Source organism: Variovorax sp. P1_G12 (assembly GCF_056405555.1).
The window spans coordinates 1-109,739 of the sequence record NZ_JBFUBW010000013.1 but is presented as its reverse complement, the minus strand read 5'-3'; the positions used below and the strand labels follow the sequence as shown (position 1 = coordinate 109,739).

The following is a 109,739-nucleotide window of genomic DNA, read 5'->3' as shown; positions in this document are numbered from 1 at the left end:
CGTCGCAGCGCTCGGGCGAGGCGCTCGCGCTGCTGCAGCGCCGCTATATCGCATCGCCCTCGATCGACGTGCTCGAGGCGATCATCGCGCTCGGCGGCACGCCGGCATTGCCCGAGGACGCCTCGTCGGACGACGCGGCGACCTCGCCCGAGCCGCGCGACGGCTACATCGCCCATCTGGCGCACCACCCCTCGCTGGTGGCGGCGTCGCGCTGGCTGGCGGGCGAACGCTTCGAGAACGAACAGTTCCACCCGCAGGTGCAGCGCTCGCTCGACCAGGCGACCCGGCCGCTGATGCGCTACCGCTGTGCGGCCTGCGGCTTCGAGGCCCACCAGTACTTCTGGCATTGCCCGGGCTGCCAGGCCTGGGACAGCTACCCGCCGCGGCGCGTCGAGGAACTTTGAATCTTCCGCCGGCGGCGCTTCGTCGCTATCATCTTCCGCGCCGGGCGCACTCGGCGCGCGGTGGGGCGTTTCGGCGCTTCTCACACCATGTCAGGGAGAGAAAAAATGATGAAGAAGATCGTGGCCGTTGCGGCCATGTTGTTTGCGGTCGCCTCCTGGGCGGCGGTCGATGCCAACAAGGCGACCGATGCGGAGCTCGATGGCGTCAAGGGCGTGGGTCCGGCGCTCTCCAAGCGCATCATCGAAGCGCGCAAGGAGGCGCCGTTCAAGGACTGGCCGGACTTCATGACCCGGGTCAAGGGCGTGAAGGAGAAGGCGGCGGCCAAGCTGTCGGCCGAGGGCCTGACGGTGAACGGCCAGGCTTTCGGTGCAGCGCCGGCGCCGGCGCCGGTTGCCACGAGCGAGCTCAAGGCCGAGCCGAAGAAGGCCGCCACCGGGGCAGCCAAGGCGGCTTCCAAGCCGTGATCGCACGCACGGCGCACGAGCGCCGTTGCTGAACCAAAGCCGCCCCAGGGCGGCTTTTTCATGGCCGCGTTCTTCCGGCGCGGCGCCGCTGATGGCAGGGAAATGCCCGAGCAGTGGCCCGATATTTGCACGTATGCTGCCCGTCGCCTGTTCCACTTTCGCACGTTCCGGAGAGCCCATGAATCACAAGTTCGGTATCGCACTCGCTGGCCTCACCCTCTGCGCAGCGACCTTCGCGCAGACCAAGTGGGACCTGCCCACGGCATACCCCGCCACCAATTTCCACACCGAGAACATCACGCAGTTCGCCGGTGACGTCGACAAGGCCAGCGGCGGCAAGTTCAAGATCACGGTGCATCCCAACGCGGCCCTGTTCAAGGCGCCGGAGATCAAGCGCGCGGTGCAGGGCGGCCAGGCGCAGATGGGCGAGATCCTGCTCGTCAACTACCAGAACGAGTGGCAGATGTTCGGTGCCGACGGCATTCCCTTCCTGGCCGACAGCTACGACGCCGCCTGGAAGCTCTACCAGGCCCAGAAGCCGGTGCTCGAGAAAAAGCTGGCCGAGCAGGGCATGACGCTGCTCTATGCGGTGGCCTGGCCGCCTCAAGGCATCTTCGTGAAGAAGGAGATCGCCTCGGCCGCCGACCTCAAGGGGGTGAAGTGGCGCGCCTACAGCCCCGCCACCGCGCGCATCGGCGAGCTCGTCGGCGCCCAGCCCGTGACGGTGCAGCAGGCAGAGCTGTCGCAGGCCATGGCCACCGGCGTGATCGAGTCCTACATGTCCTCCGGCTCGACCGGGTACGACACCAAGACCTACGAATACATCAAGAACTTCTACGATACCCAGGCCTGGCTGCCCAAGAACGCGGTGCTGGTCAACAAGAAGGCCTTCGACGCCCTGGACAAGCCCTCGCAGGAAGCGCTGCTCAAGGCCGGTGCCGAAGCCGAGAAGCGCGGCTGGGAGGTGTCGAAGAAGAAGAACCTCGAGTACCTCGACCTGCTGAAGAAGAACGGCATGACCATCCACGCCCCCTCGGCCCAGCTCAAGTCCGACATGAAGAAGGTCGGCGACACCATGATCAAGGAATGGATCGAGAAAGCCGGACCCGAAGGACAGACCGTGATCGACGCCTACAAGAAGATGTAGGGACGAAAGTCCGGCCAGCGATGCGCAAGACACTCGATTTCCTCTACGACAGCGCCGCCGCCCTGGCGGCGCTTTTCATGGTCGGCCTGCTGGTGATGGTGCTGCTGTCGATCATCGGACGGCAACTGCACTTCAACATCCCCGGCATCGACGCCTATGCCGGCTACCTGATGGCCGGCACCGGCTTCCTGGCGCTGGCCCACACGCTCAAGCGCGGCGAGCACATCCGCGTCACCCTGATTGTCTCGCGGCTGAATCCGGCCGGCCGCCGCTGGCTGGAGCGCTGGGCCTGCGGCGCCGCCGCGCTGCTGGCGGCGCTGTTCGCCTTCTACAGCGTGCGGCTGGCCTGGCAATCTCATGGCTACAACGACATCTCCACCGGCAACGATGCGACGCCGCTGTGGCTGCCGCAACTGAGCATGGCCCTCGGCGCGGTGGTGTTCGCGATCGCCACCGTCGACGAATTCTTCGTCGAATGGTACGGACGGCCGCTGCAGATGAACGCCGAGGCGCTGCGCCATGAGTGACATCGCGGTTGCCGGCCTGCTGATTCTCTCGCTGTTCCTGATCCTGGGCAGCGGCGTCTGGATCGGGCTCACGCTCTCGGGTGTCGCCTGGATCGGCATGCAGCTGTTCTCCGCCCGCCCGGCCGGCGACGCGATGGCGGTCACGATCTGGGGCTCGGCCTCGGGCTGGACGCTGACAGCGCTGCCGCTGTTCCTCTGGATGGGCGAGATCCTGTTCCGCACCAAGCTGTCGCAGGACATGTTCAGGGGGCTCGCGCCCTGGATGCAGAGCCTGCCCGGGCGGCTGCTCCACACCAACGTGGCCGGCTGCGCCGTGTTCGCCGCGGTGTCGGGCTCGAGCGCCGCCACTTGCGCGACCATCGGCAAGATGACGCTGCCCGAGCTCAAGCGGCGCGGCTATCCGGACGACATGGTGATCGGCACCCTGGCCGGCGCGGGCACGCTGGGCCTGCTGATCCCGCCCTCGATCATCATGATCGTCTACGGCGTGAGCGCCGACGTCTCGATCGCCCGGCTCTTCATCGCCGGCGTGGTACCGGGCATCATGCTGGCCGTGCTGTTCTCGGGCTACATCGCCGTCTGGGCCCTGCTGCATCCGGACCGGGTGCCGCCGGCCGATCCGCCGATGCCGTTCATCGAGAAGCTGCGCGCCTCGCTGAGCCTGATCCCGGTCGCGCTGCTGATCCTCTCGGTGCTGGGCTCGATCTACGCCGGCATCGCCACCGCCACCGAGGCCGCCGCCGTGGGCGTGGTCGGCGCGCTGGTCATCTCGGCGCTGCAGGGCTCGCTCGACTGGGGCACCTTCAAGGAATCGCTGCTGGGCGCGACACGGCTCTATTGCATGATGGCGCTGATCCTCGCCGGCGCCGCCTTCCTGACGCTTTCGATGGGCTACATCGGGCTGCCGCGGCACCTGGCCGAATGGATCGGCTCGCTCGGGCTGTCGAAGTTCCAGCTCATCATGATGCTGGCCCTGTTCTACATCGTGCTCGGCTGCTTCCTGGACGGCATCTCGATGGTGGTGCTGACGATGGGCGTGATCATGCCAACCGTGACGGCCGCGGGCATCGACCCGGTGTGGTTCGGCATCTTCATCGTGCTGGTGGTGGAGATGGCGCAGATCACGCCGCCGGTGGGCTTCAACCTGTTCGTGCTGCAGGGCATGACCGGCCGTGACCTGATCTACATCGCGCGCGTCACGCTGCCGATGTTCTTCCTGATGGTGGCGGCGGTGCTGATCATCTATTTCGTGCCGCAGGTCGTGACCTGGTTGCCGCAGCAGATGGCGCCGTGAGAGCATTGCGCCCCACATGCCTCTTTACATCATCGCCATTTGTGCCGGCGCCTCCATCGGCGCCCTCAGCCGCTGGGGCCTCAACAACTGGCTGTCGGCGCCCGGGTCGCTGCCCTGGGGCACGCTGGCGGCGAACCTGGTCGGCGGCTACCTGATCGGTATCGCGGTCGCGGTGTTCCAGGCCATGCCGCAACTCGACCCGGTCTGGCGGCTGGCGCTGATCACCGGCTTCCTGGGTGGGCTCACCACCTTCTCGAGCTTCTCGGCCGAGGTCGTCGCCATGCTGATGCACGACCGCCTCGCGCTCGCGCTGGGCACCGCCGCGGTGCACGTGGCCGGCTCGCTGGTCCTCACCTGGCTCGGCATCCGCACGGCGCAGCAGTTCATCGCCTGATCCGGGGATGGGCCGCGGGGTCGGTCGATAGAATCGACCGCAATGCCCCTTGTTGCCCTCGTTGCACTCCCCTTCATCGCCAGCGTGCTCGCCGCACTGCTGCCATCGAACGCGCGCAACCGGGAGTCGACACTGGCGGGCCTGGTCGCGCTGGGCTGCGCAGTGCAGGTCGGGTGGCTGTTTCCGAGCATTTCCAACGGCAACGTGATCCGCCAGCAGGTCGAGTGGCTGCCCGCGCTCGGCCTCGACCTGTCGTTCCGCATGGACGGCTTCGCCTGGCTCTTCTGCATGCTGGTGCTGGGCATCGGCGCGCTGGTGGTGCTCTATGCGCGCTACTACATGTCGGCCTCGGACCCGGTGCCGCGCTTCTTCTCGTTCCTCCTCGCCTTCATGGGCGCGATGATGGGCGTGGTGCTGTCGGGCAACCTGATCCAGATGGTGATGTTCTGGGAGCTCACCAGCCTGTTCTCCTTCCTGCTGATCGGCTACTGGCACCACCGGCGCGATGCGCGGCGCGGCGCCAGCATGGCGCTCACCGTGACCGCCGCCGGCGGCCTGTGCCTGCTGGCCGGCGTGCTGCTGCTGGGCCGCATCGTCGGCAGCTACGACCTCGACGTGGTGCTGGCCTCGGGCGACCTGATCCGCGCCAGCACGCTCTATCCGGTGGTGCTGGTGCTGGTGCTGCTCGGCGCCTTCACCAAGAGCGCACAGTTCCCGTTCCACTTCTGGCTGCCGCGCGCCATGGCGGCGCCGACACCGGTCTCGGCCTACCTGCACTCGGCCACCATGGTGAAGCTCGGCGTGTTCCTGCTGGCGCGGCTGTGGCCGGTGCTCTCGGGCACCGAGCAGTGGTTCTGGCTGGTGGGCGGCGCCGGCGCGATCACGCTGCTGCTCGGCGGCTACATCGCGATGTTCCAGCGCGACCTCAAGGCGCTGCTGGCCTATTCGACCATTTCCCACCTCGGGCTGATCACGCTGCTGCTCGGCCTCAACAGCCCGCTGGCAGCGGTCGCGGCGGTGTTCCACATCATGAACCACGCGACCTTCAAGGCCTCGCTGTTCATGGCGGCAGGCATCATCGACCACGAGACCGGCACCCGCGACATCCGCAAGCTCAGCGGCCTGCTGAAAGTGATGCCGATCACCGGCACGCTGGCGATCATCGCCAGCGCGTCAATGGCCGGCGTGCCGCTGCTCAACGGCTTCCTGTCGAAGGAGATGTTCTTCGCCGAGACCGTCTTCATCCAGTCGACGCCCTGGGTCGACAAGAGCCTGCCGGTCATCGCCACGCTGGCGGGCATCTTCAGCGTCGCCTATTCGGCGCGCTTCGTCTTCGACGTCTTCTACGGCCCGCCCTGCGGACCCGACGTACCGAAGCAGCCCCATGAACCGCCGCACTGGATGCGCGTGCCGGTGGAGCTGCTGGTGCTGGTCTGCCTGGTGGTCGGGGTGGCGCCGGCCTGGTCGGTGGGCGCCTTCCTCGCCGCGGCGGCCACGCCGGTGGTGGGCGGCGAGCTGCCCGCCTACAGCCTGGCGCTGTGGCACGGCTTCAACCTGCCCTTGCTGATGAGCTTCATCGCGCTGGCGGGCGGTGCCCTGCTCTATCTGATGCACCGACGCGGCCGCCGCCGCGGCGCCCTCGAGTACACGCCGCTGCTGCACGGTCTCGATGGCCAGCGCGTCTTCGAGAACGTGATGGCCCGGCTCAGCGAGGCCGGCCGCCGAAGCCGGCGCCTGCTCGGCACGCGCCGGCTGCAGACGCAGCTGATGCTGCTGGTCGCGGTCGCAGTGGCCGGCGCCGGCGCCGCGCTCTGGATCACGCCGGTGGCCCGCGGCGCACGCGCGCCGCTGCCGTTCTCGCCGATGTTCGCGATGACCTGGCTGATCGGCGCGGTCTGTGCGCTGAGCGCGGCCTGGCAGGCCAAGTTCCACCGGCTCGCCTCGCTGATGCTGGCCTCGGGTGCGGGGCTGGTGTGCTGCATCACCTACATCTGGTTCTCGGCGCCCGACCTGGCGCTCACGCAACTGGTGGTGGAAGCAGTGACCACCGTGCTGATCCTGCTCGGCCTGCGCTGGCTGCCGATGCGCGATGCGCAGGCCGATCGCTATCGCCACGGCCTGCGGCCGCTGGCGCGACGCGGGCGCGACCTGGGGCTGTCCATCGCGGCCGGCGCCGGCCTCGCCGCGCTGGCCTGGACCGTGATGACCCGCAATTTCCCGCAGAGCATTTCTCCCTTCTTCCTCGACCATGCACTGACCGACGGCGGCGGCAGCAACGTGGTCAACGTGATGCTGGTCGACTTCCGCGGCTTCGACACCTTGGGCGAGATCACCGTGCTGGGCGTGGTGGCGCTGACGGTCTACGCGCTGTTGCGCCGCTTCCGTCCGGCGCCCGAATCGATGGCGCTGCCGATCCAGCAGCGCCTGCAGCCGGACGACGGCAGCAGCGACCTGATCAACCCGCGCCGGGCCAAGGACACCGCGGTCGGCTACCTGATGGTGCCGGCCGTCCTGGTGCGGCTGCTGCTGCCGCTGTCGGTGCTGGTGTCGGTCTATTTCTTCATGCGAGGCCACAACCAGCCGGGCGGCGGCTTCGTCGCCGGGCTCGTGATGTCGGTGGCGCTGGTGCTGCAGTTCATCGTCTCGGGCACCGAATGGGTCGAGGAACACCTGCGCATCTACCCGCGGCGCTGGATCGCGGCCGGCTTGTTGCTGGCGCTGGCCACTGGCGGCGGCGCCATGGCGCTGGGCTACCCCTTCCTCACCACCCACACCGCGCACCTGCACCTGCCGCTGCTGGGCGAGGTGCACGTGCCGAGCGCGCTGTTCTTCGACATGGGCGTGTTCTCGCTGGTGCTCGGAGCAACCATGCTGATCCTGACCGCCCTCGCCCACCAATCGATCCGCAGCCATCGCTGGGTCGACGAACAGGAAGAGAAGGAAGCCGCGCGCGTCGCGGCCGAAGCGGAGGCCGCCGCCTGATGGAAATCGTGCTCGCCATCGCCATCGGCATCCTGGCCGGCTCGGGTGTCTACCTGCTGCTGCGCCCGCGCACCTTCCAGGTCATCATGGGCCTGACCCTGATCTCCTATGCGGTCAACCTCTTCATCTTCAGCATGGGCCGGCTCAAGGTCGACAGCGAACCGGTGCTGACGCCGGGCGTGCGCGCCACGCTCGCCAACACCGCCGACCCGATGCCGCAGGCGTTGGTGCTGACCGCGATCGTGATCGGCTTCGCGATGACCGCGCTGTTCCTGGTCGTGCTGCTGGCCTCGCGCGGCCTCACGGGCACCGACCACGTGGACGGCGAGGAACGCCGGGAGCCGCAGGAATGAACGAGCTGTTCGCCTTCCTCGACCGCCTGCTCGACTTCAGCATGCCGCACCTGATCGCGGTGCCGATCCTGGTACCGATGCTCACCGCCGCCCTGATGCTGCTGCTCGGCGAGCAGCGCCGCCGCACCAAGTCGGCGCTCAGCGTGGTCTCGGGCCTGATCGGACTGCTGGCCGCGCTGGCGCTGCTGCGCTGGGTCAACGCGCCCGACACCGGCGGCGGGCCCGGCTCGATCGGCGTCTACCTGCCGGGCAACTGGCGCGCGCCCTTCGGCATCGTGCTGGTGGCCGACCGGCTGTCGACGATGATGGTCGCGCTGACCGGCGTGGTGGCCTTCGCCGCCTCGATCTACTCCACCTCGCGCTGGGACCGCGCCGGGGTTCACTTCCACCCGCTGCTGCAGCTGCAGCTCATGGGCCTCAACGGCGCCTTCCTGACCGGCGACCTGTTCAACCTGTTCGTCTTCTTCGAGGTGATGCTGGCCGCCTCCTACGGCCTGCTGCTGCACGGCTCCGGCCGGCTCCGGGTGCAGGCCGGACTGCACTACGTGGCGATCAACCTCGCGGCCTCGTCGCTGTTCCTGGTCGGCGCCGCGCTGCTCTACGGCGTGACCGGCACGCTCAACATGGCCGACCTCGGCGTGCGCATCGCGCAGATCGCGCCGGCCGACCGCGGACTGGTGCATGCCGCCGCCGCCATCCTGGCCACCGCCTTCTTCGCCAAGGCCGGGGCCTGGCCGCTCAACTTCTGGCTGGTGCCGGCCTACAGCGCCGCGGTGTCGCCGGTGGGCGCGGTGTTCTCGCTCCTGACCAAGCTCGGCATCTACACGCTGCTGCGCCTGTGGACCCTGCTGTTCGCGCCCGACACCGGCGCCTCGGCCCAGTTCGGCCAGGGCGTGCTGGTGGTGATCGGGCTCGCAACGCTGTTCGTCGGCGCGCTCGGCATCGTCGGCACGCAGCGGCTGTCGAACCTCGCGGGCTTCAGCGTGCTGATCTCGGCCGGCACCCTGCTGGCTGCGATCGGCTTCGGCCAGCCGGCCGTCTGGGCCGGTGCGCTCTATTACCTGCTGAGCTCGACGCTGGCGGCCAGCGCCTTCTTTCTGCTGATCGACATGGTCGAGCGCTGGCGCAACGCCGGCTTGAGCGTCGCGCCGCACGAAGCGGCCGGCGGCGCCCCCTTCCTGTCGGAGGACCTCCAGAGGCTCGACGACGTGAACCTCGACGACGATGCCCAGGCGCTCTACGGCCGTGCCATCCCGGCCGGCGTGGTCTTCCTCGGCCTCAGCTTCGTCGGCTGCACGGTGCTRCTGGCGGGCCTGCCGCCGCTGTCGGGCTTCGTGGGCAAGTTCGCGATGCTCTCGGGACTGCTCGACGCCGGTCATGTCACTTCGGCGGCCTGGACCTTCATGACGCTGCTGCTGGTGTCGGGCTTCCTGTCGCTGCTCGCGCTGGGCCGCACCGGCATCCGTCATTTCTGGACCCAGGCCCACGCGACCATGCCCGCGCTGCCCGCGCTCGAGGTGCTGCCGGTCGCCGCGCTGCTGGGGACCTGCCTTGCGCTCACACTCGCCGCCGGCCCGGTGATGCTGCATGCCGCCGCCACCGCCGAGGGCCTGCTCAGGCCGACCGCCTATCGAAACGCCGTGCTCGGCGCGATCCAGGTCCCCAATCCGGTCGCCCCTGCTGCGAAAGCCGCCAAATGATGAAGCGCTGGCTGCCCTCCCCGTCGCTGTCGCTGGCCCTGTTCGTGGTCTGGCTGCTGCTGAACCAGTCGCTGGATGCAGCCACGCTGCTGCTGGCGGCGATCCTCGCGCTGGCGGTGCCGGTGCTGACCCAGTCGCTGCGCCCTGCCAGGGTCCGGATGCGCCGCCCCGCGGTGGCGCTGCGCCTCTGCGGTGTGGTCACCTACGACCTGGTCCATTCGGCGCTGACGGTGGCGCGCCTGCTGCTGACCCGGCGCAACGACCAGATGGCGCCGCGCTTCGTGCGCGTGCCGCTCGAAGTGCGCGATCCCAACGCGCTGGCGGTGCTCGCGATGATCATCTGCCTGACGCCCGGCACCGCCTGGGGCGAGATCTCCCTCGACCGCTCGACCCTGCTGATCCACGTGTTCGACCTCGACGACGTGCCGGCCTTCGTCGCGATGGTCAAGGCGCGCTACGAACGGCCGCTGATGGAGATCTTCGAATCATGACGCCCGTCCTCCTGTGGGCGCTCAAGCTCGCGCTGCTGCTGCTGGCGGTGGCCATGCTGTGCGCGCTCTACCGCCTGCTGATCGGCCCCACCGCGCAGGACCGCGTGATGGCCCTCGACTGCCTCTACATCAACGGCATGCTGATGATGCTGGTGCTCGGCATCGTCTATGCCAGCAACGTCTACTTCGAGGCCGCGATGCTGATCGCGCTGTTCGGCTTCGTCGGCTCGACTGCGATCGCCAAGTTCCTTCTTCGCGGCGAGGTGATCGAATGAGCGCCGCGCGTGGAGGATGGAATGACTGAAGCCCTGCCGCTGTGGGCGGAGATACTCACCGCGGTGTTCGCGGTGGTCGGCGCCGCCTTCGCCGCCATCGGCTCGTTCGGGCTGGTGCGCGTGCCCACCTTCTTCCGCCGCATCCATACGCCGACACTCGGTGCGACCCTGGGCGTGTGGTGCATGACGCTGGCGACCATCATCTACTTCTCGGTGCAGGGACACAGCCTGTTCCTGCACGCCGTGCTGATCGCGCTCTTCGTCGCGCTGACGGCACCGGTCACGACCATTTTCCTCATGCGTGCGGCACTGTTCCGCGAGCGGCAGAAGAAAGGCGACGTTCCGCCGGAGTGAAGCAGCTCCCCCCCAGGTTGCCCGCACTTCGTGTCGGGCGCCCACCCCCTACCGGGGGCGCAGTCAGCGGCCCGGCGAAGCCGGTTCCGCGACTGCCCACGAACCGGCGCGCTGCGCGCGGCCGTAGGACAACCACTGCGCCGTTTGCTTCGACCGGCGCAGCCAGGGCCGTTGGTGAAGCACCGCGGACTGGCTTTGCCAGGCGCGCACGAGCGCCACGGCTTTGCCACCCCAACGCCAACTCCATGATCATGGTGCCGTCGGCACCAGCAAGACGCACGTCTTCGAGGCGAGAGCCCGAACGAGCCCGGTTCGGAAATGCCAAGTCGGAGGAGATCTGCAGCATGGTTGTTGTACGTGGTGCGCCATGGCGGCAGTAGGCGATCTGGATCTGAACCCATGCCGCCGATCTTGACCTCGGCCGGCATGAACGCTCCGTGAAGCGCAGCGTGACTTACATCGAGCATGGTTCGACCGCCTATCGCTTGTAGCTGAGGTGACCCTCCTCGCGGTTTCGCCCGCGAGTCTGCGTCACCTTGGCCAAGAGATTTTTCTCAGTTGCACAGCGGAATCGTCCCATCTTCAACCAGTGCCGCTACCGCCGCGATCACCCCGGGGATGATGGGCAGGCTACCGCCCTGCAGTCAGCGAAAGCATCGCGGCTCGCTCAAAGCAACGACCGAGCAAGAACCAGAATTTACGACAAGAGACCAATGACAGTCTTCAACCTCGGCACAGGTCGAGCGAGCACGCTCAAAGTTCAGAGCGCAGCCATTCCGGTTTCGATGGGCCAGCCCGCGCTTGAGCCCATACGCCTTTCGGGCCACGAGGGCATGAACCGCCTGTTCGAATACGAACTACTGCTCCAGACGCCCGATGCGTTGAATTTGGTCGCCAGCGAAGCCGCCGACTTCGACCTCGACGCCTTCATCGGCCTCGACATCAGTTGCTCGATCGACCTGGATGGCTCGGGCGAGTTCCGCCCCGGCACGGTCGGCCGCAGCATGGACCACATCGGTGCGGGCACGCGTCAGATCAACGCCCTCATCACCAAGGCCGTCATGCTGGGCGAGGAAGGCCGGCACATCCAGTACGCGCTGACGCTGCGCCCCTGGCTTCACCTGACGACACTCAGCACCAATTCCAAGATCTACCAGAACAAGACAGTCGTCCAGATCCTCGATGAAATGCTGGCGGACTATAGCTATCCCGTCCACAAGATCCTGTACGACACCTACCCGGTGCGCGACTACCAGACCCAGTTCAACGAGACCAACTTCGAGTTCTTCGAGCGCCTGTGTCAAGAGTGGGGAATCAGCTACCACTTCGAACATTCGGAGGGCAAGCATCGCCTCGTGCTGAGCGATGCGATGGGCGCGTACGCAAAGAATCCCAGCGAGGCCTACCATGAAGTCGAATACCACGCCCCCGGCTGGAAGGTCGACGCCGAGTATGTGCACAGCTTCATGCCGGAGAACCGCCTCACCAGCGGGCGCTACGCCACGCGCGACTACGACTACACCCGCCCCAGGGCAGACCTGAGCGCCAGCCGACGGGACCCGAGGCCGACCGGACAGGCCGACAGCGAGGTCTACCAGTGGCACGCCGATGCGGGCGGCAGCCACTACGCGCAGCCGAAAGCGGGCACCGCCGAGGCGAACGACCCCCGGGAGGAAGGCAGCCACCTCGCCCTGCTGCGCATGGAGGCGCTGCGTACCCATGGCGCGCGTGCACAGGGCCGCGGCAATCTCAGAGGCATGGTGCCCGGCTGCACATTTCGGCTGCAGCGGCACCCACGTGACAAGGCGAACGCCGAGTACCTGATTCTCGACACCCACTTCCTGATCCAGGACGTGGCGCAGAACAGCCAGTCCCAGAATGCGGAGCCAGGACACAAGGCGGGCTGGAGGGTCGAGGTCGAGTTCACGGCGCATCCCGTGAAGGAGCCGCTGCGCCCGGCGCTGACCCAGCCCAAGCCGCGCCCGGGACCGCAGACCGCGCGCGTCGTCGGGCCCGCCGGCCAGAACATCTGGACCGATTCGCTTGGGCGCATCAAGGTGCAGTTTCCATGGGACCGCATGGGCGAGAACGACCAGCGCAGCAGTTGTTGGGTGCGGGTGAGTTCACCATGGGCGGGCAATCAGCTCGGCGCAATGCACCTGCCGCGCATCGGGCAAGAGGTGCTGATCGAATACGTCAACAACGATGCCGACCTGCCGGTCTGCACCGCCCGGCTGCACAACCAGGTCAACATGCCGCCCTGGTCGTTGCCGGACCAGGCCGCGTTGTCGGGCTACCGCAGCCGCGAGTTGACGCACGAAGGCGGCAACAGCGCCATGGGGCGCTCGAACCACCTGATCCTCGACGACACCATCGGCGAGATCCAGGTCCAGGCGAAGTGCGACCACCAGAGCAGTTCGCTCAGCCTCGGACGCATCGTGCGAATCGACGACAACGCAGGCAGGAAGGATGCGCGCGGCGAGGGCCTCGAGCTGCGCACCGACGGTCACGCCGCCTTCCGCTCGATGATGGGCACGCTGATCACGACCTATGGCCGTGAACGCGCGCAGGCCCATGTGAAGGACATGGGCGAAGCCGTGCACCGCTTCACCCAGGCGCGCGACCAGCACGAGACGCTGGCCTCGCTCGCGCAGCAGCATGACGTGCAGGATGCGAAGAAGGACCAGGAGACGGTCAGCGAGCAACTCAAGGCGTTGAACGACGAGATCAAGGGAGGCACGGCGGGGCCAGGAGAGTTCCCGGAACTCACTCGTCCCCACCTCGTCCTGGCCAGCGCGGCCGCCATTGCGGCGACGGCTGCGGACAACCTGCACCTGGCATCGGGTGCGCACCTTGCCGCCACGAGCGGCGGCCACACCAGCGTCAGCAGTGGCAAGAGCCTTCTTGCGAGCGCGATGGACGCGATCCGCCTCTTTGCCTACAACACCGGCATTCGCATTTTTGCGGCCAAGGGCGCGGTGCAGGTGCAGGCCCAGGACGACATGATCGAGCTGGTTGCAAAGAAGGCGATCGAACTCATCAGCTCCACCGACTGGATCAGGCTCAAGGCGAAGAAGGGCATCTCGTTTGAAGCCGCGGAGAGCGCATTCCAGATCGACGCCAAGGGCTTTCAGTTCTTCACGCCCGCCGCGCACCACGTCTGGGCTGGCGACCATCAGACCTTCGGTCCCAAGTCGCTGACCCCGCTGTTGCCCGAGTTGCCGACCAGCGTCTGCATCCCCTGCCTGCTCAAGGCGGCCCGCAGCGGCAGCGCCATCGCCAAGATCTGAGGCACGACGATGAACGGGTATTGCCTGATGGATGGTGCCATGGTCTACGGCATGGTCAGCCGATCGAAGATTTTTGCCGACAAGAAGTCACCGTGGTTGGCCCCTCTGCTGGCCCATGACGATCTGCGTCTGGCGGGACCTTTTCTGGTGGCCTACGAGATGTTCGAAAAGGACTCTCCGGAGTGRCAGGAATTTTTGCGCGCGGTGAACGCATTCCCATACCCGATCCACACCTCCGAGATTCAAAGCGAACTGAGGCTCCAGGACTTGGCAAAGCACATGCGCCAGTTCGCGTCCTTTCGTGACAGCGACGGCGACACCTACGGTCTGCGCATCGCGGACGGCCGGGTGCTCGCCTATCTCCCACAGGTGCTCACTCAGGAGCAGTGGGACGCCTTGACGGCGCCAATGGTCTCCTGGACGGCAAAAGACCGCCGGAATGAGGCGGTCACGCTGCCGCTGAGCGAAACCCGCCTCGGCAACACCGGCCTGCCCGATGCGATCCAGCTCAGCGAGGAGCAGATTGCCAAGCTGATTCAGGCGGGCGAGCCCGATGCGCTGCTTGCCCATCTGGAGCTCGACCCGCCTCGCATCGAGGCCAAGTACCTGCAATGGCATTACGACACGGCGAACTATTGCGTGACGCTCTGGCGGCGGCACGAGGCGCAGAGGGGCGAAGGCGCACGCCGGGGCATGTTGTGGGACTTTGCTCGACGAGTCTTCGCGAGCAACGGCGCCTGGCTCAAGGACGACGTTCGCGTCAGGCAAGAGCTTCGCGCAGCAGCTGCGTCAGCGCATTGACGCCCGCGCGCCGACATGGCGGGGATCGGCATCAACACGGACATACAAGGAGACGTCGGGCCATGAGCCTTTTCCAATCCGCGGGCCCAATCACCCGTCGCCTGATCGCTGCCTTCGCAGTGACCGCACTCGCTACCGGTTGCGCCACGAGCGCCGATGACCTCGTGCCGGACAAAAACATGGTGGGCGTCACCGTCTCGGCGGTGGGGCACTACGGAAAAAAGATCGGAGTGCCCAGCTTCTACCTGAACGGCCACTCGTACGGAAACAGTTCCGGATGGGGCGGCGGAGGTGGCACGTCTTGCTGCGTCCTTCTGCCGCGCAAGATCACCAAGCCCGTGCTGGTGAATGTGAAGTGGCAGACCTGTGACATAGGCGGTATGAAGTTCGTGAACGGCCGACTCGAAGATCTGAGTCAACAATGCAAAGAAGAAGAACACGAGGCCACGGTCCCCGTCCACTTCGAGGTCCAACCGGGGGAAGGAGGGGCCGGGCTTTTTGTCCATTTCCTCCCGGGCAACAGGGTCGAGCTTTGGTACGCAGACACATTGCCGTCGGGGCCGAGGTACCCCGGCCCGAAGTACCCATTTGGCCCAGCCCCTGACTATGCATCGCTTCCGAGCGAGGGGCCTCAGCCAACCACCAAGATCAAGTGATCGAGCAAGCGAGGGAGCACCACGACATGAGCGAGTTCAAACAAGGAGACATCGGGCCATGAGCCTTTTCCAATCCGCGGGCCAAATCGCCCGCCACCTGATCGCTGCCTTCGCAGTGGCCGCACTCGCTACCGGCTGCGCCACCAGCGCCGATGACCTCGTGCCGGACAAAGACATGATCGGCGCCCCCGTCTCGGCGGTGGGGCACTACGGAAAAAAAATCGGAGTGCCCAGCTTCTACCTGAACGGCCACTCGTACGGCCGCAGTTCCGGTTGGGGCGGCGGAGGTGCCACCTCTTGCTGCGTCCTACTGCCGCGCAAGATCACCAAGCCCGTTCTGGTGAATGTGAAGTGGCAGACCTGTGACATAGGCGGTATGAAGTTCGTGAACGGCCGACTCGAAGATCTGAGCCAACAATGTAAAGAAGAAGAACACGAGGCCACGGTCCCCGTCCACTTCGCGGTGGAGCCGGGCGACAGTTCCGGTCTGTATGTGCACTTCATGCCGGGCAATCATGTCGAACTCTGGGTGAGTTGGCTCTGGCCCAACAGCACAAAGTATCCCGGCCCCAAATACCCTTTTGGCCCCGCCCCTGACTATGCACCGCTTCCGAGCGAGGGGCCTCAGCCAACCACCAAGATCAAGTAGTCGAGCAAGCCAGGGAGCAACACAACGTGAGTGATTTCAAGACAGTTCTTCAGCCTGCCGACGTGAAGCGCACGCAGCCCTTGGCCCATGCGCAGGCGTGCAAGTGCCAGAGCAATCTCAATATAGGGATCTTCTTCGATGGCACGGACAACAATAAAGAAACAGATGTCAGTGCTAATAACAACACCAATGCTGTAAGGCTCTGGCAAGCCTACAAGGATCGAAACGATGATGGCTTTTTCGCTCACTACGTTTCAGGAGTCGGAACGCCCTTCCGCGAGATTGACAAGACCGTAGCCGAAGTTTTGGGCGGGCCCGCGGGTGCTGGCGGTGAGGCTCGCATCCTCTATGGACTGCTGCAGATCATCAATTCGGTTCACGGCTTTATCAACGGAAAGCAGCGGCGCTTGGGATTGAAGCAACTCGCCGCCCTCTGCTCCTCAACCCGCGTCCCCGATGCCAGTCAGGATCCCGCCAATCGCCAGTACCGGCTGACCGCGGAGCAAAAGATTCTCGATGACCTCGGCCTGGACCGGGGACTGGTTGGGAACGCCCGCGGGTTGCGCGAATTTCTCTCCAAGGTGCGCAACGAACTGAGCCAGCAGGTCACGGCGCGCGCGACGCGCCCGCAGATCGGGGCGATCTACATCGACGTGTTCGGCTTCAGCCGCGGCGCGGCRCAGGCCCGCGTGTTCGTCAACTGGCTGCACGAGCACCTGCTGATCGGCGGCAATCTGTTCGGCGTGCCGAGCTATGTGCGCATGCTCGGCCTGTTCGATACCGTCGCCTCGGTGGGYCTGACCAATGCCATCGGCAACACCGGGCACAACGGGTGGGCGCAGGCGAAGGACCTGCTCATCCACCCCGAGGTGAAGAACTGCCTGCACTACGTGGCGCTGCAAGAGTTTCGTACCAACTTCCCGGCCGACAGTGTGGCCATCGCCGAGGGCACCATCCTGCCGGAGCACTGCCACGAGCACCATTGCCCCGGCGCGCACAGCGACGTCGGCGGCGGCTATGCGGCCGGTGAGCAGGGCAAGGGCTTCTACTTGGTGGCCATCGACCCGCGTTACCCGCCACCCCAAGGTGGAGTGAAGGCAATCAAGGACGAAGGGTTGAAACTGTCGATCCTGCCGCTCAATGAGATGTACGAGGCGGCCGTCAAGACCTGCACAACGCATCAGGACATGCCTTGGATTGCGTTGCGCTCGGAGGATGGTGTCGCCGCAAAACTCCCCCACCGCTTCGGGCTGGAGCGACTCGATGCGGTTCGAAAAGCCGTGGATGACTACTTTCGAAACTCTGGCGTCTCCACCACCCCCGTGCCCAACACGAACGTGGCGCTGCGGGAGCACGGCCTTCGCTATCTCGCATGGCGCTACCAGGTCACCAACAACAAGCGCTTCGATGACCTGCAAAGCGCGCAATGGTGCAGTTCGACCGACCCGGACCCGTCCGGCCACGACAATTACCGGGCCGGGGAAGCGATCTTCAGGAAGCAGATCATGCTGCTGGGCGATCCGCCATCGCCGCGTGGGCGTGACTGGATGGGTGACCGAGAGGCTTATCAGGGCTTCAACCCGAACGCGCGCGACATCTTCGCCCAGATGAAGAGGACGGGCTCCAGCCGCGGTCTGGAACAGTTCTTCGATGCCTGGGTGCACGACTCCTACGCGGGCTTCATCGGCAAGTTTCACAAAGGCGTTCCGACGTGGGCCAGCATCACCGCGGACATGGCGCATATCGTGGCCGAGGGGCAGCGCTACGTGCGATGGCGTCAACTGTATGCGGGGAGCGAGGTGGGATTGAACGCCCAGTCAGACAGCGATGACGGGAGGGAGCTCGCATGACGGACGACGACGAAACGTTCATCCCGGAAGCTGTGTGGAAGGGCCTGCTCCTGGAAGTCCTGGCCCGCATGAAGCGGGAAGCGCCCCATCAGGACGATCCGCTCATTCAAATGGGCTGGCCTGACGAAGACAAGGACGAGACCAGCAAGGTGGTCCTCAATCTCAAGGATTTCAAGCACGTCGGGCGCCCAGTGGTCACGGTGTCGGGACATGGGATCTTCGTCGCCGACGAGGGCGGGATGACGGTGTACCTCTACGACGGCAGTCACTTTCACCATGGCCTCGATGGGACGGTGGCAACGAAAGGTGGGCACGTGGAGCGCATCGAAGTACACGACCTCAGGCAGGTGACCCGCTACGAGATCACCCATGTGTACCAGACGGCCTCTCATGCATTGCAATTCGCCGGTGGCGGAAACTTTTCATTCCTGATGGACCGCAATGGCAAGGTCCTCGAGACGCTCGCGCGACGGATGTGCCTCCGCACCGACAAGGAGACGGGCGTGATTCGCCTGTTCGGTGAGTCCTTTTCAGAAGGCTTCGAAGAAGATGCGTGACGCACTCGGACGCGGAGTGATTCGGCTCGGTGATCCAACGGATCACGGCGGGAAGGTCACGACGGCGTTCCGCGAACTGGGGGTGCTCGGCATAGCGGTCGCGGGAGAACGCTGCCTGGCCTGGTGCCCGCGATGTCAGGGCGAGTTCCGCCTGATTCCGCCGGCGGGCCGCCGCCACCATGGGCGGTCGATCGCCTACGACGGCGATCTCACCGAGTGCGGCGCCCGCCTGATCTCGACCCTGAAGGGCTCTTGAGACGGCTCAGGCCGACATTCGCTTTGCCAGGCCGCTGGTGTTGCCCCCGGTAGGGGGTGGGTGCCCGGACACGAAGTGCCGGGCAACCTGGGGGCGAGCAACAATACCCCATGCACCTGTCCGACCTGCTTCAGCAATACGGCTACTACGCGGTCTTCATCTTGGGGATGTTCGAGGGCGAGACGATCCTGATGCTGGGCGCCTTCGCAGTGCACCAGGGCTATCTCTCGTTCTGGCCGCTGATCGCCTGCGGTGCGGCGGCCGCCTTCCTGACCGACCAGTTCTATTTCCACCTGAGCCGCCGCAAGGGCGCCGAACTGCTTGCGACACGAGCCAAGCTGCGGGGCCACATCGAGCGGGTCAACGGCTTCGTCGGCCGGCATCCGGTGGCAACGATCTTCCTGATGCGATTCGCCTGGGGCCTGCGCATCGCGCTGCCGGCCACGCTGGGCATGGGTCCGATGCGCGCGGCGGTCTATGCGGCACTGGACGCGATCGCGGCCGTGCTGTGGGCGACCGTGGTCAGCCTGTTCGGCCTCAAGCTCACGGCCTGGGTGCATGCGTCGATCGGCCACCTGCGGCCCTACGAGCACCTGCTGATCGCCGGCGCCCTGGCGGTCACGCTGGCCGTGGGGCTCTTGAGCCAATGGCGCTCGCGGCGCTGAAAGCGCCGCGCGGGAGGACCTCTACTCCCGTTCTTCGAGCGCCCGGTTGACCCGCAGCGCGGCGAGCGTACAGACCGCGCCCGACAGCAGGTAGACGCTGACGTAGCCCAGCCCGAAGTTGGCCGACAGGCCCAGCGCCACCAGCGGCGCGAAGGCGGCACCGATCAGCCAGGCCAGGTCGGAGGTCAGCGCGGCGCCGGTGTAGCGGTACTTCGGCTCGAAATTGGCCGTCACCGCGCCGGCCGCCTGGCCGTAGGAAAGTCCCAGGATCACGAAGCCCACCAGGATGAAGACGTCCTGCCCGAGCTTGCCGCCGTCCAGCAGCGTCGGCGCAAAGCCGCTGAAGACCGCGATCAGGACCGCCAGGCTGCCAAGCGTGCGGCGCCGTCCCATGCGGTCGGCGATCACGCCGGAAGCCACGATGCCGGCGGCGCCGAGCACCGCGCCGATCATCTGGATGACCAGGAATTCGGTCACCGACTGGGTCGAGTAGAGGGTGATCCAGGACAGCGGGAACACCGTGATCAGGTGGAACAGCGCATAGCTCGCCAGCGCCGCGAAGGCGCCGATGAGCAGGTTGTAGCCCTGCGAGCGCGTCATCTCGACGACGTCGGTCGGCTCCAGCTCACGCTGCTCGAGGAGCCGGTCGTACTCGTTGGTGGCCACCAAACGGAGCCGGGCGAACAGCGCCACGACATTGATCGCAAACGCCACGTAAAAGGTGTAACGCCATCCCCAGTCGAGGAAATCCTCGCTCGACAGGCTCGAATAGAGGTACGCGAACAGCGCGCTGGCAACAAAAAAGCCCACCGGCGCCCCCAATTGGCCCAGCATGGCGTACCAGCCGCGACGGTTTTCGGGGGCATTGAGCGCCAGCAGCGAGGGCAGGCCGTCCCAGGAGCCGCCGAGCGCAATGCCCTGGCCGACGCGCAGGATCGACAGCACCACGATGGAGGCGAAGCCCATGCTCGCGTAGCCCGGCAGGAAGGCGATGCCGGCCGTGGAGACACCGAGCAGGAACAGCGCCGCGGTCAGCTTGGCCTCGCGGCCGAAGCGGCGCTGGATCGCCATCGAGGCCACGGTGCCGAAGGGCCGCGCGATGAACGCGAAGGAAAAGATCACGAAGGCGTAGAGCGTGCCCTCGAGGCGGTTCTCCATCGGGAAGAACACCGACGGGAACACCAGCACCGAGGCGATGCCGTAGACGAAGAAGTCGAAATACTCGGAGGCGCGGCCGATGATCACGCCGACCGCGATCTCGCCCGGGGCGATCGGCGAATGGTCCGACGCGGCTTCGGAGCTGTCGTGCTGGGTGCCGTGCAGCGCGGAGGCGTCGCGCGAAGGACTGATGCTGGACGTCGTCATTTCTGCTTTGGGGTCGTATTCAACTGGATACTCCGAGCGTCTCACCGAATCGAGATTGCCGCCATAGGACAAAACGTCCAATATCCCGCAGTCGCCAAACGAAGTAGATTGTGGTCCCTTTTGCGCACCAAACGCTCATTCTCCGGCATGCCTCCCCTCAAGAACTTTCGCGGACTGCTCCTGCTCCCGCTCGCCCTGCTGGCGGGCTGCGACATGGTGCTGTTGAACGCATCCGGCGACATCGCCCGCCAGCAAGGCCAGCTGATCATCGTCTCCACGGTCCTGATGCTGCTGATCATCGTGCCGGTGATCGGGCTCACCATCTATTTCGCCTGGCGCTATCGGCAGTCGAACAAGGAGGTGAACTACTCGCCCGACTGGGACCATTCGACCGAACTCGAACTGGCCATCTGGGGCGCCCCGCTGCTGATCATCATCGCCCTCGGCGCGATCACCTGGATCAGCACCCACACGCTCGATCCCTACCGTCCGCTGCGCCGCATCGAGGTGGGTCGTCCGGTCCCGGCCGAGGTCAAGCCGCTGACGGTCGAAGTGGTTGCGCTCGACTGGAAATGGCTCTTCATCTACCCCGAGCAGGGCATCGCCACGGTGAACGAGCTGGCGGCGCCGGTCGACCGTCCGATCGTCTTCAAGATCACCGCTTCCTCGGTGATGAACTCCTTCTACATCCCGGCGCTGGCCGGCCAGATCTACGCCATGCCGGGCATGGAGACCAAGCTCAATGCGGTCATCAACAAGCCGGGTGACTTCGAGGGCTTCTCGGCCAACTACAGCGGCGCCGGCTTCTCCGGCATGCGCTTCCGCTTCCACGGCGTGAGCGAGCCCGACTTCGAGGCCTGGGTCCAGAAGGCCAAGGCCGCCGGCGGCGAGCTGAGCCGCGACGCCTACCTGGCGCTCGAGCGCCCGAGCGAGCGCGATCCCGTGCGCCGCTTCGCCACCGTCGCGCCCGACCTCTACAACGCCATCGTCAACCGCTGCGTCGATCGCAACAAGATGTGCATGGACCAGATGATGGCCATCGATGCGGACGGCGGACTCGGCAAAGTCGGCGCCTACAACGTCTCGCCGCGACCCTGGCAGCCCGAGGCCAGCATTCCGCCCCGCACCTACGTCGCGGCCATGTGCAGCGTCAACGATCCCACCGGACTTTCGCTTCCGCTTTCCACCGCTCGCATCCGCGAAGAATAACGATGCTCGACCATCCTGATCTGACGAAGCTCATCTTCGGCCGCCTCTCCTGGGAGGCCATTCCCCTTCACGAACCGATCCTGCTGGCGACCTTCATCGCGGTCGTCCTCGGCGGCCTGGCCCTCGTTGGCGCGATCACCTATTTCCGCGTCTGGGGCACCCTCTGGCGCGACTGGATCACCAGCATCGATCACAAGAAGATTGGCGTCATGTACATCATCCTCGGGTTGGTGATGCTGCTGCGCGGCTTCTCCGACGCGATCATGATGCGGGCCCAGCAGGCCTTCGCCTTCGGCGACAACGCCGGTTTCCTGCCGCCGCACCACTACGACCAGATCTTCACGGCCCACGGCGTGATCATGATCTTCTTCGTCGCGATGCCGCTGGTCACGGGCCTCATGAACTTCGTCGTGCCGCTGCAGATCGGCGCCCGCGACGTGGCCTTCCCCTTCCTCAACAACTTCAGCTTCTGGATGACCACCTTCGGCGCCGGGCTGGTGATGGCCTCGCTGTTCGTGGGCGAGTTCGCGCGCACCGGCTGGCTCGCCTACCCGCCGCTGTCGGGGATCGAGTTCAGTCCCGACGTGGGGGTCGACTACTACATATGGTCCTTGCAGATCGCGGGGGTCGGCACCTTGTTGTCGGGCATCAACCTGATCGCCACCATCGTGAAGATGCGCGCCCCGGGCATGACGCTGATGAAGATGCCGGTGTTCACCTGGACCGCGCTGTGCACCAACATCCTGATCGTCGCCGCCTTCCCGGTGCTGACCGCCGTGCTGGCCCTGCTGTCGCTCGACCGCTACGTCGGCAGCAACTTCTTCACGAACGACTTCGGCGGCAACGCCATGATGTACGTGAACCTGATCTGGATCTGGGGCCACCCCGAGGTCTACATCCTGGTGCTGCCGGTGTTCGGCGTGTTCTCCGAAGTCGTCGCCACCTTCAGCGGCAAGCGCCTGTTCGGCTACGCCTCGATGGTCTATGCCACGCTGGTGATCACGATCCTGTCGTACCTGGTCTGGCTGCACCACTTCTTCACCATGGGGTCGGGCGCCAGCGTCAACTCGTTCTTCGGCATCACGACGATGATCATCTCGATCCCGACGGGCGCGAAGATCTTCAACTGGCTGTTCACGATGTACAAGGGCCGCATCCGCTTCGAGCTGCCCATGATGTGGACGATCGCCTTCATGATCACCTTCGTGATCGGCGGCATGACCGGCGTGCTGCTGGCCGTGCCCCCGGCCGACTTCGTGCTGCACAACAGCCTGTTCCTGATCGCGCACTTCCACAACGTGATCATCGGCGGCGTGCTGTTCGGCCTCATGGCCGGCATCACCTACTGGTATCCGAAGGCTTTCGGCTACAAGCTCGAACCGTTCTGGGGCAAGTGCTCGTTCTGGTTCTGGGTGATCGGCTTCTACTTCGCCTTCATGCCGCTGTACGTGCTGGGCCTGATGGGCGTGACCCGCCGCGTGAGCCACTTCGAGGATCCGTCCTACCAGATCTGGTTCCAGATCGCCGCCTTCGGCGCGGTGCTGATCGCGCTGGGCATCGGCTCGTTCCTGATCCAGCTGGTGGTGAGCTACGTGCGCCGCGATTCGCTGCGCGACGAGACCGGCGATCCGTGGGACGGCCGCACCCTCGAGTGGTCGACCTCCTCGCCGCCGCCGGCCTACAACTTCGCCTTCACGCCGCGGGTGTACGACAACGACGCCTGGACCTACATGAAGAAGCACGGCTATGTGCGCCCGCTCGAGGGCTTCATCCCGATCCACATGCCGAAGAACACCGGCGCCGGCTTCATCATCGCGGCCCTGGCCGCGGCCTGCGGCTTCACGCTGATCTGGCAGATGTGGCTGCTGGCCGGCGTGTCCTTCGTCGCCATGCTGCTCGCCGTGATCGTCCATACCTTCAACTACAAGCGCGACTACCACATCCCCACGGAGGAAGTCGTCCGCACCGAAGGCGCCCGTACCCGCCTGCTTGCCGGCCATGTCTGATACCACCGTCCTTTCCCCCCATGGCGCGCTGAGCGCCAGCCAGCAGCCGCGCTTCCACGTGCAGGGCGAGCATCACCCCGAGAACGGCACCCTGCTCGGGTTCTGGCTCTACCTGATGAGCGACTGCCTGGTGTTCGCCTGCCTGTTCGCGATGTACGCGGTGCTGGGCCGCAGCTACGCCGCCGGCCCTTCGGGCGCCGACCTGTTCGATCTCAGGCTGGTCGCGCTCAATACCGCCTTCCTGCTGCTGTCCTCGATCACCTACGGCTTCGCGATGATCGAGATGCAGCGCAAGCGCATGCGCGCCACGCTGGTCTGGCTGGCCATCACGGGCCTGTTCGGCGCCGGCTTCATCGCGATCGAGCTCTATGAATTCGCGCACCTGATCCACGAAGGCGCGGTGCCGCAGCGCAGCGCCTTCCTGTCGTCCTTCTTCGCGCTGGTCGGCACCCACGGCCTGCACGTCACCTTCGGCCTGGTCTGGCTGGTGGTCCTGATGGTGCAACTGGCGAAACACGGCTTCATCGCCGACAACCGCCGCCGGCTGATGTGCCTGTCGATGTTCTGGCACTTCCTGGACGTGGTCTGGATCGGCGTCTTCACCTTCGTGTACCTGATGGGAGTGTTGCCATGAGCACGCACAACGAACACGCCGGTCACGGCGGCCACGACGCCCACGACGCCCACGACGACCACGCCCACGACGACGGTGCGCCCCACGCCACCTTCAAGGGCTACATGACGGGTTTCATCCTGTCGCTGATCCTGACCGCGATCCCCTTCTGGCTCGTGATGGGCAACGTGTTCGACAAGAGCAGCACCACGGCCTTCGTGGTCCTCGCCTTCGCCGCGGTGCAGATCGTGGTCCACATGGTGTATTTCCTGCACATGAATGCCAGGTCCGAGCACGGCTGGACCATGCTGGCCCTGATCTTCACGGTGGTCATTGTCGTGATCACGCTGAGCGGCTCGCTGTGGGTGATGTACCACCTCAATCACAACATGATGCCCGGGTTGATGCCCGAGACGCACAAGATGCCGTGACCCGGGCAGCAGGCGCGGCGCTTCGGTGAGACGGCTTCTTCCGCGGCTTGCGCTGGCCCTGGGCGCGCTGCTGGCCTTCGCGGCCTTCTTCGCGCTCGGCACCTGGCAACTCGAGCGCCGGGCCTGGAAGCTGGACCTGATCGAGCGCATCGACCAGCGGGTCCACGCCCCCGCGACCGACGCGCCAGGGCCCGCGCAATGGTCGCGGATCAACCGGGCCGACGACGAATACCGGCGCGTGCGCGCCAGCGGCACTTTCCTCCATGACCGCGAGACCCTGGTCCAGGCCACCACCGAACTCGGCAGCGGCTATTGGGTGCTGACGCCGCTGCGCCTGTCCGGCGGCCAGGTGCTGCTTGTCAACCGCGGCTTCGTGTCGCCGCCGCAGCAGAAGGAACGCCTGGCGCGACGCGCCGACGAACCCGCAGGCGAAGTCGCCGTCACCGGCCTGCTGCGCATGACCGAGCCTCGCGGCGCCCTGCTGCGAACCAACGACCCGGCCGCCGATCGCTGGTACTCGCGCGACGTTCAGGCGATCGCGGCGGCGCGCGGCCAGGGCCAGGCGGCGCCCTACTTCATCGATGCGGACGCCGCCGCGCCGGGCAGCCCTCGCGGCGGGCCGGTCGGCGGCCTGACCGTGATCGCCTTCCCCAACAACCATCTGGTCTACGCCCTCACCTGGTACGCGCTGGCGCTGATGATCGCCGGCGCGGCCTGGTTCGTCGTCCGCGAGCGGCGCCGGCCGCAGAATGCCGGCGAGGAGGACCACGATGGCCCGCGAGACTGACACCGGCGACGCCACCGGCCTGGACAACATGCAGCAGCTGATCCAGCTGCGCTGGCTGGCCGTGGTCGGCCAGGTGGCCACCATCGCGGTGGTGCACTACGGCTTCGGCATCCGCCTGCCGCTCGACCAGATGCTGGCGGTGCTGGCCTTCCTGGCCGCCTTCAACGCCGCCAGCCAACTGCGCTGGCGCATCCACCGCGACGTCAGCAACGGCGAACTGTTCGTCGCGCTGCTGGTCGACGTCGCGATGCTGACCGCGCAGCTCTACCTGAGCGGCGGCGCCGCCAACCCCTTCGTCTTCCTCTACCTGCTGCAGGTGATCCTGGGCGCGGTGCTGCTGGAGGCCTGGTCGACCTGGACCATCGTCGGCATCACCAGCGTCTGCTTCGCCGGCCTCGCGATCTTCAGCGGCCCCCTTGAGCTGCCGATCGACCACGGCAACGGCCTGCTGAGCCCGTACATCCTGGGCATGCTGATCTGCTTCGGGCTCAACGCGGCGCTGCTGGTGATCTTCATCAGCCGCATCAGCCGCAACCTGCGGGCGCGCGATGCGCGTCTCGCGGCCCTGCGCGAACGCGCCGCCGAGGAGGAACACATCGTGCGCATGGGCCTGCTGGCCTCGGGCGCCGCGCACGACCTGGGCACGCCGCTGGCGACGCTGTCGGTGATCCTCGGCGACTGGCGGCGCATGCCCGCCTTCACCGCCAATCCGGAACTGCTGCAGGAGATCGGCGAGATGCAGGCCCAGCTGCAGCGCTGCAAGACCATCCTGAGCGGCATCCTGCTGTCGGCCGGCGAGGCGCGCGGCGAATCCTCGCTCGAGACCACCGTCAGCACCTTCCTCGACGACCTCGCCGAAGAGTGGCGCAGCACCCGCCCGGTGCTGGCCTTCGAGTATGAGAACCGCTTCGGCCACGACCTGCCGATGGTTTCCGATTCGGCCCTGAAGCAGACCATCTGCAACGTGCTGGACAATGCGCTCCAGGCCTCGCCCGATTGGGTGCGGCTCGAGGCGATCCACGACGACGACACCCTGCGGCTCACGGTCACCGATGCCGGCCCCGGCTTCGCACCCGGGATGCTGGCCGATTTCGGCAAGCCCTACCTGTCGACCAAGGGGCGTCCGGAAGGTGGCCTCGGCCTGTTCCTGGTCGTCAACGTGATACGCACGCTGGGCGGCAAGGTCAGCGCCCGCAACCGGCCCGAAGGCGGCGCCGAGGTCACGCTCACCCTGCCGCTGGCGGCAATCATTCTCGAAGAGGAAGAGGACGAAGGAGATGGAAGCTGAACGCCTGCTGCTGATCGTCGAGGACGACGCGGCCTTCGCGCGCACGCTCGGCCGCTCGTTCGAACGCCGCGGCTATGCGGTGCTGCTGGCCGCCAACCGCGACGAGGTCGCCGTGCTGCTGCAGACCCATTCGCCGCGCTATGCGGTGGTCGACCTCAAGCTCAGCGGCGAGGCCTCGGGACTGGCTTGCGTCCAGACCCTGAACCGGCACGATCCGGCCATGCTGATCGTGGTCCTGACCGGCTTCGCGAGCATCGCCACCGCAGTGGAGGCCATCAAGCTGGGCGCCTGCCACTACCTGGCCAAGCCCTCCAACACCGACGACATCGAGGCCGCGTTCGGCCGCGCCGAAGGCGATACCGACGTCGAACTGACCAACCGCTCGACGTCGATCAAGACGCTCGAATGGGAGCGCATCCACGAAACCCTGGCGGAAACCGGCTTCAACATTTCCGAGACCGCGAGACGGCTCGGCATGCACCGCCGCACGCTGGCGCGAAAGCTGGTGAAGCAGCGCGTCAAATAGAGAGGCGCAAAGGCGCCCGGCCCCGCCGACTTGTGCCTTGCTTCTGTGGATAACACTGTGCGAAGTGCGTGGAGGCCGTTGCACCGGCCCAGGCCCCATGCGGGTTCCCACTGCATTGCCTGCAAAACGGGCAGCCCGGCGACCCGGGCATAACTCGCCGACTCAGCCCTTGATGAAGGCCAGCAGATCGGCGTTGAATTCGTCGGCCTGCGTGGTCGCCAGGCCGTGCGAGCCGCCCGGATAGATCTTCAGGGTCGCGCCTTTCACCAGCTTCGCCGACAGCAGGCCGGAGGCGCCGATCGGCACGATCTGGTCGTCGTCGCCATGCGCGATCCAGGTCGGCACGTCGAACTTCTTCAGGTCCTCGGTGAAGTCGGTCTCCGAAAACTGCTTGATGCAGTCCAGCAGGCCCTTGTGGCCGCCCAGCATGCCTTGCAGCCAGAACGCGTCGCGCACGCCCTCGGACACCTTGGCGCCCGGCCGGTTGTAGCCGTAGAAGGGCGTCGTGAGGTCCTTGAAGAACTGCGAGCGGTCGGCCGTGACGCCGGCGCGGATGCCGTCGAAGACCTCGATCGGCAGGCCGCCGGGGTTGGCTTCGGTCTTCAGCATGAGCGGCGGCACGGCGCCCAGCAGCACCGCCTTGCCGACCCGTGCGGTGCCATGGCGGCCGATGTAGCGCGTGACCTCGCCGCCGCCCGTGGAATGGCCCACCATCACGGCGTCCTGGATGTCCAGCGTGTTCATCAACTCGGCCAGGTCGTCGGCGTAGGTGTCCATGTGGTTGCCGTCCCAGGGCTGGCTGGAGCGGCCATGGCCACGCCGGTCGTGCGCGATCACCCGGAAACCGCGTTCGCCGAGGAACACCATCTGCGCGTCCCAGGCGTCCGCGGTCAGCGGCCAGCCGTGCGAGAAGACCACCGGGCGTCCCCTGCCCCAGTCCTTGTAGTAGATCTGCGTGCCGTCCCGGGTGGTGATGATGCTCATGCGCTTCGCTCCTGAGGTGAGAGGCCGCGGATCGGCGGCGGTCGCCGCAGCGGGATTCGCTGCGAAGGGTAGTCCATCCACCCGCGCAAGGAAAGCAAGGGGCGCGCCTTGAATGAACCCTGCAGCCTGGCCCCGTTATTGCACACTCCCGACGGCCCGCCCCGCGGCCTACATCCAAGGAGTTCCCTCATGTTCTATGGTCTGACCCCCCTGGGTATCGTCCACACGGCCATCAGTCTCGTGGCGGTGGCCGCCGGACTCATCGCCCTCTTCCACTACCGGGAAATCTCGCCCGCCACCCGCGCAGGCCGTGCCTATGTGATCGCCACCGTGCTCACCTGCCTGACCGGCTTCGGCATCTTCCAGCACGGCGGATTCGGCAAGCCCCATGTGCTGGGCGTCGCGACGCTGGTGGTGCTGGGGGTGGCGATGCTCGCGGGCCGATCGGGCTTCGGCCGGCTGTCGGCCTACGTGGCGGTGGTCGCCTACTCGCTGACCTTCTTCTTCCACATGATTCCGGGCGTCACCGAGACCGCGACTCGCCTGCCCCTGGACGCGCCCTGGGTGACCGATCGCGACAACTCCGACGCACTGAAAGGCACGATCGGCGCCCTGTTCGTCGTCTTCCTGGCCGGAGCGACGCTGCAGGTGCTCCGCCTGCGCGCCCGCCGCGCCAGCGCCTCAGACCCTAGAGCCCTGCAACGTACTTGAACCCGGCGACCAGCGCGACCGCCAGCACGATCAGAAACCCCAGACGGCCCCATCGCACACGCGGGTGAGCCGACGGACCGTGCAGATCCGAGCGGTGCAGGCCGGAAAACGAGGTCGAATCAGGCTTGTCGCGCGCCCAGTCATGGAAGTTATCTTTGTCGGTGTTCATGTAATACATTTTAACTAACATTACATGAATCACCACAAGCTCCGTGTGCAGGAATCCGCAGCACCGGCGACCCGTGGCGCGACAAAAGCGAAGCAACACGACACAAGATTTCGCGCCGGCATTACGCCCGCTTCACACGCGGCACGCAGCATGAAGGCTCCTTCAAGCCACGAGAGAGAGCCCCCATGAACAAGATCAAAGTCGCCGCTGGTATCGCCGCCTTGCTGTCCCTGACCCTGCTCGCCGCTGCGGCCCAGGCCCAGCCGTATGACGACCGCGTCATGGTGATTCCGGCGCCGCCGCCCCCGCCGCGCGGCTATGTCGTGGTGCCGCGTCCCGCGCAGCCCTCCTACGGCTGGTACGCCCAGGGCGGTGAACGGCACGAACATCGTCGCGGCTGGGGAGACCGCGACCACGACGGCGTGCCGAACCGGTATGACCGGGATCGCGATGGCGATGGCGTGCCGAACCGCTATGACCGCCGCCCCGACAATCCCTACCGCTATTGAGCGCCCGGCAGCTCATGTGGACGCCGTCCAGAATCTCTGCTAAGTTTGTGGATACCGTACACAAACGAGGAGATGCGCATGCTGCTCGAAAACCGGAGCGCAGTGATCTACGGCGCGGGGGGCGCGATCGGCGGTGCCGTCGCACGCGCCTTCGCGCGTGAAGGTGCCAGGGTGTTCCTGGCCGGGCGCACGCAAGCACGACTCGATGCCGTGGCCGCCGACATCCGCGCGTCCGGCGGCCATGCCGAAACCGCCCAGCTCGACGCGCTCGATGCAGCAGCCGTCGAACGCCATGCCGATGGCGTGGCGCAGCGGGCCGGCGGCATCGGCATCGCGCTGAATGCGGTCGGCGTCGCGCACGTCCAGGGCACGCCCCTGGCCGAGCTTTCCCTCGCCGACTTCGAATACCCGGTCACCACCTACGTGCGGACCCACTTCATCACCGCGAAGGCCATCGCCCGGCACATGGCCGCGAAGGGCTCGGGCGTGATCCTCACGCTGTCCACGCCGGGGGCGCGGCTGCCCGGCCCGGGCTACCTGGGCAACTGCGTCGCCAGCGCCGCGGTCGAGGCCATGTCCCGTCATCTCGCGGGCGAGCTCGGCGCCCAGGGCATCCGCGTGGTGTGCATCCGGCCGCATGCGATTCCCGAGGCCATTGCCATGGGCTCTCACACGCTGGATGTGTTTCGCCCCATGGCCGAACGCGCCGGACTGACGGTCGAGGAAATGCTCGCAGCTGCCGCCGGCGGCACCTTGCTGAAGCGCCTGCCGACACTCGACCAGCTCGCGAACACCGCGGTCTTCCTGGCCTCCGAACACGCCGGCGCCATCACCGGCACGGTCGTCAACCTGAGCTGCGGCTTCCTCGTGGACTGATCAGACGGGATGGCCCTGACGGTGCTCTGCCTCGTCTGATTCCTTCGGTAACGTAGGCCTCGTCCTACAGAAAAGCCGCGCCCGAACGCTCACCATCGAGGCATGAAAAATCCGATCAAACTCGTCATCGACGAGCCGGCGCCCGGGTCTTTTCTCTGGACGCTGCTCGAGTGCGACGCCGGTGGCATCCCCTGCAAGGTGTTGCGCGCCGCCGAGTACAGCGCCGACACCTACGAGGCCGCGCTGGCGGCCGGCACGCGCATGATGGACGCCGAGATTCGCAAGAACCTGGCGCCGCGGCCGGCCGACGTTTCCTGACCCTAGGCCAGGTGCGTCTTGAGCGGCACGGCCGGGTCGGCCGCGACCGCCGGGTCGGGGCTGCGACCCGCTTCCAGCAGCTTGCGGCTCATCATGTGGTCCACCGGCGCGTTGACTGATTCGACGCAGCGCAGCGCGCCGTCCACGTAGTGCAGCAGCGAAAACGATGCCGGATTGGCGCCGGGGCGCCGGACCGTGCGATGGCCCGCCGTGCCGGGAGCGGGCACCAGGCCCGCCATCTGCAGCCGCATCCCGCCCTGATCCGACCAGAACCATGGCACTGCATCGTGCGGCCTCGGCGCACCGGTCAGGGTCGCCACCGCGGTGCGGGCCTGGTCGTTGGCGTTCTGCACCGACTCCAGCCTGAGCGCCTGCCCGGCGCGCCGGTCCGGAAAGCGCGTGCAGTCGCCGACCGCGAGCACGGCGCCATCGCTGGTCTGCATGTAGGCGTCGACCACGATGCCGTCGGCACACTCCAGGCCGGCAGCCTCGGCCAGCGCGGTCTCCGGCACGGCGCCGATGCCGAGCAGCAGCAGGTCGATGGCCTGCGGCTCGCCGTCGACCTCGATTGCCGCCAGGCGCGGCCCGTCGACCTGCATCACCCCGCTCTGCACGCCGACGCGCACGTCCATGCCCGCGGCACGATGGGTCGCCAGCACATGCGCCGACAGCTCCGGCGACACCGCGCGGCTCAGCAGTCGCGGCGCGCTCTCCAGCACCAGCACCCGCTTGCCGAGCGCCAGCGCGGTGGCGGCCACCTCGAGCCCGATGAAGCCGCCGCCGAGCACCGTCACGTGCTGCGCCGCCGTGAGCTGCGTACGCAGTTGGGCAGCCTCATCGGCCGCGCGCAGCAGGGCCACGTTGGACAGCCCGGCCAGCGCCGACAGCCGGCGCGCGCGGGTGCCGGTCGCCAGCACCAGCCGCTCCCAGCCGAGCACCGCGCCCGAACGCAGCGTGACCGTGCGCGCGGCGCGGTCGATCGCCAGCGCGGCGTCGCCCAGGTGCATCGTGATGCCGGCCTCGGCATACCAGGCCTCGGCCCGATGGAGTTGCGGCTGCTCGTCGGGACTCTTCAGGAAGGACTTGGACAGCGGCGGCCGGTGGTACGGAATGGCCGCCTCCTCGCAGACCAGGTGGACGCGCGCGCCCTGTCCCGCTTCGGCGAGGCCGGCGCACAGCTGGGCAGCGGCGTGGCCGCCGCCGATGATGACGATGTTCGAATGCATGGACTTCCTGAGGTCGATCCGCACAATGGCGCGGTCGTGCCGGCAACTGTAGCCTTAGGATGCGAGGCGGGACTCCAACCCACGGAGACAAGATGAAGATACGCATCATCGGCGGCGGCCCCGCGGGGCTGTTCTACGCCTACCTCATGAAGCGCGACGACCCGTCGCACGACGTCCGGGTCTGCGAGCGCGACGCCGAGAGCGCCACCTACGGCTGGGGCGTGGTGTTCTCCGACGTGGCGCTGGCCTTCGTGCGCGAACTCGCGCCCGAGCTCTACGGGTCGATGACCGAAAACCAGGAAGTGTTCGACGAGATGGCGGTGGTGCATCGGGGCGTGCAGGTCAGGCTGGCGCACAACACCTTCCATCGCATGGCACGCATCGACCTGCTCCGCGCGCTGCATGTCCATTGCCGCCAGGTGGGCGTCGAGATCGAGTTCGAGCGGCGCGTCGACGACCTCGCGGGCTTCGCCGATGCCGACCTGATCGTGGCGGCGGATGGCGCCAACAGCGCGATCCGCACGCGCTTGGCCGAGCACTTCGGCCCGACCCTGGACGAACGGCCGAACCTGCTCGCCTGGTACGGCACCACCCGGCTCTTCGACCCGCTGTCGCTGATCTTCCGGCAGAACCCCGACGGGCTGGCGATCGCCCACACCTACCGCTACAGCCGCACGCACAGCACCTTCCTGGTCGAGGTCGATCCGCAGACCTTCCGCAAGGCGGGCCTGGACCGCATGGACGAGACGCACAGCCTCGCGTGGTGCGAGAAGGTGTTCGCCGACGACCTGCAGGGCCACAAGCTGCTGTCCAACAAGTCCAACTGGTTCCGCTACACGATCGTCAAGAACCGCCGCTGGCACTGGAAGAACGTCGTGCTGATCGGCGATGCGCTGCGCACCGGGCACCCCTCGGTCGGCTCGGGCACCCGGCTCGCGATGCAGGATTCGATCGCACTCTTCGATGCCTTCAAGACCTGCGGGCCGGACGTGCCGACGATGCTCGATGCGTTCGTTCGAATCCGCCAACCCGGCTCCGACGCGTTGCAGAAGGCGGCCATCAAGAGCACCGAGTGGTATGAGAACCTCGGCCCCAAGCTGTCGCTCGACCCGATCTCCTTTGCCTACGACTACGTCACGCGCAGCGGCCGGGTCGACCATGCGGACGTGCGGCAGCGCGACCCCGAACTCGCGGCTGCCTACGAAAAGCTGCATCCGGAACGCGGCTTCTGAACCGGAGGAACCCACCATGCTCGAAGGCTGCATCCCCTGGCCCGCCGAGGCCGCCCGCGAATACCGCAGGCTCGGCCTGTGGGAAGACCTCACGGTCGCCGAAATGGTCGAACGCAGCATGCGCGCGGCGCCCGACAAGGTGGCGCTGGTCTTCGGCGACCGGCGCATCAGCTATGAGGAGCTGGTCCGTGATTCGCGGCGCCTCGCGGTGGCCCTGCTCGATCTCGGACTGAAGCCGCGCGAGCGCGTCGTGGTGCAGTTGCCGAATGTGCCGGAATTCGTGATCGCCTACCTCGCACTCAACTGGATGGGCGCGATTCCGGTGATGGCGCTGCGTGCGCATCGGCATGCCGAGGTCCGTCACTTCATCCGGGCCTCGGGCGCGAGCGCCTACCTGCTGCCCGACCTGATCGGGAGCTTCGACTACCGCCCGATGGCGGCCGAGCTGGCCGCCGAGTTCTCGTCGCTGCGCCACCTGATCGTCGCCGGCGAACCCGCACCGGGACAGCGCGCGCTGGACCCCTTGATCGCGGGCGACGCGGTCACCGACCACGCATCGATCGCCCGGCTCGCGGCCGTGCGGCCTTCGCCCGACGAGGTCTCGACCATGCTGCTGTCCGGCGGCACCACCTCCGTGTCGAAGCTGATCCCGCGCACCCACAACGACTACGTGCTCAACGCCCGCCTCTGCGCGCAGGCCGCGGGCTTCGACCGCGACACCGTCTTCATGGCCATCCTGCCGCTGGGCCACAACTACAACCTGGCCTCGCCGGGGCTGCTCGGCACCTTCTTCGCCGGCGGCACGGTGGTGATCGCCACCGGCACCGACACCGAAACGCTGTTTGCCGGCGTCGAGCGCGAGCAGGTGTCGGTGATCGCCGGCGTGGTGCCGCTGATCGCCGGCTGGCTCGACAGCGAAGTGCCCAAGCGCTTCGACCTGTCGTCGCTCAAGGTGATCCAGAACGGCGGCGCGCGGCTCGCGCCCGAGCTGCGCATGCGCGTGGCCGCGCAGTTCGGCTGCACCCCGCAGGAGATCTACGGCACCGCCGAAGGCCTGATCAACATGACCCGGCTCGACGATCCGCAGGCGCTGCTGCTCGAGAGCTCCGGCGCGCCGGTCAGCGAGCACGACGAGATCAAGGTGCTCGACGACGACGACCGCGAGCTGCCCGACGGCGAGGCCGGCGAGCTGGTGACGCGCGGCCCCTACACCATCCGCGGCTACTACAACGCGCCCGAGAAGAACGCCGAGGCCTTCACGGCCGACGGCTTCTACCGCATGGGCGACATCGTGCGCAAGCGCGGCCGCCACGTGTTCACCGAGGGCCGGCGCAAGGACCTGATCAACCGCGGCGGCGAGAAGATCAGCTGCGACGAGATCGAGAACCTGATCTTCGGCCTGCCGCAGGTCAAGGGCGTCGCGCTGATCGGCCTGCCCGATCCGGTGTTCGGCGAACGGGCCTGCGCCTGCGTCATCCTGCAGCCGGGCACGACGCTCGGCTTCGACGAACTGATCGCCTACCTGCGCCGGCAGAAGATCGCCTCCTTCAAGCTGCCCGAGCGGCTGGAGATCATGGCGGAGTTCCCGGTCAGCCCGGTGGGCAAGATCCTCAAGCGCGAACTGCGAGAAAAGGTATTGGGATGATCGAGCTCTATCACTGTGTCAGCGCAAGATCGTTCCGACCGCTCTGGACGCTCGAAGAGCTCGGCGCGCCGTACCAGCTGCGGATGCTGCCCTTCCCGCCGCGGGCGCTCCAGCGCAGCTACCTCGATCTCAATCCGCTGGGCACGGTGCCGCTGCTGCTCGACGGCGACACCCGCATGACCGAGTCGTCGGCGATGTGCCAGTACCTGGCCCAGCGCTGCGACCCGGACAATCGGCGCGGGCTGGCGGTGCTCCCGAGCGAGCCCGGCTTCGGCGCCTGGCTCAACTGGCTGCATCACGGCGAGGCGACGCTGACCTTCCCGCAGACCATCGTGCTGCGCTACGGCCACTTCGAGCCCGACGCGCGCAAGCTGCCGCAGGCGGCCGACGACTACGCCAAGTGGTTCATCGCCCGCCTGCGCGGCGTCGACGCGGTGCTGGCCCAGCATGAGTTCCTCGCCGCCGACCGCTTCACGGTCGCCGACATCTCGGTCGGCTACGCGCTGATGCTGGCCAACGAGCTCGAGCTGGTGCCGCGCTTTCCGAATGCGGTGGCGGCCTACTGGGAACGGCTGCAGCAACGTGAAGGCTTCCGCCGCGCGCTCGCGGCGCAGCATGACGCGGCCCTGGCGCAGGGCGTCTCGCCATTGCCCTCGACCCGCCCGGCATGAACTTCCATCACCCGCTGTTCGAGAGCCTGGCGCTGCCGCTCCTGCTTTCTTTCGCGGTGACCGGCCTGCTGCACGCCGGCCTGGGTGCGGTGCACGGCCGACGCTGGGCCGCCGCCGGCGTGGCGCCGGCGATCATCGTCGGCTCGGCCTGGGTGCTCGGATGGCAGTTGTCGCCCGGCACCCTGACGGAGGAACTGCCCTGGATCTACGCAGCCGCCGCCCTGCTCGGCATGGGCCTGGAGGGGATGCGGGCCGTGATGCGGACCACCTGGCTCGCGAGCTGCGTCCTGTGGGCATTGGTGCTGGCCGGGCTCAGCGACCAGCCACTGGCACTGCAGGCCGCCACCTGGGCCGTCGGCGCGGCGGTGACCGGCGCCGTGCTGAGCTCACCGCCCGAGCACGCCGCCGCGCCCGCCAGTCTCGTGGTGGCCAGCCTGGGGCTGGCCGCGGTGGCTTTCATCTCCGGATCCGTGCTGCTGTTCGAGCTCGGGCTGTCGATCGCGGCCGCCATCGCCGGCTGCGCGCTGTGGCTCTGGCCCGCGGCCCGCATCGGCTTCGGCGCCTGCGCGACGGTGGTGTCGGCGATCGCCTGGCTGACGCTGGCGCAGGGCGTGGCCCTGCTGACGCCGGTGCGGCCCGAGGTGCTGCTGCTGCTGGCCGGCGCCCTGCTGTCCGGGCCGATGGTGCGATGGGCACGACCCGGACTTCGGCGCCCTGCGATCGACGTGCTGATCGTCGTGGCGGTGGCGACGCTCTGGGTCGCGGCCGCCGTCGCGCTGGCGCTCCACCGCGACGGCCAGGCCCCGCGGGACGGGCGCGACGACCCCTACTACACGCCTCGCTGGTAGGCCTGTCTCCATGATGAGGACGACTTCTTCCACCCTTCCCGGCATCGATGCCCTGTGGCCCTTGTGCCTGGAGATCGCGGCGCAACGGCGCAGCGGCCGCGCGGCACCACCGCCGGACGCCCGGCCGCTGGTGGCCTGGAGCGCGGCGCGCGGCTTTGCCCTGCAGGGCCTGTGGGACGACCAAGCCCTCGAACTGTTCGACCTGCTCAAGCCCTTGCTCGATCGCCCGCACGCCGGTGCGCCATGGATCATCGGCCAGCTCGGCCAGAGCCTCGACGGCTGTATCGCCACGCACGGCGGCGACTCGAACTACGTCAACGGACCCGAGCTGCTGGTGCACCTGCACCGCCTGCGCGCCTTGTGCGACGCGGTCATCGTGGGCGCCGCAACCGCGGCCATCGACAACCCGCAACTGACCACGCGGCGCGTGCCCGGCCCGCATCCGGTGCGCGTCCTGCTCGACCCGGCGCTGCGGCTGCCGACGACCTTGCGCGCCTTCTGCGACCGCCAGGCCCCCACCCTGCTCGCCTGCGATGCCCTCCGCGCAGCCGAAGCGGTGCAACGCGTGGGCGCCGACCAGGTGCTTGGCGTGCCCGGCCTGACGCGGCCCGATGGCAGCGCCGACCTGCGTGCGCTGCAGGCGGCCTTGCAGCGGCGCGGGCTCGGCGTGCTGTTCGTCGAGGGCGGCGGTGTCACCGTGTCGCGCTTCATCGCGCAGGGCTGCCTGGACCGCCTGCACCTGAGCATCGCGCCGGTGATCATCGGCGCCGGCCGGCCCGGCCTGCAACTGCCGCGCAGCACCGCGATGCGCGACTGCCTGCGACCGCCGGGCCGGGTGTTTCGCATGGGCGCCGACGTGCTGTGGGACCTGGACCTGCGAGCGACAGCGCCCGCCTAGGGCGGCGTCGCGAGCAGTTCGCGGTGCCCGACGCGAAGGCGGGTGCGTGCGAGCAGACGCAGGCGCCGAGCCTCCCAATCGGTGGCCAGTGCGGCAGCCGCTGGATCCTGCTCGCGGACCGCGGCCGCGATGCCCGCCACCATCGCGGCGAGCATGGCTTGCGCCTGCGCACCCTCGCCGCCGTCGATGACCCAGTCGCTGGTCGCCAGCTTCAATTCGCAGCCCCGCGCGCCCAGCCGATCGGCCGCCAGGTCCACCGCGGCACCGCCGAGCGCCGCGCCGAAGCCCTTGTCGCGCCCCTGGTGCGCCGCGAAGCGCCGAGCCAGCCGATCGTCGCCCGCCACGCGCGGCGTCCAGTCCAGGCGCCCATCGACCGTCAGTGCGAACAGCAGCGCCAGCCCGGCGTCGCAGGCGCGGGCCAGCAAGTCGTCGAGCCAGGCCGCCGACACCAGGTCCAGCAGCGCCGACGCCGTGACGAGCCCGACCTGGGCCAGCGGCAACGCCGCCAGGTCCTGCGCAAGGTCGATCCGCAACGGCTCGACATCGGCGCGCCAGCCCGGCCCCTCGATGCCGAACCCCCCGGTCTGGTGGCCGAACAGGAACCCCTCGGTCTCGGCCCAGGCCGCGAGTGCGTGGGGGAGCGTGGCCAGCAGCAGCGGGTCGTGATCGACCAGCAGCCAGCGCTGCGAGCCGCCCAGCCGGGGCGCCAGCTCGCGCAGATTGGCGCCGGTGCCGCAGGCCAGGTCGAGCACCCCGAGGACCGGGTCGTTGCGGCGCCGGCGCAGGCGCCGGGCCAGCGCCGGCAGATCGAAGGCGGCGGCGGACGCGCCGCGCGCCGATCGATCGAAGGGCTCGCGCAGCGCGAGCCAGTCGGCGCTGAAGCCGGTCATCCGGATGCCGCGCGCTCGGCGGCCGTGAGCGCGGCGGCGAATCGCGCCGCACTGTCGGCCCAGGTGGGCAAGCGGCGCCGGGCCTCGCGCGCGCCTTCGCAGAGCCTCGCGCGCAGGCCGGCGTCGCCGAGCACGCGCTGCAAGGCGGCACGCAGGGCGTCGACCTCGCCCGGCGGAACCAGCAGGCCCGCAGCCGCCGGCACCGTGTCCGGAATGGCGCCCGCCTGGGTGCTGATCACCGGCAGCCCGTGCGCCAGCGCCTCGGCCAGCGCCATGCCGTAGCCTTCGTGGAAGGAGGGCAGCACGAAGACATCGGCGGCCGCGTAGAGCGCTCGCAATCCGGCCTCGTCGCGCTCGCCATGGAGCAGCACGCGCCCCTTCAACCCCAGCGCGTCGATGGCCCCGGCCAGTGCCGCCGCGCATGCCGGGTCCATCGTGAGGCTGCCCGCGCAATGCAGCGTCCACGGGCGATCCCGCAGGCCGGCCAGCGCCTCGACCAGCAGCGCGTGGCCCTTGCGCGGGGTCACGGTGGCGACGCACAGCAGCACCGGCCCGGCCGGGCCCGAGCCCTGCGCCAGCGCGGCGGGATCGGTGCCGGGTTCGACCACCGCGATGCGCGCGGCGTCGACGTCGAAGGCCGCCAGCGCCCGCGCGGTGGCGCGACTGGTGACGATCACGCCGCGCGCCGAAGCCAGCGCGCGCCGTTCGCTGTCGAACAGCGCGCGCTGCCGCTCGGGCGCGAGCCCGGTCTCCAGCGACAGCGGGTGATGCACCAGCGCCACCCACCGCAGCCGCTGCGCGTGCGCGGCCGCCAGCTCGGCCAGGACGCCGAACGCCAGGCCGTCCACCACCACCAGCGTGTCGTCGGCGAGGCCCTCGACCACGCGACGCGCCATGGCTTCTGCCGCCGCACCGGGGGCCGGATAGCCGGGGCCCAGCGACTGCACCTCGACCTGCCAGTGCGCCGCGCGCAGGCCGTCGATGATGCGGCGGTCGTAGGCATAGCCGCCGGTGCGGGTGCCGAGATCGCCGGGCACCAGGAAGCTGCAGCGCGCGGTCAACCCGCACGCGCCGGCAATGCGGCCTCGTAGGCGGCCCAGGCCACGTGCGATTCGTTGAGCCGCACGCGCAGGCCCGAGAGCCCGCTCGCATGGGGTCCGAGATCGCCGGCCGCGATGCCTGCGGCGATGCGATCGAAGATCACGCGCGCCAGGAACTCGGTGGTCGTGTTCCGGCCCGCGAAGGCCGGATCGTCGTCGAGGTTGCGCAGGTTGAGCGCGCCCAGCACGCTGCGCAGCACCTCGGTCGCCCGCGCGATGTCGACCACCATGCCGTCGGCATCGAGTTCGGCGCGGCGCAGCTCGAGATCGACCACGTAGGTGGCGCCATGCAGGCGCTGGGCGGGCCCGAAGGCCTCGCCGCGAAAGCTGTGGGCGATCATGAAGTGGTCGCGGACATTGACGCTGTACATGCGGGGGGTTCCTCTGCGGTTCAGGGGTAGTCGATGCGCTGGCACAGCGTGTCCGGCGCACCGGCGGCGAGGCGGGCCAGCACCTCGGGCAACTGGTCGAAGGGCGCGCTGTCGGTGATCAGCAGGTCGAGCGCCGGATCGCGCAGCAGCGACAGGGCCAGCGCCAGGCGGCGCCGGTGCGACCAGCGGGCGCGCTGGGCCGCCGCGATGTGGCCGACCTGCGAGCTCTTGAGCACGAGGCGCTGCGAATGGAAGGCTTCGCCCAGCGGCAGCGGCACCTCGCGCTGCCCATACCAGCTGAGGTCGACCACCGTGGCCTCGAAGGCCGCCAGCCGCAGCGCCGTGACCAGGCCCTGCGGCTGGCCGCTGGCATGCAGCACCAGGTCGGCGCCGGGCCGTGCGTCCTCCGGCATCGCAAAGGCAACGCCGAGCCGCTCGGCCACGGGCCGCCGAGAGGCCCGGACATCCACCAGCTCGACCTCGCAGCCGGGCAGGCGGCCCGCCAGCCACGCGACCAGCAGGCCGACGACGCCGCCACCGACCACCGCGATGCGGTCGCCCAGCCGCGGCGCCGCATCCCAGAGGGCATTGACCGCGGTCTCCATGTTGGCGGCCAGCACGGCGCGCGCCGGCGGCAGGCCTTCGGGCAGCGGATGCACCGCCTCGGCCGGCACCACGTAGCGGGTCTGGTGCGGGTGAAGGCAGAAGACGGCGCGGCCGCGCATCGCCTCGGGGCCCTGCTCGACGATGCCGACGCTCGCATAGCCGTACTTGACCGGGGCCGGGAAGTCACCGTCCTGGAAAGGCGCCCGCATCCGGTGGAACTCGCTGGCCGGCACCTCGCCGCGAAACACCAGCAGCTCGGTGCCGCGGCTGATGCCGCTGTGCAGCGCCCGGACCCGCACCTCGCCGGCGCCGGGCGCAGGCGCCGGCTCGGCGCGAATCGATGCCCGTCCCGGCGCCTCGATCCAGCAGGCGCGGGACTCGGCGGACAAGACAGGAGATGAATATGCTGGCATGCTGTTTTCAGCGCCCGCAGGTCGCGAGCGATCCCAGTGTCAACCCATGGAATGCGATCTTAAGGCGATGCCCTCGCAGACTGTGCTGCGCCGCGATGCCTGGCGCGAGGCGCTGTCCTGCCTGGCACTGCTCCTGCTGCTGGCCGCCGGCGTGAAGCTCGCGGCGGGGCTCGGTCCCTGGTTCGGCGTCCGCGCGCTGGCCGTGTTCGGCCTGGGCTTCGCCCTGGTCCTGCGCGCCCTGCCGGCCCATGCGCCGCATCCACGCTTCGGCGCCGCCAACCGCGTGACGCTGGCACGGCTGGCGCTGGTCGCGCTGCTCGCCGCCGGCGTCGGCGAGCCGCTCACCGACGCCACCGGCCTGGCCTGGGGCGCGATCGCCGTCGCCACCACCGCGGCGCTGTGGGATGCGCTCGACGGTCCGCTGGCGCGTGCCCAGGGGCTGGCAAGCGAGTTCGGGGCCCGCTTCGACATGGAGACCGACGCGCTGCTGGTGCTGGTCCTGTCCCTGCTGGTGATTCACTTCGACAAGGCGGGCGGCTGGATCCTGGCCGCGGGGCTGATGCGCTACGCCTTCGTGCTGGCCGGCCGGGCGCTGCCCTGGCTGGCACGCCCGCTGCCGCCGAGCCAGCGGCGCAAGGCGGTGTGCGTGGTGCAGATCACCAGCCTGATCGTCTGCCTCGGGCCGATCGTGGCGCCGCCCTGGAGCCGCGCCATCGCCGCCGCCAGCCTGGCGGCGCTGAGCGCTTCCTTCGCGGCCGACCTGGCCTGGCTGGCCCGCCGGCGCCGTCGCCCGGGCGCCCGCCGTTCGAGGCCGGAGCCTGCGCCATGACCAGCTCGCGCTTGCGCGCCGCGAGCGCCTTCGCCCTGCTCTGCCTGGGCGCATCGGCCGTGCCGGCCCGGGCCGAGACGGCGCGCTACGAGCTCGACCCGAACCACATCACGGTCGCCTTCATGGTCGACCACCTGGGCTATGCGAAAGTGCTCGGGATGTTCCGCGCGGCACGCGGCAGCTACGACTTCGACGAGGCCACCGGCACGCTGGGCAAGCTGCGCATCGAGGTCGACACCCAGAGCGTGTTCAGCAACTACGCCAAGCGCGACCAACACCTGAAGAGCGCGGAATTCCTCAACACGGCGCAGTTCCCGCGCATGGTGTTCACGGCCGACGGCGCCCGCCGCACCGGCGAACGCACGTTCGAGATCCCCGGCCAGCTCGAGCTGCTGGGGCGGCCGCAGCCGCTGACGCTCACGGCCACCTGGAACAAGAGCGGGCCCTCGCCGATCGACAAGGTCTACACCATGGGCGTGTCGGCGCGCGGCAGCTTCAAGCGCAGCAGCCACGGCATGAGCTACGGCGTCAGCAACGCGTGGGTCGGCGACGAGGTGCCGCTGATCATCGAGTTCGAGGCGCAGCGCAAGTGAGGGCCGCGGCGCCGTGGCCCGGGTGGGGAGGCTGGCTGCTGCGCTTCGGCCTGCCCTTCGCGCCGCTCAACGCGCTGCTGACGCTGGAGAACCTCTGGCCGACCTGGTGGGCGCTGCCGGGCCTGCGCCTGTCGTTCGAGCTCTGCATGGCCGTGGGCGCGCTGGCGCTGTGGATCCGGCTGCGCGGCTACGCCGGCGTCGGGCTGCTGCGCGCGCTCTCGATCCTCACCGTGTTCTGGGTCGCGACGCGCTATGCCGAGGTCACGGCGTCGGCGGTCTTCGGCCGCCAGATCAACCTGTACTGGGACGGGCAGCACGTGTTCGAGGTGCTGCGGATGGGCAACGCGGCCGGATGGCAGATCGCGCTGGGTGCCGCCGCGGTGGCCAGCACCCTGGGCGCGGTGTACGCGATCGCGCACCGCTGCTGGTCGATGCTTGCGCGCGAACTGGCCTGGCGACGGCCGCAGCCCGCGATCGGCCTGGCCGGCGCCGCCCTGCTCGCCGCGTTCTCACTGCAGGGCATCGGCGGCCGCGACACACGCTGGTTCTTCTCGATGCCGGTGGCGCCGATCCTCGCGCGCCAGGCGGAACTGCTCGCAGGCCTGTGGTCGCCCGGGCGCGCGGGCTCGCGGCTGCCCACCAGCCCCGCCTTCGACACCGCGCTCGCGGGCCTGGGCGGCGCCGACGTGCTGCTGATCTTCGCCGAATCCTACGGCGCCAGCACGCTCGACGATCCGCGGCAGGCGGCATGGCTGGCGCCGCACCGCGCGCAGCTGGCGCGCGCGCTGCAGGCCGGCGGGCGCCAGGTGGTGTCGGCGCGGGTGCGTTCTCCGACCTTCGGCGGCGCCTCGTGGCTCGCCCATTCGGCGCTGCTGAGCGGCATCGACACCCGCGAACCGGGCGACTACGAGCTGCTGCTGGCCACCGCCCGCCCGACGCTGGTGCGTCAGTTCAAGCGGCATGGCTACCGCACGGTGAGCTGGATGCCCGGACTGCAGCGGCCCTGGCCCGAAGGCAGCTTCTATGGCTTCGACCGCTACGCCGATGCCCGCAGCCTCGGCTACCGCGGACCGGCCCTCGGCCACTGGCAGGTGCCGGACCAGGCGTCGATGGCGCTCCTGCACGCCCAGGAGCTGGCGCTGCCGCCCGAACGCCGCGCACCGCGGCTGGTCGTCTTCCCGACGCTGGCCAGCCACGCACCGTTCCGGCCGCTCGCGCCCTACGTGGACGACTGGCCCCGGCTGCTGCGCGCCGATGCCTACACGCCGGCCGAGGTCGCCCACGCCCTGGCCGCGCCGATCTCCTGGCTGGAACCGGTGCCCGCCTACCTCGAATCGCTGGCCTATACCTTCCGCTGGCTGGGCGACTACCTCGGCGGCCGCGCGCCGCCGAACATGCTCACCATCGTGATCGGCGACCACCAGCCCATGGCGAGCGTGAGCGGCCGCAACGCCACATGGGAGGTGCCGGTCCACATCATCAGCAACGACGCCTCGTTGCTGAAGCGGCTGGAGGCCGCCGGCTTCACGCCGGGCCTGCTGCCCATGCGGGCCGGGGCGATGGGCATGCACGGCCTCACGCCCTTGCTGCTCGCCGCCTTCGAGGGTCCGGGGGGCGGCGCCCCCAGCGCCGCGGAATAGCGGACCGAGGGCCGGATCCGGCACTAATTCACGCGACAGCGCGCCCCTTGTCTGATAGCCTTTTGCTCCATGCGCGCGCTCATCCTCCTGCTCAACATCGCAGTCATCGCCCTCGCGGGGTATCTGGCCGGACCGCTCGGCCTTCTGGTCGCGGCAGTCCTGTGCTTCGCGCTCATCGCCGGTGCCTTCGTGTTCTCGATGGCCCGGACCGAGGCCCGCGAATCGCGGAAGATGCAGCGGGCCATGGGTCGCAACACGAGCTTTCTCGCCGAACTCCTCGGTCCGCGCAAGCGCTGAGCCGCCCCTCGGGCTGGCGCCCGCACCTGGGTTGACGCGCTCAGGCGGCCGCGGCCTTGGCCACGGCGACCGCGGCCTCGCGCGGCAGGGCCACCGCGTTCTTCACGGCCAGGATCTCCGCCATCACGCTGACCGCGATCTCGGGCGGCGTCTTGCTGCCGATGTAGATGCCGATCGGGCCGCGCAGCCGGGCCAGCGATTGCTCGGTCTGCTCGAAGTGCTCGATCATGCGTTCGCGCCGCGCCTCGGCATTGCGCCGCGAGCCGATCGCACCGACATAGAAAGCCTCGCTCTGCAGCGCCTCGAGCAGCGCCAGGTCGTCGAGCTTGGGGTCGTGCGTGAGCGCCACCACGCAGGTCCGGCGATCGGGCTTGAAGGCGACCACCGCGTCGTCGGGCATCTCGGTGGTGATGGCCACGCCCGGCAGCGTCCAGGCCGTGTGGTACTCGACCCGCGGATCGCACAGCGTGACCGCGAAGCCGCTGAACTTGGCCATCGTCGCCAGGTACTCGGCCAGCTGGCCGGCGCCGATCAGCAGCATGCGGTACTCGGGGCCGAAGGTGTTGACCAGCTCGGTGTCGTCGACCGACAGCTCGGCCGGCGAGCTGGCCTCGGCCAGCGTGGCCGCGCCGTCGGCCAGCCTGACCGTGCGCTGCATCAGGCGCCCCTGCTCGAGCGCCGCCACCAGCGCCTGCAGCGACGCGGCGTCGGGGTCGTACTCGAGCAGCAGTTCGAGCGTGCCGCCGCACGGCAGCCCGAAGCGGTGCGCCTCGTCGGCCGTGATGCCGTACTTGACCAGCGCCGGAGCCCCCGTGGGCATCACGCCGTCGCCATGGGCGCGGCTGTAGCGCGCGATCAGGTCGTCCTCGATGCAGCCGCCCGAGACCGAACCGACCACCGCGCCGTCCTCGGCCAGCGCCATGATCGAGCCGATCGGGCGCGGTGACGAACCCCAGGTGCGCACCACGGTCGAGAGCAGCGCGCGACGGCCGGCCAGCCGCCAGTCGCGCAGGGTGCGCAGCACCATGACGTCGAGATTTTCCATATTGCTTGCTCCCGTTTGCCGCTCGCTGCTCAGCCGGCGTCCTTGTCCGGCTCGGGCGCGGCCTTCTTGCCGATGCCGAGCTTTTGCATGAAGCCCGCCACGGCCCCGGTCTTTTCGGCCGGGGCCGCCGCTTCGTCCGCCGCCTCCTCGGGCGGCGGGCCGTAGCGGCTCTGCATCTCGGCGTCGAAGCGCTTGAAGAAGTCGTCCGCGGTCGACTTGGCGGCGCCATCGATCAGGCGCTGGCCCATCTGCGCGATCTTGCCGCCGACCTGCGCCTGCACCGTGTAGTCGAGCTCGCAGCCCTCGCCGCCATCGGCCACCGGCTTCAGCGACACGCTCGATGCGCCCTTGGCGAAGCCGGCCACGCCGCCCTGCCCTTCGAAGGACAGCTTGTAGCTGTCGGGCGCCTCGATGTCCGCCAGCGTCACCTTGCCGGCGAACTTGGCCGACACCGGGCCGATCTTGAGCGCCAGCCCGACCGTGTACTCGTTGTCGCCGGTGAGTTCGAACCGGTCGCAGCCCGGGATGCATTTCTTGAGCGTCTCGGGATCGTTGAGCGCGTCCCAGGCCTGTTGCTGCGTGACGCCGAGGCGGCGGTTGCCGAGCATTTCCATGGTGGATTCCTTGTGGTCGTTGGGAGGGTGCGGCCCTAGCGGCCGGCGCGCATCAGGGCCGCCAGGCTGGCAGCCAGTTGTTCGAGGGCACTGAGATTGTGAACCGCCAGCATCGCGTCTGCATGGCGGTGCAGCACTGCCGCGCCGCGCGCCAGGGGCGCATAGCCCTCGTAGCGCAGCAGCGGATTGAGCCACAGCAGCCGGCGCGAATGGCGTTTGAGCCACAGCAGCTCGCGCTCGAGCGCCTCGGGCTCGCCGGTGTCCAGTCCGTCGCTGATCACCAGCACCAGCGTTCGGCGGCCGGTCAGGCGGCGCGCATGGCCATGCCGCAGCTCGGCCAGCGATTCGCCGAACCGGGTGCCGCCGGCGAAATCGTCGATGGCCGCGCTGGCCGCGGCCAGCATCGCGTCGGTGTCGGCGATGCGGAAGGCCGGCGTCAGGTCGGTCAGCTGGGTGCCGAAGGCGAACACGTCGCGGCGGCCCGAACGCCGCGTCGCCGCATGCAGGAAGGCCAGCAGCAGCCGGGCATAGCGCTCCATCGAGCCCGAGACATCGACCAGCACCAGCAGCGGCAGCGGCTGCCGGCGGCGCGACAGCCGCGGCAGCCGCAGCATCTCGCCGCCGGTGCGCGCGGCCTCGTGCAGCACGCCGGGCCAGTGCATGCGCGAATGCACGCCGCCGTCGCCGGCGGGCCGCAGCCGCCGCGACGGCAGCGTCGGCACCGGCAGCGAGATGTCGCGCGCGAGCCGTTCGACCAGCCGGTACTCGGCGGCGCCCAGCGCGTTGAAATCGGCATGGTGGACCCGCTGCCGGTCGCTGGCCGTCATCGCGGCATCGAAGTCGATCTCGCGCTCGGTCTGGGCCGGCTTGACCGGGTCGCGCGGCGCCGCCAGCGCCTCGCGCACCCGCGGCCGGCGTTTCGAAGGCTCGGCCTTGCCCTCGGCGCTGGGCAGCATCTGCGCCAGCAGCTTGTTGGCCAGTTCGGGATCGCGGAACCAGGCGTCGAAGAGCTCGCGGAACACCCCCCGGTCTTCCTCGCGGCTGATCATCACGGCCTCCATCGCGGCGGCGAAGTCGCTGCGGCTGTCGACGCCGACCAGCATCGCGGCCTCGGCCGCCAGCCCGATGCGCATCGCGTCGGTGCGCACGCCGGCACGCCGCAGCGCGCGGCCGAAGCCCGCAAGATTGCCCGCCAGCTTGCCGCGGCGCGCATCGCCGAGCTGCTGCACGCGCTCGGTCAAGACGCAGCCTCCTCCTCGGGCTTGAGCAGCTCGGAGGCCAGCTCGCGCGTCAGCGCAGCGACGTCGTCGCGCTGCTTGAACAGGATGCCGGCGGTGTCGACCACCACCTCGGGGTCGAGCTCGACCGTATCGAGCGCGATCAGGGCCTTGGCCCATTCGACGCTTTCGGCGATGCCCGGCGCACGCTGGAAAGCGCTCACGAAGGGCGCGGTGCGCAGCCGGCCGACGAAGGTGGCTACCTGCTCCGAAAGCACCGCCGCGGCCTGCGGCACCTGGGCGCGCACGATGGCGAGCTCGCGCTCCCGCTCCGGATAGTCGAGCCAGTGATAGAGGCAACGCCGCTTGACCGCATCGTTGAGCTCGCGCGTGCGGTTGCTCGTCAGCAGCGTGACCGGCGACACCAGCGCCCGCACCGTCCCCAGCTCGGGGATGCTGACCTGGTACTCGCCGAGGTACTCGAGCAGGAAAGCCTCGAAGGGTTCGTCGGCGCGGTCGACCTCGTCGATCAGCAGCACCGCACCGGGGGCCGGCGCCTGCAGCGCCTGCAGCAGCGGCCGGCGGATCAGGTAGCGCGGCTGGTAGACCTCGGACTCGATGTCGCTCGATGCGCCATGCGCTTCGGCGGCGCGCATGTGCAGCAGCTGCGCCGCGTAGTTCCACTCGTAGAGGGCTTCGCGCTGCTCCAGGCCGTCGTAGCACTGCAGGCGCAGCAACTCGCGCCCGAGCGCGGCCGACAGGGCCTTGGCCAGCTCGGTCTTGCCGACCCCGGGCTCGCCTTCGAGCAGCAGCGGCCGCTGCAGCTTGAGCGCCAGGAACACCGCGGTCGCGAGCCGCCGATCGGCGTAGTAGCCGACGCCTTGCAGCGCCTGCACGACCGCATCGATGGAGGGGAACGGTGATGAGGTCGTGGCAGGCGTGGTGTCGATCATCTCGATGAGCTTATCCGAGCGCCTTCGTCACGGCGCGCTGCGTCAGCACCGAGATCAGGTTGGCCCGATAGTCGGCCGAGGCATGCAGGTCGCTGTTGAGATTGGCGGCGTCGATCTTGACGCCGGCCGCCGACTCGGGCGTGAAGGCCTTGTTCAGCGCGTCCTCCAGGCCCTTGTGGCGGAACACGCCGTTGCCCGCGCCGGTGACCGCCACGCGCACGCCGCTCGGGTACTGCGCAAGGAACACACCGACCAGCGGGAAGTTCGACGCCTTCTGGCGCAGCTTCACATAGGCGGCCCGCTGCGGGATCGGGAAGCGGATCGCCTTGATCAGCTCGCCGTCTTCGAGCGCGGTGGTGAAGAGGCCCTGGAAGAAGTCGTCGGCCGCGATCTCGCGCTTGCTGGTGATGACCGTGGCGCCGGAGGCCAGCACCGCGCTGGGATAGCAGGCCGCCGGATCGTTGTTGGCGACCGAGCCGCCCAGCGTTCCCATGGCGCGCACCTGCCGGTCGCCGATGCCCGACGCCAGGTCGGCGAGCGCCGGATAGGCGGCCTTGATCTCGGCGTGGTTGGCGACGTCGAGGTGGCGCGACATGGCGCCGATCAGGAAGGCATCGCCGGCCTTGCTGATGCCGGTGAGCTCCTTGACAGCGCTGAGGTCGGCCAGTTGCTCGGGCGCGGAAAGCCGCAGTTTCATCGAAGCCAGCAAGGTCTGGCCGCCGGCCAGCGGCTTGGCGCCGGCTTCGGCGAGCTTGACCGCATCGGCCAGGCTGGTGGGACGTTCGAGGGTGAAGGCGTACATGGTGTGATTTCCTTCCGGATGTTCAGGGAGCGGGCCGGCCTTGGGTGCTGGCGGCCAGCGAGGGCTGCGGGGCCGCGGCGGGGCTGGCTTTCTGCATGGCCTCCCAGACGCGGTGCGGCGATGCCGGCATGTCGAAGTCCTTGACGCCCAGCGGTGCCAGCGCGTCGAGCACCGCATTGATCACGGCCGGCGGCGAGCCGATGGCCCCGGCCTCGCCGCAACCCTTGGTGCCCAGCGGGTTGTGGGTGCACGGCGTGCACACGGTGTCGAGCTTGAACTGCGGGAAGTCGGCAGCGCGGGGCATCGCGTAGTCCATGAAGCTGCCGGTGAGCAGCTGGCCGCTCTCGTCGTAGACGCAGTTCTCCATCAGCGCCTGGCCGATGCCCTGCACCAGGCCGCCATGCACCTGGCCCTCGACGATCATCGGATTGATGATGGTGCCGAAGTCGTCGACCGCGGTGAAGCGATCGACCCGCACTTCGCCGGTCTGCTTGTCGATCTCGACTTCGCAGATGTAGGTGCCGCCCGGGAAGGTGAAGTTGGTCGGGTCGTAGAAGGCGGTCTCGTTGAGGCCCGGTTCGAGCTTGTCGAGCGGGTAGTTGTGCGGCACGTAGGCTGTCAGCGCCACCTGGCCGAACGGGATCTTCTTGTCGGTGCCCTTGACCGTGAACTCGCCGTTGGCGAACTCGATGTCGGCGTCGCTCGCCTCCATCAGGTGGGCCGCGATCTTCTTGGCCTTGGCCTCGATCTTGTCGAGCGCCTTCATGATCGCCGCACCGCCGACCGAGATCGAGCGCGAGCCATAGGTGCCCATGCCGAAAGGCACGCGGCCGGTGTCGCCGTGCACCACGTCGACCGCCTCGACCGCGATGCCCAGGCGCGCCGCCACCACCTGCGCGAAGGTGGTCTCGTGGCCCTGGCCGTGGCTGTGCGAACCGGTGAAGACGGTCACGCTGCCGGTGGGATGGACGCGGATCTCGCCGCACTCGAACAGGCCGGCACGCGCGCCGAGCGCGCCCGCGATGTTCGACGGCGCGATGCCGCAGGCCTCGATGTAGCTCGAGTAGCCCATGCCGCGCAGCTGGCCCCGCGCCTCGCTGGCCGCCTTGCGCTGGGCGAAGCCGGCCACGTCGGCCAGCGCCTGCGACTTGGTCATGCAGGCGTGGAAGTCGCCGGTGTCGTACTGCAGCGCCACCGGGGTCTGGTAGGGGAAGGTGGTGATGAAGTTGCGCTTGCGGATCTCGTCCTGGCCCAGGTTCATCTCCCAGGCGCAGCGCGACACCAGGCGCTCGAGCAGGTAGGTGGCCTCGGGCCGGCCGGCACCGCGGTAGGCATCGACCGGCGCGGTGTTGGTGAACCAGGCATCGACCTCGACGTAGATCTGCGGCGTCGCATACTGGCCCGCCAGCAGGGTCGCATAGAGGATGGTCGGCACCGCGGTCGAGAAGGTCGACAGGTAGGCGCCCAGGTTGGCATTGGTGTGCACCCGCAGCGCCAGGAACTTGCCCTGCGCGTCCATCGCCATCTCGGCATGGCTCACGTGGTCGCGGCCGTGCGCGTCGGACAGGAAGCACTCGGAACGCTCGCCGGTCCACTTGATGCTGCGGTTGAGCTGCTTCGAGGCCCAGGTCAGGCACACGTCTTCGGCGTAGAGATAGATCTTCGAGCCGAAGCCGCCGCCGACGTCGGGCGCGATCACGCGGACCTTGTGCTCGGGCAGGCCGAGCACGAAGGCGGTCATCAACAGCCGCTCGACGTGCGGGTTCTGGTTCGACACGTAGAGGACGTATTCCTCGTTCGCACGGCTGTAGCTGCCGATCGCGACGCGCGGCTCCATCGCGTTCGGGATCAGCCGGTTGTTGACGAGATCGAGCTTGGTGACATGCGCCGCATTGGCGAAGGCGGCATCGACCCCTGCCTTGTCGCCGATCGCCCACTTGTAGCACTGGTTGTCGGGCGCCTCGTCGTGGATCGTCACGCCGCTCTGTTTCTTCGCGGCATCGGCCACGCTGACCAGGGCCTGATGGACGTCGTAGTCGACCACCACCGCCTCGGCCGCGTTCTTGGCCTGCTCGACCGTCTCGGCCACCACCATCGCGACGTGGTCGCCGACGTAGCGCACCTTCTTGATCGCGAGGATCGGGTGCATCGGCTCCTTCATCGGCGTGCCGTCGGGGTTGTTGATGAGCCAGCCGCAGGGCAGGCCGCCCATCTTTCCTTCGATGTCCTTGCCGGTGAAGATGCCGACCACGCCGGGCATCTTCAGCGCCGCCGCGGTGTCGACGGACTTCAGGGTGGCGTGCGCGTGCGGCGAGCGCACGAACACGGCATGGGTCTGGTTGGCCAGGTCGATGTCGTCGGTGTACTGGCCGGCGCCGGTCAGGAAGCGGTAGTCTTCCTTGCGCTTGAGTGACTCGCCGATGTGCGGCAGTCCTGCGAAATCGGGTGCGCCCATGTCGTGCTCCTCAGGCCGTGGCGGTGGATTTGGCCGGTGCGGCGGACATCGCCTCGCCGCCCATCTGCACCGCCTTGACGATGTTCTGGTAGCCGGTGCAGCGGCACAGGTTGCCCTCGAGCAGCTCGCGGATCTCGGTCTCGCTCGACTTGGGATGGTGGGTGCACAGGTCGATGGCGCTCATCACCATGCCGGGCGTGCAGAACCCGCACTGCAGGCCGTGGCACTCCTTGAACGCCGCCTGCATCGGGTGCATGGTGCCATCGGGTTGGGCGATGCCCTCGATGGTGGTGATGGTCGCGCCGGCCACCTGGGCCACCAGCACGTTGCACGACTTCACCGCGCGGCCGTTGACATGGACCGTGCAGGCGCCGCACTGCGCGGTGTCGCAGCCGACGTGGGTGCCGGTCAGGTGGAGATGCTCGCGAATCGCTTGCACAAGGAAGGTGTTCGGGGGCGCGTCGACCGTGACTTCGCGGCCGTTGACCGTGAAAGGAACCTGCATGTTGGCTGTCTCCGTATAGGTGATGGCTGAATCGGCCGATTGAATCTTGGACGCCCGACCGGGGCACCATCCTAGGCAAAACCCTAGGCGCTTGCGCGTTGTCCTCGAAATTCTCAAAATGAAACAGCTTGCCGTGCGGCGAGCCTCCGAACAGGCGCCCTTGCGGGCCCGATCCCACACGATGACGCCCCACTCCGCTTCGCCCCTGCCCGAGCGCTCCCTCACCATCGCCCAGGCGCGACGCGAATGGATCGACGGCGAACGCGCGGCCGAACCGCTGGCACCGCGCGTCGAGCCCTGGCTCGTGCGTTCCTGGCAGCGCTGCCTGGCGGCCGGTCACCGACCGCAGCAGCGCGTGAGTTTCGATCCGGTCTCGGCGCCGCACGCGCGGCAGGTGGCCGAACGCAACCGCGCGCTGCTGCTGGCCGCGCGGCCGGTGCTCGACCGGCTGTCGCGCGCGATCGCGGACACGCGCTACTTCGCGATCCTGACCGACGCCGACGGCGTCGTGGTCGACGTCGGCGCCCTGCCCTCCGGCAGCGACGCGGCGGCCCGGCATGCGCGCGACATCGCCCGCATCGGCGTCGACCTGTCGGAGCGCGCGGTCGGCACCACCGCGATCGGCGCCGCGCTGGCCGAGCACGAATCGGTGTGGCTGCATCGCGGCGAGCACTTCTTCGACGACACCAGCATCTACAGCTGCGCCGGTGCGCCGCTCTTCGGTCCGGAGGGCGATTGCATCGGCATGCTGGACCTGACCGGTGTGCAGGTGGTCGAGCGGCCCGAGCTGCGGCACCTCGCGGCGTCCTCGGCCCGCAGCATCGAGAACGCGCTGGTGCAGGGCCACCCCTGCGAGCTGCTGCTGCAGATCGGCTGGCCGGGCAGCAGCGTGGGCGCCGACACCGAGGGCCTGCTGTGCATCGACGCCGACGGCAACGTGACCGGCGCCAATGCGGCCGCACGCCACATGCTGCACCAGCCGCTGGGCGGCCGCCCGGCGCTGCATTGCAACGACCTGTTCGCGCTGCCGCCGCAGATGCTGTTCGATGCCGCGCGACGCGGCGACCCGGTGCTCGAGGTGCCGCTGTGGTCGGGGCTGCGCGTGCAGGCCAGGCCCCGGATGCCACGGCAGGGAACGCCGGCGGCCGCCGCCGCGGCCACCCAGCTTCCGCGGCTGCGCGATGTCGAGTCGGCGATGATCCGCAAGGCCGTGGACGATGCCCGCGGCAACGTGGCGCAGGCGGCGCGCGCGCTCGGCATCAGCCGCGCCACGGTCTACCGCAAGCTGGGCCGGGGTCATTGCTAGTGACTTTTTTACATTTTGTTGCTATTGTCAGCGTTTGTTAAAAATTGATCGCCGACCCGGCGGCGCGACAGGACGTTGACCATGAGCGAATCCAAGGCCCGATCCCAATCCATGCCGTCGAAGCCCGACCGGCGCCAGGCCATCGCGCGCCTGGCCGGCGGCGTCGGCGTGGGTGCCGCTGCCGCCCTGGGATGGCCGGCGTTCGCACAGGCCAGGGCCATCCGCGTCGGTGCCACCTTCGACGACAGCGGCGTCGAGAAGGCCAACGGCGCCGGCCTGTTCGTGGGCTCGTCGGCGTACTTCAACGCGCTCAACCGCACCGGCGGCATCAATGGCACGAAGGTCGAGCTGATCATGGCCGACGACCAGTTCAAGCCCGAGATCGCCAAGGCCAACGCGCTCGCCTTCGCCGCCGACAGCTCGGTGCTGGCGATGGTGCATCCGCTGGGGACACGCCAGGCCGCCGCGGTCATTGACGCGGTTCCCGGCATGGCGGTGGTCGGCCCGAACACCGGCACCGTGTCGCTGCGCAAGAAGGCGGCGCCGAACACCTTCTGGGTGCGTGCCAACTACGACCAGGAACTCGACCGGCTGATCGCCACCGCGGCCGTGCTCGGCCAGTCGCGCATCGGCATCGTCTATTCGGAAGACCCGCTCGGGCAGTCGCTGCTGGCGGGCTTCAAGGCCGCGCTGGCCAAGGTCAAGCTCGAGCCGGCGGTGATCGCCAGCACGCCGGGCACCACCAGCATGGAGGTCGATCCGGCTGCCGCGAAGATCGCCGCGGCCGCGCCGCAGATCGTCATCATCGGCCTGGCCGGCACCGCGCCGGCCTTCGTCCGCGCACTGCGCAAGGCAGGCGGCAAGAGCAGCGCCTATGGCCTGTCGATCACGGCCAGCTCGCTCGGCGCCATGGGCGACCTGGCGCACGGGCTGGGCTTCGCGATCGTCGTGCCCTCGCCGTTCGCCACCAAGTACGAGATCGTGCGGCGCTACCAGGCCGACATGCTGGCCAGCGGCAACAAGGAGTTCTCGCTGCCGAGCCTGGAGGGCTACATGGACGCCTGCGTGCTGGCCGAAGGCCTGCGCCGCGCCGGCCCGTCGCCGACGCGCGCGAGCGTGATCGCCGCGCTCGAGCACATCGAGGCTTATGACCTCGGCGGCATCAAGATCAACTACGGCCGCGGCAACCGTGAAGGCAGCCAGTTCGTGGACGTGGCGGTCATCAGTGCCAATGGAAGGCTAATCAGCTAACCCCCAGGTTGGGCTCACTTCGTGTAGCCCGCCCACCCCCTCTTCGGGGGGCAACACCAGCGGCCCGGCGGAGCCGGTTCCGCGGTGTTTCACCAACGGGCCGGGCTTCGCCGGCCAGCGGAGCGGCAGCGGCGCGGCTACTGCAGAATCCAGCTATGAATTCAAGCTATGCAACGGGCGAGCCTTCGCGTGCGGAGGTCGACGCTCTCTCCGGCCCTACGTTGGTCGAGTTCGGCACCGCGTGGTGCGGCTTCTGCAAGGCGGCGCAGCCGCTGCTCGCCGAAGCACTGGCCGACGCGCCGGCGCTGCGCCACTTGAAGATCGAAGATGGAAGCGGGCGGGCACTGGGCCGCTCGTTCAAGGTCAAGCTGTGGCCCACATTCGTCTTCATGCGCGACGGGCAGGAGCTCGGACGGCTGGTGCGGCCCGGCAGCGCCGAGCTGATCCGGCAGGAACTGGCCCGGCTGAAGGTCGCTGCCTCCTAGCCTGGCAGCGCAACCACGACGGCCGCCTCGTCGACGATCGCGGTGACGCGCTGGCGGGTGCGCAACGCGCTGCCGCTGGGCGCGAATCCGACCAGTTGCAGTTCTCCTTCGAGCGCCACCGAGATCTCGTCGCCGTCCTCGCCGCGCGCGACGCCGGCCACCACGCCGCCGAGCTGGTTGCCCTTGCTCCGGCTCGCAGTGCCGGCGCGCTCGATGCGCACGGCGGTCGCCTTGCACAGCGCGATCGCCGCCATCCCCTCGGCGAGCCCGAGCAACTCGGCGCTCTCCTGCGTGATGCGGGCGGCGATGGTCTGGGCATGTCCCAGCCGCAGGCCGACCCGCACGATTCGGCCCGTGGACTCGATCGCGGTCACGATGGCAGGCAACTGGTTGCGCATGCTGGTGCGGATCGCCAGCCGCGCCACCGCGCTGCCGGCGCCCGCCAGCGCTCCGGCGCCCGCCTGCACCGTGCGCCGTGCCGCCGCCAGCGCGTCGGCGAGTTCGAGCAATTTCGCGCCATGCGAGGTCAGCGACGCGCCACCGCCGCCGGCCCCGCCGACCGCGCGCTCCACCAGCGCAACGCCCGCCAGGTTGGTCAGGGTGGCGACCGCCTGCCAGGCGGCCTTGTAGCTCACGCCGGCCTCGCGCGCCGCTTGCGAGATGCTGCCGGTGCGGCCGATGCCGCGAAGGATGTCGATGCGCTTGTCGCTCAGGCCGTGGCCGAGCGCGTCGCCGAAGCGGGGTGATGCCATGCGCGGATTGTGCCGGCTGGCCTACACTCGCGCTATTCCATTCATGAATAGCGAACCACGCCAGACCTCGACCGCCATGAAAACCAGCCGCTCCCCCCGCCTGATCGCCGCCGGCCTCCTCGCCTTCTGCTTGTCGCTCTGCAGCCACGCGGGCGAAGTGCAGGTGGCCGTTGCGGCCAACTTCTTCGGACCGATGAAGGTGCTGGCCGCCGATTTCGAGAAGGCGACCGGCCACAAGGCGGTGCTGTCCTCCGGCGCCACCGGCAAGTTCTACGCCCAGATCCAGGGCGGCGCGCCCTTCGACGTCTTTCTCGCCGCCGACGACGAGACGCCGGCCCGGCTCGACAAGGACGGCGCCACGGTGGCCGGCAGCCGTTTCACCTATGCCACCGGCAAGCTGGTGCTGTGGTCCGCGAATCCCGACCTGGTCGACGGCAAGGGCGAGGTGCTGCGCACCGCCAGGTTCGCCCACCTCGCGCTCGCCGCGTCCAAGCTCGCGCCCTACGGCGCGGCCGCGGTGCAGACGATCACGCGGCTCGGCCTGCTGGCCCAGCTCGAACCGAAGTTCGTGCAGGGCGAGAGCATCGGCCAGACCTACAGCTTCATCTCCACCGGCAACGCGGAGCTCGGCTTCGTAGCGCTGTCGCAGGTCTGGGAAGGCGGCAAGATCAAGACCGGTTCGGCCTGGATCGTGCCGGCCGAGCTGCACGGCCCGATCCGCCAGGACGCGGTGCTGCTGGGCCGTGCCAGGGACAACGCCGCGGCCTCGGCCTTGATCGCGTTCCTCAAGACCGAGGGCGCGAAGACGGTGATCCGCTCCTTCGGCTACGACATCTGAGGCCGACGCGACGATGCCGTCCGCCGCCGACCTGGGCGCCGTCACGCTGACGCTGGAGCTGGCCTCGGTCACGACGCTGGTCCTGCTGCTGCTGGGCACGCCGCTGGCCTGGTGGCTGGCTCGCACCCGCTCGGCCTGGAAAGGTCCGATCGGCGCGATGGTGGCGCTGCCGCTGGTGCTGCCGCCCTCGGTGCTGGGCTTCTACTTCCTGGTGTCGATGGGCCCCAACGGGCCGCTCGGTGCGCTCACCCAATGGCTGGGCCTGGGCCTGCTGCCCTTCACCTTCACGGGGCTGGTGGTCGGCTCGGTGGTCTATTCGATGCCCTTCGTGGTGCAGCCGATCCAGAACGCCTTCGAGGCCATCGGCGAGCCGGCGCTCGAAGCCGCCGCCACGCTGCGGGCCTCGCCGCTCGACACTTTCTTCAGCGTGGTGCTGCCGCTGGCGCGCCCGGGCTACCTGACCGCCATCGTGATGGGCTTCGCCCACACCGTGGGCGAGTTCGGCGTGGTGCTGATGATCGGCGGCAACATCCCCGACAAGACGCGCGTGATCTCGGTGCAGATCTACGACCATGTGGAGGCTCTCGAGTACACGCAGGCCCATTGGCTCGCGGCCGGCATGGTGGTGTTCTCGTTCCTGGTCCTGCTGGCGCTGTATGCGCTCAATCCGACGGGACGGCGGCGATGAGGGCGCCGCCATCCGAAGGCCTGCGGCTGCGCCTCGCGGTCGACTTCCCCGCCTTCTCGCTGCAGGTCGACCTGGCCCTGCCCGGCCGCGGCGTGACCGCGTTGTCCGGCCCTTCGGGCTGCGGCAAGACCACCTGCCTGCGCGCCGTCGCGGGGCTGCAGTGCGCGCCGGGCGCCCTGGTCTCGGTCAATGGCGAGCGCTGGCAGGACGACGACCGCGCCATCTTCCTGCCGACGCACCGGCGGCCGCTGGGCTACGTGTTCCAGGAAACGCGGCTCTTCACCCACCTGGACGTGCGGCGCAACCTCGAATACGGGATGAAGCGGGTGGCGCCGGCGCTGCGCCGGGTCTCGCTCGCGCAGGCGGTCGAACTGCTGGGCATCGGCCCGCTGCTGGCGCGCCGGCCCGACACGCTGTCGGGCGGCGAGCGCCAGCGCGTGGGCATCGCGCGCGCCCTGGCGACCAGCCCGAAGCTGCTGCTGATGGACGAGCCGCTGGCCTCGCTCGACCTGGCGCGCAAGCGCGAGGTCCTGCCCTACCTCGAACGGCTGCACGCCGAGCTCGACATCCCGGTGCTCTACGTCAGCCACTCGCCCGACGAGGTCGCGCGGCTGGCCGACCACCTGGTCCTGCTGGACGCCGGGCGCGTGATCGCCAGCGGGCCGACCCATGAGTTGATGACCCGCCTCGACCTGCCGCTGGCGCACGGCGACGCCGCCGGATCGGTGATCGAGGCCGTGGTCGCGAGCGTCGATGCGGCCTATGGCCTGGTCCAGGTCGCGTTCGCGGGCTGCACGCTCAGCCTGCCGCACAGCGGCGTCGGCGTCGGCCAGCGCGTGCGCGTGCGAGTCCAGGCCCGCGATGTCAGCCTGACGCTGCGGCCGCAGGAGGGAACCAGCGTGCTCAACATCCTGCCCGCGACGATCACCGACCTCGCCGACGACGGGCCGGCGCAGCGGATGGTCGGACTCGATGTCGGCGGCGTTCGGATGCTGGCGCGCATCACGCGCAAATCGGCCGACCTGCTCGAGCTGGCCGTCGGCATGGGCGTCCATGCGCAGGTCAAGGGCGTGGCGATCGTGGAGTGAGCGCGGGAGGGGCCCGTTCAGCCCTTGTCCGCCTTGCCGGCCGCGTTCGCCAGCTTGCTGAGCATCCTGTCGACGATCCACGGCTGCCGGTCCTGGTCTTCCGCGCGCTCCTTTCGGCGGATCGCGTTGCGAACCGCGATGGAGCCGACATAGCGGATCGGTTCGGGCGGGAAATGCCCCAGCGGCCCCTGCGTCAAGGGGCTGCGGGTCCACGCATTGTCCTGGTCCAGCAGCATGGAGGAAAGGATCTGGCCGCCCATGTAGCTGGGGCCGACCCCGTTGCCGGAATAGCCGAAGCCGTAGCAGATGTGGGGCGCGCCATCGAGCTTGCCGAAGAAGGGAAAGCCGGTGACGGACCGGTCCGACGGCCCGTTCCAGCTGGCCGTGATCGGCGTCTCGCGCAAGGCCGGAAAAAACGAATGCAGCGCGCGCGTCAGCTCCGCCTCGTAGGGCGAACGCTGGTCGAAGACCGGCGCGATGCGGCCGCCCCAGGCGAAAGTGTTGCCGCCCTTGCCCAGCATGATCCGGCCGTCGACCGTGCTTCGGTAGTAGTAGACGAAGGTCCTTGAATCGAGCACCGAGACGCCGCTGTCGAGGCCGATCTCGCGCAGCAGGTCGGGGCACTTTTCAGTGATCACCATGTCGCTCGACACGACCGCGATGGTGCGCTCGAACTGCGGCAGGCTGCGCGCCATCCAGGCATTGAGGGCCAGCACCAGCTTCTTTGCTTCGATGCTGCCGCAGGGCGTGCGCACGACGACCGGATGACCGCGGCTGAAGTCCAGCATCGGGCTGCGTTCGTAGATGCGGATGCCCATGGCGAGTGCGGCGCGGCGCAGGCCGCGCACGAGCTTGCCGGGATGCACCGTGGCGGCGATGGGCGAGTACACGCCCGCGAGGTTGCGCGCCGACCCGGAGCGGCGGACCACCTCTTCGGGCGGCAGCGCGCGGTAGGAATGGATGCCGCAGTCCTCCAGCGCCCGCATCACCGGATCGAGAGTGCCGACCTGGGCCTGCGAGGTCGCGGTATAGAGCGTGCCGTCCTGCCGCAGCTCGGCGTCGATGCCGTGCGCGCGACAGAAGTCCGCGATGTGATCGACCACCGCTTCCGACGCCTTGACGAGCCGGATCGCATCGGCCTCGCCGAAGAGCCGTCGCAAGGTGAAGAATTTCGCCGACCAGGTGAGCAGGCAACCGCCGTTGCGCCCGCTGGCGCCGGCGCCGCACAGGTCGCTCTCGATGATCGCGATGTCCAGCGACGGATCCTGCTGCTTGGCCTGGATCGCGGTCCAGAGGCCGGTGAAGCCGCCGCCGACGATGCAGACATCGGCACGCTGCGCCCCTTGCAAGGCAGGCGCCAGGTCGCCGTCGTTGAAGAGCGCCTGCTCGATCCAGAAGGGCCGCATGGCTGGGCAGGCCCTAGGCCGCGACGCGCCGATGCTCGGCGGCGCAGATTTCCAGGTGGCGGACGAAATGCGCGAGAGCGGGCATGTCGGCATCGGCCGATTTCGCGCGGTCGTCCCAGCGCCGCAGCTCGACCGCATCGCCGGCAAAGGGCAAGGCCTCGAAGGCCGCCGCCTGCGCCTCGCTGAAGACGCCGCCCTGCAGCGCCAGGCTGCGCTTCGAGTCGGGCGACAGCGCCTCGAGATAGCCTGGCTCGCGCGCGCACAGGAAGCGCTTGGCATCCACGTGCAGCCGGATCGGCTCCAGCGTCGCCGGGCCGAACAGGGCACGCAGGAAAGGCAGGCAGCGGTACTGGTGCAGGTCGTCCAGGCCCTGTTGCGTCGGCGTGCCGCCGAAATCGTGCAGCAGATGACCCAGGTCGTGCAGCAGGGACGCCGTGATCAGCGCGCTGCCGGCACCGGCCTGCTCGGCCAGGTGGGCAGACTGCAGCGCATGCTCGAGCTGCGTCACGGGCTCGCCGTCGTACTGGGCATCGCCCTTCGATTCGAACAGGCCGACGATGTCGGAAATGGTGAGGCTCATGGTTACCAGGGGAGCGAATAGGTCTTGCTGTTGGTGAAGCTCTTCATCGCCTCGAGCACGCCTTCCTTGTAGCCCAGGCCCGAGTCCTTGATGCCGCCGAAGGGCGTGAGTTCGAGCCGGTAGCCCGGCACCTCGCGCACATTGACGGAGCCGACGTTGAGTTCGCGGATGAAGCGCGTGATGTAGTCGAGGCGGTTGGTGCACAACGACGACGACAGCCCGTAGGCCGTGCCGTTCGAGATCCGGATCGCCTCCTCGATGCTGCCGAAGCGGATGACCGGCGACACCGGGCCGAACGTCTCGTGCTTGGCCACCGTCATCTCCGGGTCGACGTGGTCGAGGACGGTCGGCGCATACAGGGCACCCCGGCGCACATGGCCGCAGAGCAGCTTGGCGCCGGCCGCGATCGCCTCGTTGACGACCGCCTCGAAATGGATCGCGGCGGCCTCGTCGATCACGGTGCCCATGTCGGTGTCCGGGTCCATCGGATCGCCGTATTTGAGCGCCTCGGTCTTGCGCACCAGCAGCTCGACGAAACGGTCGGCCACGGCTTCGTGCACCAGCATCCGCTTGACGGCCGTGCAGCGCTGGCCCGAGTTCTTGTAGGAGCCGCTGGCCGCGAGCGTGGCGGCCTCCTCGATGTCCGCGTCTTCCATCACGATGATCGGGTCGTTGCCGCCGAGCTCGAGGATCTGCCGCTTGTAGACGGCCTTGCCGGCGATGTACTTGCCGATTGCCACGCCGCCGGTGAAGGTCACCAGGTCCACGTCCGGATGGGTCAGCATCTCGTCGGCGATCTCGCGCGGGTCGCCGGTGATCACCGACAGCATCTGCGGCGGCAGCCCCGCCTCGTAGAGGATGTCGGCCAGGATGAAGGCGGTGAGCGGCGTCTTCTCGCTGGGCTTGAGCACGATGCGATTGTTGGTCGCGACGGCCGGCGCCACCTTGTGGATCACCTGGTTCAACGGATGGTTGAAGGGCGTGATGGCGGTGATGACGCCCAGCAGCGGCTCGCGCAGCGTATAGACCTTGCGGCTCTTGCCATGGTGCGTGAGGTCGCAGGAGAACACCTGGCCGTCGTCGACCAGTGCCTGGTTGGCGGCGAACAGCAGCACGTCGGAAGCGCGGCCCACTTCGTACAGCGAGTCCTTGCGGCACAGGCCGGATTCGAGCGTGATCGTGCGCGAGATCTCGTCGAGGCGCGAGGCGATGATCTCGCCGGCGCGCATCAGGATCTTGTAGCGCTCGTAGCGCGTCAGCGTCGGCTTGTAGTCGCGCGCGATGCGGTAGGCGCGGCGCACGTCTTCCAGCGTCGCCTTGGGTACGGTGGCGATCACCTCGCCGGTGTAGGGATAGCGGACCTCGATGACCTCGTCGCGATAGACGCGTTCGCCGGCGATGCGCAACGCTTCGCAATGGATGTCGGCTGGCTTCGGCATGGGCTGGCTCATGGTGGTGGATCCGGACGATTTACTGGACGTGGTTCAGGGCCAGGTCGAGGGCGTCGAAGTTGCGCAGCCGGCGGCTGCCGGAGATGCCTTCGACCGGACGGTTGCAGATCAGCGGCACGCGCTGCTCGGACACGCCGCCGTGCGAACGCAGCGGCACTTCCAGCGCGGAAAGATCGTGCCGGCTGGCGGACGTGCCGATCACCGTGCTGCGCTCGCTGACGACCACGATGTCGCCGATGCGGTCGGGCGGCAGCTCGAAGCGCTTCGCGGCCTCGGCGCGCGACAGCACGGACTCCATGCCGGGAACCTCCCGGATGCGCAGGATCCATTGCGCCGCGGTCGCCTCGTCGGGCGCATAGACGGTGGCGAAGGAGCCGAGGGCGCCGTGGTGGACCACGTAGGGGTCGGTGATGGGCAGGATGACCCGCGCCTTGCCGGCCCCGTACCAGTCGTCCAGCACGTCCTGCAGGTAGATCACGTTGGGCTTGCCGTCCGTGTCGTGCTTGTCGTTCATGCCATGGTCGGCCGTCAGCACGATGGTGGCGCCGAGTTCGTCGAGCTGCGCCAGGTAGCGGTCCATCATGGCGTAGAAGGCATTGGCGGCCGGGCTGCCCGGCGCGGCCTTGTGCTGCACGTAGTCGGTGGTCGACAGGTACATCAGGTCGGGACGGCGCGTCTCCATCAGCTTGACGCCGGCGGCAAAGACGAACTCGGACAGCTCCGCGCTGTAGACCGACGGCACCGGCAGGCGCACCAGGCCGAGCACGTCCTCGATGCCGTTCTCGGCCAGCGTCACCTGGTCGGCCTTCTCGGAAGAAAAGCAGATCCCTTCCATGCGGTTGCCGAGCAGCTTGCGCAGCTTGTCCTTGGCGGTCACCACGGCCACCTTGGCGCCCGCATCCGCGAACGCGGCCAGCACGGTGCCGGCGCGCAGGTACTTGGGGTCGTTCATCATGACTTCCTCGCCGATCTCGCGGTCGAAGAAGTAGTTGCCGCAGATGCCATGGACCGCCGGCGGCGCGCCCGTGACGATCGACAGGTTGTTCGGGTTGGTGAACGAGGGCACCACGCAATCGGCCAGCAGGTTGGCGCCGGACTTCATGATGCGCCCGAGGTAGGGCGCCACGCCGGCGGCCACCGCGGCGTCGAGGTAGGCGGGCTCGCAGCCGTCGACGCAGACCACCACCACGGGGCGGCTCATCCAGCGGTAGTTCCTGGCATTGACTTCGATCGTCTCCGGTGTCATTTCAAGCTTCCTTGGTGGGTGAGTGAGTCATGGACGGGGGCTGGGCGATGTCGAGGCGGCCGAAGGCCTTGTGCATGCGGGCGCGGCTTCCGGCCACGTGCTTGCGCATCACGCGACCGGCCTGCTCGGCATCGCCGGAAGCGATGGCCTCGACGATCTCGCGGTGCTCGTCGACCGACACGCGCAGCCCGCCGCCGCCGTCGAGCGCGCGCATGCGGAACAGGGACAGCTCCTTGATCAGGCGCTTGTAGGTCTCGGTCAGCTTCTGGCTGCCCGCGGTGTCGAGCAGGATTTCATGGAACTGCAGGTTGAGCTGCGCGTACTGCTCCAGGTCCGAGGCCTGTGCGGCCGACTTCATCGGCTCCAGCATGGCCTTGAGACGAGCGAGCGCATCCGGCGCGATGGCGCGCGTGACGCGCCGGCCGATGATTTCCTCCAGCGCCTCGCGCAGTTCGTAGATCTCGTCGGCTTCCTCGAACGCGATCTCGCGCACGAAGACGCCGCGGTTTTTCTCGTTGCGAACCAGGCCGGCCTCTTCCAGCGCACGCAAGGCCTCGCGGACCGGGCCCCGGCTGGTATTGAAGCGCAGCGACAGCTCGCTTTCATTGATGCGGCTGCCGACGGCCAGCTCGCCCGTCATGATGAGCCGTTCGATTTCTTCCTGCACCAGCATCGGAAGCGAGCTGGACTGCAGGAAAGCCAGCGCCGCGGTCGATTTGTTCGTTTGCATGGGGTGTATTCTTGGCCCCAGATTGCCAACTGTCAACAATTTTTTATTGACAGTCATCAATCGACGTTCTACATTGGATTCACCGACGCACGGCAACGAGCTCGGGCGTGACAAGCCAATCCCCCTACAGGAGTGAACGATGAACGCAAGAAAAAGCACGAGCCGCCTCGCCATGGCGCTGTGCGCCGTGGTGCTGGGCGTCGCCGCCGGCGCCGCGCTGGCACAGCAAAAAACCTCCCTGCTGGTCTACACCGCGCTCGAAACCGATGCGATGAAGCTCTACAAGGACGGCTTCGAGAAAGCCAATCCGGACATCGAGATCAAGTGGGTCCGCGACTCCACCGGCATCGTGACCGCCAAGCTGCTGGCCGAGAAGGCCAATCCCCAGGCCGACGTGGTGGCCGGCGTCGCCGCCAGCAGCCTGGCCCTGCTGGAGCAGGAAGGCATGCTCCTGGCCTACGAGCCGAAGGGCTTCAAGGAACTGTCGCCCGAATACTCGGACAGCAAGCGGCCGCCCGCCTGGGTCGGCATGGACGTCTGGGCGGCCACGGTCTGCTTCAACACGGTCGAGGCAAAGAAGCGCGGCCTGCCCAAGCCGGAGAGCTGGAAGGACCTGACCAAGCCCATCTACAAGGGTGCGATCGTGATGCCGCATCCGGCCTCCAGCGGCACCGGCTACCTCGACGTGGCCGCGTGGCTGCAGATGTGGGGCGAAGCCGACGGATGGAAGTACATGGACGCGCTGCACGAGAACATCGCGCAGTACGTGCACTCCGGCTCCAAGCCCTGCAAGCAGGCCGGCGCCGGCGAGTTTCCGATCGGCATCTCCTTCGAGTTCCGGGCCCACCAGGTCATGAAGTCGGGCGCGCCGGTCGAGCTGGTCTTTCCGAAGGAAGGACTGGGCTGGGACATCGAGGCCACCGGCCTCATGAAGACCAGCAAGAAGATGGAGCAGGCCAAGCGCCTTGCCGACTGGATGGCCAGCAAGGAGGCCAACCAGATCACCGCCAACTGGTGGGCCGTGGTCGCCTATCCGGGGGTGGCCAAGAAGCTCGAAGGCATTCCCGAGAACTACGAAAAGCTGCTGGCCAAGAACGACATCAACTGGGCGGCGAAGAATCGTGAACGCATCCTGGCCGAGTGGAGCAAGCGCTACGAAGGCAAGGCGGAAGCCAAGTCTAACTAGGCTCGCCCCCAGGTTGGCTCACTTCGTGTAGCCGCCCACCCCCTACCGGGGGCAACACCAGCGGCCCGGCAAAGCCGGTTCCGCGGTGGCATTGTTGCTCGCCCCCAGGTTGGCTCACTTCGTGTAGCCGCCCACCCCCTACCGGGGGCAACACCAGCGGCCCGGCAAAGCCGGTTCCGCGGTGTTCCTGGAAGGGGTCCGCGTTTCGTGCGTCTCGGAGTTATCGAAAAATGGATATGACCGCCGCCAAGTTCATCGCAGACGAACTGCAAGCCACCGCCGCGCTGGAAGTCGTCGGAATCCGCAAGGACTTCGAATCCTTCAGCGCCCTGCGCGACGTGCATCTGCGCGTGAAGCCGGGCGAGATGCTGTGCTTTCTCGGCCCCTCCGGCTGCGGAAAGACCACCTTGCTGCGCATCATCGCCGGGCTGGAGACGCAGACCTCGGGACAGATCCTGCAGAACGGGCGGGATGTCTCCTGGCTGCCGCCCGACAAGCGCGACTACGGCATCGTGTTCCAGTCCTACGCCCTCTTCCCCAACCTGACCATCGCCGACAACGTGGGCTACGGCCTGGTCAACGGCAAGGCCAGGAAGGCAGAGATCAAGGCGCGCGTCGACGAGCTCCTCACGCTGGTGGGCCTGCCGACCTCGGGTGCGAAGTACCCGAGCCAGCTCTCGGGCGGCCAGCAGCAGCGCGTCGCGCTGGCGCGCGCGCTGGCCACGCGGCCGGGCCTGCTGCTGCTGGACGAGCCGCTGTCGGCGCTCGACGCGCTGGAACGGATCCGCCTGCGCGGGGAGATCCGCCGGCTGCAGAAGCAGGTCGGCATCACCACCATCATGGTCACGCACGACCAGGAGGAAGCGCTGTCGATGGCCGATCGCATCGTGGTCATGAACCACGGCGTGATCGAGCAGGTCGGCACGCCGATGGACATCTACGAGCGGCCCGCCACGCCTTTCGTCGCCGATTTCGTCGGCAAGGTCAACGTGCTGCGCGGCCACGCGCTGGGCGGCAATCTCTTCCGCGTCGGCGACATGGAACTGCAGTGCGACGCCTGCGACAGCGGCTTCGTGCCCGGCGACGCCGTGAACCTCTACCTGCGGCCGGAAGACCGCATCGCCGAGCACCTGGGGCCCGACACGCCCAACCGCCTGAGCGCGCTGGTCACCAAGGTCGAATTCCTCGGCGGCCTGTGCATCGCCGAAGTCACGGCCGACGAGTTGCACGGCCAGAGCCTCGGCCTGCACTTCTCGCTCAACCAGTTGCACGACCTCGATATTCGCGAAGGCAACCGCATCGACATCGCGCTGCGCGCGAACCGCATCCGGGCTTTCTGCGAGAGGAAGGGAAAGGCATGAACACGCTGGCACGCGTTCATCCGGCGGCCGCCGCCCGGCCTCGCCGCGCCGGCCTGCGCTGGAGCCGCGACGAGCTGATCGCCCGCGCCGTGCTGCTCGCCGTGATGGCGATGCTGTTCGTCTTCCTGATCGCGCCGCTGTTCTCGATCCTGGTCAACGCCGTGCTGGGCAAGGACGGCCGCTTCGTCGGCCTGGCCCACTTCATCACCTACTTCCAGACGCCGAGCCTGATGCGCGCGGCCTGGAACTCGATCTGGGTGTCGACGGTGGTGGTGCTGATCTCGGTGCCCGCGGCCTTCGTCTGCGCCTACGCCCTGACGCGCACCTGCCTGCCCACGCCCTTCAAGGCCACCTTCCGGCTGATCGCGCTGATCCCCTTGCTGGCGCCCTCGCTGCTCTCGGCGATCTCTTTCGTGCAATGGTTCGGCAACCAGGGCGCGCTCAAGTTCCTGCTCGGCGGCGCCTCGATCTATGGCGCGCCGGGGATCATCCTGGCCGAGGTCTACAACACCTTCCCGCACGCGCTGATGATCCTCGTCACCGCGCTCTCGCTGGYCGACGGGCGGCTCTATGAAGCGGCGACGGCGCTGCGCACGCCCGGCTGGCGGCAGTTCACGACGATCACCCTGCCCTCCTGCAAGTACGGACTGATCAGCGCCGCCACCGTGGTGTTCACCTACGTCATCAGCGACTTCGGTGCGCCGAAGGTGATCGGCGGCAACTTCAACGTGCTGTCGGTGGACGTGTTCAAGCAGGTGGTCGGCCAGCACAACTTCTCGATGGGTGCGGTGGTCGGCCTGCTGCTGCTGGTGCCATCCATTCTCTCGTTCGCCATCGACTACACGGTGCGGCGCAAGCTGAAGGCGCAGCTGACGGCGCGCTCGGTGCCGTTCAGCCCCAAGCCGCGCCGCCTGGCCGATTCGCTGCTGGCACTGTTCTGCGTGGGGGTCTGCACGCTGCTGCTGGCCACGATCGGCATGGCGGTCTACACCTCGCTGATCACGCTCTGGCCCTACAACCTGTCGTTCACGCTCAAGCACTATCACTTCGCGCTGGTCGACAGTGACATGGCGGCGGCCTACACGAACAGCCTCATCCTCGCGATCTCCACCGCGATCGGCGGCTCGCTGATCGTCTTCGTGGGCGCCTACCTGATCGAGAAGACGCGCAACCTCGGCCTGATGCGGCGCGCGATGCACCTGATGGCGGTGCTGTCGATGGCGGTGCCCGGCCTGGTGCTGGGCCTGGGCTACGTGATGTTCTTCAACCACCCGGCCAACCCGCTCAACTTCCTCTACCAGACGATGGCGATCCTGATCATGTCGACGATCGTCCACTACTACACCTCGAGCCACCTGACCGCCGTCACCGCGCTCAAGCAGATCGACAACGAATTCGAAGCCGTGTCCGCCTCGCTCAAGGTGCCCTTCTTCAAGACCTTCCTGCGCGTCACGGTGCCGGTCTGCCTGCCCGCCATCCTGGACATCGGCCGCTACTACTTCGTCGTCTCGATGGCCAGCCTGTCCTGCGCGATCTTCCTGTATTCGCCCGAAACCATCCTGGCGTCGGTCGCGATCATGCATCTGGACGAAGCCGGCGACATCGGTCCGGCCGCGGCGCTCGCCAGCCTGATCGTCATCACCTCGGCTGTCGTCTGCGTGGCCTATGCGCTGCTCACGCGCGTGATGCTCGCCCGCACCCAGGCCTGGCGCAACCTGCGACGCGCCTGACCCCCTCGCCTTCATCCGGACCTTCCCTCACCTGGAGACACCATGAGCCAAGCCTCTCACCCGATCCTTCTCACCCCCGGCCCGCTGACCACCTCCGACCGGACCCGGGCCGCCATGCTGCGCGACTGGGGATCGTGGGATTCCGATTTCAACCAGATCACCGCGCGCATCCGCCAGCAGGTGCTGCGCATCGTTCGCGGCGAGGGCACGCACGAATGCGTTCCGCTGCAGGGCAGCGGCACCTTCTCGGTCGAGGCGGCGATCGGCACCCTGGTGCCGCGCAACGGCCATGTGCTGGTGCCGAACAACGGCGCCTATTGCCAGCGTATCGCCCGCATCTGCAAGGTGCTGGGCCGCAAGCTGACGACCATCGACTACACCGAGGACAAGCAGGTGCTGGCCGCCGACGTCGACCGCGCGCTGGCGGCGGACCCGACGATCACCCACGTCGCGCTGGTCCACTGCGAGACCGGCACCGGCGTTCTCAATCCGCTGCACGAGGTCGCGCTGGTGGTGGCCAGGCATGGCCGCGGACTGATCGTCGACGCGATGAGCTCCTTCGGCGCGCTCGACATCGATGCGCGCAAGACGCCCTTCGATGCCGTCATCGCGGCCTCCGGCAAGTGCCTGGAAGGCGTGCCCGGCATGGGCTTCGTGATCGTCAGGCGCAGCATCCTCGAGAAGTGCGAAGGCAACTGCCATTCGCTCGCGATGGACCTGTACGACCAATGGGTCTACATGGAGAAGACGACGCAGTGGCGCTTCACGCCCCCGACCCACGTGGTGGCCGCGCTCGACGAGGCCATCGCGCAGTACGTCGAGGAAGGCGGCCTCGAGGCGCGCGGCGGCCGCTACGCGCGCAATTGCAAGGCCCTGATCGCGGGGCTTGCGGCGCAGGGTTTCCGCAGCTACCTCGACCCGGCATTGCAGGCGCCGATCATCGTCACCTTCCACGCGCCGGACGATCCGAAGTACGACTTCAAGACCTTCTACCAGGAGGTGAAGAAGCGCGGCTACATCCTCTACCCGGGCAAGCTCACGCAGGTGGAAACCTTCCGCGTCGGCTGCATGGGCCACTTCGGCGAGGCCGGCATTCCGGGCGCGGTCGCGGCGATTGCGGACACGCTCGAGGCCATGGGCATCCGGCAGGTGTCGGCGCCCGCCCTCGCTTGAACCGACGCCGGCCTGAGGCGGGGCCGGCGATTCGCCGGACGCCCAGGCCGGTTGCGGTTCAGGCCGGAACGCCGGCCGGCCGGCTTGCGCTCCGCGGGCCCGACACCGCCGGCTGGTAGCGATCGATGGCCAGCCCGTCGGTGCGGATGTCGGGCCGCCGGCCCATGACCTCGTCGGCCACCAGCTTGCCCGAGCCGCAGGCCATGGTCCAGCCGAGGGTGCCGTGGCCGGTATTGAGGAACAGGTTGCCGTAGCGCGTCGGGCCGACGATCGGCGTGCTGTCGGGCGTCATCGGCCTGAGGCCGGTCCAGAAGGTGGCACGCGGCAGGTCGCCACAGGGGAACAGGTCGGTGATGACGCGCTCCAGGGTCTCGCGCCGGCGCGGGTTGAGGCGCAGGTCGAAGCCGCCGAGCTCGGCCATGCCGCCGACCCGGATGCGATCGTCGAAGCGCGTGACCGCCACCTTGTAGGTCTCGTCGAGCACCGTGGACTGCGGCGCCAGCGAGGCGTCGACCAGCGGCACGGTCAGCGAATAGCCCTTGACCGGATACACCGGAATGTCCAGTCCCAATGGCGCGAGGAAGTCGCGCGAATAGCTGCCGAAGGCCAGCACATAGCGGTCGGCGGTGAGCACCTCGTTCGCGGCGCCGCCCAGGCGCACGCCGGTGATGCGGCCGCCGTCGGTGACCAGGCCGTCCACCGACTGATGGAAGCGGAAATCGACGCCGAGCCCGCGCGCGATCGCGGCCAGGCCCTGGGTGAACAGGTTGCAGTCGCCGGTTTCGTCGTTGGGCAGGTGCAGGCCGCCGGCCAGCAGATCGCCGGTGCGGGCCAGGGCCGGTTCCACCGTGGCAAGCCGGCTGCGGTCGAGCAGGGTGTAGGGCACGCCGCACTCCTCGAGCACGGCCAGGTCGCGCTGCACGGCGTCGAGCTGGGCCTGGCTGCGGAACAGCTGCAGCGTGCCTTGCGTGCGCTGCTCGTAGTGGATGCCGGTCTCGGCGCGCAGTTCGCGCAGGCAATCGCGGCTGTACTCGGCCACGCGCATCATGCGTTCCTTGTTGAGCGCGTAGCGTTCGGGCGAGCAGTTCTTCAGCATCTGCGCCATCCAGCGCAGCTGGAACAAGGTGCCGTCGGGCCGGATCGCGAGCGGCGCGTGCTTCTGGAACATCCACTTCAGCGCCTTGAGCGGGATGCCCGGCGCGGCCCACGGCGTGGAATAGCCGGGCGACACCTGGCCTGCGTTGGCAAAGCTGGTTTCCTGCGCCGGGCCGCCCTGGCGATCGATCAAGGTGACCTCGGCGCCATTGCGCGCCAGGTAGTACGCGGTCGTCACGCCGATCACGCCGCCGCCCAAAACGATCACTTTCATCGCCAAACTCCCAGAGAACAGGTAAGGAGTCAATGGTATGAATTCAATCCCGATAAACTCCACTGAAATAATGCCTCTCTGCAGTGATTTCAGCTGCCTTCCTGCCTCCAACCGCCCTCCGGGAGTGAAATGACCGAACTCGACCGCACCGACCGGAAAATCCTCGACATCCTGCAGCGCCAGGGCCGCATTTCGATGACCGATCTGGCCGAGCAGATCGGCCTGTCGACCTCGCCCTGCTCCGAGCGCGTACGGCGCATGGAGCGCGAGGGCGTGATCACCGGCTACCACGCGCGCATCGATCCGCAGGCCGTCGGCAAGACCTTGCTGGTGTTCGTCGAGATCACGCTGTCGTCGAAGTCGGGCGACGTCTTCGACCAGGTGCGCGAGGAGCTGCTGCTCGTGCCCGAGGTGATGGAATGCCACCTGGTGTCGGGCGGCTTCGACTACCTCATCAAGGCGCGGCTGCGCGCCATGAGCGACTACCGCGACCTGCTGGGCGGCCTGCTCAAGAAGCTGCCCGTGACCGCCGAATCGCGCAGCTATGTCGTGATGGAAGAGGTCAAGGAAAGCCTCTACCTGCCGATGGACCGCTGAGTCTGCACCTAGAATCCCGCCCCTCGTCCCCGAACCCCGCCTCCATGAACATCGTCGTCAACGAAGACCTGAAATCCTATATCGACCCCCTGACCCCGGAGGAATACGAAGCGCTCGAGCGCAGCATCCTGGCCGAAGGCTGCCGCGATGCCCTCGTGCTGTGGGGCGAGGTGCTGGTGGACGGCCACAACCGCTACGGCATCTGCCAGAAGCACGGCCTGCCGTTCCAGACGGTGCAGAACACGCGCTTCCAGTCCCTGGAGGACGTGCACCTGTGGATGATCGACCAGCACCTGGGCCGGCGCAGCGTCTCGGACTTCCTGCGCGGCGTGCTGGCGCTGCGAAAGAAGGAGATCGTGGCCGGACGGCAAGCCCGCGCATCCGCGGCCCCGTCCGATGCCGCCGACGATCCGCCCTTCGATGCCGATCCGGCACTGCCGCCGCAAGCGCCCCTGAACAGCCGCGAAGCCATCGCCAAGGCGGCGCGCCTGAGCAGCAGCCAGGTGGTGATGATCGAGAAGATCCAGAAGCAGGCGGCGCCCGAGCTGGTGGCCGCGGTCAAGTCCGGCACGATCTCGATCAATGCCGCGGCGGCCGTGGCCAGCCTGCCGGCCGAAGAACAGGTGGCCGCGGCCAACGGCGGCAAGGACGAGCTCAAGCAGGCGGCGAAGCGCGTGCGCGAGGCCAAGCGCCCCACGCGTGCGGAACCGGAAAAAACGCAGACGTCGGAAGAACCGGACGCCGTCGAGCGGCTGACGCAGCGCGTCGCCGAGTTGACGGCCGAGAACGAAGACCTGCGCCGTCAGGTCGCCGCGCTGCACGCGCTGTTGCAGGCCGCGGAGGCCTGAGCCTCAGGGCGGCAGGGACTCGGCTCGGCGCTCCACCGGCCGGCGAAGCCCGGCCCCTTCGTGAAACACCGCGGAACCGGCTTCGCCGGGCCGCTGGTGTTGCCCCCCGGCAGGGGGGTGGGCGGCTACACGAAGTGAGCCAACCTGGGGGGCGAGCCCTATTCAGCGTTCGGGAAAAACAATTGCTCGCCGCCAATCTTGTAGGCCGCGATGGTCGACTGGCCCACGGGAGAGATGATCCAGTCGACGAACTTCTGCGCGCCCGCGCCGTTGAGCTGCGGGAACTTCGCCGGGCTCACCACCATCACGCCGTACTGGTTGAACAGGCGCTTGTCGCCCTCCACCAGCACCGCGAGATCGGCGCGGTTCTTGAAGCTGAGCCAGGTGCCGCGGTCGGCCAGCACATAGGCGCCGCTCGACGCCGCGATGTTGAGCGCCGGACCCATGCCGCAGCCGCACTCCTTGTAGCCCGTGCCCTTCCTGTCGTTCGCCAGCGGCTGGCCGGCCTTTTCGCCGATGCCGGTCTGCGACCACAGCCGGCGCTCGGCGGCATCGGTGCCGCTCTTGTCGCCGCGCGAGACGAAGGGCGCATTGGAGGCGGCGATCTTCTTCAACGCCGCGGCGATGTCCTTGCCCTTGATGCCGGCCGGATCGCCCTTGGGGCCGACCAGCACGAAGTCGTTGTACATCACCGGGAAACGCCTGGCGGCGAAGCCGTCGGCGACGAACTTCTCCTCGGCCGCCGTGTCGTGCACGAACAGCACGTCGGCATCGCCGCGCTTGGCCATGTCGATCGCCTGGCCGGTGCCGACCGCGACCACCTTGACGTCGATGCCGCTGGCCTGCCTGAAGGCCGGCAGCAGGTGCGAGAACAGGCCCGACTGCTCGGTCGAGGTGGTCGAGGCCATGGTGAGGGTCTCGGCGTGGGCCGACAGCGCGCTCGCCGCGACGACCACCGCGCCCAGCACCGACATCAGGCTTCGGGACAGATTGAACGACTTCATACCAGTTCTCCTTTGACGAACAGACGGGCTTCGGCGGGCAAGGGACCGCCGAAGAAATCCCGGACCGGGAGGTCGGCCAGCACGCGGCCGTGCTCCAGGTAGATGACACGGCTCGCGAGACGCTTGACCTGGCCGAGGTTGTGGCTGGCGAATACCAGCGTGCGGCCCTGCGCGGCCTCGGCGATCAGGGCCTCGACCTCGCGCTTGGCGGTCGGGTCGAGGCTGGCGGTCGGCTCGTCGAGCAGCAGCACGTCCGGGTGCAGCGCCCAGGCCCGCGCGAGCGCCAGGCGCTGCTGCTGGCCGCCCGACAGCGTGCGCGCGTTGCGGCCTTCGAGCTCGGCCAGGCCGACCCGTGCCAGCGCCGCCACGGCCTCGCGCTGCGCCAGGCGCCACGGCACACCGTGCAGCCAGAGCGCCAGCGCGACGTTGTTGCGCACGCTGGCGCGCAGCATGTGCGGCCGCTGGAACAGCATGGCCTGCGCCTTGCGCGGCACCCGGCTCGCGAAGACGCCCGCCGCGTGCGGGACCAGGCCATGCAGCATCCGCAGCAGGCTGCTCTTGCCGCTGCCGTTGGCGCCGATCAGCGCGACCCGCTCGCCGGCATGGATGGTCAGATGGGTGGGCGCCAGCGCCTGCACCTCGCCGAAGCGCACTTCGGCCGCATGGAGACTGAACAGAGGCGTGCCCGCAGCCGGGCCTTTTGCCGTTCGGCTCATGGCGCAACCTCCAGCCGCCGCGCGCCGGCCGCGTCGACCATGCCGCCGTCGACCCGCTCGCGCCAGCCGCGCACCGCCGCGATCGCCAGGTTGAGCACCAGCACCACGGCGAGCAGCACCAGGCCCAACGCCAGCGCCAGGGGCAGGTCGCCCTTGCTGGTTTCGAGCGCGATCGCGGTGGTCATCACGCGCGTGAAGCCGTCGATGTTGCCGCCGACGATCATCACCGCGCCGACTTCCGACACCGCGCGGCCGAAGGCGGCGATCACCACGGTGATCAGCGCATAGCGCTCGTCCGCCACCAGCAGCAGCGAACGCACGAAGTTGCCGGCGCCGAGCGAGCGCAGCTGCTCGCCGTGGGCGCGGTCGGCGTCCTCGATGGTCTGGCGCGTCAGCGCCGTGACCACCGGCAACACGAGGATGGTCTGGGCCAGCACCATCGCCTTGAACGAGAACAGCCAGCCCAGGAAACCCAGCGGACCCGAGCGCGAGAGCAGCAGGTAGATCACCAGGCCCACCACCACCGAGGGCAGCGCCAGCAGCGTGTTGAGCAGCGTCAGCAGCAGGCCGCGCCCCGGAAAACGCGCCACCGCGAGCCAGGCGCCCAGCAGCAGGCCGAAGCCGCAGGCCAGCACGCAGGCCGTCGCACTGACCGCCAGCGAGCGGCCGACGATGGCAAGCAGCAAGGGGTCGGCGGAGACGACCAGGTGCCAGGCGGCAGCGGCGCTGTCGGCGAAGGTGTTCATGCAAGGCGTGGAGCGGGAAGCGGGGAGCGCAGCAGTATGGGCAGGCGTGCGCCGCCAACCTATGCAATCACTTGCATAGGTTGAAGGGCGGCTCTGCATAATCCTCGGTGCTCTCTCTTCTCTTTTCCTCCCTCGTGCAGCAGATCGAACTCTCCTACGCCATCGCACCCCGCCGCCACGGCCGGACGCTGATTCGCAACCCGCTGATGGAGTTGCTGCACGCGGTGCGCGAACACGGATCGATCTCGGCCGCCGCACGGGCCGTGGGCTATTCGTACCGCCACGTCTGGGGCGAGCTCAAGCGCTGGGAACAGACACTGGGGCACCCGCTGGTGACTGGCGACCAGGGCCGCTCGGCCCAGCTCTCCGAGTTCGGCGACAAGCTGCTGTGGGCCGAACGCCAGGCCCAGGCCCGGCTGGCACCCCAGATCGAGGCGCTGCATGCCGACCTCGAACGCGCCTTCGCGCTCGCCTTCGACGACAGCACGCACGTCCTGAGCCTGCACGCCAGCCACGACGATGCACTGGTGCTGCTGCGCGCGCACGCGGCGGCCACCGCCCGGCTGCAACTCGACATCCGCTTCACCGGCAGCGTGGATGCGATCAGCGCGCTGAACCAGGGACGCTGCGTGATGGCGGGTTTCCACACGCTGGAACGGCCGCCGACCGGCTCGCTCGCGCAGCGCACCTACAAGCCGCTGCTCAAGCCCGGACTGCACAAGATCATCGGTTTCGCGCGCCGCACCCAAGGCCTGATCGTCGCGCCCGGCAATCCGCTCGGCTTGCGGAACCTGGCCGACGTCGCCGCCCGCCGCGCTCGCTACGTGAACCGGTCGATCGGCACCGGCACGCGCGTGTTGCTCGATGAGCTGCTGGAGCGCGACGGCCTGACGGCCGACGCCATCGACGGCTATGCCCGGCACGAGCCCTCGCACGCGGCCGCCGCGCATGCGGTGGCCGCCGGCGAGGCCGATGCGGCGCTCGGGATCGAATCGGCGGCGCTCGGCGCGGGCCTGGGCTTCGTGCCGCTGGTGCAGGAGCGCTACCACCTGGCCTGCCTCAAATCGGCGCTCGAACAGCCGGCCATCCAGGCCCTGCTGGTGCTGCTGCGCGGCGCCGCCTGGCAGCACCAGCTCGGCACGCTGCCGGGCTACGAAAGCGCCAGCAGCGGCGAGGTCGAGTCGTTGAGCACGCTGCTGCCGTGGTGGAGCTTCAAGGCGAAAAAGGCCCCCTCGCGCGCCAAGGCGTAGCCCCGGCCCGCGTGCACGCTCAAGCGGGATCGAGCGGGAAGACCGGGCGCCGTACCTTGGAAAACGGAAACAGCCCATAGTCCGAACTCGTCACCCCCGGGCTGTCGCACTCGACCAGCGCGGCGGACAGCGGCTCGAACACCGGTCGGCAGTACATGCGCGACTTGAGCAGCAGGAAGCGCTCGCCGCGCGGATCGAGGCCCGCGCATTCGAAGACACCGATGTCCCAGGGTTCCTGGGTGCGCTCGGTGACGACGATGCGTGCCGCGCCGATGTCGAACAGCACCGTGCGGCCCATGCTGGCGCGCTGGCCGGTGTAGGTGGGACCGGTGATCACGTACTCGCCGTTGCTGATGGTGCGCACCGTGCCTGTCAGCTGCAGCGGCGTCTTCACGAGGCCGATGCCTGCCAGCGACACCTTGTTGCCGAGTGCCACCGTCACCGTCGCGCCCACGCCCGCCGCGATGAGCTCGCTCACGGCCTGCGGATCGCACAGCGGCCCGACGCCGATGCCGTCGAGTCCCTGGGCCAGCGCTTCCTGCAGCACATCCATGGTGTCGCAGCTGCCGCCGGACATGCAGTTGTCGCCATGGTCGAGCAGCAGCACCGGGCGCGTGGCGCCCTGCGCGATCACCTTGGCGCGCGCGATCGATGCCGCCAGGGGTTCACTGCGGTAGACGAAAGCCTCCCGCTCGCTCCACATCTGCGCCGCGATGCGATCGGCCGTGGCCTGGGCGCGCTCGGGCGACTGCGCATCGACCACCACCACGCTCATGCAGGGCGCCTCGATGTCGGACAGCGAGAAGCCCGCGAAGATCGACACCGCGAGCGATTCGGCCTTTTCGGCTTCGCGCGCCGCTTCGATCGCGCGCTGCATCGCGCCGGTGAAGGAGGCGCTGCGCAGCGTGTGCGCCATCAGCGGCAGCGAGTGCCACCGCATCGCGGGTCGGCTCCGACCGGCGAGCAGGTCCAGCAGCAGGCGGCCCGCGTGCTCGCCGGTTTCGTACATGTCGATGTGCGGGTAGGTCTTGAAGCCGACGATCACGTCCGCGTTGCCGACCATCGCCGCCGTCACGTTGGCATGCAGGTCGAGCGCCACGCCGATCGGCACGCCGGGCGCCGCGGCGCGCAGCCGCGCGAGCAGCTCGCCTTCGCCGTCCACGCTGTTCTGCGCCACCATCGCGCCGTGCAGGTCGAGCAGGATCGCATCGCACCCCGGCGCGGCATCGAGGATGCTCTGGCACAAGGTGGTGTAGGCCTGCGCGTCGACCGGCCCGCTGGGATTGGCCGAAGCGGACACCGGCGTGACCAGCGTCGCACCCGCCTGCTCGGCCAGGTCGATGAAGGCCGACATCGCGGTACGCATGCCCTTGTTGTCGCGATAGGCCTGCTCGCCGAAGCTCGGGCCGTCGGGCCCGAAGGCGGCCAGCGGCGTGGGCACGGGCGAGAAGGTGTTGGTCTCGTGATTGAGCCGGGCGATCAGGATTTTCACGATGTCACCACCCCCGCGCTTTGCAGCATCGCCTGCATCAGCACATTGCATCCGGCCTCCAGGTGGTCGGGCTGCGCGTCCTCGATCTCGTTGTGGCTGATGCCGTCGAGACAAGGCACGAAGATCATTGCGGTCGGGCAGACACGCGCCAGGTACACCGCGTCGTGGCCGGCGCCGCTGATCACGTTCATCCAGGTCATGCCCTGCTGCTGCGCGGCGTCGCGCACGGCCGAGACCAGCGCCGGCGCAAAGGCCTGCGGCGGGAAATACACCACCTGCTCGACGCTGAGGTCCACCTTGTGCAGCGCGCCGATGCGCTGAGTCGCTTGCTTCAGCGCCGCGTCCATGGCCAGCAGCACGGTGTCGTCGGCCGCGCGCAGGTCGACGCTGAGCCGCACCCTGCCCGGGATCACGTTGCGCGAATTCGGGTAAGCATCGATCCAGCCGACGGTGCCGCGCCCATGCGGCGCCTGCGCGAGCGCGATGCGATTGACCTCGATCACCAGCTCGGAGGCGGCCAGCAACGCGTCGTGCCGAAGTTCCATCGGGGTGGGACCGGCATGCGCTTCCATGCCCTGCACCACCACGTCGTACCAGCGCTGGCCGAGCGCGCCCTCGACCACGCCGATCACGCGCTCGTTGGCTTCCAGCACCGGCCCTTGTTCGATGTGCGCTTCGAAGTACGCACCCACGGGGGATGCGGCCGCCGATGCGGGCGCCGGGCCGGCATGGCCGATGGCGGCCAGCGCATCGGCCACGCTGACGCCCTCGTTGTCGCGCTGCGAGAGCGCGTGCTCGAGCGTGAAGGCGCCGGCGAAGACGCCCGAGCCCATCATCACCGGCACGAAGCGCGAGCCCTCCTCGTTGGTCCACACCGCCACCTCCAGCGGCGCTTCGGTGACGACCTGCGCATCGTTGAGGCTGCGGATCACCTCGAGGCCCGCGAGCACGCCGTAGTTGCCGTCGAACTTGCCGCCCGTGGGCTGGGTGTCGATGTGGCTGCCGGTCGTGACCGGCGGCAGCGCGTTGTTGCGTCCGGCACGGCGCGCGAAGATGTTGCCGATCTGGTCCACGCGCAGCTCGCAGCCGGCCTCGCGGGCCCAGCGCGCGAAGAGCTCGCGGCCCTGCCGGTCGAGCTCGGTCAGCGCGATGCGGCAGACGCCGCCCTTCTCGGTGGCGCCGAGCTCGGCGAGCTGCATCAGCGAGTTCCAGAGACGCCGGCCGTCGACGCGAAGATGGCGCACGTCCGGTGCGTCGGACACGGGGGAAAGTTCGGGGGATGTAGTCATGGCTTTGCGAGAAAGAGACGGATCGGATGCATTCAGACCAGGCCGACGCCCAGGTAGCGGTCCTTCACTTCGTGGTCGGCGACGAAGTCCGCGTTGCCGGCCTCGTGCACGATCACGCCCTGCTCCAGGATGTAGTGCCGGTCGGCCAGCTGCACGCAGACCTCCAGGTTCTGCTCCACCAGCAGGATCGCCACGCCGGCGGCCTTGATCAGCTTCAGCTGGGCGACGATCTCTTCGACGATCACCGGCGCCAGGCCTTCCACCGGTTCGTCGAGGATCAGCAGGCGCGGGTGGTTCATCAGCGCGCGCCCGATGGCCAGCATCTGCTGCTCGCCGCCCGAAAGCTGGCCCCCGCCGTTGCGGCGCCGCTCCTTCAGGCGCGGAAAAATGCGGTAGATGTCGTCGAGCTGCCAGGGCGAATCGCGCCGCTGGCCGAGCAGCAGGTTCTCCTCCACGGTCAGCAGCTTGAAGATGCCGCGGTGCTCGGGCACCAGGCAGACGCCGCGGGCCGCGATGCGGTGCGGCGGGAGACCCGCGATGTCGGCCCCCTGGAACCGCACGCTGCCGCGGGTGGGTGTGACGGCGCCGGCAATGCTCTTCAGGGTGGTCGACTTGCCCGCGCCGTTGCGGCCCAGCAGCGTGACCACCTCGGCCTCGCCCACGGTCATCGAGACGCCCTGCAGCACGTGGCTCTTGCCGTAGTGGCTGTGCAGGTTCGCGACTTCGAGAATGCCGCTCATGCGCGCCCCCCGGTGATCATGTTGCCGAGGTAGGCCGTGCGCACGCGCGGATCGGCGCGGATGTCGCCCGGCAATCCCTCGGCCAGGACGCGGCCCTGCTGCATCACGGTGACGGTGTCGGAGATGTCCATCACGATGTTCATGTTGTGCTCGATCAGCACCACGGTGTGCGCGTCGCGCAGGCCGCGGATCAGTTGCTTCATGTCGTCGAGGTCGTCGATGCCCATGCCCGAGGTCGGCTCGTCGAGAAAGATCGCCTTGGGCCGCGCCGCCAGCGCCATGCCGACTTCGAGGCGCCGCTGCTGGCCGTGCGAGAGCACGCTGGCCGGCGTGTCGGCCAGCCGCTCGAGGCCGATGCGCTGAAGCACTTCCGCCACGGTGTCGGCGCAGGACAGTTCGCCGACCGGCGCGCGCCAGCAATTGAGCGCGCGGCGCGGCGTCACGCCCTGCGCCGCGAGCCGCAGGTTCTCGCGCACCGGCAGGCTGGCGAACAGGCTCGTGACCTGGAAGGAACGCGCCATCCCGCGCTGCACCCGGCGGTAGTCGGGCTCACGCGTCACGTCGTGGCCGTCGAACACGATGCGTCCGCCCGTCGTGGTGCCGGTGCCCGTGAGCATGTGGAACAGCGTGGTCTTGCCGGCGCCGTTGGGGCCGATCACCGAATGCACGGTGTTGGGCAGGATCCGGAGGTCCACGCCGCCGAGGGCGGCGAACTTGCCGTAGTGCTTGGTGACACCGACGGCTTCGATCAGTGCGGTCTGCGTCATGCCTTCTCTCCCTGTCCGGCCAGGACCTCCGGCTGCGGCACCTGCGGCGACCTGCGGAACAGGCGGCGCCACGCGCTTTCGCCCAGCCCCCAGAGGCCGCGCTGCATGCCGATGCTCACGCCGATCAGCAACAGCCCCAGCAACAGCAGCCATCGCGGCCACAAGGACGAGAGCCAGTCGGCCAGCAGCACATAGAAAGCCGCACCCAGCACCGAGGCGAAGAGGTTGCCGGTGCCTCCGATCACGGTGATGACCAGGATCATCTCGCTCGTGTGGTATTCGGCATTCGAAAGCGGCGCGATGCCGGTCATCATCGCGTGCAGCCCGCCCGCCAGGCCGGTGACCGCGCCCGAGATCACGAAGGCCAGCAGCTTGAAACGCCGGAGGTTGTAGCCCACCGCGGCGGCCCGGTCCTCGTTGTCGCGGATGGCCAGCAGCGTGCGGCCGAAGATCGAATCCGACACGCGCAGCAGCAATCCGAACGCAATCAGGAACACCACGGCGACGAAGGCGTAGTACGTCCACGGCGTGTCCATGGACCACAGCGTGCGGCCGAACAGCGACAGCGGCGGACGCGGCACGTCGAGCAGGCCGTTGTCGCCGCCCGTGAGATCGGTCGCCGTGTAGGCCAGGAAGTAGAACATCTGCGCGAAGGCCAGCGTGAGCATCACGAAGTAAGTGCCGCGCTGGCGAATCGCGACCCAGCCGACCAACGCGGCGCCGACCGCGCCCATGGCGGTCGCCGCGGCCAGCGCGACCGGCATCGGCAATTGCAGGCGCGTCAGCAGCAGCGCCAGGGTGTAGCTGCCCAGGCCGAAGAAGATGCCCTGCCCGAACGACAGCAGGCCGGTGTAGCCCAGCAGCAGATTGCAGCCCAGTGCCGCCAGCGCGTAGATCAGCACCTCGCTCGCGAGCGACCCCGAGCGCAACACCAGCGGCAAGCCGAGCGCAACCGCCAGCGCCAGCAGGAACGTGATTTTTCTTGGCATGGTTTTCATCCTCGACGGCCGAGCAGGCCATGCGGGCGCAGCAGCAGCACGGCCGCCATCGCGATGTAGATCATCAGGCTCGCACCGGGCGGCCAGAGGGTGCTCATGAGGCTTTGCACCACGCCGATGAGCAGCCCGCCCACCAGCGCGCCGCCGAAGCTGCCGAGCCCGCCGATCACCACCACCACGAAGGCGACGCCCAGCGCCTCGACCCCCATGAAGGGCTCGGCGCCGCGGATCGGCGCGGCCAGGACGCCGGCCAATGCGGCCGTCGCCGCACCCAGCGCGAACACCAGGCTGAAGACGCGGAACACGTTGATGCCCAGCAGCGACACCATCTCGGTCGATTCGCTGCCCGCACGGACCGCGCTGCCCAGCCGTGTGCCCTCGAGCACCCACCACAGCAGCACCGCCAGCACGGCCGTGAAGCCGATCACGAAGAGCCGGTACTTGGGATAGACGAAGGCGCCCCACATGACCACGCCCTGCAGCAGGTCGGGCGTGGGCACGCTGTTGCCGAGCGGCCCCCACAGCACGATCACGACTTCCTGCGCCGCGAGCGCAAGGCCGACGGTGACGAGGATGTGGAACTCGTGCGCCTTGGCGTAGACACGGCGCAGCAGGAGCTTCTCGGCGGCCCATCCCAGCGCGCCGACGAACAGCGGCACCAGCACCAGCGCGGCCCAGAAATCGAGGCCCCACTGCATGGCCTGGAAGCACAGGTAGGCACCGAGCAGATAGAAAGCCCCGTGGGCGAAGTTCACGAAACGCAGCAGGCCGAACACGATGGACAAGCCAACGGCCAGCAGGAAATACAGCATGCCGATGCCGATTCCGTTGAGGGTCTGGAGCAGGTAGACGGTCATGTGAGCGACGTAGGGCGCGCCAACGGGTAGCGCATGGAAAAGAGTCCTCTGGGGTCAGGCCAGCCCGCCGCCGGGCCGCCCCAAGGCGGGCTGCACCCCCTCGGGGGGCAGCGAACCACACGAAGTGGGGAGCGTGGGGGCCACATTCTTTAGCCCAGTTTGCAGCCGGTCTTGTCGATCGGAAGGAACGACTTGCCCAAGCTGACCACGTCGACGAAGTCGGCCGGATTCTTCATCTTCGACTTGGCCTTGCCCTTGAGCAGGTAGTAGTCCTTGATCACCTGGTGATCGGCCTTGCGGATTTCCTCGATCCCGGTCAGGCCGTCGAACTTCATGCCTTCGAGCGCCGCGATCACGGCCTTCGGGTCGACCGTGCCGGCCTTGACGATGCCGTCGAGCAGGATCTTGGTGCCGACGTAAGAACTCGCGAGGCTGTAGTTGGGCACGATCTTGAGCTTGTCGGCGGTGCGTTTGACGAGGTCGCGGTTGAGCGGCGTGTCGGCCGTGTGCCAGTACTGGGCGCCGAAATAGACGCCATCGCACAGGTCCGCGCCCAAGGACTCGAACTGCTCCAATCCCGAAGCCCAGGCCATCAGGATCGTCATGTTCTTGTTCATGCCGAAACTCACCGCCTGGCGCAGCGCATCGGACGACTGCGCACCAAAGTTGAGCAGAAGCAGCACGTCGGGCTTGGCGGCCGCCGCATTGGTGAGGTAGCCGCTGAACTCCTTCTCGTTGAGCGAGTGGTAGCTGTTGCCCACGTGCTCGATGCCCTTCTCCTGGAAGATCGCCTTGGCTGCGCCGAGCAGGCCCTCGCCGAACACGTACTGCGGCGTGATGGTGTACCAGCGCTTGGCGTTGGGCAGCGCGGCCGCCAGCGGACGCACCGTTTGCTCGATGGCACCGAAGGTGGGCACCGACCAGCGGAAAGTGGCGCTGTTGCAATCCTTGCCGGTGATCTCGTCAGCGCCGGCCGAGGTCATGAAGAGCCCGCCGGCCTTCTCGACTTCCTTGCCCATCGCCAGCGCTTCCGACGACAGGATCCCGCCCACGAAGAAGCGCACGCCCTGCTGCTGCGAGGCCTCCTGCACCTTGCGCACCGCGGTCGCCGGCTTGCCTTCGGTGTCGAGCACCGTGTAGGCCAGGGGCCGATTGAGCACGCTGCCGTACTGTTCGATGGCGAGCTTCATGCCCAGGTCGGAGAACTTGCCGTTGGCCGCGAAAGCCCCCGACATCGGCACCGGACAGCCGAAGCGGATGGGGTCCGCCGATTGGGCAAAGGCGGCGCGGCCGGCGAGCAGGGAGGCGGGCGCGGCCGAGAGGGCGGCCAGTTGGAGAAGTTGTCTGCGTTGCAATTGAGCGCTCCGATCGTGGTGTGAAGTGAAGAAATGGCTTCCGCGAGCTGCGGCGATTTAACTGGATAAATTGGATTAATATGCTAGTAAAAACCCGTTAGCAATCGCCGTGCCTGCATTCATCCCTCCTCCCCAAGAAAGCGCCTTCGCAAGCGCCAGTAAGATCGCGCGCTGGTGCGCATCTCCCGATGGGCATGGAGCGTGCGCATGACAGTGGGCCAACACCGTCCCAAGCGGCAAAAGCTCTCGGACGTCATCGTCGAAGACGTGAAGCGATGGATCGTGGCCGAGCGCAAGCAGCCCGGCGACCGGTTACCGAACGAGAAGGAACTGATCGAGCTCTTCGGCTATTCGAAGAGCACGGTGCGCGAGGCGCTGAAGGCGCTGGAGGTGCGCGGGCTGATCTCGATCCGGACCGGGCCGGGCGGCGGCGCCTACCTGCAGCAGGTGTCGGTCGATCACGCCTCGGAGCCGCTGCGCAACTTCCTGCACTTCCATCACCTGGACGGGCATCACATCTACCAGTTGCGCAAGGCACTGGAGCCCGAACTGGCCGTGAGCGTGGTGGGCCGGCTGACGCCGCAGCAGATGGTGCGCCTCGAAGAGAACATCCGCCTGTGCACCCACGAGCCGACCTCGGAAGATGAACTGCGCATCCAGCGCGAAGCCGAACTCGCGTTTCACACCATCCTGGCCGAAAGCTGCCCCAATCCGGTGCTCTCGTTCATGTGCCGCTTCCTCAACGACCTGCTGCGCGACCTCGTGGTCTACAAGAAGGCGCTCGACCATCACCACTTCGGCGAGGCCAATGTCGACTATCACACCAAGCTGCTGGCGGCCTACCGCAACGAAGACGCCGAGACCGTGCGCCGCCTGATGGCCCAACACATGATCGACGCGGAAATCCACAACCACGAGATGGAAGCGCACATCGGCGCCAAGCGTCTGCTGCTGCCGAGCGGCCAGCGTTGAACGGAGCGTGGGGGCTCACAGGCCGGCGCCGGGCCGCCAGCGCGGCGAAGTCCGCGCTTCGCGCCGACGGGCGGCCTGCTGACGCCCCCTCGGGGGGCAGCGACCCACACGCAGTGGGGGAACGTGGGGGCCATCCGGGCCGGCGCCGGGCCGCCCCAAGGCGGCCTGCGGCCCCCTCGGGGGGCAGCGACCCACACGAAGTGGGGGAGCGTGGGGGCTATTTCACCCGCGCGGATCCAGCACCACGCGGCCCTGAATGATGCCGCGACGCATCGCGTCGAAGACCTCGTTGATCGCCGACAGCGGGCTCGATTCCACGCGGCAATGCAGCAGCCCGCGGGCCGCGAGATCGAGCACCGCGCGCAGGTCCTCGCGGGTACCGACCGCCGAGCCGATCACATGCGCCTCGCTGCCCACCAGGGCCAGGGCGGAGAACCGCAACGGCTCGGCCGGCAGGCCGATGACGCACAGCGTGCCGCCCGGCCGCAGGATGCTCATCGCCGCGTCGTAGGCGACGTGGGCCGCCGAGGTGACGGCGGCCACGTGCGCGCCGCCCCGCTTGCGGATCAGCGCCAGGGCCTGCGGGTCGGTGGCATTCAGCGCATGGTCCGCGCCCAGTTCGCGCGCCAGCGCCAGCTTGGCCTCGCTGACGTCGAGCGCGAAGACCTCGGCGCCCAGGGCGCGGGCGATCTGCACGGCCAGATGGCCGAGCCCGCCGACGCCGAACACGGCCACGCGCTGGCCGGCGGCAACATGCGCCTTCTGCAGCGCGCGATAGCTCGTGACCCCGGCGCAGAGCAGCGGCGCGGCCTGCTCGGCGCTCAACGCATCGGGGATGCGCACCGCGTAGTCCGCGTTCGCGCACATGAACTGCGCATACCCGCCATCGACCGACATGCCGGTCACGGCCGCACCCTTGCGGCACAGGTTCTCGTTGCCTTCGAGGCATTGCTCGCAACGGCCGCAGGCACGGTAGAGCCATGGCACCCCGATGCGGTCGCCGACCTTCAGCACCGTCACGCCGCCGCCGAGGCCGACGACCTTGCCGACCACCTCGTGCCCTGGAATCACGCGTGCCTTGGTCAGCGCGCGGAAGCCCGGCAGGTCGCCGTCCGCGATGTGCAGGTCCGAATGGCACACGCCGCAAGCCAGCACTTCGACCAGCACCTCGCCGGCGAGCGGCTGAGGGACGGGCACCTCCTCGATCGCCAGGGGTTTGCCGAATTCGTTGAGCACCGCCGCTTGCATCATGAAAGTCTCCTGGTGAAAGGCGCTCACAGCGCGCAGGTCCTGAAGCCGAAGAAGCCGTCGTCGCGATCGGGAAGCGCGAAGCCGCGGCGTTTCAACGAGCGCAGGCGCGCCCGGGTCGCGAAGGAGGCGCCGCGCAGCACGCGGGCCTGGCCGAAGGCGGGCCCGGGATCGAACTCCGTGCCCAGGCTCCACGGGTCGGCACGGAAGCCGGGCCAGGCCTGCAGCGTGCCCGCGGTCCACTCGTGCACGTCGGCCCAGCGGAAGCCGCGGCGGGAGGCGGTGTGGGCGGCGATTTCCCATTCGACCTCGGTTGCCACGCGCCGGCCGGCCCAGCGCGCCCAGGCATCGGCCTCCCACCAGGCGACGTGAACGGCGCTGCGGTTGCCCGCTGCGCGCACCGTACGGCCGAACTGCTGCAGCAGCACCGAGCCCCCGGTGCCATGGCGCGCCCCGCCGATCTGTTCCACGTGACGCGGTCCGCGCCGCCCTTCGGCCTGCTGCGTCAGCCACGCCACGCCTTCGGGGCGCCAGAATTCGGGCCGGTCGTAGCCGCCGTCATCGACGAACTCGACGTACTGGCTCCAGGTGACAGGCTGGGCATCGATCTCGAACTCGGGCACCTCGACGCGCTCGCAACCGCGCTCCTGCGCGAAGGCGAAGCCGGTCTCCGCCAGGCCGAGTTCCCAGGCGGTCGCGGGCACGGAGAGCGGCGGCCGCGTCACCGCGGCCGGCGGCATTTCGACCGCCAGCGGCAGGCCGAGGGTCTGCGCCATCACCAGCAGTTGCTCGCCGCGCAGGTCTTCGTGAAACAGCGCCAGGCGATAGAAATAGAGCCCGGCGTCGGTCTCGGCCGCATGCTCGAGCAATTCGAGCGTGCTTTCGAGGGTGTCGAGCAGGTAGGCCTTGGTCTGCGCCAGATCCGGCAGGTCGGGCGCGTCGCGGTCGGCCGGCGCGCGCTGCGAGGGATTCCACCACGCGTCGGCCCGCGGCTCGATCGCGGCCAGCCGCGTCGGGCGCACCGGGCAATCGGCGCCGAAGGCGCGCTGCGTATTGCGCGCGATCCACCACTCGGAGAACCAGCCGAGATGTCCGGCCAGCCAGACCGGCGGATCGACACTTTCGATCCGGGGCACGGCCAGCGTGGACGCACCCAGCGCCTGCTCGTAGAGCGACAGCAGATGCAGCGTGTGGTTGCGCGCGTCGATCAGCGCCAGCGACAGCAGCTCACGGCCGGCCCGGCGCATGTCCGGCGAGTCGATCGAATACGGCAGGCCGGGCGTGCCGAACGGCGTCGATGACGGCGGACTCGAAGGCATCGCGCATTATGGCGACCGCCGGCCGCAAGCCGGGCAAATCCCGGCCCGCCTCATAGCTTTGCGCCTTGCAGGTAGGCGTCGAACGGCGCCTCGGTGAAGCGGTCGGCGAACAACTGGTTCTGCTGGAAGGCGCGGTAGTCGTCGTGGATCTTCTTCCACGCCGGGTTGCGCGCGCCCAGTTCGCGGCACAAGGCCATCGACTCCTGGAAGGCGGCATCCAGCACCGGCCCGGGAAAGGGCTTCATCTGCGCGCCGGCGCTGGCCAGCTGCCGCAGCGCCCCCGGATTGCGGGCGTCGTACATCGCCAGCAGCTCGGCATGCACCGCGGCGCTGGCGGCCGACAGAATGGCCTTGTACTCGGCGGTGAGCGCATCGAAGGCCTTCTGGTGCACCAGCAGGTCGAGCTGCATCGCACCGGACCACCAGCCCGGGAAATGGCAGATGCGCGCCACCTTGGGCAGGCCGAGCTTCTGGTCGTCGTAGGGGCTTAGGCCCTCGGCCGCGCCGATGGCGCCCTTGGCGAGCGCGTCCCGGATGTCGAAGCCCGTCGCCGGGCCCTGTACCACCACGCCCAGGCCCGCGAGCACGCGCCCCGCCAGGCCGTCGAAGCGGACCTTCAGGCCCTTGAAGTCGCGCACGCTGCGGATCTCGCGCACGAACCAGCCGAGCCGCTGGGCGCCCGCGCTGCCGCACGGAAAACAGAGCGCGCCGAAGCCGGCGTGGAACTCGCGGCTGAGCTTCAGGCCGTTGCCCTCGGTCATCCACGCACTCAACTGCCGCGCATTCATGCCGAAGGGGATCGCTCCCCCGAGCGCAAAGGCCTCGTTCTTGTCGAAGAAGAACGAACCCGCCGTATGACAGGCCTCGATGGCGCCGCGCTGCACGCCGTCCAGCACACCCTGGGGCGACATCAGCTCGCCCGCGGCATGGACCTCGATCTGGAACCGGCCGCCGCTCATCTCGCCGACCTTCCTGGCGAGGGCCTCGGCGGCGCCGAAGAGCAGGTCCTGCGACTTCGCGAAGCTCGACGCCAGGCGCCAGCGCGTCAGCGCCTGCGCATGCGCGGCCGGCGCGATGCCGGCCGCCAGCACGCCGGCGATACCGCCACGCTGAATCAGAAAACGACGCTGCATCGAGTGAAACTCCAGGAAATCCCGCAAGACGGGGACGCGCGATTGTAGGAATCACTGAACGCGCACCTTATAAAATGGCCGCCCCGTTCCTTCCTTTCCCCGAAAGATCCTTCCAATGAGACAACTCCCGTTCAAGACTTCGCTGCTGGCCCTGGCGACTTTCGCCGCCTTCGCTGCCCAAGCCGCCGACCTGAAGATCGGCGTTGCCGAAGCCCTGTCGGGCGGTGCAGCCCAGTACGGCGTCGCGATCCGCAACGGCTTCGAGCTCGCGGCCTCCGAGATCAATGCGGCCGGCGGCGTCAACGGCAACAAGATCGAGCTGGTCGTCGCCGACGAGCAGGGCAAGAAGGAAGAAGCGATCAACGTCTTCAAGAAACTGATCTTCCAGGACCAGGTGCTGATGGTCTTCGGCCCCACCCTGTCGAACTCGGCCCAGGCCGCCGACCCGATCGCCCAGGCCGCCAAGACCGTGGCCTTCGGCACCTCCAACACCGCCGACGGCATCACCTCGATCGGCGACCACGTGTTCCGCAACTCGGTGACCGAAGCCGACGTGCTGCCCGAGACCATCAAGACCGCGGTCAAGAACGCCGGCATCAAGAAGGTCGCTGTGCTCTACGGCAACGACGACGTCTTCACCAAGAGCGGCTACGACAACTTCAAGAAGGCGCTCGAAGACCTGAAGATCCCGGTCACCACCACCGAGACCTTCGCCAAGGGCGACGTCGACTTCAAGGCCCAGCTGACCAAGATCAAGGCCAGCGGCGCCGATGCGATCGTGCTGTCGGCGCTGATCGCCGAAGGTGCGCCGATCATGGTGCAGGCCCGCCAGCTCGGCCTCAACGTGCCGATCATCGGCGGCAACGGCATGAACTCGGTCAAGGTGTTCGAGCTCGCCAAGGGCCAGTCCGACAACCTCTACGTCGGCAGCCCCTGGTCGTCCAGCAACGCGACGCCCGAGAACAGCAAGTTCATCAAGGCCTACAACGACAAGTACAAGACCGCGCCCGACCAGTTCGCCGCGCAAGCCTATGACGCGATGTTCATCGCGGCCCAGGCGCTCAAGGGTGTCAAGCTGACCGGCAACCTCACGACCGACCGTGCGGCGCTGCGCGACGCGCTGCCGAACGCCAAGTGGACCGGTGCCACCGGCGCCTTCCAGTTCCGCCGCGCCACCGACAAGACCGGCAAGCCGGCCGGCTACGACGCCCAGCAGACCCCGATCGTCAGCGTGACCAAGGGCGCCGAGTTCGTAATCGCGAAGTAAGGCTCTCCCCCAGGTTGGCTCACTTCGTGTAGCCGCCTCGAGTCGCCACCGGAGGCGGCGGCTCTTCGGGCCGTCCAATTCTGCGCAGGCAGAATTGGAGCCGCGGCCCTCAGCCCCCTCGCCGGGGGCAACACCAGCGGCCTGGCAAAGCCAGTTCCGCGGTGTTTCACGAACAGCGGGGACCGGCTTGGCCGGCCCCGCTTTTTTCCGGAACGGAAACTCCATGCTTGAACAGCAACTCGTCAATGCCCTTTCGCTGGGGTGCGTGTATGCGCTTTTCGCGCTCGGCTTCACGCTCATCTTCGGCGTGCTCGGCGTCATCAACCTCTCGCACGGCGCGGTCTTCATGGTCGGCGCCTATGCCGCGGTCCAGGCCATGGCGCGTTTCGAGCTGCCCCTGTGGGCCGGACTGCTGTTCGCCTTCGTCTTCTGCGGCCTGCTGGGCCTCCTGATCGACTTCCTGGTGCTGAAGCCGCTGCGCGCGCGCAATGCACCCCACCTGATCCCAATGATCGCCACCATCGGCGTCGCGATCATCCTCAACAACGGCGTGCAGGGCATCTTCGGCGCCGAGAACGTGCGCTTCCCGGCCGGCGTGGTGTCGGGCGAATCGCTCGACCTCGCAGGCCTGCACCTGACCGCGCTCGAGCTCGGCATCATCCTGCTGTCCTTCGTGCTGATGGCGGTGCTGATGGTGGCGCTCAAGCGCACCCAGCTCGGCCGCGCGCTGCGCGCGATCGCCGAATCGCCCAAGGCGGCCTACCTGCTCGGCATCAACGTCGAGGGCCTGTTCTTCCTGACTTCGTTCGCGGCCGCCGCGCTCGGTGGCCTGGCCGGCGTTCTGATCGGCCTCTATTCCAACGCCGTGTTCCCGCTGATGGGCCAGCCGATGCTGCACAAGGGCATCGCGGTGATCATCCTCGGCGGCATGGGCGACATCCGCGGCGCGATGCTGGGTGGCCTGTTCCTCGGCCTCGCGGAGGTGCTGTCGGTGGCCTATATCGGCTCGACGATGCGCGACGCGGTCGCGTTCGGACTGCTGTTCCTGGTGCTGCTGGTGCGCCCGAAGGGCCTGTTCGGCTCCATGCAGGAACGCAAGGTCTGAGCATGGACGCACTCAACAACTTCTGGTCGGTCTACAGCAACCTGGTGCTCACGCTGGGCACCAACGCCCTGCTCGCGCTATCGATCTGGCTCACCCTTTCGTGCGGCATGCTGGCCATGGCCAATGCCGCCTTCATGGGCATCGGCGCCTACACCTCGGCGATCCTCACGATGACCTACGGCGTGCCCTTCCCGGTCGCGATCGCGGCCGGCATGGCGGCGCCGGCGCTCACCGCCTTCGTGATCGGCAAGCCGACGCTGCGGCTCTCGGGCGTCTACCTCGCGATGGCCACGCTGGCCTTCGGCGAAGTGGTGCGCATCGTGGTGCTCAACGCCGAGTCGCTGACCGGCGGCGCGCTGGGCCTCAACGGCATCCCGCCCGTCACCCAGTGGTGGCACGTCGGGCTGGCGCTGGTGCTGGTGCTGATGGGCCTGTGGCGGATGCGCCGCTCCAAGGTCGGCCGTGCCTTCGAAGCCATCAAGGAAGACGAGACGGCCGCCGGCCTGATGGGCATCGACGTCGGCGCCCACAAGATGCTGGCCTTCGTGCTCGGCGGCGCGATCGCCGGCCTGGCCGGCGTGCTCAATGCGCACCAGACCTTCTTCATCGGCCCGAACGAGTTCGGCTTCGACCGCGGCGTCGACATCCTCACGATGACCGTGCTGGGCGGCATCAACGGCCTCACCGGCCCGGTGCTCGGCGGCGTGATCCTCACCATCCTGCCCGAGGCGCTGCGCGCCTTCGGCGACTTCCGCCTCGTGGTGAACGGCGTGATCCTGGTGCTGATCGTGCTGTTCCTGCCCAAGGGCATCTGGGACCCGGCGCGCTTCCGGCAATGGTTCGGACGCAAGGGGGTTGCAGCATGAGCGCCGCGCCTCTTCTCCAGCTCGACGGCGTGTCGCGCCATTTCGGCGGCCTCAAGGTGCTGCAGGACGTCAACCTCGAGGTGCCGCAGGGCGGCATCTTCGGGCTGATCGGCCCCAACGGCGCCGGCAAGACCACGGTCTTCAACCTGACCACCGGCCTGCTGCCGACCACCGGCGGCACGATCCGCTTCGAAGGCCGCGACCTCGCGGGCGTGAAGCCGCACGAGATCACGCGCGGCGGCATCGCGCGCACCTTCCAGAACATCCGCATCTTCAAGGAGATGTCGCTGCTCGAGAACGTGATGGTCGGCATGCACGCCAAGCTGCGCTACGGCGGCTTCGGCCTGCTGGCCTCCTCGGGCCTGTTCCGCAGCGAGGAAAAGCGCGCGCGCGACCGTGCGCGCGAACTGCTCTCGTGGGTCAAGCTCGACCACAAGGGCAACGACACCGCGGACAATCTCTCCTACGGCGACCAGCGCAAGCTCGAACTCGCGCGCGCGCTCGCCACCGAACCGAAGCTGCTGCTGCTCGACGAGCCCGTCGCCGGCATGAACAGCAGCGAGAAGACCGACCTGATGCACGAGATCCGCAACATCAGCGGCCGTGGCTACACCATTTTCATGATCGAACACGACATGCGCTTCGTGATGGGCCTGTGCGAGCACATCGCCGTGCTGAACTTCGGCCGCATCATCGCGCGCGGCGGGCCCGACGAGATCCGCAACGATCCGCAGGTGATCGAGGCCTACCTGGGCCGCGAAGAAGACGAAGCGAGCAACGAGGGAGCATCCGCATGAGCGCGTCTTCTTCCCCGCTGCTGAAGGTCGAGGGGCTCAAGGTCGCCTACGGCCATATCGAGGCCGTCAAGGGCATCGACTTCGAACTGCACGAAGGCCAGATCACCACGCTGGTCGGCGCCAACGGGGCCGGCAAGTCGACCACGCTGCTGGCGCTGTCGGGCCTGGTGGCCAAGGCGGCCGGCCGCGTGCTGCTCGGCGGCCAGGACCTGAGTTCGCTGTCGCCGCACAAGATCGTCGCCTCCGGCATGGTGCAGGTGGCCGAGGGCCGCGCCACGCTGACCACGCTGACCGTGCGCGAGAACCTCGAGCTCGGCGCCTACACCCGGCGCGACAGCCGGGCGCAGCGCGCCGCCGATCTCGATCATGTCTACGCGCTGTTCCCGCGACTGAAGGAGCGCGCCGACGGGCTGGCCGGCAACCTTTCGGGCGGCGAGCAGCAGATGCTGGCGATCGGCCGCGCACTGATGGCCAAGCCGCGCGTGCTGCTGCTCGACGAACCGTCGATGGGGCTGGCGCCGATCATCGTGCAGGACATCTTCCGCACGCTGCGCGAGATCAACAAGGCCGGGCTGACCGTGTTCCTGGTCGAGCAGAACGTGCGCCAGGCGCTCAAGATCGCCGACCGCGCCTATGTGCTCGAGACCGGCAAGATCGTGCTGGAGGGCAGCGGCCGCGAACTGCTGGGCAACCCGAAGGTGCAGGACGCGTACCTGGGGGGCTGACTCGCTTGGTGGCGGCGGCGGGCGGTATGCCCTGGGCCGGCCGACGTCACCGGCCGCTTCGCGGCTGCCCTGCGCTGCTCGCGGTACGCGGGGTCTCGCTCAAACTCGCTCCGCTCAAACAGTCGCGAGCCCTGATCCGCGCACCGCTGCGCTGCTCGGCGGTGCCTCAACGGCCGGCCCAGGGCATACCGCCCGCCACCGCGGACAGGTCGGGGTGCATCGGCGTTGGAGACGTCGTCGGCGATTGAACACCCCCCAAGCCCGGCATGCGGTGCGGGACGGGCGATCCCCTCTGCGCCGCTGAGGAGCGCAGCTTCAGGCGGCTCGCGAAGCGGGGATCCGCTCACTTCGCACAGCGAAGTTATGCGGATACCAAAAAGGCCCGCGCGTGTTTGAGCGCAGCGAGTTTGCGCGGACCCCGCCTGAAGCGAGCACCGCAAGGGAGCCCGAAGGGCCGGCGTAGTGGGGTCGACTGGCCCGTACCGCGTGCCGGGCGCCCTTCCCAGTCGGCAGCCCTGTCCCAAGAGCAACAGCGCTAGAAACGCGCCCGAATCGAAGCCTCGATCCCCGCCGCGTCCAGCCCGATCCCGGCCAGCAGCTTGGCCGGATCCCCATGCTCGATGAAGCGGTCGGGCAACCCCAGTTGCAGCACCGGCTTCTGCACGCCCGCAGCCTGCAGCGCTTCGAGCACCGCACTGCCCGCACCCCCCATGATCGCGCCCTCTTCGAGGGTGACGATCGCGTCGTGCGTGCCCGCCACCTTCAGCAGCAGTTCGACATCCAGCGGCTTGGCCCAGCGCATGTTGACCACCGTGGCATCGAGCGCCTCGGCCGCCTGCAGCGCCGGATAGAGCAAGGTGCCGAAGGCGAGCACCGCGATGCGCTGGCCTTCGCGACGGATCTCGCCCTTGCCGAACGGCAATCCGTCGAGCGTGAGATGCGGCGTGACGCCGGCACCCGCGCCCCGCGGGTAGCGCACCGCCACCGGATGGCTCTGCGCATAGGCCGTCGTCAGCAGTTGCCGGCATTCGGCCTCGTCGGCCGGGCAGGCGACGCTCATGTTCGGGATGCAGCGCAGGAACGGGATGTCGTAGGCCCCCGCGTGCGTCGCGCCGTCGGCTCCCACCAGGCCGGCGCGGTCGAGCGCGAACACCACCGGCAGGTTCTGGATCGCGACGTCGTGGATCAGCTGGTCGTAGGCGCGCTGCAGGAAGGTGGAATAGATCGCCACCACCGGCTTCAGGCCCTCGCAGGCCAGGCCGGCGGCGAAGGTGACCGCATGCTGCTCGGCGATGCCGACGTCGTAGTAGCGGCCAGGGAAGCGCTGCTCGAATTCGACCAGCCCCGAGCCCTCGCGCATCGCGGGCGTGATGCCGACCAGCCGGCCGTCCTGCGCCGCCGTGTCGCACAGCCAGGTGCCGAAGACCTGCGTGAAGGTCTGCTTGGGCGTGGTGGCAGGCTTGACCAGGCCGACCGCGGGATCGAACTTGGAGGGCCCGTGGTAAGCCACCGGGTCGGCCTCCGCCAGCTTGTAGCCCTGGCCCTTCTTGGTGACCACGTGAAGGAACTGCGGGCCGTCCAGGTGCTTGAGGTTCTCGAGCGTGGGCACCAGCGAGTCGAGGTCGTGGCCGTCGATCGGGCCGACGTAGTTGAAGCCGAACTGCTCGAACAGCGTGGCCGGCACCACCATGCCCTTGGCATGCTGCTCGAAGCGCTTGGCCAGTTCGAACAACGGAGGCGCGGCGCGCAGCACGCTCTTGCCGACGTGCTTGGCCGCGGCGTAAAAGTTGCCGCTCATGAGCTGCGCCAGATAGCGGTTGAGCGCGCCGACCGGCGGGCTGATCGACATGTCGTTGTCGTTCAGGATCACCAGCAGCTTGCAGTCGCAGACACCCGCGTTGTTGAGCGCCTCGAAGGCCATGCCGGCGGTCAGCGCGCCGTCGCCGATGATCGCGACCGAGTGGCGGTCCTCGCCCTTCTGCTTGGCGGCCATCGCCATGCCGAGCGCGGCCGAGATGCTGGTCGACGAATGCGCCGTGCCGAAGGTGTCGTACTCGCTCTCGCTGCGCTGCGGAAAGCCCGAGATGCCGCCGAGCTGGCGCAGGCTCGGCATGCGCTCGCGGCGGCCGGTCAGGATCTTGTGCGGATAGGTCTGGTGGCCCACGTCCCACACCAGCCGGTCGTGCGGCGTGTTGAAGACATGGTGCAGCGCGACCGTGAGCTCGACCGTGCCGAGGTTGGAGCTCAGGTGGCCGCCGGTGCGCGACACGTTGTCGAGCACGCAGGTGCGCACCTCGTCGGCCAGTTGCTTGAGCTGCGCACGGTCGAACTGGCGCAGCGCGGAAGGATCGTGGAGAGTGGGAAGCAGCGGAGCCATGGGGAGTGTCTTGTTGTTATCGGTCGCGATCCACGACCATGTGGGCCAGCGCCCGCAGCGCACCGGTGTCCGCCAGCCCGCTGCGATCGAGTGCGGCGAGCGCCTGGGCCAGCAGCTCGCGGGCCTGCTCGCGGGCGCCTTCCAGGCCCAGCAGCGACACATAGGTGGGCTTGTCGCTCGCGGCATCCTTGCCGGCGGTCTTGCCGAGGGTTTCCGAATCCGCGATGACGTCCAGGATGTCGTCGACCACCTGGAAAGCCAGCCCGAGCGCTGCGCCATAGTCGCGCAAGGCGGCCAGCGACGCGGTCGATGGCGTATCGCCGCAGGCCGCGCCCATCTCGACGCTGCCCTGCAGCAGCGCGCCGGTCTTCAGGCCGTGCATTTCGCGCAGTTGCGCCTCGTCGAGCGCCAGGCCGACGCTGGCGAGGTCGATCGCCTGGCCGCCCGCCATGCCCTGGCTGCCGGCGGCGGCGGCCAGCAGGCGGCAGAGCTGGGCCTGCACCGCGGGCGCCACCTCGTCGCCGGCGGGCGTGAGCAGTTCGAAGGCCAGCGCCTGCAGGGCGTCGCCGGCCAGCAGTGCGCCGGCTTCGCCGAACTTGACGTGCACCGTCGGCTTGCCGCGGCGCAGCACGTCGTTGTCCATGCACGGCAGGTCGTCGTGCACCAGCGAGTAGGCGTGGATCAGCTCGACCGCGCAGGCTGCGCGCAAGGCGGCCGGTGGCCGGCCGGCCACCGCCTCGCTGGCCGCGAACACCAGCAGGGGCCGCAAGCGCTTGCCGCCGTCGAGCACCGCATAGCGCATGGCGTCGCCAAGCTGCGCCGGGGCATCGACGCCGACCCATTGCGACAGCGCGGCCTCGACGCGCGCCAGATGCGGCTCGCTCCAGGCGGCCAGTCGCGCCGCGTCCCAGAACCGGGCGTCCGGGCGGCTCATGAGCAAACCTCCGTGCTTCGCACTGCGGTGCGGGCGCCGCTCATTCGGCGGCCCAGACCTTGAGGCTGCCCGCGTCGAGCACCTTGATCTGATCCTCGACCGCCTGCAAGCGCTCGCGGCAGAACGCGAGCAGCGCCGCGCCACGCTGGTAGCTGCCGAGCAGCTGGTCGAGCGGCAGTTGGCCGGATTCGAGTTCGGTGACGAGTTGTTCGAGCTCCTGGAGCCCGGCTTCGTAGCTCGCGGGCAGGGCGCCGGTGTCGGGCGGGGCAGGCACGGCGGCCGATGGGGAGGATGGCACCTTGGGCATTCAGGAGTTTGGCGTGAAACCCGCCATTTTAGGACGGGGCAGAGCGGTGCGGCGGACGCCCCCCAGGGAGCGCCCGCCGCAGCGCGCGGCACGCAGCTCATCCGATGGGTTCGCCGAGGGTACAATCCCCGTCTCCCAAAAGCCGGCCCTGCCGGCGCCCTCCCTTCGGGCCGTCTACATCCTTCGACGGCAGCCTTCCGTTCCATTTCTCTCTCCCTGTGGGGAGCTTGGTCAGGTCACCCATGTCTGATTTAAGTCTTCAACTGCAGCAGGCTTCGAGCCAACTTCCGGTTTCCGCGTACTTCGACGAGGCGCTCTACGCCCGCGAGCTGCAAACGCTCTTCGCCAACGGGCCGCGCTACGTCGGCCACCGCCTCGCGGTGCCCGAGCCCGGCAGCTTCCACACGCTGCCCCAGGAGCAGCAGGGTCGCGCCCTCGTTCACACGCCCAAGGGGGTGGAGCTGATCTCGAACGTCTGCCGCCATCGCCAGGCCCTGATCCTGCAAGGCCGCGGCCAGCTCGAGGCCCAGGCCGGCGGCAACATCGTGTGTCCGCTGCACCGCTGGACCTACGCGGCCGCCGATTCGCGCACCACCGGCACGCTGATCGGCGCGCCGCACTTCGAGCAGGACCCCTGTCTCAACCTGCACAACTACCCGCTGAACGAGTGGAACGGGCTCCTGTTCGAGCAGAACGCCAACGGCCGCGGACGCGATGTCGCCGCCGACCTCGGCCGGATCGGTCCCCGCCTCGACCTCGATTTCGATGGCTATGCCTTCGACCGCGTCGAGCTGCACGAGTGCAACTACAACTGGAAGACCTTCATCGAGGTCTACCTCGAGGACTACCACGTCGGCCCGTTCCACCCGGGGCTGGGCAGCTTCGTCACCTGCGACGACCTGCGCTGGGAGTTCGGCCACCATTTCTCGGTCCAGACCGTGGGCGTCGCCAACCGGCTGGGCCGCGCCGGCAGTCCGGTCTACCAGCGCTGGCAGGAGCAATTGCTCAAATACCGCAACGGCCATCCGCCCAGGTACGGTGCGATCTGGCTCAGCTACTACCCGCACGTGATGGTCGAGTGGTATCCGCACGTGCTCACGGTCTCGACGCTGCATCCGGTGGGCCCGCAGAAGACGCTCAACATGGTCGAGTTCTTCTATCCCGAGGAGATCGTCGCCTTCGAACGCGAGTTCGTCGAAGCCCAGCAGGCCGCCTACATGGAGACCTGCGTCGAGGACGACGAGATCGCCGAGCGCATGGACGCCGGGCGCCGCGCGCTGATGCAGCGCGGCGACGACGAGAGCGGCCCCTACCAGAGCCCGATGGAAGACGGCATGCAGCAGTTCCACGAGTGGTACCGCAGGGAAATGACCTCCCCCCCAGGCTTGCCCACTTCGTGTGGCCGCCACCCCCCTACCGGGGGCGCTGCCGGTGGCCCGGCGAAGCCGGTTCCACGGCAGCCCACGAACGGGCGCGCTGCGCGCAGCCGTTGAACACCCAAGCCCCACGGCCCGGCCCGTTCGTGAAACACCGCGGAACCGGCTTTGCCGGGCCGCGGGTGTTGCCCCCTGGAAGGGGGTGCCCGAGCCACACGAAGTGGGCGAGGCTGGGGGTCAGCGCCTGATGCAAGCGCTCTGGATGGTGCTGGGCGCACTGATCTTCGCCACCATGGGCGTGTGCGTGAAGTACGCCTCGGCCTGGTTCTCCAGCGCCGAGCTGGTCTTCTACCGCGGCCTGATCGGCATCGTGTTCCTCTGGGTGCTGGCGCGCAGCCGCGGCGTCTCGCTGGCCACCCGCTATCCCGGCATGCACGCCTGGCGCAGCCTGATCGGCGTCGTGTCGCTGGGTGCCTGGTTCTATGCCATCGCCCACATGCCGCTGGCCACCGCGATGACGCTGAACTACATGAGCAGCGTCTGGATCGCGGCCTTCCTGGTCGGCGGTGCCCTGCTCGCCTGGGTGCCGACGCCGGGCCGCGACGGCAGCCTGCCGCGGCCGCCGCTGCAGGGTCCGCTGGTGCTCACGGTGCTGGCCGGCTTCGGCGGCGTCGTCCTGATGCTCAAGCCCACGGTGGGAGACAACCAGGGTTTCGCCGGACTCCTGGGCCTGCTGTCGGGTCTCACGGCCGCTTTTGCCTACATGCAGGTGGTGGCGCTGTCGAGGCTCGGCGAGCCCGAGGCGCGCACGGTGTTCTATTTCGCGGTCGGCTCGGCCGTCGCGGGCGGTCTGGGCACGCTGCTGGGCGGCGCCACCCCCTGGGCCAACTGGACCTGGAGCCATGCGCTGTGGCTGCTGCCGGTCGGCGTGCTGGCGGCGCTCGGGCAGCTCTGTATGACACGCGCCTACGCCAGCGCCAAGACCGAAAGCGGTACGCTGGTGGTCGCCAATCTCCAATACTCCGGCATCGTTTTCGCCGCGATCTACAGCGTGCTGCTGTTCGGCGACCGCATCGACGCCGCGGGCTGGACCGGCATGGCGCTGATCGTGGCCAGCGGCATCGCCGCCACCGTGCTGCGCCAGCGCTCGCTGCCCAAGGCGCCCGCCGAAGAGCATTAGGCTCGCCCCCAGGTTGGGCTCACTGCGTGTAGCCCGCCCACCCCCTGCCGGGGGCAACACCAGCGGCCCGGCGAAGCCGGTTCCGCGGTGTCACTGTTGCTCACCCCCAGGTTGGGCTCACTGCGTGTAGCCCGCCCACCCCCTACCGGGGGCAACACCAGCGGCCCGGCGAAGCCGGTTCCGCGGTGTTTCACGAACAGACAAAGGCAAAGAGGCAAGGAGCGCAGGTATCGTTGGACAATCTGCTTTTCGTCGAGGCCATGATGCACAACCCTTCTTTCACCACCTTGATTTCCGCCGAACAACTGAAGGACTTGTTGGCCGGCAGCACGGCCTCGATGGTGTTCGACTGCAGTTTCGAGCTGATGAAGCCCGACGCCGGCCCGCAGCTGTACCGCGCGGCCCACATCCCGGGCGCCGTGTATGCCAACCTCGACACCGACCTCAGCGCCAAGCACGGCGTGCCCGGCGCGCACGGCGTGGTGGTGTCGCAGGACGACGGCCCGCCGGCTTCGGGCGGCCGCCATCCGCTGCCGAGCCGCGAGCGCTTCGCGGCCTGGCTGTCCAGCGTCGGCTTCGCCAACGGCATGCAGGCGGTGGTGTACGACCGCAACGGCGCCAACTACTGCGGCCGGCTCTGGTGGATGCTCAAGTGGATGGGCCACGACGCCGTGGCCGTGCTCGACGGCGGGCTCCCGGCCTGGCAGGCGACCGGCGGCGAGGTCACGAACCGCGAGGAACCTGCGCACTTCCAGTCGAACTTCGTGGTCGGCGAGCCGCTGCTGAAGCTGGTCGACACGCAGACCGTGGCGGCACGGCTCGAGCAAGCCGGCCAGACACTGGTCGACGCCCGCGCCGGCGCAAGATATCGCGGCGAGGTGGAACCTCTGGACCCGATCGCGGGTCACATCCCCGGGGCCGTGAACCGGCCCTTCACCGAGAACTTCGGTCCCGACGGCAAGTTCAAGCCGGCCGCGCAGTTGCGCGCCGAGTTCGACAGCTTGCTGGCGGGCCGGGATCCCGCGACGGTCGTCCACCAGTGCGGCAGCGGCGTGAGCGCCGTGCCCAACCTGCTCGCCATGCAGATCGCGGGCCTCGGGCCGACCGCGCTCTATGCCGGCAGCTGGAGCGAATGGAGCAACACGCCGGGGCTGCCGACCCGGCAAGGCGCCCAAGCATGACCCCTTTCCGACGCCCATTCGTCACTTTCGCCCTCACCGCTTTCCTTGCAACGCCCTTCGCGGCACCGGCCCAGACTCCGGCCGCCCATGTCCATGGTCAGATCAGGCTCAACGTCGTGATCGACGGCCCGGCCATCGTCATCGAGATGGAATCCCCGCTCGACAACTTCGTCGGATTCGAGCGCGCGCCTCGCACCGAGCCCGAAAAGACGGCCGCCGAGGAAGCCGTCGCGCAACTCCGCGCGGCCGACCAGCGCTTCAAGATCGACCCCAGCGCCAATTGCAAGCTGGGCCCGGTCACGCTGCGTTCCACGGCCCTGGGTCTGGGCAAGGGCGAGGAAGGCGCCGGCGAAGGCCATGCCGACCTCGATGGCAGCTTCGCCTTCAACTGCACCAATGCGGCGGCCGCCAAGTTCATCGACATCGACCTGTTCGCTGCCTTCAAGGGCCCGCGCCAGATCGAGGCCCAGATCGCCGCGCCGCAGGGACAGTTCAAGCGCACGCTGAAGCGGCCGGCCGCGCGGCTCGCCTGGGGCAAGTGATTCGGCCGCTCCGAAGGCGAGCACCGAAGCGCCGCCGCGCGAAGGTTCTCCAGTGAGCCTCGTCCTTTCGGCGCAGATGCTGCGCTTCGGCTGGCCCGGTGCCGAGCGGCCGTGCATCGACATCGAGCGCTTCGAGGTCGATGCCGGCGAGGCCGTGTTCCTGCACGGCCCGAGCGGCTGCGGCAAGAGCACGCTGCTGTCGCTGCTGGCCGGCGTGCTGATCGCCGAGGCCGGCCAGGTCAAGCTGCTCGGCCACGACTGGGCCCGGCTCTCGGGCGCCGCGCGCGACCGTGCCCGGGTCGCCCATGTGGGCTACATCTTCCAGCAGTTCAACCTGCTGCCCTACCTGAGCGTGCTCGACAACGTGCTGCTGCCCTGCCGCTTCTCGGGGCGGCGCATGGCACGGGCTTCGCGCGACGGCTCGGCCAGCGCGCAGGCCCGGGACCTGCTCGGCCGCATGGGCCTGGACGCCGGCCTGTGGCAGCGCCAGGCCATGCATCTGTCGGTCGGCCAGCAGCAGCGCGTGGCCGCCGCACGCGCGCTGATCGGCCACCCCGAGGTCGTGATCGCCGACGAGCCCACCTCGGCGCTCGACGAGGACCGGCGCGAAGCCTTTCTCGACGTACTGCTTGCGGCCTGCGAGGCGAACCACAGCGCGCTGGTCTTCGTGAGCCACGACCGGCGCATCGCCAGGCGCTTCTCGCGCCACGTGCTGCTGCCCGAGATCAACCGGCAGGCGGGGGGGCTCGAATGAGCGCCCTGCTGGGCATCGCCTGGCGCAGCGCCTGGAACCGCCGATTCACGCTCGCGCTCACCGTGCTGTCGATCGCGCTCGCGACCTTCCTGCTGCTCGGCGTCGAGCGCATCCGCACCGAGTTGCGCCAGAACTTTTCTTCGTCCGTCTCGGGCACCGATCTGATCGTCGGCGCCCGCACCGGCTCGACGCAACTGCTGCTGTACTCGGTGTTCCGGATCGGCGCGGCCACCAACAACATGCAGTGGAAGAGCGTCCAGGCGCTGGCCGCGCACCCGGGCGTCGACTGGGTGGTGCCGCTGTCGCTCGGCGACTCGCATCGCGGCTTCTCGGTGCTGGCGACCACCCCCGGGTACTTCGAGCACTTCCGCTTCGGCAACCGCCAGCCGCTCGCGCTGCGCGAGGGCAAGGCCTTCTCGGAGCTGTTCGACGCGGTGGTCGGAGCCGAAGTGGCCGACGCGCTGGGCTACCGCGTCGGCCAGAAGATCACGCTGGCGCACGGCAGCGGCGAGCTCAACGTCTCCGAGCATGCCGACAAGCCCTTCACGGTGGTCGGCGTGCTCGCGCGCACCGGCACGCCGGTCGACCGCACGGTGCACATCGGGCTCGAGGCGATGGAGGCGATCCACCTCGAATGGATGGGCGGCGCGCCGATGCCCGGGCTCAGGATTCCGGCCGAGCAGGTGCGCAAGTTCGACCTCACGCCCAAGACCGTGACCGCGGCGCTGGTCGGCCTGAAGAACCGGGCCGCGGTGTTCGCGGTGCAGCGCTGGGTCTCGACCTTCACCGGCGAGCCGCTGATGGCGATCCTGCCGGGCGTGGCGCTCGACGAACTGTGGCGCGTGGTCGGCATCGGCGAGAACGCGCTGCTGCTGATGTCGGCGCTGGTCGCGCTGGTGAGCCTGGCCGGACTGGTGTCGGTGGTGATGGCGAGCCTCAACGAACGGCGCCGCGAACTGGCGGTGCTGCGCGCGGTCGGCGCCAGCCTGCGCCACGTGCTCGCGCTGCTGGCGCTCGAGGGCGCCATCGTGACGCTGCTGGGCGTGGTGCTCGGCGTCGCACTCGCGGCGCTCGGCATCGCCGGCTTGTCGCCCTGGCTGCAATCGCACTTCGGACTCGCGCTTTCGCTGTCCGAACCTACACTGAACGAATGGCTGTTGCTCGCGAGCCTGGTGGCGGCCGGCTGGCTGGCCAGCCTGCTGCCGGGCATCCGGGCCTACCGGCTCTCGCTGGCCGACGGCCTCTCACCGAGGATATGAACATGACGCTGCGCCCTCTTCTTCCGACACTGCTCTCGCTGGCGATGGCCGGCAGCGCGCTCGCGGCCGGTCCCGCGCCGCAAGCCACCTCGCCGACCCAGCCGCTGGGCGGCAAGGCCGCCGAGGCCAAGGCCGTGCCAGGGCAGCCGCGCCTCATCAGCTGGGAAGAGCTGGTGCCCAAGGACTGGGACCCGATGAAGGAGCTCAAGGGCATGGACCTGAGCAAGCTCGACGACAGCGACCCGCGCGCCAACGAACTGCTCATGAAGCTGCAGGAAGTCTCCAACAACGCGCCGACCAACCCGGCGCTGAACGGCGTCGAGGTGAAGATCCCGGGCTTCATCGTGCCGCTCGAGGAGAACAAGGGCGAGGTCACCGAGTTCCTGCTGGTGCCCTACTTCGGCGCCTGCATCCACACGCCGCCGCCGCCGGCCAACCAGATCCTGCACGTGCGCCCGAAGCAGGGCGCCAAGTTCCGCGCCATGGACACGGTGTGGGTCACGGGTAGGCTCCAGACCGTGCGCAACGACTCGATGATGGGCGTGAGCGGCTACCAGGTCACGGCCGACAGCGTCACCAAGTACACCGGCAGCCCGAAGCAGTAAGGTTGCCCCCACGCTCCCTCACTTCGTGTGGTCGCTGCCCCCCGAGGGGGCCGCAGGCCGCCTTGGGGCGGCCCGGCGCCGGCCTGACTAGCGACTGAACAACCTGTAGATCCTGTCGTTGAAGTCGGCCGGGAACCGCCAGTAGCGCGCGCCGCCCGGCGTCAGCTGCTCGTCGAGCCCGCGCCGCGGCGGCGGCGCGTTGAGCAGGAACTGCCCCAGCATGTCGCCGCTGACCCACGGATCGTCGTACCAGAAGGCGTGCGAACTCTCCGGCAGATTGGGGATGTCCTTCGGGTCCACCCGGATCAGGTCGAAGCGCAGCTTGCGCGACGCCTCGACCAGGAAGCGCGTCTGCTCCTCGTCCAGTTCGGTCACGTCGGGACGGCCCGCGCGCGAGGCCCGGCCGACGATGGCCGCGAAGCGAAGCACCGAGTCGTTGAGGTTGGCCGCGATGCTGACGCGCTCGATGATGTCGATGTACCCGCCCAGTTCGTCCACGAAGCGACGGGTGTCGATATCGGGCGCCGCGAAATAGATCTGCCCGAGCCGAAGCCGCTGCTGCAGTTGGGCGCGCGTCTCGCCGGGCCGCGGCGTGCCCAGGCGGACCAGCGCCGGGCTCAGGACCTGCGCGCCGGCGCTGTAGGCCAGCACGTCGATCTTCGAAGCCGTGGTGTTCTCGGCCAGCAGCTCGACCATCCGCGCGAAGGGCTCGACCGTGCTGGCCGCGTTGTTGACGTCGGTCAGGTAGCGCAGGATCGAACCCGCCGACGGCCACATGAAGACCAGCACCACCATGCGCCGCCCCGTGAAGTGGCGGAACTGCGCCGCCTGGGCCGCCGCGCGCGGCACGGTGTTGTTGGAGCCGTGCACGTAGATCAGCAGCTCGCTGTTGGGGCTCGCGGCCAGGGCCTTGTTCACGAGCGCGAAGAAGGCCTGCGCCTCGGGCGATTTCTTCACCTCTTCATCGGACTTGAGCACCGCCATCTGTTCGAGACGCTCGAGCTGGACGATCGGCCGCTCATCGGGGTCGGCGCTGGTGGAGAGCCGGTGCAGGGTCTCCCAGTCGAGCGTCTCGTCGCCGACCCGGACGTGCGCCACGCCCATGCGCAGATCGTCGGTGGGCACGATGGTGTGCACGGGATCCGGATGTTCGATCAGCGCCAGCCGGTTGGTGGCGTACAGCACGGGGACCTCGGTGGTCTGCAGCTTCTCGCCGATCTTCTCGAAGGGATCGACGTCGCCGTTGCTGAAGCTCACGGGGGTCGGCATCAGGCGCACGGGGGCATCGCAGCCGGCCAGCAGGGCGGCCGCCAGCAGCATGAAAAAGACCGAGGCGGCCTTGGCGATTCCGAATTCAAGCGTGCGCATGCGCCGGAAGTATAGGGAGCCGCCCACAGACCGCCCGGACGTGCCACCATGGCGTCCTCAAGAAGGAGACCACCATGTCAGACCATGTCTACAAGCTTCTCGAACTCACCGGCTCCTCGCCGACCAGCAGCGACGACGCCGTGCGCCGAGCCATCGCCAAGGCCAGCGAATCGGTGCGCAACATCCAGTGGTTCCAGGTCACCGAGACCCGCGGCCACGTGGTCGACGGCAAGGTCGGACACTGGCAGGTGACGCTCAAGGTCGGCTTCACCCTGGAAGGCTGAGAACCCACCCAGAGGGCCGGCGAAGCCAGGCCCCTGTTGGTGAAACACCGCGGAACCGGCTTCGCCGGGCCGCTGGTGTTGCCCCCTGCAGGGGGTGGGCGCGCTACACGAAGTGAGCCCAACCTGGGGGGGAGCTCAGTACACGGCTTCGCCGGGCCGCTGGTGTTGCCCCCGGTAGGGGGTGGGCGCCCCGACACGCAGTGCGGGGCAACCTGGGGGCGAGCGTCAGTCAGTCCGGTGCCTGGATCACCCGGTCGAACTCCTCGTCGGCCGGCACGTTGTCGGCGTCGAGTTCGCTGGCGTCGGTGAGGTCGATGCCGGTTTCTTCGGAGAGCTCGTCCGTGGCCTCGGCGTCGGACGAACCGAATTCCTCTTCCTCTTCGGGCAAGGCGTCATCGGACTCGTCGATCTCGGGTTCGTCTGCGGCTTCTCCGGAACGCAGAGGGGGGTCGGCGCTGCTCATGATCGGGCTCCTTGGCTGATGCCTGACATGATGCACCCCTGTGGGCGCCCCTGCCGAATCAGCCTCATCGGCGCAGGGACAAATGAGCTTGTCGGAAAGCCCCCCCGGGTGTCCATTCAGTGCCTGTGGTCCGAGGATTCGTGCGCGTGGTCGGGGTCGGACCCGTCGTGCGCATGGTCGTGATCGGCATGCGCGAGCCGGCTCGCCAAGGTGACTAGCAGGATCCCGGCCACCAGCCAGGCGATCTGCAACGCCGTCTGGCGCGCGGGCAGGCGCTTCTGCAGTTGCGGGATCAGGTCGGCCAGCGCGACGTAGACGAAGCTGCTGGACGCCAGCACCAGGAAATACGGCAGCCAGCCGTGGAGCTGGTCGACCAGCCACCAGCCTACCAGCCCGCCGAGCGCGGTCATGGTGCCGGCCAGCGACACCTTGACCAGGGCGGCGCGATGGTTGGGCGAGCTCTGGCGCAGCACCACCAGGTCGCCGATGTGGTGAGGCACCTCGTGCGCCAGCACCGCGATCGCGGCCACCACCCCCAGGCGCAGGTCGGCGGTGAAGGCCGAGGCGATCAGGATGCCGTCGCCGAAGCAATGCACGCTGTCGCCGGTGAGCACCGCCCAGCCGCCCCCCCGCGACGAAGGCCCATGGTCGTGCGAATGGCCGTGCGCATGCGCATGCGCGTGGTCGTGGTCGTGGTCGTGGTCGTGGTCGTGCTCGTGCTCGTGCTCCTGGTGGTGCTCGTGCCCGTGGTGCCACAGCTCCGCCTTGTCGAGCAGGAAGAAGAAAACCAGCCCGAACAGCAGCACCCCGAACAGCACCCCCGGCGCGATGTGGCTCTCGAAGGCTTCCGGCAGCAGGTGCATGAAGGCGGTCGCCAGCAAGGCGCCTGCGGCCAGGCTCAGCAGATGCTGCGGGTTGACGCCGCCGGCGCCGCTGCGCACGCCCACGCGCAGCAGCAGGGCGGCAATCCAGACACTTCCGATGCCCGCGACCAGGGTCGCGGCGATGATGGCTAACAAATTCATGACGGCTTCGCGCTATGGAGGCAAAAACAAAAGCCGCCCATCGGACGGCTTTCGGCGGAACGCGGCTGACGGAGGCGGCTAGGCCACACCGTTGGCTTTGAACCAGGCCAGGGCGCGATTCCATCCGTCCTCGGCGGCTCCCTTGACGTAGCTGGGCCGGTAGTCGGCATGAAAGGCATGGCCCGCTTCGGGGTACACGACGAACTGCGATGCCTTGGCCGCCGGGGTGCCGGTGGCCAGGGCAGCCTTCATCTTATCAACCGTGTCAAGGGGGATGCCCTGGTCCTTGCCGCCATAGAGACCCAGCACCGGCGCCTTCAGGCCGGCGACGACGTCGACCGGATGCTTCGGCGTCCGCTCGCCCGCCTGTCCGACCAGGCGCCCGTACCAGGCCACGCCGGCCTTGACCTTGCCGGTCGCCGCATAGAGCCAGACGATGCGCCCGCCCCAGCAGAAGCCGGTGATGGCGGCATCGCTCACGTCGCCGCCATGGGCGGCCGCGTACTTGAGCGCGCCGTCGAGGTCGGCCATGACCTGGGCGTCGGACACCTTGCTGACGATGTCCGCCTGCAGTTTTGGAATGTCGGAATAGCCCTTGGGGTCGCCCTGCCGCGCATAGAGCTCGGGCGCGATCGCCAGGTAGCCGGCCTGGGCGAAGCGGCGGCAGGTGTCGGCGACGTACTCGGTCACGCCGAAGATTTCCTGCACCACCAGCACCACCGACAGGTCGGTCTTGCCCGCCGGAGCCGCTGCGTAGGCCGGCACCTCGAAGCCGTTGACCGTGTACGTCACGGGTCCGGCGACGAGGCCGTCGGTCGAGGTCTTGACCACGGTCTGCGCCGCGATCGGCAACGTCGTGGCGGCATAGCCGACGCCGATCGCGGCCTTGAGCGCGGTGCGGCGCGTGGCGCCGTGGACGGTGCTGTCGCCGGGGCGCAGCGAATCGAATTCGGCTTGCAGATCGGAACCGGTCTGGTGATGGGGCATGCGGCGGACTCCTGTGGATTCGTCGGAGGGAAAGCGCTGCGCGCGAGGCGCAGGCCGCACTGTATGCGAATCGACCGGGGTGCGCTTGCCGCGCCGCTCAGGTCGCGGGCTTGTCGCTCGGCGACTGGATGTTCTCGCGCAACTGCGGGCTCATCGGCAGATTCAGCGGCACGCCTCTGGGCGGGATCGGCTGCATGAACCACTTGGTGTACATCTTCTCGAACTCGCCGCTCTTCATGAGGCCGATGAAGGTGTCGTCCACCAGCTTCTTGAAGGCCGGGTCGTCCTTGGCCAGCATGCAACCGTAGGGCTCGACCTGCAATGCGTCGCCGACCACCTCGAACTCGGCCGGGTTCTTGGCGTTGGCGATCAGGCCGAACAGCAGGATGTCGTCCATCGCGAAAGCCGCGGCGCGGTCGCCCTCGACCAGCAGGAAGGCATCGGCGTGGTCCTTGCCGAGCACGATGTCGATGTCGAGGTTCTTTTCGGCGTTGTACTTGCGCATGACCAGGGCGTTGGTGGTGCCGGTGGTGCTGGCCACGGTCTTCTTCGCGAGGTCGGCGTAGTTCTTGATCTTCGAGGACTTCTTCACCAGCAGACGGGTGCCGGTGTAGAAATGGTTGATCGCGAAACTGACGTCCTTGGCGCGCGCCGTGTTGTTGGTGGTCGATCCGCACTCGAGGTCGATGGTGCCGTTGGTGATCAGCGGAATGCGGTTCTGCGAGGTCACGGGCATCAGCGCGACCTCCAGGTTGGGCTTGTTGAGCTTCTTCTTGACCGCCTCGACCACCGCGTTGGACAGCTCGACCGAGAAGCCGATCGGCTTGTTCGGGCCGTCGAGGTAGCTGAAGGGCACGGACGATTCGCGGTAGGCCAGCGTGATCTTGCCGGTCTCGGCGATCTTGGCCAGGGTGTCGGCGGCCTGGACGCCCGTGGCGGCAACGGCGAGGAGAACGGCAGCCATCGATGCGGAGAGTTTCATGCGAGCCCTTTCGGCTGGTGGAAGGAGACGAAGTGTAGGAATCATTCAGGCGCCGGTCACAATTCCTTTTGCACCGCCGGCCATGACCAAAAGTTATGGGCTGGCGATGCCATGCGCTTTGGCTATGGGTCGTCTTTCTTTTGGCATTTCCCGGCGCTGCGGCGCGGGCCTAGAGTCGACCGATCCGACAACAGCGAGAGGAAAGCGTCATGCACGTCTGCGTGCTGGGGGCCGGCATCGTGGGCCTGGCCACTGCCTGGCAACTGAACCGCCAGGGTCACCAGGTCAGCGTGGTCGACCGCGCCGCGCCGGGCGCCGGCGCGAGCGGCGGCAATGGCGCGCAGTTGAGCTATTCGTACGTGCAGCCGCTGGCCGACCCGTCGATCTGGAAGCAGTTGCCCAAGCTGCTGCTCTCGCCCTCCTCCCCGCTCAAGCTGCGTCCGCAACTGGACCCGCTGCAATGGCGCTGGGCCCTGGCCTTCCTGGCGGCCTGCAACGCCCGCACCTCGCGCGAGAGCACCGCCCGCCTGCTGGCGCTCGCGGCCCGGAGCCGCGCGGCCTTCGAGGCCATGCGCGCCGACGTCGCGCCCGATTGCGACTTCTCCGCCACCGGCAAGCTGGTGCTCTACGCCGGCGCGGCGTCGCTGGCGGGCGCCCAGCGACAGCTCGATCTGCAGCGCGCGATGGGCAGCGAACAGCGCCTGGTCACGGCCGACGAGTGCGTGGCCATCGAGCCGGCGCTGGCCAGCTACCGCGCACAGATCGCCGGCGCCATCCATACGCCCAGCGAATGCGCGGCCGACTGTCTGAAGGTTTGCACGGAGCTCGTGCGGGCGCTCGATGAACGCGGTGTGCGTTTCATGCTCGACACCGAGATCCACGGATTCGACCCGCGCGGCGGCCGTGTGGCCGCGCTGCAGACCGCCGGCGGCGACATCGAGGCCGATGCCTTCGTGATGGCCCTGGGCACCGCCTCGCACCGGTTCGGGCGCCAGCTGGGCGTCTACCTGCCGGTGTACCCGCTCAAGGGCTACAGCATCACGGTCGACGTCGATCCGGCGCCTGACGCCGCACCTCGAGTGAGCGTGACCGACAGCACCCGCAAGGTGGTGTTCGCGCGCATCGGATCGCGCCTGCGGGTGGCCGGCATGGCCGAACTGGTCGGGCACGACGCGAGCATCCCGGCAGCCCGCATCGAGACCTTGGCCGAGGCCACGCGCGCGGTGTTCCCGCAGGCCGGCAAGCTCGATGCGCTGCACCCCTGGACCGGCATGCGGCCGGCCACGCCGACGGGCGTGCCGATCGTCGGCCGGCTGGAGGGAGCGCCTTCCAACATGGTCTTCAATACCGGGCATGGGGCGCTGGGGTTCACGCTGGCGTTCGGGTCGGCGCAGCGGGTGGCGGAGGCGCTGGAACGATAGGATCTCTTAGTGCGCACGTGCGGCGGCGGCGGGCGGTATGCCCCGGGCCGGCCGACGTCACCGGCCGCTTCGCGGCTGCCCTGCGCTGCTCGCGGTACGCGGGGTCTCGCTCAAACTCGCTCCGCTGCGCTCCACTCAAACAGTCGCGAGCCCTGATCCGCGCACCGCTGCGCTGCTCGGCGGTGCCTCAACGGCCGGCCCAGGGCAGGGC

111 protein-coding genes (1 of these 111 running past the window's edge) are annotated in these 109,739 nt (G+C 68.6%); 68 read left to right on the top strand and 43 right to left on the bottom strand.

What is annotated here, in order from left to right; translation table 11 throughout:
- From lapB to AC1D2O_RS16840, 20 genes are all read left to right on the top strand, one after another.
- Positions 1-404, top strand: the final stretch of a protein-coding gene (gene lapB, locus AC1D2O_RS16935; RefSeq protein WP_478088162.1) for a lipopolysaccharide assembly protein LapB. 784 nt of this gene lie to the left of the window's left edge; only the last 404 of its 1,188 coding nucleotides appear in the window; the start codon falls outside the window, past its left edge; the stop codon is at positions 402-404.
- Positions 405-509: 105 nt separating this feature from the next.
- A complete protein-coding gene (locus AC1D2O_RS16930; protein WP_478088164.1) occupies positions 510-869 on the top strand; it encodes a ComEA family DNA-binding protein in 360 nt (119 codons plus the stop codon).
- Between the two features lie 178 nt (positions 870-1,047).
- A complete protein-coding gene (locus AC1D2O_RS16925; protein ID WP_478088166.1) occupies positions 1,048-2,016 on the top strand; it encodes a TRAP transporter substrate-binding protein in 969 nt (322 codons plus the stop codon).
- Between the two features lie 20 nt (positions 2,017-2,036).
- Positions 2,037-2,543 (top strand): TRAP transporter small permease, encoded by a 507-nt coding sequence (locus AC1D2O_RS16920; protein ID WP_478157548.1) that lies wholly within the window; start codon positions 2,037-2,039, stop codon positions 2,541-2,543.
- Positions 2,536-3,837 (top strand): TRAP transporter large permease, encoded by a 1,302-nt coding sequence (locus tag AC1D2O_RS16915; RefSeq protein ID WP_478088170.1) that lies wholly within the window; start codon positions 2,536-2,538, stop codon positions 3,835-3,837. The genes AC1D2O_RS16920 and AC1D2O_RS16915 overlap by 8 nt, the downstream gene beginning before the upstream one ends.
- A gap of 16 nt (positions 3,838-3,853) precedes the next feature.
- A complete protein-coding gene (gene crcB, locus AC1D2O_RS16910; protein WP_478088172.1) occupies positions 3,854-4,231 on the top strand; it encodes a fluoride efflux transporter CrcB in 378 nt (125 codons plus the stop codon).
- A gap of 42 nt (positions 4,232-4,273) precedes the next feature.
- Complete coding sequence (locus tag AC1D2O_RS16905) at positions 4,274-7,213, top strand: monovalent cation/H+ antiporter subunit A (RefSeq protein ID WP_478157546.1); 2,940 nt, start codon at positions 4,274-4,276, stop codon at positions 7,211-7,213.
- Positions 7,213-7,566: a Na+/H+ antiporter subunit C gene (locus AC1D2O_RS16900; RefSeq protein ID WP_478088177.1), complete on the top strand. Its 354-nt coding sequence runs from the start codon at positions 7,213-7,215 to the stop codon at positions 7,564-7,566. The genes AC1D2O_RS16905 and AC1D2O_RS16900 overlap by 1 nt, the downstream gene beginning before the upstream one ends.
- Positions 7,563-9,266, top strand: coding sequence for a monovalent cation/H+ antiporter subunit D (locus AC1D2O_RS16895; protein ID WP_478157544.1), 1,704 nt, complete (start codon positions 7,563-7,565; stop codon positions 9,264-9,266). Before AC1D2O_RS16900 ends, AC1D2O_RS16895 begins: the two co-directional genes overlap by 4 nt.
- Positions 9,266-9,757 carry a Na+/H+ antiporter subunit E gene (locus tag AC1D2O_RS16890; RefSeq protein WP_478092980.1) on the top strand — a complete coding sequence of 164 codons (492 nt, stop codon included), beginning with the start codon at positions 9,266-9,268 and terminating at the stop codon, positions 9,755-9,757. The genes AC1D2O_RS16895 and AC1D2O_RS16890 overlap by 1 nt, the downstream gene beginning before the upstream one ends.
- Positions 9,754-10,032, top strand: coding sequence for a K+/H+ antiporter subunit F (locus AC1D2O_RS16885; protein WP_478092978.1), 279 nt, complete (start codon positions 9,754-9,756; stop codon positions 10,030-10,032). Before AC1D2O_RS16890 ends, AC1D2O_RS16885 begins: the two co-directional genes overlap by 4 nt.
- A gap of 21 nt (positions 10,033-10,053) precedes the next feature.
- Complete coding sequence (gene mnhG, locus AC1D2O_RS16880) at positions 10,054-10,386, top strand: monovalent cation/H(+) antiporter subunit G (RefSeq protein WP_478092976.1); 333 nt, start codon at positions 10,054-10,056, stop codon at positions 10,384-10,386.
- A 713-nt stretch (positions 10,387-11,099) separates the two neighbouring features.
- Positions 11,100-13,676 carry a type VI secretion system Vgr family protein gene (locus AC1D2O_RS16875; RefSeq protein WP_478157542.1) on the top strand — a complete coding sequence of 859 codons (2,577 nt, stop codon included), beginning with the start codon at positions 11,100-11,102 and terminating at the stop codon, positions 13,674-13,676.
- 9 nt (positions 13,677-13,685) lie between these two features.
- Positions 13,686-14,477 (top strand): DUF4123 domain-containing protein, encoded by a 792-nt coding sequence (locus tag AC1D2O_RS16870; protein WP_478157541.1) that lies wholly within the window; start codon positions 13,686-13,688, stop codon positions 14,475-14,477.
- Positions 14,478-14,539: 62 nt separating this feature from the next.
- The gene (locus AC1D2O_RS16865; RefSeq protein WP_478157539.1) at positions 14,540-15,133 is read left to right on the top strand and encodes a DUF3304 domain-containing protein; all 594 of its coding nucleotides are present in this window, start codon (positions 14,540-14,542) and stop codon (positions 15,131-15,133) included.
- Between the two features lie 58 nt (positions 15,134-15,191).
- Complete coding sequence (locus AC1D2O_RS16860; protein WP_478157537.1) at positions 15,192-15,782, top strand: DUF3304 domain-containing protein; 591 nt, start codon at positions 15,192-15,194, stop codon at positions 15,780-15,782.
- Positions 15,783-15,808: 26 nt separating this feature from the next.
- The gene (locus AC1D2O_RS16855) at positions 15,809-17,632 is read left to right on the top strand and encodes a T6SS phospholipase effector Tle1-like catalytic domain-containing protein (RefSeq protein ID WP_478157535.1); all 1,824 of its coding nucleotides are present in this window, start codon (positions 15,809-15,811) and stop codon (positions 17,630-17,632) included.
- Positions 17,629-18,189: a hypothetical protein gene (locus AC1D2O_RS16850; RefSeq protein ID WP_478157533.1), complete on the top strand. Its 561-nt coding sequence runs from the start codon at positions 17,629-17,631 to the stop codon at positions 18,187-18,189. The genes AC1D2O_RS16855 and AC1D2O_RS16850 overlap by 4 nt, the downstream gene beginning before the upstream one ends.
- Positions 18,182-18,445: a PAAR domain-containing protein gene (locus AC1D2O_RS16845; protein WP_478090594.1), complete on the top strand. Its 264-nt coding sequence runs from the start codon at positions 18,182-18,184 to the stop codon at positions 18,443-18,445. Before AC1D2O_RS16850 ends, AC1D2O_RS16845 begins: the two co-directional genes overlap by 8 nt.
- Before the next feature lie 110 nt (positions 18,446-18,555).
- On the top strand, positions 18,556-19,110 hold the full coding sequence (locus tag AC1D2O_RS16840; RefSeq protein WP_478090593.1) for a DedA family protein: 555 nt from the start codon (positions 18,556-18,558) through the stop codon (positions 19,108-19,110).
- Positions 19,111-19,131: 21 nt separating this feature from the next.
- Here the strand turns inward: AC1D2O_RS16840 and AC1D2O_RS16835 are convergent, their stop codons facing one another.
- The gene (locus AC1D2O_RS16835; RefSeq protein WP_478090592.1) at positions 19,132-20,475 is read right to left on the bottom strand and encodes an MFS transporter; all 1,344 of its coding nucleotides are present in this window, start codon (positions 20,473-20,475) and stop codon (positions 19,132-19,134) included.
- A gap of 147 nt (positions 20,476-20,622) precedes the next feature.
- Here AC1D2O_RS16835 and cyoA point away from each other — a divergent pair, with 147 nt between their 5' ends.
- Genes cyoA through AC1D2O_RS16800 form a run of 7 tightly spaced genes read left to right on the top strand, consistent with a single transcriptional unit; the run spans position 20,623 to position 27,335 of the window.
- On the top strand, positions 20,623-21,684 hold the full coding sequence (gene cyoA / locus AC1D2O_RS16830) for a ubiquinol oxidase subunit II (RefSeq protein ID WP_478157531.1): 1,062 nt from the start codon (positions 20,623-20,625) through the stop codon (positions 21,682-21,684).
- A gap of 2 nt (positions 21,685-21,686) precedes the next feature.
- Positions 21,687-23,690 (top strand): cytochrome o ubiquinol oxidase subunit I, encoded by a 2,004-nt coding sequence (gene cyoB, locus AC1D2O_RS16825; RefSeq protein ID WP_478157529.1) that lies wholly within the window; start codon positions 21,687-21,689, stop codon positions 23,688-23,690.
- A complete protein-coding gene (gene cyoC, locus AC1D2O_RS16820) occupies positions 23,683-24,324 on the top strand; it encodes a cytochrome o ubiquinol oxidase subunit III (RefSeq protein WP_478090589.1) in 642 nt (213 codons plus the stop codon). Before cyoB ends, cyoC begins: the two co-directional genes overlap by 8 nt.
- The gene (gene cyoD / locus AC1D2O_RS16815; RefSeq protein WP_478157528.1) at positions 24,321-24,734 is read left to right on the top strand and encodes a cytochrome o ubiquinol oxidase subunit IV; all 414 of its coding nucleotides are present in this window, start codon (positions 24,321-24,323) and stop codon (positions 24,732-24,734) included. The genes cyoC and cyoD overlap by 4 nt, the downstream gene beginning before the upstream one ends.
- Positions 24,735-24,759: 25 nt before the next feature.
- A complete protein-coding gene (locus AC1D2O_RS16810; RefSeq protein ID WP_478090587.1) occupies positions 24,760-25,521 on the top strand; it encodes an SURF1 family protein in 762 nt (253 codons plus the stop codon).
- Positions 25,505-26,809: an ATP-binding protein gene (locus AC1D2O_RS16805; RefSeq protein ID WP_478090586.1), complete on the top strand. Its 1,305-nt coding sequence runs from the start codon at positions 25,505-25,507 to the stop codon at positions 26,807-26,809. Before AC1D2O_RS16810 ends, AC1D2O_RS16805 begins: the two co-directional genes overlap by 17 nt.
- Positions 26,799-27,335 carry a response regulator transcription factor gene (locus AC1D2O_RS16800; protein WP_442281881.1) on the top strand — a complete coding sequence of 179 codons (537 nt, stop codon included), beginning with the start codon at positions 26,799-26,801 and terminating at the stop codon, positions 27,333-27,335. Before AC1D2O_RS16805 ends, AC1D2O_RS16800 begins: the two co-directional genes overlap by 11 nt.
- Before the next feature lie 162 nt (positions 27,336-27,497).
- Here AC1D2O_RS16800 and AC1D2O_RS16795 read toward each other — a convergent pair whose 3' ends face one another.
- Positions 27,498-28,319, bottom strand: a complete 822-nt coding sequence (locus AC1D2O_RS16795) for an alpha/beta fold hydrolase (RefSeq protein ID WP_478157526.1) — start codon at positions 28,317-28,319, stop codon at positions 27,498-27,500.
- Between the two features lie 189 nt (positions 28,320-28,508).
- Here AC1D2O_RS16795 and AC1D2O_RS16790 point away from each other — a divergent pair, with 189 nt between their 5' ends.
- On the top strand, positions 28,509-29,030 hold the full coding sequence (locus AC1D2O_RS16790) for a hypothetical protein (RefSeq protein WP_478157525.1): 522 nt from the start codon (positions 28,509-28,511) through the stop codon (positions 29,028-29,030).
- On the opposite strand, the gene AC1D2O_RS16785 is transcribed toward AC1D2O_RS16790, so the two are convergent.
- Positions 29,008-29,199 (bottom strand): hypothetical protein, encoded by a 192-nt coding sequence (locus AC1D2O_RS16785; protein WP_478093751.1) that lies wholly within the window; start codon positions 29,197-29,199, stop codon positions 29,008-29,010. The two genes, AC1D2O_RS16790 and AC1D2O_RS16785, sit on opposite strands and share 23 nt — an antisense overlap.
- A 185-nt stretch (positions 29,200-29,384) precedes the next feature.
- Here AC1D2O_RS16785 and AC1D2O_RS16780 point away from each other — a divergent pair, with 185 nt between their 5' ends.
- From AC1D2O_RS16780 to AC1D2O_RS16770, 3 genes are all read left to right on the top strand, one after another.
- A complete protein-coding gene (locus tag AC1D2O_RS16780) occupies positions 29,385-29,708 on the top strand; it encodes a hypothetical protein (protein WP_478093749.1) in 324 nt (107 codons plus the stop codon).
- A gap of 78 nt (positions 29,709-29,786) precedes the next feature.
- Entirely contained in the window at positions 29,787-30,584 is a 798-nt protein-coding gene (locus AC1D2O_RS16775; RefSeq protein ID WP_478093748.1) for an SDR family NAD(P)-dependent oxidoreductase, read from the top strand.
- Between the two features lie 102 nt (positions 30,585-30,686).
- A complete protein-coding gene (locus AC1D2O_RS16770; protein WP_478093746.1) occupies positions 30,687-30,902 on the top strand; it encodes a hypothetical protein in 216 nt (71 codons plus the stop codon).
- Between the two features lie 2 nt (positions 30,903-30,904).
- Here the strand turns inward: AC1D2O_RS16770 and AC1D2O_RS16765 are convergent, their stop codons facing one another.
- Positions 30,905-32,128, bottom strand: coding sequence for an NAD(P)/FAD-dependent oxidoreductase (locus AC1D2O_RS16765; RefSeq protein WP_478093745.1), 1,224 nt, complete (start codon positions 32,126-32,128; stop codon positions 30,905-30,907).
- Between the two features lie 92 nt (positions 32,129-32,220).
- Here AC1D2O_RS16765 and AC1D2O_RS16760 point away from each other — a divergent pair, with 92 nt between their 5' ends.
- The 5 genes from AC1D2O_RS16760 to AC1D2O_RS16740 are packed head-to-tail and all read left to right on the top strand — an operon-like array spanning position 32,221 to position 37,422.
- Positions 32,221-33,360 (top strand): FAD-dependent monooxygenase, encoded by a 1,140-nt coding sequence (locus AC1D2O_RS16760; protein ID WP_478157523.1) that lies wholly within the window; start codon positions 32,221-32,223, stop codon positions 33,358-33,360.
- 16 nt (positions 33,361-33,376) lie between these two features.
- Entirely contained in the window at positions 33,377-35,005 is a 1,629-nt protein-coding gene (locus AC1D2O_RS16755) for a (2,3-dihydroxybenzoyl)adenylate synthase (RefSeq protein ID WP_478089160.1), read from the top strand.
- Positions 35,002-35,676, top strand: a complete 675-nt coding sequence (locus AC1D2O_RS16750; RefSeq protein WP_478089159.1) for a glutathione S-transferase family protein — start codon at positions 35,002-35,004, stop codon at positions 35,674-35,676. The genes AC1D2O_RS16755 and AC1D2O_RS16750 overlap by 4 nt, the downstream gene beginning before the upstream one ends.
- On the top strand, positions 35,673-36,524 hold the full coding sequence (locus tag AC1D2O_RS16745; protein WP_478089158.1) for a hypothetical protein: 852 nt from the start codon (positions 35,673-35,675) through the stop codon (positions 36,522-36,524). Before AC1D2O_RS16750 ends, AC1D2O_RS16745 begins: the two co-directional genes overlap by 4 nt.
- 10 nt (positions 36,525-36,534) lie before the next feature.
- A complete protein-coding gene (locus AC1D2O_RS16740; protein ID WP_478157521.1) occupies positions 36,535-37,422 on the top strand; it encodes a RibD family protein in 888 nt (295 codons plus the stop codon).
- On the opposite strand, the gene AC1D2O_RS16735 is transcribed toward AC1D2O_RS16740, so the two are convergent.
- The 4 genes from AC1D2O_RS16735 to AC1D2O_RS16720 are packed head-to-tail and all read right to left on the bottom strand — an operon-like array spanning position 37,419 to position 40,778.
- Positions 37,419-38,312 carry a class I SAM-dependent methyltransferase gene (locus AC1D2O_RS16735; protein WP_478157519.1) on the bottom strand — a complete coding sequence of 298 codons (894 nt, stop codon included), beginning with the start codon at positions 38,310-38,312 and terminating at the stop codon, positions 37,419-37,421. The genes AC1D2O_RS16740 and AC1D2O_RS16735 overlap by 4 nt on opposite strands.
- Positions 38,309-39,391 (bottom strand): glycosyltransferase family 4 protein, encoded by a 1,083-nt coding sequence (locus AC1D2O_RS16730; RefSeq protein WP_478089161.1) that lies wholly within the window; start codon positions 39,389-39,391, stop codon positions 38,309-38,311. The genes AC1D2O_RS16735 and AC1D2O_RS16730 overlap by 4 nt, the downstream gene beginning before the upstream one ends.
- Positions 39,370-39,783: a 6-pyruvoyl trahydropterin synthase family protein gene (locus AC1D2O_RS16725; RefSeq protein WP_478089155.1), complete on the bottom strand. Its 414-nt coding sequence runs from the start codon at positions 39,781-39,783 to the stop codon at positions 39,370-39,372. The genes AC1D2O_RS16730 and AC1D2O_RS16725 overlap by 22 nt, the downstream gene beginning before the upstream one ends.
- Before the next feature lie 20 nt (positions 39,784-39,803).
- Entirely contained in the window at positions 39,804-40,778 is a 975-nt protein-coding gene (locus AC1D2O_RS16720; RefSeq protein WP_478089154.1) for a zinc-dependent alcohol dehydrogenase, read from the bottom strand.
- A 70-nt stretch (positions 40,779-40,848) separates the two neighbouring features.
- On the opposite strand from AC1D2O_RS16720, the gene AC1D2O_RS16715 reads away from it, so the two are divergent.
- From AC1D2O_RS16715 to AC1D2O_RS16700, 4 genes are all read left to right on the top strand, one after another.
- Positions 40,849-41,631 (top strand): CDP-alcohol phosphatidyltransferase family protein, encoded by a 783-nt coding sequence (locus AC1D2O_RS16715; RefSeq protein ID WP_478089153.1) that lies wholly within the window; start codon positions 40,849-40,851, stop codon positions 41,629-41,631.
- The gene (locus AC1D2O_RS16710) at positions 41,628-42,224 is read left to right on the top strand and encodes a YceI family protein (protein WP_478089152.1); all 597 of its coding nucleotides are present in this window, start codon (positions 41,628-41,630) and stop codon (positions 42,222-42,224) included. The genes AC1D2O_RS16715 and AC1D2O_RS16710 overlap by 4 nt, the downstream gene beginning before the upstream one ends.
- Positions 42,221-43,864, top strand: a complete 1,644-nt coding sequence (locus AC1D2O_RS16705; protein WP_478089151.1) for an alkaline phosphatase family protein — start codon at positions 42,221-42,223, stop codon at positions 43,862-43,864. The genes AC1D2O_RS16710 and AC1D2O_RS16705 overlap by 4 nt, the downstream gene beginning before the upstream one ends.
- Positions 43,865-43,933: 69 nt before the next feature.
- The gene (locus AC1D2O_RS16700) at positions 43,934-44,161 is read left to right on the top strand and encodes a hypothetical protein (RefSeq protein ID WP_478089150.1); all 228 of its coding nucleotides are present in this window, start codon (positions 43,934-43,936) and stop codon (positions 44,159-44,161) included.
- 40 nt (positions 44,162-44,201) lie between these two features.
- Here AC1D2O_RS16700 and AC1D2O_RS16695 read toward each other — a convergent pair whose 3' ends face one another.
- From AC1D2O_RS16695 to AC1D2O_RS16665, 7 genes are read right to left on the bottom strand one after another with little or no spacing between them, the layout of a single operon-like run.
- The gene (locus AC1D2O_RS16695; RefSeq protein WP_478089149.1) at positions 44,202-45,206 is read right to left on the bottom strand and encodes an XdhC family protein; all 1,005 of its coding nucleotides are present in this window, start codon (positions 45,204-45,206) and stop codon (positions 44,202-44,204) included.
- A 29-nt stretch (positions 45,207-45,235) separates the two neighbouring features.
- Positions 45,236-45,820 (bottom strand): CoxG family protein, encoded by a 585-nt coding sequence (locus AC1D2O_RS16690; RefSeq protein WP_478089148.1) that lies wholly within the window; start codon positions 45,818-45,820, stop codon positions 45,236-45,238.
- A 35-nt stretch (positions 45,821-45,855) separates the two neighbouring features.
- Positions 45,856-47,061, bottom strand: coding sequence for a vWA domain-containing protein (locus tag AC1D2O_RS16685; RefSeq protein WP_478089147.1), 1,206 nt, complete (start codon positions 47,059-47,061; stop codon positions 45,856-45,858).
- On the bottom strand, positions 47,058-47,990 hold the full coding sequence (locus AC1D2O_RS16680; RefSeq protein ID WP_478089146.1) for an AAA family ATPase: 933 nt from the start codon (positions 47,988-47,990) through the stop codon (positions 47,058-47,060). The genes AC1D2O_RS16685 and AC1D2O_RS16680 overlap by 4 nt, the downstream gene beginning before the upstream one ends.
- Positions 47,991-48,000: 10 nt before the next feature.
- Positions 48,001-48,792, bottom strand: a complete 792-nt coding sequence (locus AC1D2O_RS16675; RefSeq protein WP_478089145.1) for an FAD binding domain-containing protein — start codon at positions 48,790-48,792, stop codon at positions 48,001-48,003.
- Positions 48,793-48,814: 22 nt separating this feature from the next.
- On the bottom strand, positions 48,815-51,247 hold the full coding sequence (locus tag AC1D2O_RS16670; protein WP_478157517.1) for a xanthine dehydrogenase family protein molybdopterin-binding subunit: 2,433 nt from the start codon (positions 51,245-51,247) through the stop codon (positions 48,815-48,817).
- Positions 51,248-51,257: 10 nt separating this feature from the next.
- Complete coding sequence (locus tag AC1D2O_RS16665; RefSeq protein WP_478093079.1) at positions 51,258-51,752, bottom strand: (2Fe-2S)-binding protein; 495 nt, start codon at positions 51,750-51,752, stop codon at positions 51,258-51,260.
- A gap of 181 nt (positions 51,753-51,933) precedes the next feature.
- On the opposite strand from AC1D2O_RS16665, the gene AC1D2O_RS16660 reads away from it, so the two are divergent.
- The 3 genes from AC1D2O_RS16660 to AC1D2O_RS16650 all read left to right on the top strand — a co-directional run bounded on the left by AC1D2O_RS16660 (position 51,934) and on the right by AC1D2O_RS16650 (position 54,794).
- Complete coding sequence (locus AC1D2O_RS16660; RefSeq protein WP_478093081.1) at positions 51,934-53,058, top strand: helix-turn-helix domain-containing protein; 1,125 nt, start codon at positions 51,934-51,936, stop codon at positions 53,056-53,058.
- 81 nt (positions 53,059-53,139) lie between these two features.
- Positions 53,140-54,309 (top strand): ABC transporter substrate-binding protein, encoded by a 1,170-nt coding sequence (locus tag AC1D2O_RS16655; RefSeq protein ID WP_478093083.1) that lies wholly within the window; start codon positions 53,140-53,142, stop codon positions 54,307-54,309.
- Between the two features lie 155 nt (positions 54,310-54,464).
- The gene (locus AC1D2O_RS16650; RefSeq protein WP_478093085.1) at positions 54,465-54,794 is read left to right on the top strand and encodes a thioredoxin family protein; all 330 of its coding nucleotides are present in this window, start codon (positions 54,465-54,467) and stop codon (positions 54,792-54,794) included.
- Here AC1D2O_RS16650 and AC1D2O_RS16645 read toward each other — a convergent pair.
- The gene (locus tag AC1D2O_RS16645; RefSeq protein ID WP_478093087.1) at positions 54,791-55,546 is read right to left on the bottom strand and encodes a TOBE domain-containing protein; all 756 of its coding nucleotides are present in this window, start codon (positions 55,544-55,546) and stop codon (positions 54,791-54,793) included. The two genes, AC1D2O_RS16650 and AC1D2O_RS16645, sit on opposite strands and share 4 nt — an antisense overlap.
- 43 nt (positions 55,547-55,589) lie before the next feature.
- Between AC1D2O_RS16645 and modA the strand changes: the two genes are divergently transcribed.
- Genes modA through modC form a run of 3 tightly spaced genes read left to right on the top strand, consistent with a single transcriptional unit; the run spans position 55,590 to position 58,160 of the window.
- Positions 55,590-56,384 (top strand): molybdate ABC transporter substrate-binding protein, encoded by a 795-nt coding sequence (modA, locus tag AC1D2O_RS16640; RefSeq protein ID WP_478157516.1) that lies wholly within the window; start codon positions 55,590-55,592, stop codon positions 56,382-56,384.
- A 13-nt stretch (positions 56,385-56,397) separates the two neighbouring features.
- A complete protein-coding gene (gene modB, locus AC1D2O_RS16635) occupies positions 56,398-57,072 on the top strand; it encodes a molybdate ABC transporter permease subunit (RefSeq protein ID WP_478094073.1) in 675 nt (224 codons plus the stop codon).
- A complete protein-coding gene (modC, locus tag AC1D2O_RS16630) occupies positions 57,069-58,160 on the top strand; it encodes a molybdenum ABC transporter ATP-binding protein (protein ID WP_478094072.1) in 1,092 nt (363 codons plus the stop codon). Before modB ends, modC begins: the two co-directional genes overlap by 4 nt.
- Positions 58,161-58,177: 17 nt before the next feature.
- Here the strand turns inward: modC and AC1D2O_RS16625 are convergent, their stop codons facing one another.
- Genes AC1D2O_RS16625 through AC1D2O_RS16605 form a run of 5 tightly spaced genes read right to left on the bottom strand, consistent with a single transcriptional unit; the run spans position 58,178 to position 63,573 of the window.
- Positions 58,178-59,566, bottom strand: coding sequence for an FAD-dependent oxidoreductase (locus AC1D2O_RS16625; protein ID WP_478157515.1), 1,389 nt, complete (start codon positions 59,564-59,566; stop codon positions 58,178-58,180).
- A gap of 13 nt (positions 59,567-59,579) precedes the next feature.
- A complete protein-coding gene (locus tag AC1D2O_RS16620) occupies positions 59,580-60,146 on the bottom strand; it encodes a phosphonate degradation HD-domain oxygenase (RefSeq protein ID WP_478157513.1) in 567 nt (188 codons plus the stop codon).
- A 2-nt stretch (positions 60,147-60,148) separates the two neighbouring features.
- On the bottom strand, positions 60,149-61,585 hold the full coding sequence (gene phnY / locus AC1D2O_RS16615; RefSeq protein ID WP_478157511.1) for a phosphonoacetaldehyde dehydrogenase: 1,437 nt from the start codon (positions 61,583-61,585) through the stop codon (positions 60,149-60,151).
- 31 nt (positions 61,586-61,616) lie between these two features.
- Positions 61,617-62,843, bottom strand: a complete 1,227-nt coding sequence (phnA, locus tag AC1D2O_RS16610; RefSeq protein ID WP_478089078.1) for a phosphonoacetate hydrolase — start codon at positions 62,841-62,843, stop codon at positions 61,617-61,619.
- Between the two features lies 1 nt (position 62,844).
- On the bottom strand, positions 62,845-63,573 hold the full coding sequence (locus tag AC1D2O_RS16605) for a phosphonate utilization associated transcriptional regulator (RefSeq protein WP_478089079.1): 729 nt from the start codon (positions 63,571-63,573) through the stop codon (positions 62,845-62,847).
- A 139-nt stretch (positions 63,574-63,712) separates the two neighbouring features.
- On the opposite strand from AC1D2O_RS16605, the gene AC1D2O_RS16600 reads away from it, so the two are divergent.
- The 4 genes from AC1D2O_RS16600 (at position 63,713) to AC1D2O_RS16585 (ending at position 69,023) form a co-directional block, all read left to right on the top strand.
- Positions 63,713-64,759, top strand: coding sequence for a putative 2-aminoethylphosphonate ABC transporter substrate-binding protein (locus AC1D2O_RS16600; RefSeq protein WP_478157510.1), 1,047 nt, complete (start codon positions 63,713-63,715; stop codon positions 64,757-64,759).
- 230 nt (positions 64,760-64,989) lie between these two features.
- Entirely contained in the window at positions 64,990-66,120 is a 1,131-nt protein-coding gene (locus AC1D2O_RS16595) for a putative 2-aminoethylphosphonate ABC transporter ATP-binding protein (RefSeq protein ID WP_478089081.1), read from the top strand.
- Positions 66,117-67,850: a putative 2-aminoethylphosphonate ABC transporter permease subunit gene (locus tag AC1D2O_RS16590; RefSeq protein ID WP_478157508.1), complete on the top strand. Its 1,734-nt coding sequence runs from the start codon at positions 66,117-66,119 to the stop codon at positions 67,848-67,850. Before AC1D2O_RS16595 ends, AC1D2O_RS16590 begins: the two co-directional genes overlap by 4 nt.
- A gap of 42 nt (positions 67,851-67,892) precedes the next feature.
- The gene (locus tag AC1D2O_RS16585) at positions 67,893-69,023 is read left to right on the top strand and encodes a 2-aminoethylphosphonate--pyruvate transaminase (RefSeq protein WP_478157506.1); all 1,131 of its coding nucleotides are present in this window, start codon (positions 67,893-67,895) and stop codon (positions 69,021-69,023) included.
- 58 nt (positions 69,024-69,081) lie between these two features.
- Here the strand turns inward: AC1D2O_RS16585 and AC1D2O_RS16580 are convergent, their stop codons facing one another.
- Positions 69,082-70,392 (bottom strand): D-amino acid dehydrogenase, encoded by a 1,311-nt coding sequence (locus AC1D2O_RS16580; protein WP_478089084.1) that lies wholly within the window; start codon positions 70,390-70,392, stop codon positions 69,082-69,084.
- Between the two features lie 129 nt (positions 70,393-70,521).
- On the opposite strand from AC1D2O_RS16580, the gene AC1D2O_RS16575 reads away from it, so the two are divergent.
- Together AC1D2O_RS16575 and AC1D2O_RS16570 are read left to right on the top strand one after the other, a co-directional pair.
- On the top strand, positions 70,522-70,989 hold the full coding sequence (locus tag AC1D2O_RS16575; RefSeq protein WP_478089085.1) for a winged helix-turn-helix transcriptional regulator: 468 nt from the start codon (positions 70,522-70,524) through the stop codon (positions 70,987-70,989).
- 44 nt (positions 70,990-71,033) lie between these two features.
- Positions 71,034-71,837, top strand: a complete 804-nt coding sequence (locus AC1D2O_RS16570; protein ID WP_478089086.1) for a ParB N-terminal domain-containing protein — start codon at positions 71,034-71,036, stop codon at positions 71,835-71,837.
- A gap of 158 nt (positions 71,838-71,995) precedes the next feature.
- Here AC1D2O_RS16570 and AC1D2O_RS16565 read toward each other — a convergent pair whose 3' ends face one another.
- Genes AC1D2O_RS16565 through AC1D2O_RS16555 form a run of 3 tightly spaced genes read right to left on the bottom strand, consistent with a single transcriptional unit; the run spans position 71,996 to position 74,303 of the window.
- Entirely contained in the window at positions 71,996-72,841 is an 846-nt protein-coding gene (locus tag AC1D2O_RS16565) for an ABC transporter substrate-binding protein (protein WP_478089087.1), read from the bottom strand.
- Positions 72,838-73,557, bottom strand: a complete 720-nt coding sequence (locus AC1D2O_RS16560; RefSeq protein WP_478089088.1) for an ABC transporter ATP-binding protein — start codon at positions 73,555-73,557, stop codon at positions 72,838-72,840. The genes AC1D2O_RS16565 and AC1D2O_RS16560 overlap by 4 nt, the downstream gene beginning before the upstream one ends.
- Complete coding sequence (locus AC1D2O_RS16555) at positions 73,554-74,303, bottom strand: ABC transporter permease (protein ID WP_478089089.1); 750 nt, start codon at positions 74,301-74,303, stop codon at positions 73,554-73,556. Before AC1D2O_RS16555 ends, AC1D2O_RS16560 begins: the two co-directional genes overlap by 4 nt.
- 134 nt (positions 74,304-74,437) lie before the next feature.
- Between AC1D2O_RS16555 and AC1D2O_RS16550 the strand changes: the two genes are divergently transcribed.
- The gene (locus AC1D2O_RS16550) at positions 74,438-75,553 is read left to right on the top strand and encodes a substrate-binding domain-containing protein (RefSeq protein ID WP_478089092.1); all 1,116 of its coding nucleotides are present in this window, start codon (positions 74,438-74,440) and stop codon (positions 75,551-75,553) included.
- Positions 75,554-75,572: 19 nt separating this feature from the next.
- On the opposite strand, the gene AC1D2O_RS16545 is transcribed toward AC1D2O_RS16550, so the two are convergent.
- From AC1D2O_RS16545 to AC1D2O_RS16515, 7 genes are all read right to left on the bottom strand, one after another.
- Entirely contained in the window at positions 75,573-77,045 is a 1,473-nt protein-coding gene (locus tag AC1D2O_RS16545; protein WP_478089090.1) for a M81 family metallopeptidase, read from the bottom strand.
- Positions 77,042-78,334, bottom strand: a complete 1,293-nt coding sequence (locus AC1D2O_RS16540; protein WP_478157504.1) for a Zn-dependent hydrolase — start codon at positions 78,332-78,334, stop codon at positions 77,042-77,044. The genes AC1D2O_RS16545 and AC1D2O_RS16540 overlap by 4 nt, the downstream gene beginning before the upstream one ends.
- A 32-nt stretch (positions 78,335-78,366) precedes the next feature.
- On the bottom strand, positions 78,367-79,074 hold the full coding sequence (locus AC1D2O_RS16535) for an ABC transporter ATP-binding protein (protein ID WP_478088611.1): 708 nt from the start codon (positions 79,072-79,074) through the stop codon (positions 78,367-78,369).
- Positions 79,071-79,841: an ABC transporter ATP-binding protein gene (locus AC1D2O_RS16530; RefSeq protein WP_478088613.1), complete on the bottom strand. Its 771-nt coding sequence runs from the start codon at positions 79,839-79,841 to the stop codon at positions 79,071-79,073. Before AC1D2O_RS16530 ends, AC1D2O_RS16535 begins: the two co-directional genes overlap by 4 nt.
- Positions 79,838-80,830: a branched-chain amino acid ABC transporter permease gene (locus tag AC1D2O_RS16525; RefSeq protein ID WP_478088615.1), complete on the bottom strand. Its 993-nt coding sequence runs from the start codon at positions 80,828-80,830 to the stop codon at positions 79,838-79,840. Before AC1D2O_RS16525 ends, AC1D2O_RS16530 begins: the two co-directional genes overlap by 4 nt.
- A 5-nt stretch (positions 80,831-80,835) precedes the next feature.
- On the bottom strand, positions 80,836-81,696 hold the full coding sequence (locus AC1D2O_RS16520; RefSeq protein ID WP_478088617.1) for a branched-chain amino acid ABC transporter permease: 861 nt from the start codon (positions 81,694-81,696) through the stop codon (positions 80,836-80,838).
- Positions 81,697-81,845: 149 nt separating this feature from the next.
- The gene (locus tag AC1D2O_RS16515; RefSeq protein WP_478088619.1) at positions 81,846-83,051 is read right to left on the bottom strand and encodes an ABC transporter substrate-binding protein; all 1,206 of its coding nucleotides are present in this window, start codon (positions 83,049-83,051) and stop codon (positions 81,846-81,848) included.
- Between the two features lie 207 nt (positions 83,052-83,258).
- Between AC1D2O_RS16515 and AC1D2O_RS16510 the strand changes: the two genes are divergently transcribed.
- On the top strand, positions 83,259-84,023 hold the full coding sequence (locus tag AC1D2O_RS16510) for a FadR/GntR family transcriptional regulator (RefSeq protein WP_478088622.1): 765 nt from the start codon (positions 83,259-83,261) through the stop codon (positions 84,021-84,023).
- Between the two features lie 222 nt (positions 84,024-84,245).
- On the opposite strand, the gene AC1D2O_RS16505 is transcribed toward AC1D2O_RS16510, so the two are convergent.
- Genes AC1D2O_RS16505 through AC1D2O_RS16495 form a run of 3 tightly spaced genes read right to left on the bottom strand, consistent with a single transcriptional unit; the run spans position 84,246 to position 87,723 of the window.
- Positions 84,246-85,274: an alcohol dehydrogenase catalytic domain-containing protein gene (locus AC1D2O_RS16505; protein ID WP_478088623.1), complete on the bottom strand. Its 1,029-nt coding sequence runs from the start codon at positions 85,272-85,274 to the stop codon at positions 84,246-84,248.
- Positions 85,275-85,297: 23 nt separating this feature from the next.
- Complete coding sequence (locus tag AC1D2O_RS16500; RefSeq protein WP_478088627.1) at positions 85,298-86,590, bottom strand: SUMF1/EgtB/PvdO family nonheme iron enzyme; 1,293 nt, start codon at positions 86,588-86,590, stop codon at positions 85,298-85,300.
- A gap of 50 nt (positions 86,591-86,640) precedes the next feature.
- Entirely contained in the window at positions 86,641-87,723 is a 1,083-nt protein-coding gene (locus AC1D2O_RS16495) for a TRAP transporter substrate-binding protein (RefSeq protein ID WP_478157502.1), read from the bottom strand.
- 115 nt (positions 87,724-87,838) lie between these two features.
- Here AC1D2O_RS16495 and AC1D2O_RS16490 point away from each other — a divergent pair, with 115 nt between their 5' ends.
- The 5 genes from AC1D2O_RS16490 (at position 87,839) to AC1D2O_RS16470 (ending at position 92,483) form a co-directional block, all read left to right on the top strand.
- A complete protein-coding gene (locus AC1D2O_RS16490) occupies positions 87,839-88,990 on the top strand; it encodes an ABC transporter substrate-binding protein (protein WP_478088631.1) in 1,152 nt (383 codons plus the stop codon).
- 223 nt (positions 88,991-89,213) lie between these two features.
- On the top strand, positions 89,214-90,095 hold the full coding sequence (locus AC1D2O_RS16485; RefSeq protein ID WP_478088633.1) for a branched-chain amino acid ABC transporter permease: 882 nt from the start codon (positions 89,214-89,216) through the stop codon (positions 90,093-90,095).
- 2 nt (positions 90,096-90,097) lie between these two features.
- The gene (locus AC1D2O_RS16480) at positions 90,098-90,961 is read left to right on the top strand and encodes a branched-chain amino acid ABC transporter permease (RefSeq protein ID WP_478088636.1); all 864 of its coding nucleotides are present in this window, start codon (positions 90,098-90,100) and stop codon (positions 90,959-90,961) included.
- The gene (locus AC1D2O_RS16475) at positions 90,958-91,758 is read left to right on the top strand and encodes an ABC transporter ATP-binding protein (protein WP_478088638.1); all 801 of its coding nucleotides are present in this window, start codon (positions 90,958-90,960) and stop codon (positions 91,756-91,758) included. The genes AC1D2O_RS16480 and AC1D2O_RS16475 overlap by 4 nt, the downstream gene beginning before the upstream one ends.
- Positions 91,755-92,483, top strand: a complete 729-nt coding sequence (locus AC1D2O_RS16470) for an ABC transporter ATP-binding protein (RefSeq protein ID WP_478088640.1) — start codon at positions 91,755-91,757, stop codon at positions 92,481-92,483. The genes AC1D2O_RS16475 and AC1D2O_RS16470 overlap by 4 nt, the downstream gene beginning before the upstream one ends.
- Before the next feature lie 535 nt (positions 92,484-93,018).
- Here AC1D2O_RS16470 and dxs read toward each other — a convergent pair.
- The 3 genes from dxs to xseB are packed head-to-tail and all read right to left on the bottom strand — an operon-like array spanning position 93,019 to position 96,101.
- The gene (dxs, locus tag AC1D2O_RS16465) at positions 93,019-94,860 is read right to left on the bottom strand and encodes a 1-deoxy-D-xylulose-5-phosphate synthase (RefSeq protein WP_478088641.1); all 1,842 of its coding nucleotides are present in this window, start codon (positions 94,858-94,860) and stop codon (positions 93,019-93,021) included.
- A gap of 16 nt (positions 94,861-94,876) precedes the next feature.
- Entirely contained in the window at positions 94,877-95,794 is a 918-nt protein-coding gene (locus tag AC1D2O_RS16460; RefSeq protein ID WP_478088642.1) for a polyprenyl synthetase family protein, read from the bottom strand.
- Between the two features lie 40 nt (positions 95,795-95,834).
- The gene (gene xseB, locus AC1D2O_RS16455) at positions 95,835-96,101 is read right to left on the bottom strand and encodes an exodeoxyribonuclease VII small subunit (protein ID WP_478088643.1); all 267 of its coding nucleotides are present in this window, start codon (positions 96,099-96,101) and stop codon (positions 95,835-95,837) included.
- A gap of 242 nt (positions 96,102-96,343) precedes the next feature.
- Between xseB and AC1D2O_RS16450 the strand changes: the two genes are divergently transcribed.
- The 7 genes from AC1D2O_RS16450 to AC1D2O_RS16420 all read left to right on the top strand — a co-directional run bounded on the left by AC1D2O_RS16450 (position 96,344) and on the right by AC1D2O_RS16420 (position 102,998).
- Positions 96,344-97,594 (top strand): aromatic ring-hydroxylating oxygenase subunit alpha, encoded by a 1,251-nt coding sequence (locus tag AC1D2O_RS16450; RefSeq protein ID WP_478157500.1) that lies wholly within the window; start codon positions 96,344-96,346, stop codon positions 97,592-97,594.
- Between the two features lie 130 nt (positions 97,595-97,724).
- On the top strand, positions 97,725-98,657 hold the full coding sequence (locus tag AC1D2O_RS16445; protein WP_478093797.1) for a DMT family transporter: 933 nt from the start codon (positions 97,725-97,727) through the stop codon (positions 98,655-98,657).
- Positions 98,658-98,920: 263 nt separating this feature from the next.
- The gene (locus AC1D2O_RS16440) at positions 98,921-99,838 is read left to right on the top strand and encodes a sulfurtransferase (protein WP_478093801.1); all 918 of its coding nucleotides are present in this window, start codon (positions 98,921-98,923) and stop codon (positions 99,836-99,838) included.
- On the top strand, positions 99,835-100,380 hold the full coding sequence (locus tag AC1D2O_RS16435) for a DUF2796 domain-containing protein (protein WP_478093799.1): 546 nt from the start codon (positions 99,835-99,837) through the stop codon (positions 100,378-100,380). The genes AC1D2O_RS16440 and AC1D2O_RS16435 overlap by 4 nt, the downstream gene beginning before the upstream one ends.
- A gap of 76 nt (positions 100,381-100,456) precedes the next feature.
- Positions 100,457-101,134, top strand: a complete 678-nt coding sequence (locus AC1D2O_RS16430; protein WP_478157592.1) for an ABC transporter ATP-binding protein — start codon at positions 100,457-100,459, stop codon at positions 101,132-101,134.
- Entirely contained in the window at positions 101,131-102,393 is a 1,263-nt protein-coding gene (locus AC1D2O_RS16425; protein WP_478157498.1) for an ABC transporter permease, read from the top strand. Before AC1D2O_RS16430 ends, AC1D2O_RS16425 begins: the two co-directional genes overlap by 4 nt.
- Before the next feature lie 2 nt (positions 102,394-102,395).
- The gene (locus AC1D2O_RS16420) at positions 102,396-102,998 is read left to right on the top strand and encodes a DUF3299 domain-containing protein (RefSeq protein WP_478094247.1); all 603 of its coding nucleotides are present in this window, start codon (positions 102,396-102,398) and stop codon (positions 102,996-102,998) included.
- Between the two features lie 87 nt (positions 102,999-103,085).
- Here the strand turns inward: AC1D2O_RS16420 and AC1D2O_RS16415 are convergent, their stop codons facing one another.
- Positions 103,086-104,366 carry an alpha/beta hydrolase gene (locus AC1D2O_RS16415; protein WP_478094248.1) on the bottom strand — a complete coding sequence of 427 codons (1,281 nt, stop codon included), beginning with the start codon at positions 104,364-104,366 and terminating at the stop codon, positions 103,086-103,088.
- Positions 104,367-104,440: 74 nt separating this feature from the next.
- Between AC1D2O_RS16415 and AC1D2O_RS16410 the strand changes: the two genes are divergently transcribed.
- A complete protein-coding gene (locus tag AC1D2O_RS16410; RefSeq protein WP_478093166.1) occupies positions 104,441-104,650 on the top strand; it encodes a dodecin in 210 nt (69 codons plus the stop codon).
- Between the two features lie 229 nt (positions 104,651-104,879).
- Here the strand turns inward: AC1D2O_RS16410 and AC1D2O_RS16405 are convergent, their stop codons facing one another.
- From AC1D2O_RS16405 to AC1D2O_RS16390, 4 genes are all read right to left on the bottom strand, one after another.
- Positions 104,880-105,113, bottom strand: coding sequence for a hypothetical protein (locus tag AC1D2O_RS16405; protein ID WP_478157496.1), 234 nt, complete (start codon positions 105,111-105,113; stop codon positions 104,880-104,882).
- A gap of 116 nt (positions 105,114-105,229) precedes the next feature.
- Complete coding sequence (locus AC1D2O_RS16400; protein ID WP_478157494.1) at positions 105,230-106,138, bottom strand: ZIP family metal transporter; 909 nt, start codon at positions 106,136-106,138, stop codon at positions 105,230-105,232.
- Positions 106,139-106,216: 78 nt separating this feature from the next.
- Complete coding sequence (locus AC1D2O_RS16395) at positions 106,217-107,125, bottom strand: dienelactone hydrolase family protein (protein WP_478093160.1); 909 nt, start codon at positions 107,123-107,125, stop codon at positions 106,217-106,219.
- 97 nt (positions 107,126-107,222) lie between these two features.
- The gene (locus AC1D2O_RS16390; RefSeq protein WP_478093158.1) at positions 107,223-108,107 is read right to left on the bottom strand and encodes a transporter substrate-binding domain-containing protein; all 885 of its coding nucleotides are present in this window, start codon (positions 108,105-108,107) and stop codon (positions 107,223-107,225) included.
- Between the two features lie 209 nt (positions 108,108-108,316).
- Between AC1D2O_RS16390 and AC1D2O_RS16385 the strand changes: the two genes are divergently transcribed.
- Entirely contained in the window at positions 108,317-109,528 is a 1,212-nt protein-coding gene (locus AC1D2O_RS16385; RefSeq protein WP_478093157.1) for a D-amino acid dehydrogenase, read from the top strand.
- The last annotated feature ends 211 nt before the right edge of the window (positions 109,529-109,739 follow it).

Excerpts from the sequence above, each read along its gene's own strand:
- AC1D2O_RS16395 (WP_478093160.1), bottom strand. The coding sequence starts at position 107,125 with ATGCCCCATCACCAGACCGGTTCCGATCTGCAAGCCGAATTCGATTCG.
- AC1D2O_RS16845 (WP_478090594.1), top strand. The coding sequence starts at position 18,182 with ATGCGTGACGCACTCGGACGCGGAGTGATTCGGCTCGGTGATCCAACG.
- phnY (WP_478157511.1), bottom strand. The coding sequence starts at position 61,585 with ATGCCGAAGCCAGCCGACATCCATTGCGAAGCGTTGCGCATCGCCGGC.
- AC1D2O_RS16770 (WP_478093746.1), top strand. The coding sequence starts at position 30,687 with ATGAAAAATCCGATCAAACTCGTCATCGACGAGCCGGCGCCCGGGTCT.
- AC1D2O_RS16575 (WP_478089085.1), top strand. The coding sequence starts at position 70,522 with ATGACCGAACTCGACCGCACCGACCGGAAAATCCTCGACATCCTGCAG.
- AC1D2O_RS16440 (WP_478093801.1), top strand. The coding sequence starts at position 98,921 with ATGCACAACCCTTCTTTCACCACCTTGATTTCCGCCGAACAACTGAAG.
- AC1D2O_RS16740 (WP_478157521.1), top strand. The coding sequence starts at position 36,535 with ATGATGAGGACGACTTCTTCCACCCTTCCCGGCATCGATGCCCTGTGG.
- AC1D2O_RS16840 (WP_478090593.1), top strand. The coding sequence starts at position 18,556 with ATGCACCTGTCCGACCTGCTTCAGCAATACGGCTACTACGCGGTCTTC.
- cyoD (WP_478157528.1), top strand. The coding sequence starts at position 24,321 with ATGAGCACGCACAACGAACACGCCGGTCACGGCGGCCACGACGCCCAC.
- AC1D2O_RS16600 (WP_478157510.1), top strand. The coding sequence starts at position 63,713 with ATGAACGCAAGAAAAAGCACGAGCCGCCTCGCCATGGCGCTGTGCGCC.
- AC1D2O_RS16400 (WP_478157494.1), bottom strand. The coding sequence starts at position 106,138 with ATGAATTTGTTAGCCATCATCGCCGCGACCCTGGTCGCGGGCATCGGA.
- AC1D2O_RS16410 (WP_478093166.1), top strand. The coding sequence starts at position 104,441 with ATGTCAGACCATGTCTACAAGCTTCTCGAACTCACCGGCTCCTCGCCG.
- cyoA (WP_478157531.1), top strand. The coding sequence starts at position 20,623 with ATGCCTCCCCTCAAGAACTTTCGCGGACTGCTCCTGCTCCCGCTCGCC.
- AC1D2O_RS16800 (WP_442281881.1), top strand. The coding sequence starts at position 26,799 with ATGGAAGCTGAACGCCTGCTGCTGATCGTCGAGGACGACGCGGCCTTC.
- phnA (WP_478089078.1), bottom strand. The coding sequence starts at position 62,843 with ATGACACCGGAGACGATCGAAGTCAATGCCAGGAACTACCGCTGGATG.
- AC1D2O_RS16775 (WP_478093748.1), top strand. The coding sequence starts at position 29,787 with ATGCTGCTCGAAAACCGGAGCGCAGTGATCTACGGCGCGGGGGGCGCG.
- AC1D2O_RS16415 (WP_478094248.1), bottom strand. The coding sequence starts at position 104,366 with ATGCGCACGCTTGAATTCGGAATCGCCAAGGCCGCCTCGGTCTTTTTC.
- AC1D2O_RS16655 (WP_478093083.1), top strand. The coding sequence starts at position 53,140 with ATGAGCGAATCCAAGGCCCGATCCCAATCCATGCCGTCGAAGCCCGAC.
- AC1D2O_RS16925 (WP_478088166.1), top strand. The coding sequence starts at position 1,048 with ATGAATCACAAGTTCGGTATCGCACTCGCTGGCCTCACCCTCTGCGCA.
- AC1D2O_RS16930 (WP_478088164.1), top strand. The coding sequence starts at position 510 with ATGATGAAGAAGATCGTGGCCGTTGCGGCCATGTTGTTTGCGGTCGCC.
- AC1D2O_RS16700 (WP_478089150.1), top strand. The coding sequence starts at position 43,934 with ATGCGCGCGCTCATCCTCCTGCTCAACATCGCAGTCATCGCCCTCGCG.
- AC1D2O_RS16920 (WP_478157548.1), top strand. The coding sequence starts at position 2,037 with ATGCGCAAGACACTCGATTTCCTCTACGACAGCGCCGCCGCCCTGGCG.
- AC1D2O_RS16565 (WP_478089087.1), bottom strand. The coding sequence starts at position 72,841 with ATGAAGTCGTTCAATCTGTCCCGAAGCCTGATGTCGGTGCTGGGCGCG.
- AC1D2O_RS16805 (WP_478090586.1), top strand. The coding sequence starts at position 25,505 with ATGGCCCGCGAGACTGACACCGGCGACGCCACCGGCCTGGACAACATG.
- modA (WP_478157516.1), top strand. The coding sequence starts at position 55,590 with ATGAATAGCGAACCACGCCAGACCTCGACCGCCATGAAAACCAGCCGC.
- AC1D2O_RS16470 (WP_478088640.1), top strand. The coding sequence starts at position 91,755 with ATGAGCGCGTCTTCTTCCCCGCTGCTGAAGGTCGAGGGGCTCAAGGTC.
- xseB (WP_478088643.1), bottom strand. The coding sequence starts at position 96,101 with ATGCCCAAGGTGCCATCCTCCCCATCGGCCGCCGTGCCTGCCCCGCCC.
- AC1D2O_RS16835 (WP_478090592.1), bottom strand. The coding sequence starts at position 20,475 with ATGACGACGTCCAGCATCAGTCCTTCGCGCGACGCCTCCGCGCTGCAC.
- AC1D2O_RS16445 (WP_478093797.1), top strand. The coding sequence starts at position 97,725 with ATGCAAGCGCTCTGGATGGTGCTGGGCGCACTGATCTTCGCCACCATG.
- AC1D2O_RS16670 (WP_478157517.1), bottom strand. The coding sequence starts at position 51,247 with ATGGGCGCACCCGATTTCGCAGGACTGCCGCACATCGGCGAGTCACTC.
- cyoC (WP_478090589.1), top strand. The coding sequence starts at position 23,683 with ATGTCTGATACCACCGTCCTTTCCCCCCATGGCGCGCTGAGCGCCAGC.
- modC (WP_478094072.1), top strand. The coding sequence starts at position 57,069 with ATGAGGGCGCCGCCATCCGAAGGCCTGCGGCTGCGCCTCGCGGTCGAC.
- AC1D2O_RS16665 (WP_478093079.1), bottom strand. The coding sequence starts at position 51,752 with ATGCAGGTTCCTTTCACGGTCAACGGCCGCGAAGTCACGGTCGACGCG.
- AC1D2O_RS16435 (WP_478093799.1), top strand. The coding sequence starts at position 99,835 with ATGACCCCTTTCCGACGCCCATTCGTCACTTTCGCCCTCACCGCTTTC.
- mnhG (WP_478092976.1), top strand. The coding sequence starts at position 10,054 with ATGACTGAAGCCCTGCCGCTGTGGGCGGAGATACTCACCGCGGTGTTC.
- AC1D2O_RS16570 (WP_478089086.1), top strand. The coding sequence starts at position 71,034 with ATGAACATCGTCGTCAACGAAGACCTGAAATCCTATATCGACCCCCTG.
- AC1D2O_RS16710 (WP_478089152.1), top strand. The coding sequence starts at position 41,628 with ATGACCAGCTCGCGCTTGCGCGCCGCGAGCGCCTTCGCCCTGCTCTGC.
- AC1D2O_RS16675 (WP_478089145.1), bottom strand. The coding sequence starts at position 48,792 with ATGTACGCCTTCACCCTCGAACGTCCCACCAGCCTGGCCGATGCGGTC.
- AC1D2O_RS16750 (WP_478089159.1), top strand. The coding sequence starts at position 35,002 with ATGATCGAGCTCTATCACTGTGTCAGCGCAAGATCGTTCCGACCGCTC.
- AC1D2O_RS16885 (WP_478092978.1), top strand. The coding sequence starts at position 9,754 with ATGACGCCCGTCCTCCTGTGGGCGCTCAAGCTCGCGCTGCTGCTGCTG.
- AC1D2O_RS16660 (WP_478093081.1), top strand. The coding sequence starts at position 51,934 with ATGACGCCCCACTCCGCTTCGCCCCTGCCCGAGCGCTCCCTCACCATC.
- AC1D2O_RS16680 (WP_478089146.1), bottom strand. The coding sequence starts at position 47,990 with ATGATCGACACCACGCCTGCCACGACCTCATCACCGTTCCCCTCCATC.
- AC1D2O_RS16580 (WP_478089084.1), bottom strand. The coding sequence starts at position 70,392 with ATGAAAGTGATCGTTTTGGGCGGCGGCGTGATCGGCGTGACGACCGCG.
- crcB (WP_478088172.1), top strand. The coding sequence starts at position 3,854 with ATGCCTCTTTACATCATCGCCATTTGTGCCGGCGCCTCCATCGGCGCC.
- AC1D2O_RS16860 (WP_478157537.1), top strand. The coding sequence starts at position 15,192 with ATGAGCCTTTTCCAATCCGCGGGCCAAATCGCCCGCCACCTGATCGCT.
- AC1D2O_RS16595 (WP_478089081.1), top strand. The coding sequence starts at position 64,990 with ATGGATATGACCGCCGCCAAGTTCATCGCAGACGAACTGCAAGCCACC.
- AC1D2O_RS16765 (WP_478093745.1), bottom strand. The coding sequence starts at position 32,128 with ATGCATTCGAACATCGTCATCATCGGCGGCGGCCACGCCGCTGCCCAG.
- AC1D2O_RS16915 (WP_478088170.1), top strand. The coding sequence starts at position 2,536 with ATGAGTGACATCGCGGTTGCCGGCCTGCTGATTCTCTCGCTGTTCCTG.
- AC1D2O_RS16480 (WP_478088636.1), top strand. The coding sequence starts at position 90,098 with ATGGACGCACTCAACAACTTCTGGTCGGTCTACAGCAACCTGGTGCTC.
- AC1D2O_RS16605 (WP_478089079.1), bottom strand. The coding sequence starts at position 63,573 with ATGCAAACGAACAAATCGACCGCGGCGCTGGCTTTCCTGCAGTCCAGC.
- AC1D2O_RS16790 (WP_478157525.1), top strand. The coding sequence starts at position 28,509 with ATGTTCTATGGTCTGACCCCCCTGGGTATCGTCCACACGGCCATCAGT.
- AC1D2O_RS16560 (WP_478089088.1), bottom strand. The coding sequence starts at position 73,557 with ATGAGCCGAACGGCAAAAGGCCCGGCTGCGGGCACGCCTCTGTTCAGT.
- cyoB (WP_478157529.1), top strand. The coding sequence starts at position 21,687 with ATGCTCGACCATCCTGATCTGACGAAGCTCATCTTCGGCCGCCTCTCC.
- AC1D2O_RS16535 (WP_478088611.1), bottom strand. The coding sequence starts at position 79,074 with ATGAGCGGCATTCTCGAAGTCGCGAACCTGCACAGCCACTACGGCAAG.
- AC1D2O_RS16450 (WP_478157500.1), top strand. The coding sequence starts at position 96,344 with ATGTCTGATTTAAGTCTTCAACTGCAGCAGGCTTCGAGCCAACTTCCG.
- AC1D2O_RS16795 (WP_478157526.1), bottom strand. The coding sequence starts at position 28,319 with ATGAGCATCATCACCACCCGGGACGGCACGCAGATCTACTACAAGGAC.
- AC1D2O_RS16890 (WP_478092980.1), top strand. The coding sequence starts at position 9,266 with ATGAAGCGCTGGCTGCCCTCCCCGTCGCTGTCGCTGGCCCTGTTCGTG.
- AC1D2O_RS16475 (WP_478088638.1), top strand. The coding sequence starts at position 90,958 with ATGAGCGCCGCGCCTCTTCTCCAGCTCGACGGCGTGTCGCGCCATTTC.
- AC1D2O_RS16555 (WP_478089089.1), bottom strand. The coding sequence starts at position 74,303 with ATGAACACCTTCGCCGACAGCGCCGCTGCCGCCTGGCACCTGGTCGTC.
- AC1D2O_RS16755 (WP_478089160.1), top strand. The coding sequence starts at position 33,377 with ATGCTCGAAGGCTGCATCCCCTGGCCCGCCGAGGCCGCCCGCGAATAC.
- AC1D2O_RS16690 (WP_478089148.1), bottom strand. The coding sequence starts at position 45,820 with ATGGAAATGCTCGGCAACCGCCGCCTCGGCGTCACGCAGCAACAGGCC.
- AC1D2O_RS16780 (WP_478093749.1), top strand. The coding sequence starts at position 29,385 with ATGAACAAGATCAAAGTCGCCGCTGGTATCGCCGCCTTGCTGTCCCTG.
- AC1D2O_RS16875 (WP_478157542.1), top strand. The coding sequence starts at position 11,100 with ATGACAGTCTTCAACCTCGGCACAGGTCGAGCGAGCACGCTCAAAGTT.
- AC1D2O_RS16385 (WP_478093157.1), top strand. The coding sequence starts at position 108,317 with ATGCACGTCTGCGTGCTGGGGGCCGGCATCGTGGGCCTGGCCACTGCC.
- AC1D2O_RS16485 (WP_478088633.1), top strand. The coding sequence starts at position 89,214 with ATGCTTGAACAGCAACTCGTCAATGCCCTTTCGCTGGGGTGCGTGTAT.
- AC1D2O_RS16540 (WP_478157504.1), bottom strand. The coding sequence starts at position 78,334 with ATGACTACATCCCCCGAACTTTCCCCCGTGTCCGACGCACCGGACGTG.
- AC1D2O_RS16735 (WP_478157519.1), bottom strand. The coding sequence starts at position 38,312 with ATGACCGGCTTCAGCGCCGACTGGCTCGCGCTGCGCGAGCCCTTCGAT.
- AC1D2O_RS16850 (WP_478157533.1), top strand. The coding sequence starts at position 17,629 with ATGACGGACGACGACGAAACGTTCATCCCGGAAGCTGTGTGGAAGGGC.
- AC1D2O_RS16490 (WP_478088631.1), top strand. The coding sequence starts at position 87,839 with ATGAGACAACTCCCGTTCAAGACTTCGCTGCTGGCCCTGGCGACTTTC.
- AC1D2O_RS16390 (WP_478093158.1), bottom strand. The coding sequence starts at position 108,107 with ATGAAACTCTCCGCATCGATGGCTGCCGTTCTCCTCGCCGTTGCCGCC.
- AC1D2O_RS16865 (WP_478157539.1), top strand. The coding sequence starts at position 14,540 with ATGAGCCTTTTCCAATCCGCGGGCCCAATCACCCGTCGCCTGATCGCT.
- AC1D2O_RS16905 (WP_478157546.1), top strand. The coding sequence starts at position 4,274 with ATGCCCCTTGTTGCCCTCGTTGCACTCCCCTTCATCGCCAGCGTGCTC.
- AC1D2O_RS16745 (WP_478089158.1), top strand. The coding sequence starts at position 35,673 with ATGAACTTCCATCACCCGCTGTTCGAGAGCCTGGCGCTGCCGCTCCTG.
- dxs (WP_478088641.1), bottom strand. The coding sequence starts at position 94,860 with ATGGCTCCGCTGCTTCCCACTCTCCACGATCCTTCCGCGCTGCGCCAG.
- AC1D2O_RS16900 (WP_478088177.1), top strand. The coding sequence starts at position 7,213 with ATGGAAATCGTGCTCGCCATCGCCATCGGCATCCTGGCCGGCTCGGGT.
- AC1D2O_RS16430 (WP_478157592.1), top strand. The coding sequence starts at position 100,457 with ATGCTGCGCTTCGGCTGGCCCGGTGCCGAGCGGCCGTGCATCGACATC.
- AC1D2O_RS16625 (WP_478157515.1), bottom strand. The coding sequence starts at position 59,566 with ATGCGGCCCTTCTGGATCGAGCAGGCGCTCTTCAACGACGGCGACCTG.
- AC1D2O_RS16725 (WP_478089155.1), bottom strand. The coding sequence starts at position 39,783 with ATGTACAGCGTCAATGTCCGCGACCACTTCATGATCGCCCACAGCTTT.
- AC1D2O_RS16510 (WP_478088622.1), top strand. The coding sequence starts at position 83,259 with ATGACAGTGGGCCAACACCGTCCCAAGCGGCAAAAGCTCTCGGACGTC.
- modB (WP_478094073.1), top strand. The coding sequence starts at position 56,398 with ATGCCGTCCGCCGCCGACCTGGGCGCCGTCACGCTGACGCTGGAGCTG.
- AC1D2O_RS16650 (WP_478093085.1), top strand. The coding sequence starts at position 54,465 with ATGAATTCAAGCTATGCAACGGGCGAGCCTTCGCGTGCGGAGGTCGAC.
- AC1D2O_RS16505 (WP_478088623.1), bottom strand. The coding sequence starts at position 85,274 with ATGATGCAAGCGGCGGTGCTCAACGAATTCGGCAAACCCCTGGCGATC.
- AC1D2O_RS16760 (WP_478157523.1), top strand. The coding sequence starts at position 32,221 with ATGAAGATACGCATCATCGGCGGCGGCCCCGCGGGGCTGTTCTACGCC.
- AC1D2O_RS16520 (WP_478088617.1), bottom strand. The coding sequence starts at position 81,696 with ATGACCGTCTACCTGCTCCAGACCCTCAACGGAATCGGCATCGGCATG.
- AC1D2O_RS16620 (WP_478157513.1), bottom strand. The coding sequence starts at position 60,146 with ATGAGCCTCACCATTTCCGACATCGTCGGCCTGTTCGAATCGAAGGGC.
- AC1D2O_RS16460 (WP_478088642.1), bottom strand. The coding sequence starts at position 95,794 with ATGAGCCGCCCGGACGCCCGGTTCTGGGACGCGGCGCGACTGGCCGCC.
- AC1D2O_RS16495 (WP_478157502.1), bottom strand. The coding sequence starts at position 87,723 with ATGCAGCGTCGTTTTCTGATTCAGCGTGGCGGTATCGCCGGCGTGCTG.
- AC1D2O_RS16585 (WP_478157506.1), top strand. The coding sequence starts at position 67,893 with ATGAGCCAAGCCTCTCACCCGATCCTTCTCACCCCCGGCCCGCTGACC.
- AC1D2O_RS16715 (WP_478089153.1), top strand. The coding sequence starts at position 40,849 with ATGGAATGCGATCTTAAGGCGATGCCCTCGCAGACTGTGCTGCGCCGC.
- AC1D2O_RS16695 (WP_478089149.1), bottom strand. The coding sequence starts at position 45,206 with ATGGAAAATCTCGACGTCATGGTGCTGCGCACCCTGCGCGACTGGCGG.
- AC1D2O_RS16530 (WP_478088613.1), bottom strand. The coding sequence starts at position 79,841 with ATGACGCAGACCGCACTGATCGAAGCCGTCGGTGTCACCAAGCACTAC.
- AC1D2O_RS16645 (WP_478093087.1), bottom strand. The coding sequence starts at position 55,546 with ATGGCATCACCCCGCTTCGGCGACGCGCTCGGCCACGGCCTGAGCGAC.
- AC1D2O_RS16785 (WP_478093751.1), bottom strand. The coding sequence starts at position 29,199 with ATGAACACCGACAAAGATAACTTCCATGACTGGGCGCGCGACAAGCCT.
- AC1D2O_RS16420 (WP_478094247.1), top strand. The coding sequence starts at position 102,396 with ATGACGCTGCGCCCTCTTCTTCCGACACTGCTCTCGCTGGCGATGGCC.
- AC1D2O_RS16525 (WP_478088615.1), bottom strand. The coding sequence starts at position 80,830 with ATGCCAAGAAAAATCACGTTCCTGCTGGCGCTGGCGGTTGCGCTCGGC.
- AC1D2O_RS16425 (WP_478157498.1), top strand. The coding sequence starts at position 101,131 with ATGAGCGCCCTGCTGGGCATCGCCTGGCGCAGCGCCTGGAACCGCCGA.
- AC1D2O_RS16405 (WP_478157496.1), bottom strand. The coding sequence starts at position 105,113 with ATGAGCAGCGCCGACCCCCCTCTGCGTTCCGGAGAAGCCGCAGACGAA.
- AC1D2O_RS16500 (WP_478088627.1), bottom strand. The coding sequence starts at position 86,590 with ATGCCTTCGAGTCCGCCGTCATCGACGCCGTTCGGCACGCCCGGCCTG.